Genomic DNA, 85,758 nt, shown 5'->3' with positions numbered 1-85,758 from the left:
GACAAAATCAACGCACTCTAAAACCGGAAGGGCCTGTTTACTCTTGGTCGCGCCAACCTGGTTTCTAGTCGGTTAGGTGAGCTAAACGGCAAGGAGCGCGCACCGCGCAATGCAATTCTCTTGGTGTGCGCAGTGTGCCTGGTGACCTTGTGGTTTGGGCGCGCGGCCTTGACATGGGTCGTCGATATGTCGAGTGCTGGTATCACAGTGGCGTATTTCTTTACCTGCCTCTGTGCATGGAAGATTCCGCGCACTGGGCAGGTTCCCGGGATGCCCAAGCCCATTGCGCCGAACAAGTTTTATGAGTACTTCGCGCTGGCCGGGTGCATTCTCTCCGTCGGTTTCTTGGCGCTGCTCTTTGTGCCAGGCTCGCCTGGCATGCTGGGAACGGCTCCGCTCATCGCACTGGTGGTCGGGATTGTGCTGGGGCTGGCGTCGTGGGCTATCAAGAGCCGGCAGCTGAAGGATGTGCCGCCGGAAGAGACGGCGGCGTTGGTTTTGGAATAGTTGGAGCAGCTGGACGGCAGTAGCTGCTGGATGGGGCGGATGACTACATCGCGCCTCGGTAAACCGAGCGGTCACTTAGTTGAGTGGTCTCAAATGGGGCGAGGACGTCGAATCTTGAGAGCTTCTCCCATACTTTGCGTGATTGTCCACGGTTGGTGAGGATACCGAGCTTCACACAGCGGAGGAGTACTGCTTCAGTGTTAAAGACTGTTGCTGCCTGTCGCTTGCGTATGAGCTCTTTCGCGTCTTCGTCATCAATGATGATAGCGGTACGCACCGAATGGTCCTCTTCAAGGAGTGCTAGGCAGTGAGCGATTGCGACGTATTCTCCCAGATTCTTCGCCATTCCACCCTGGATCGAGAATCTGGGGCCCGCGAATAGACGAATGTACTTGAAGAGGCGATCCATGTCGTCGTCAAGCACGTGCACGTGTCCATGAGTAATGAGTGATGCCCATGTTTGGGCTCCGCACTGAAACCGCGGAGCTTTCAGTTTTCTCTCTACTTCGTCTCTGACCGCCGCAGGCACGTGAAGCTGCTCATCGTCTACGAACTTGAGAAGCAGGTCCTGCTCACCGGCGCAGATGAAGTTTAGTAACACGCTGGTGTCCGCAACGATGAACTTTCTCGTCATGGCGAACCTACTCGTTGGCGAAGAAGTTATCCAGGTCTGCCTCTATATCGCGCTGATCTATGAGAGTCTGGCTGACAGAACGTGGAGCGGTTTGCATTGAATCTGCTACTTCCTCGGGGCTTACCTGCTCGGCGAACGCTACGGTAGACAGGGTGATGAGTCCTTGGGAGTAGGCTTTGTAGGCATCGGCAACGAGCCTTTCGGAAGCCCGCGGAAGAGCAGCAATCTTGCGTGCGTGGTCATACGAGGCTTTCCACCCGAAGCGGGAGGCGAGTCCCTTGGCGGTGTGTTCCCTTAGCTCTTCCTTTGTTTCTTTCGAAATAAGTCCAGCTTGGTGCAGCTGGATAGCTGCTACATGCGGAGAGACTTGGAATCGTTGGACAATTGCAGACAATAGCTCTTCCGCATCTGCGTATGGAGGCAGCGCTTGTAGCGCTTCTTCAGGGCAGAGTACGCAGCGCGCAAAGGTGTTTGCGCGTGTTTCGGAAGGCAGAGTCTTGTCACATTGCAAGGAAGCGCCATCCTCCGTGATGTCCCCGGCCACGATGTGCCCGATTTCGTGGGCGACGGTGAAACGTTGTCGGAAAGGATTGTTGCTCGTGCTAATCCCTACGGTTAGGGCACCTGAAACAGGATCGCGAAGAGTCAGTGCATCGAGTCCATCCGTTAAGTCGAGAACAATGAAGTCAGCATCAACGAGCTTCATGAGATTGTTGATGTCGCTGACAGGTTCTAATCCGAGGTCGTGCTTCGCGCGAAAATCAGCAGCCAGCTCAACGCCCTGTTGTGAGGGGCTCGTTGAATTAGGCATGTGCGCTATCCAGGTTCACTCGTAGCTGGAGATAAGGCAGAAGAGTTTGTGTTGCTTCCTCGGTTTTGGCCTGGTGGCCACGGGCCGCAACGCGTACACGCTGGGAGAGCGGGGTGGCGTCCACAAGCTCAGCGGCATCTATACCAAGAGCCCACGCGAGGGCCATGATGTGGTGGAGAGTTGGCGTGGCTGCGCCTTTCTCTAGGCGGGCCAGGGTGGGCTGGGACAGAATTTCATCGGTCATGGCGGCGAGCTCTCTTTGGCTGAGTCCGCGAAGCTGACGCTGAGCGCGGACACGCTCACCGAAGTCGGTAGGGATGTTCATTTTGTGCTCCTTAGTGACTTCGATTAAACACGTGAATCAGATTTGAGTCAATATGATTCAGGGTGCCGTATGATCAGAGGAAAGCTTTTCTGATCTCTGTGATCGCATGCGCAAACGGTATCCGCTCCTGCTCGATGCGCAGCCGACATTGGGCATTACTTTGGACGCTCCAGCAGGCGTTGACTAGTTCTGTGCTCATTGGGCATAATTCTAGGCAGGAGCAGCCCTACTACGTGTACAGCTGCTCGACCCTCACCGGGCCTACTGGCAGGTGAGGGTCATTTTTCTACTGTGCTTGGGGCCTAGTGCGGCTATGGTTCCCCGAGCTCCGTCTGAATAGCATCACTCACATACGCAAACGGAATCCGCTCCTGCTCAATGCGCAGCTGGCCTGCGGTGAAGAGCAGCCGGTAGGCGCGTTGCTCTTCGGTGGTGAGGTGGGTGAGGGTGGCGGAGCCGTCGCCGGGGTCGGGGACGGCCAGGTGCTGGAATGCGGTGACGGTGGCGGTGTCCATGAGTAGTGATGTGGTGTGGGGGAAGTGGGCGCGCACGGCGTTGAGGATGGCAAAGCCGGCGGCATCGAGGTCGCCCCAGTAGGTGATGTCGGCTTTGTGCAGCCAGCCCAGTGCGTGGAGTTGGTGGGCGGCGGTGCCGGAACCGAGGATGGCGATGGTGGTTGGGGAGGCGTCGGCAAGCGTGGGGAGAGCCAGGAAGGTTTGTTTGTTCTCCACGATGAGCACCCGGGGTGGGGTGTCCGCGAAGAGAGTAGCGGCGTCGGCGAGGGGGATTTCGATATCGGAGAGTGACGGGGCGTGGTTGAGGTAGCGCAACCGCAGGCGGGCATCACTGCGGCGCAGGCCCAAGTCCGTGATGCCGAAGGGAGCAAGGAGCGCCAGGAGCAGGCGGCGGTGGGTGCCTATCCATTTACCATCCACGCCTTCCACCGGCACGGCGCGCTCCCACTCGCCGGAGTGGGGATTGGCGCGCAGCCAGGTCAGACACGGCCCAAGGCAGCGCAGATCATAGGCGCTCAAATCCTTCCACTGGTTGTACGTGCGGCGGACGGTATGAGTGAAGTCCGGGGAGTCCGGAAAGATGGCGGCGATGTCCTGGGCGCGCTGGAGGGCCCGGTTGTAGTCGGACATCAGGCCCGCGGCGGCAGCGATGCGCGCGGCGCCGGTGAGTACTACGCGCGTGGGAACGTCGTTGGTGCCAAGGCCCGCGCGGGACCAATTCCGGGATTCATAGATGACCTCTTCCTGGTGCGGCCAGCGCTGCCAGGCGCGGATGAAGTCCCTCGTGACCTTAATATTGCGGGCGGCGGCCATAGCTGTTGGCGGGTGCAGCGGCCAGTCAAGGTTGAGCGCAGCGGGATCGGCGAGTGCTTCCGCGAAGTGGTTGCGCAGGTACTTGGCGGCGTGTGCACGCAGGTCTTTAGGAGTCCGCATCGTCGGAGTCCTTGGGGCCGGGTTGTTGGAGGTCGTGGGTGGTGGAGGCGTCGATAAGCTTATAGCCCGTGCGTGCCTGCGGGCGGCCGTCGATGGTGGGCTCGTCGTAGCTGACCACGATGGTGCCGTCCACATAGGGCGAGAGAGTCTGGATGAGCTTGAACGGCGTGGCCAGAATCATGTGGAAACCAAAGGACGCGAAGACGGACATAGCCGTGCGGGTAAAAGCGGGATCCGCGCGGTCAAAGGCCTCATCCAAGATGATGGACCCATAGGTGGGCACGTCCTGGTCCGGCTCCGCGAGGCGGAAGCGCAGGGCCGCGGCCAAACAGAAGAAGACGAGCTTCTGCGCCTGGCCGCCGGAGAGCGAGGCGGAGTCCTGATAGGTGTTGGCCGTCGTGCCATCGGGGTAGCACTCGCGGCCGACAAAGCTGACGTGCCGGCGAGTATCCAAAACCACGTTGCGCCAGCGGATATCCTCCGGCTGGCTGGAGCCGAGGCGGCTTAAGATCTTGTCCAAGGCGTGGTAGCGTGCGATGGCTGCCGCTGGATCATCCTCGGTAACTTCCGCCAGGCTGTGGGAGGTGGCGGCATCGAGATCCCGCTGGAATTCTTGGACCACCTGGCCGCGGGCGTCCTTGACGTCGATGCGCAGGGTCCGCTCACCGTTGAAGGGTGAGCGCTCCAGGGATTTGTTGATGTACTCCATGCGCATCTCAATATCGCTGCGGGCGCGGCGCAGATCCGTGGCCAGGTGGGAGAGGTTGCGCACCGTCTGGCCGTTGAGCAGCTCGAGGAAGCGGGCGCGGAAATCAGCCAGGCGGTCCGCTCGGAGGAACTTGAGCTTCTCAATGCCCTCACCGGCGAAGCTGGCCTGCGGCTCCAAGTCGGCGGCCTCCGCCGGCCACTCGGACAGGTAGGCGTGCAGGACGGAGACAATCTTGTCGTTGGCTTCCTCGATCCGGCGCGCGGCCGTGCGGGAGGTTTCTTGCAAACTGGCCTGGACTTCATCGCGGCGGGCATCGATGTCATCGATAGTGAGACTGCGCTTGCCTTTGTGCAGGGCTTCAACGACTGCCGTCTCAATGTCTTTATCCGCGATGTCCGGCACGGGGCCGATGCCGCGGCGGCGGGCGGTGGAGCGCTCGAGCTCGCCTTCGACGTTGCCCAGGTGTTTCTGTGCCTCGTTGAGTCTGGCGCGGGCGGCGTTGAGCTTCTGCTTGGCCTGTGCGTGCGCGGCGGCCAGCGCCTGGGCCTCTGGGGAGGAAGCCAGTGAGTCAAACTGCTCTTGCAGATCACGCTTGCGGCCCTCGGCGGAGGCGGTGTCGATGTCTTGGAATGAGGTATCTAGCACCTGCTGGGCCTTATCGCGTTGGGAGCGCAGGATGTCCATCTTCCGGTTGAAGTCCTGGACCCGCTTGGCCGTAGCGCGGGCGGTGGCCTTGGCTTCGGTGAGCTGGGAGCGCAGCAACTCAATCTTGGCGGTGTTGGTGGAGCCGACCCGGTACCAGGCGGTGCCGCTAAAGCGCATGCGGTCATCCTTGATGAAGCGCGTTGAGCCGTCCTTGTCCTTGGGGCGGCTCTCCAGGCCATCGCGGGTAATGGCCGGGGTCAAGGTGGCCTTTTCCAATTCCGCTACGGAGTCCACGCATTCGTAGTTGAAGCGGCGCGAAATGTGGTGGCGTACCCAGCTTGCCATGGCATGGTCTTGGAACTCGAGTTTGTGGATGAGCTGCCGCGGGCTGCGCGCCGCTGCCGGCGCTGGGGCAAACTCCGGGATGGTGCGGTACTCCAAGCGCGTGCCCACGTTGCGGGAATTGACCCACTGGTTGATGGCCTCCCGCGCGGCTTCGGGCACGAGCAGGGTGGCGGCGAAATTGTGCAGTAGCTTCTGGATCGCCGGCTCCCACTCGCTCTGGTGAGGGCTGATATCGATGAGCTCGCCGGCGAAGGGGAGCTCGGACTCGGCATAGCCGGTATCGCGGGCCAGTTGCGAGCGCAGCTCCACCAAGGTCTTATCGATGTTGGTTCTCCGCGAGCTGAAGGAGCGCAGCTCGCTGTCCAGCGTGGAGCAGGCGGTGGCGGCGTCGCGGGCGGCCACGCCGGCCTCCTGTTGGTGGTTGATGAGGTCTTTGAAGTCGGCCTCGAAGTCTGCGATGCGGATCTTCGCGTTGGCCTGTAGTTGGGCGAAGCCATGCGGGCTGAGCTCGTAGTGATCAGTCCACTGTCCGGCCGCTGCACTGAGGCGCTGGAACTCCTTCGTGCGGTGCTCAATCTCCTTTTCGGCGGTTTCTATCTTGGCCCTTAAGGCATCGAGCTCACCCGAACTGAGCTGGGAGACGGCCACTGCGGCGAGGCGCTCTGCGTCATCGAGGTGAGCAACATCGGCCTCAAGGGATGCGGCCTGAGACTGGGCTTCAGCCAACTGCGCTGACAGGGCCCGAATGCGAACGTCCAGTTCTTCTGCCACCAAGCGGGAGCGGACAGCTGGCAGTGCCTCAGCCATGGCTTCCGCTCGTGCTTTGTCCGTTTCCGCACCTGTGCGCTGGGAATGCAGCTGGGGCAGGGGAGCGAGCGTATCAATCTGGGCCTTGACGTCCTCGACCCTTAAATAGGCTTGGCGCAGATCCTCAAATTGCTCGACGGCTTCATCCGCTTTCTCAAAGGTAGCCGGACGGTCCAGCATGTAGTCCCTAAAGAGCTGGTCCAGGCTGGAGAGGGACTTCGCGGATTGCGTGCGGTGGAGAAGCAGCTGGCCCTCCACATTCTTGATGCCTAGGCGTTTGCGGAAGCGGTCTGCGAACGTGGTGTAGGTCGGCGTGAAGGACGCGCCGGGGCCTTTGTACATTGCCTTAATCTTGCGGGTGTCCAGGCTGCGGGTGAGCAAGGGGCTGAGCTTGTCGATGTCCTCGTCGCCCGGCACTAGCCCATACAACCTCTTGATCTGGCCTACTGAGTTCTCACCGCCGTTCAGGCGGAAGATTGCGATGAGGGTGTGCTGCTTGCCGGCGGCGTTATCGTAGGTCAGCGCCACGACCGAGTTGGTGGCGCCCTCCCGCAAGTACTCGGGGGCGATCTCACCGGTCTGGGTGTTCTCCCGCTGCCGCCACGCGCCGCGCACATAGGAGACGAGGTTGCGCCCGTTGTGCCGCCCGAGGTCCTGTTGCGACGCCGCGTTGAACTTCACGTGACTTTGCGGAACGAGCACCGCAGACATGGCATCGAGCAACGTGGACTTGCCGGAACCCGAGCCGCCTGTAATGAGGAAACCCTTGCGGGCTACCGGGATGGAGAAGTAGCCGTGGAAAGTACCCCAGTTAATCAGCTGGATGCGGCTGATACGGAATTGTCCGGGGTAGTAGGTGGTGTTCTTAGTCATCGGAGGCATCCTCCTGCTCTTGGAGCTGCTCTGGTTCCTGCTCATCCTGGTCTTCCGTCTGTGCCAGGCGGGCGTATTCATCCCGGATGGCGGAGACCGTGGAGGCGTCGAAAAGCTGGCGCAGTACCGGGGAAACCTCAAAGCGGCCCTCGGTTTCGGTGGCGCTGATGAGGGAATAGTCATTCTGTATGCGTTTCATTGCCGCGTTGAAGCGCTTGGTGAAGCCGGCCTCGTCGCGGTTATCCACCGCACGGACATAGCCGATGCTCTCCCGAAGATCCTCCACGTCGACGATGACGCGCTCGCCGGGCAGGGTGAGGCCCAGCTCTTGGCGCAGGTTCAACAAGATGGCGGTGTCGATGTGCTTGAGCTTGTCCGTGCGCAGCACCTGCGGGATGCTCAAGCTGTCTTCCTCCACCATGCGGGTGAATGCGAAGCCTTCCGTCTCATCTACGACGAGCTCTAGGAACACCTCGTGCAACCGGGCGCGTAGATTCTCCTCGTCGGAGATGATCGCCGCCCACAGTACCGGTTCCTTCTGCGCGCGAATGAGCGGGCCCTGCAGCAGCTGCACCAGCGCGCGCCGCGAATGGTAGGTCAGCGTTCCTTTATCGTGTTCCCACAGCGGCGGCTCGTGCGCGGCATCGACGCGGGGGCTGTTGGCGGCGGTCACTGTAGCTCCTTAACGGTGGTGTGATCGAAATACATGGTGGGGATCTGGGCGCAACGCACGGTACCGTCTTCCTCGGTCCATGTGACTGTCTCGTGTTCTTCTTTCAGCGAGGGCAACGGGTGGGAATCCGCGATATGTACCAAACCCACCACACTGGCCAGACCTTGCGTCGGGGGATAGGCCTGCAGCACCTGGCCAATAGTGCAGGGGCCGGACTTGGCGACGGCCTTGCGTACCGCCTCGTGTAATTCCTCAAAGTCGATTTCTGATTCGCGGACCAGCTCATAGAGCGCTTGCGGGTCTTCCGTGCCGGGGTGGTAGGCCACTGGTGCCTCCTCCACGACTTCCCGCCCGGGGTTGGCCAGGCGGATGCGGGAGACCGAATGAATCGACATGCCGATGCGCTGCAGCGGTGTGTCCATCCGATGAAAAGCTTTCAGCTCGGAGTTTTGTGCTGCATCAATGGCCATGCCGCGGGCCTCGCGCAGTAGTTCAATCATGCGCCGGTCCTCCGCGAACTGCTCGGAGGAGACGTAGTTGCGCAAACTGCGCGCCAGCCCGGTCATGGTCTGGTTGACCTCGAAGCTGGTTTCCTCCATATCGCGGAAGAGGCTGCGCAGCCGCTGCCTCCTGTCCGGGGCGAGCTGTTGCCCGGGCTCGCTTTCCAGAACCTCCTTGATCCATTGGTCCAACCAGGCGCTGCGCTCCCTATCCATCAGGAGGGAATAGAAGCCGCGGAAGCTGCGCCCGGCCTCCGATTCTGCAATGTGGTCCACGCCGTTGAAGATTTCCTCCAGCACCTCGCCGCGGTATCCCTCCGGATCTAAGAGCTGTCGGCGCAGCTGGTGGTTGAGGGCCTCGAGCTCATGGCGAACCCGGGCGAAATCGCTCGGCACGGCCATGGCCATGTTCAGTACGTCTTGGACGCGCTCTTCCGTCTCCGCGGCGGTGAGGCTTTCAAACTGTCCGAGGTGTGCCTTTTCAATCTCGCGGTCAATGCGGTCACGTTCTGCTTCCAAGCTGGCCACGCGGCTAGCGATGTCCTCGTTGGTATCCCGCGCCAGCCTTTGCAGCGCCGAGCTGATCGACTCCACCCGTGAGGCCGTCACCGCGGTTACCGGTGCTTCCCAGCGCTCGATGGCTTCGAGTGCTGAGAGAGCATCTTCACTGGGCTCGAGCGTTTCACCGTGGGAGCTCTTGCCGGACTTTCTAATTAACCAGCCGGCCTTAACCCAGTCATTGCAGTAGTTCTGTGGCGTGCGGGGCATGGAAAACTCGCTGGCCAAAACTTCGAAATCGGTGACCATGAGCTCGTATACCTCTGCTGCTGGGCGCGCCCGGGTGCCGCGGGGGAAGTACTCCGCAATCAACGCCAGAATCACGGGCGCGTTGTCTGCAGCCAGGAGCCGGATTGCGGCGGAATCGCGCATCAGGCGCCGGAGGGAGAGGGCGCGTGCTTCAACAGACATGTCTTGATTCTGACAGGTGTGCCGGACATGCGCAGTCACGACTGGTTCAAATATTCGAAGCCTCTGCCTGGTGCATGACCTACAGAGCACAGGTCGAACTAATTACGCCCATGGAGGCGGGGTCAGAAGTGAAGCTTTAGGCTGCGTCCACCTGGTCGTCTTGTACCTCAACGCGGCCCATGAAATACCGTGAATGCGACTTTTTCAAGGATTCCAGGGAAGGCGCTGAAATATGGGCGATCTCGATATCAGGATCGTCGATCGCTGCTTCGCGGCGGAGGCGTTCCTTAAGCGCTTGAGTCGAGTCCGAGAATTGTTTGATGAAAGACTCGCCTGAGCGACGTTTGTAAATGATTATAAATTCAGACACTGTGCTGCTCCGATTCATCTGGCTGTCCAGCAAGGATTTTAGTTGTGCGCGGCCCCTAATCTAGTAGGAATCTAGTAGGAATCTGTCTAGCACGGAGTTCTAGCTGTTGTCGCGAGTGAACCCCTGCTTGGCTATGGTCGAGCTTCTCTTTCTGAAGGCTGAGGTGAGAGCAGGGACGTTGGCATCGAGAAAGTCGTGCACGGTGGCAGAGATGGTCTCTTTATCATCGGTATCGCGAGTGACTCGGCCAACCTGCTGAATGACAACGCCGCGGAAGCTTACTGGTGCTGCCAGCACAAGGGTATCCAGCGCGGGAAGATCAATGCCTTCGCCAGCCACCTGGGACATGGCTAAAAGGACGAAATGCGGCGTTGTGGCAAGCTGCTCACGGACGGCTTGCCTCTCGCTTGCCTTTTGTCCGCCGTGTAGCTGAAGGATGGGGAAGGGGGCGTCGGTAAGCAGGGCGTTGAGGGCCGCGAGGTGTTCGCGTCGTTTCACTAGGACGAGGACCGTGTGCTTATCCTGCGCTGCTTGAGTGATGACATTGGCGATGAGGCGGTTGCGGTCCTCATCCGCAGCCAGAGCGGTGTCGAGGTCGGGCCAGAACAGGTAAGGAGAGTCGTAAGTGAACTCGGTGTTGTGGACTACGTAGTCGCGGCGTCCGGGGCGCTCGAGCTCGACAGTATGGCGGATAGGGCCGCAAATGAGAGGAAGTAGCTTATCGAGGCCGTCGGATCGGTACGGTGTCGCGGTCATACCGAGCATAAAACGAACATTGAGGTGGGCTAGAACGTTGGTTAATCCGGCAGCGCCGACTCGGTGGCATTCGTCAACGATGATGTGGCCATAGCTGGAGAGAAAGTCAGTCTTGGAATCGCTACGGCTAATGGATTGGGCAGTGACAATGTCTATCTCTCCACTGAGCTTCTTTTTGGAACCTGAGTATTGTCCAACCTGAGCTTCCGGGAGGAACTGCTTGAGGGCTTGGCGCCATTGGGTAGCTAGCTCCCTCGATGGAACTATCACTGCGGTCGGGACCGAACGCTGGGCGATGATTGCACACGCCATGACGGTCTTTCCAGTACCAGGAGGAGAAATGAGCATTCCGGACTTGTGCTTGAGCATCTGTTTGACGGCGGAATGCTGGTAGGGGCGTAGTTCGCCGGCGAATGATGTATCGATGCGTCGGGGTTTGGGTGTGCGGCCGCGACGTGTGACGGTATATCCGGCAGCCTTCAAGATGTCGACGACGTCATCGAGCGTGCCGCGGTCGAGCGTGAGGACTTGGTCCTTCTCATCAAAACGTACGATGATCCGTGGAGTGCCGAAAGTGGAGAAACGCTGGGCCTGTTTTATATAAAATTGCGGGTTGGCAATAGCGCCTAGGTGCCGCAGGGCCGTACGGGTGGTGGCGTCGACGCCTGATAAATCGACGTGGACGTGTGAATCGTGCGTGACGTGGACTTTTCCGGAGGCCTTGAGCTTCTTTAGTACTGCGCGGGTGGGTGCCTGAGGAAGGGATGTCTCGGGATCGGGCTGAAGCGCAGCGTAGATTTTCTTGAGCTCGGAAAGCGTTGACTTCTTCGTTCTTGCCAAAGCTTCGAATTGGTCTGGCAAAGGTTGAAAATCATTGTCGACGAAGACTGTTGTGCCTTCGGATCGATGGTGGCCTGCTAATGGGAGGGCAATCAGGTTGCCGAAGCCACGGCCTTTAGCCGGCAGCGTGTCTTGGGATGGAAAGAATCGGTCGAAACTGGAGAAGTAGGAATCCGGGCTAGCCTTGGCAAGAAGCCCGATGCCCACGGACCGAGCGAGGCCGGCGGGAATAGGTTCGTCGAAGAATACCCAGACATGAGCTCCGTTCCCAGAGCGCGATACTTCTATGAGCGGGTCGAGGCCCTGGTTCTTGCATTCTTCCGCGTAGGCGCGGGCGGCTTGCTTGAAGTCGTCATCATCAAAATCGCAGACCAACAGCCGGCAACTATCATCTGTGCACAGTGGATAAAGCCCAACGTGAAAGTGATTATCACGGCGCAGATGTCCTTCGATCACCTTCGGTGTCAGGGGCTTTAGGTCGGGATTTCTTCGGTCATAGTAGCCATTGCTAGCCGGGTACCAAGCCTTCTTTCCCGCAGTATTTTTGGCTACTGCGTAGACATCTGTCCTCCCAGTGAAGTAATCCATGAAGAGGGCAATTTTCTCTTCAGGTGAGCGGTTTTCAGAGTGAACGTTCGCCGGCGGCGGTGTGACTGCAGTACTAGGGCGCGAAGGAGCATGACCGAGGGCCTGCAGTAGTTGGGCCACCTGGGACTCCAATTCGCTAACGCGAGTTTCAAGTGCTTGGAGGCGTTCCTGTTCAGTCATGGTGCGTGTTCCTTGTGTGTCGGAACTAGTTTATCGGACGGTGTGCGGGTAAGAGCCTTGTCGGCTTGGTGTTGTATTGCTTAGAATAAGCGTACGACGAGCCGGCTACCGGAACGTTGTCGCCTGGAGCCGCGTAGGCTCCAGAGCTTTGTGGAGGGCCTTCTGGGAGCAGTGATGGAGTGCGTGCTTTAACAGTCAAGCCGTGATTCTGGCAGGTGTACCGGGCATACGCAGCAAGTGGAGCATTGGAGCGGCCTCTATGCACCTCTAGGCATTCGCACACAACTCGGTTGTCCTTGAGAAGAGTCTCACTGAAAGGTGAAAGACACTTCAGGTGTAAGTGTCATGCTGGGATAGGAGGGTTGATGACTTCCTCTACGCAGATTCTCCAACGAGTGCTAATCTCTGAGATAAGCAGGTGCTGACTACTAAAGGGCGAAGGAGGGACTAAATTGACAAAGTCGACCGTTTCAAAACCTGACCACATTAATACTTCTGTAACTCAGGTCCAAGATATGGATGAGGAAGACCGTCGCCGCTACGTTGAGTACTTAGGGCGGGAGATCGCCAATTGGTCCGCGGAACTTAACCGCCGTCTAGCTTGACCATTTATCCCGACGAAGAGGAAGTCCTAATCGTCGGAGAATTGGCTTGTGGGTCCCCTCTGCAAATCCGTGATTCAAATCAGTTTAAAGCAAATGTAAACCGACCGGTGACTACTGTTCTCGGGAGAGACGCGTTTCCAACCGCTTGGGATAAAGCTGCAGCACTTCTGCATTCTTTCTGCACCACGCAAAGTCTTTTCGATGGTAACAAGCGGACTGGCTGGGCGGCTTGCTGGTTGTTTCTCAGGCTGAACTTGGCAGTAGGGCCCCTGCTTGGAAAAGTTGATGCAGATGCCTCTGAGCATCTTGTGGAAAGAATAGTCAGTGAAAAAGTTGGCGTGCCTGAAATCGCAGATGCTTTGCGGTCTTTGGTGGCACCTTTCCTAGGGAACGCCGGTAATCTACCGTCAGGGTTTAGCGTAACGAAAATAACGGATGAAGGGGAAGACTATTTTGTAGGGGTTGGAAAGACTCCTGACGGAACTCGCTTTATTTACCTGTATCTCGCGGTGAACCAGAGTACCCCTATTGAAATGGTGCTTACTCCCGATCAAGCACGCGAAGCAGCTGAAGAATTACTCCAGTATGCCGATAACCCTCTAGAGAAAAAGAGAATAAAGTTTAAAGCTCGAGCAATTCAAGCGCACTTAGACATGCATGACTGGTCTAGGTACATCTAGGCAGTTTGAAATACCAGAGCAAGCGCAATCTAGCTCATGCGCTAGCCGTGACCAGCTCCTTGAGTGCATTGAGCGTCTCGCGTGAGGCGGTGCCGTAGCGCTCGCGCAGGAAGTGGTGGGTGGCGTCGGGATTGCCCAGGGACACGGGCGCGTCGCTGAGGTTGTGCAGTTCCGATTCGCCGGCGGAGGTCTTCTCCACGGACCAGAAGCTCTCGGGGTGCAGGCCCAGCTCGCCGGCGCGCTCGAGGACGCTGAAGGTGTGGGAGGCAAAGATGAGCTGCGCGCCGTTGACGTTGATACTGGGCTCGCGGAAGGCCTGGATGATGAAGTCAAGGAGCGCTGGGCGCAGGGCGGAATCCAGCTCATCGGCCACCAGGATCCCGCCGCGGCGCAGAGTATCGAGAACCAGGGGAGCGGTGGCCATCCAGTTCTGCGTGCCGCCGGATTCATCGGTCAGCTTCAGCTCGTAGAAGGAATCATCGGACTTGTGCTCCACGATGATGGCGTGCAGCAGGGATTCAATCTCCGCATCGGTGTAGCCGCGGAACTCGTCGGGGCGGCGGATGCTGCCGTCGCTGTGGCTAAGCGCATCGATGACCGGGCGCATCTGGCGGAAGACGTGCTCCGGGATGTGGTCCTGGTTGAGCCGCACGGAGTGGATACCGGCATCGGCCGCGCGCAGCAGCGCGGCGGCCTCATGCAGGTGCAGCTTGCCAGTGCGGATGAGGGTGGTGATGCGTGCGGACGTGCTGATGGAGGAGTGCCCGTGCGGCAGGTAGGCCACGTCGTGCACCAGGGCACGGGCCAGCGGCGCGAGGACAGGGTGGCCATCGCGCAGGCCGGCGGAGAGGATCAGCTCGGTGTCCGTAACGGGGCCGAGCTTGGCGACGTCCCCCTTGTCCATGAAGGATTTCGTCCACTGTACCTCCTCACCGCGGGTCCGCACGAAGCAGGGGCTCCACCTTGTCGATGGCACGCGGCTGAGCCATTCCGCGTGCACGCCGGTGAAGCTCCACTGGAATCCGTAGAGGTAGCGCACGCCATCGAGCTCAAAATCCAGCTCGAAAGTGCTGGGCAGGCGCTGCGTGCGGGGATCTAGGCGGTACGGGGCGTGGGGGAGTTGGTTGGGTGGGGCGTCGGCAAGCCAGGTGGTGGCGGAGGATTCGATGGCGAGCAGTGCGAAGGCGAGGGCATTGAGGACGCTGCTCTTTCCCGACGCCGTGGGGCCGATGAGCACGGTGGTGGGCTCGCTGATCTGTGCCCATCCTTCCTCCGGGGCGGTGGAGTGCTGCCAGTGGTGGTACAGCGCAAGCGTCTGCGTGGCGCGGATGCTGCGGAAGTTGGACACGCTAAAGGAAAGGAGCCTCATGGTCGCGACACTACAGGCTCACGCATGCCGGATCATAGATAGCTGTCCTAGGCCCGGGAGCGTGCCCGCATCCGGATTTCGAACTCACTCCAGCAGTCGCTGGTAGCGTCTGTTTACATACCGCAACCAGCAACCACAGGAGGCCGCATCCTATGGACGGAGATATCACTGGGCTGCTTGTGTGTGTCGGTTTAGTGCTGGTCATGCTGGCCTACTGGACCTTCTACATCCGGTACGTGCGGAGGAATCCCCAATCAGAAGAGTGGTACGACTCAGCCGATGCAACAGGTGCAGAAAGCGATGGCGTCCTCTTCATTTATCCTTATGGCACGCTTATTATGGGCGCGGCCGGTGCCACAGGGTTGGTAGCAAGTGCGAACCTTCCCGAGTCCGTCGAAACGGTGCTGATTGTTCCGCTCGTGGCAGCTTTCGTCATCGGGGTTATCGGATTTACGGGGGCGATTGGGATTCCGCTTCCGTGGCCTTTTGTTCCGCGGTGGGTCGTGGACATCCGCAAAGCAAAGCGCGCTCGAAGGCGTGAGCGCAGACAAGCCAGAAAAATGAAGAAGAAAGAATAGGCCTGGCCGTTATCCCAGCGCCCTGAAACTCAGCCCGGCCAAAATTGAGCAGAAGCGTGCCGTGGCTCCGTCCTGGTGGTGAAATGGCGGAGGAGCGCTGCCGAAGATCAGACAGCGATTTCAAAGGCCTAAATTGCCGTTTTCTGGGCCCGCCGATTAATGTTGCTGGGAGCGGATTCGCTGTGTGCATAAAAGCAGGCGGGGAATACGCGGGGCTATAGCTCAGTCGGTTAGAGCTACGGACTCATAATCCGTTGGTCCCGGGTTCGAGCCCCGGTGGCCCCACAACTTATTGCTCCCATTGCGCCCTCCTGATGTTGCTCTAATGGCGGGTGCTTTTACTCCTGTTCGCTCGTTGGCATGGTGACATGTCTTGGGCCTGTTGTACTCTTGGCAGGAACTGGAAGGAGGGCAGACATGGAACAATATACGGCGCGGCAAATAGCTGAATGGTTCGTAGCGTGGGCTGATGAAACTGACGATGCAGAAATTACGCAGCTCAAGCTTCAAAAGCTTCTTTATTACGCCAAAGGTCTGCATATGCGTTCTTCTGATGGCCTGCCGCTTTTCCCTGACCGAATGGAAGCATGGGCGCATGGCCCAGTAGTTGTAGACATCTACCATGACGTCAAGCACTACGGAAAGCTTCCCATAGACCCCGATGAGTTCATCTCAGATGACTTTGATTGGGATGATTACCGTGACGTCGAGCAGGACCTGATTGAAGTGTGGGACAAATATGGCCCATACTCCGCATGGGCATTGCGTAATAAAACCCACACCGAATCTCCTTGGAAAAAGAACTTCGTCGAGGGCAAACGAGGGCTAGAGATTACGGATGCCGATCTGAAAAACTATTTCTGTTAACCGTGGGCAAGAAAAGTAAACGACGGGGGAGTAGGCCAACCAGAGGGGCGAGGAGCACCCCAGAGTCGAGTGTCGTGGAGGCACTCCGTAGTACTAGAGCTGACTATCCGCTCCTTTCAACGCGGTTCCTGCAGAAGGGGTGGGGCTTCGGGGAGCTAGATGACTCGATGCGCGCGGAGTTTTTGGAAAAGTGGCACAAGCGGTCAGTGCTGTCATGGAAAGAATTGGCGCAGCATCCCAAGCATGGACTTGGCTCTGAATTCATTCCGGCTGGCTCAATTATTCCTTGCATTCCGAGGCAGTTTCAGGATGTCGAGAGATTCCGAGTTTACCGCCACAAGGGGAATTTACCTTTCGTCGGCTGGAAAGACGGTGAAGTGTTTTATGTCATCTGGATAGAGAAGTCCTATAACGAGCTCTACGTGCATTAGCTCCTGTTCTGAGCCCTCGTAGGCTAGCTTTTAGGCGGCGTACTTCAAGGAATAGCTCCTTAATGCGAGATATCGCACAGCACCCGATACGATGACCACCATGAGCGTTGTCGAGATGGACCCATTGATCGAGTCGCTGTACTACTGGTCCGACATCATTGGTGTCCTCCTCATGGGCATGATTGGCGGCACCATGGCCCGCCAGCGTGGTTATGACATCGTGGGCTTCTTCTTCATTGCGATGTTCTCCTCCCTCGGCGGCGGCATGATCCGTGACGTGCTGATCAACCGCGGCACCGTCGCTGCGATGAGTCAGCCGGAGTATCTCTACCTGGCGTTTGCCGGCGCAATCATCGCCCGCTTTGTCTACTTCAAAGGCAAGACGTGGGATTATGTCCAGTCCCATGGGGATGCGGTGGTCTCGGCGCTGTGGGCGTCGACAGGCGCGCTCAAGGCCATTGCCTACGGGCTGCCGCTGATCCCCTGCATCATGATGGGCGTGTTCACCGCAACCGGTGGTTCCATGATCCGTGACATCGCGATGGGGCGCGAACCCGCCGTCTTTGGGGATAACACACCCACCGTGATCCCCGCGGTGGCCTGCGCTTTGGTGGTCCTCGGCGCGGATTCGGCCGGCTACTTGGCCTGGGGAGTCATTCTTGGCCCGGTCGTTTCCTTCGTGATGACCATGCTGGGTATCTGGGCCGGGTGGCGCGTGCCCGCCCGCCAGGAGTGGGCGCCGGTTAATGACACCGCGGCCTACGTCATGGTGATGGCGCGTAAGGCGGAAAGCAAGGGCAGGGCCGTGGGGCGTCGCCTAGAGCCCTCCAAACTCCGTTCTTGGCGCCACAACCAGATGGAAAAGGCACTGCAGCGTCGTATTGAGCGCGAAGTGCGTGCTGGCAAGCGCCGTTCGGAAGCAGCCATCGATGCCACCGAGTTCCTCGATTCCTTCAATGAGGAAGTGGCGGAGATGTCGCAGATGATGAAGCCGCCCGCCGCGGAAGCGGAAACCTCCGATTTCGGCGTGGACTTGAGCGGAGATTCCTACGAGACCCCGAGCACCGAGGGGCCGACACCACGCGAGCTTTTGGATCGCATTTTGGCCGATGACCAGCTCACCGATGAACTGGTGGAGAGGCTCATGCGCCGTTATGAAAAGAGAGATGATTAGATCCTTTAAAGTATTAGTGAGAGTGAGGTGATGAACGCGTGACTTCGAGGCGTTCTTTTCTAGGCATGCTGGCGGCGCTAGCGGTGTCGGGCGTCGTGGCGCCCACGGTGGCGGGATGCACGGCGGAGCCTGGCAACGTCGACACCTCAGACATGAACCTCATCACCACGGATATCTCGGAGCCACAGCGCACCCTCATCCCGGCTGATTCCAACGATGCGCCGGGGCAGACCATCATCAACCTTGTGTACTCGGGGTTGATGTACCTGGATGAAACCGGTGGCGCTCACTATGACTTGGCGGAATCCATCACGCAGGTCGATGACACGACATATGACGTGGTGATTCGAGATGACGCCGTGTTTTCCGACGGTTCAACCGTGGAAGCAGAAGACTTCGTCGATACGTGGAATACCGCGGTGCGCCAGTCGCTGCTCTCCGCGCACCACTTTGAACCAATCCGTGGCTTCCACGAAGGCAGGAAGTCAATGCGCGGCCTTAAGGTGACGGGGCCGAAAACTTTCCGCATTGAGCTCTCACGCCCCACGGCGGGATTCCTCGAGCGCCTGGGATACTCGGTCTTTTTCCCCATGCGCTCCGAAGACCAGGATAGGCTGAGCGATCGCGGAACAGATCCCATCGGCAGCGGGCCTTATGTGCTGGCTTCCTGGGAGCGCGAGAAAGCTGTGACCCTCGTGCCGAACCCTCGCTACAAGGGGCCGCGAACGCCGCAGAATGAAGGCATCAAGTTCGTGGTGTATTCCTCGGAGGAGCAGGCCTACCAGGACCTCGTAGATGGCAAGCTGGACGTGCTCACGCGGATCCCGGCGGAGAAGCTAGGCAGCTTCGAAAAGGAACTAGGCTCCCGCGCCTTGACCAAGCCCGGCGGCTCCATCATGGAAATCACCATCCCCGCCAACGATGCGAACTTCCGCGGTGAGGCCGGACGCTTGCGCCGCCGCGCGTTGTCCATGGCAATCGATCGCGAAGGAATGGCCCGGGACATCTTCCACGGTATGGTGCTTCCCGCTACCGGCTTCGTCGCGCCGCTGGACGGTTCCATTCCGCCGACACCGGAGGGGGCCGACGTCTTGACCTACCAGCCGGAGAAGGCCCGCGAACTGTGGGAGCAGGCGGAAAAGCTGGAACCGTTTGATGGGATTTTCAGCATTTCCTATAACACCGACGGCGGCCATAAGACCTGGATCGACGCCGTGGCGAAGCAACTGTCGGATACCCTCGGCGTGCCGGCGGAGGGCCATGAGTTTGCCACTTTGAAGGACCTCAGACAAGAGGTGATTGCCCGTCACCTCACCGGTGCCTTCCGCACGATCTGGCAGGCGGAGTTCCCTGAGGAATCTACCTTCCTGGTGCCGCTATATGCGTCCTACTCTTCGGAGAATGAATCAGGCTTTAACAGCTCTGAATACGATGAGCTGCTGAAGAAGGCGGGTCAGGCGAAGAGCCGGGAGGAAGCCCAAAAGCATTACACGGAGGCTCAGGGCCTGTTGCTGGAAAAGATGCCGGCGATTCCACTGTGGACGACCAAGACTTTCTGCGCTTTCGGCGAGGACATCGTCCCCGCGGGCTACACGTGGAAGCCAACTCCGAATTACTATCTCACCCATCGCGCTTAAGGCTCCAAGGGTTCTGTCAGGCTGAAGGACTAGGCTTGGCGCAATGCTGAAGTATTACTTGTTCGCCGTGTGGCAGGCCATCGTGGATCACGGCCTGCCGCTGTTGGGAATGCTGTTGTTGGCGATTCTCATCCCGCGCATCGGCCGCTTGGCAGTGCGGGTCATTGAGTCCCGTCTGGATGAGAATCAAGAATCTACCAAGGCGCGTTTGGCGCTCGCCGGTGCACTAGTCTACGTGGCGCAGGCGGTGGCCTTTTTCCTTCTTGTGTTGGCTGCGCTGGCCAACGTCGGGGTGCCGCCCCTGGGCGCGGCTATCCCGGCGACAGTCGTTTCGGCCGCCGTCGGTTTCGGCGCGCAGGCCATCATCGGTGACTTCCTTGCGGGCTTCTTTATCCTCTCGGAAAAGCAGTTCGGCGTGGGTGATTACGTCAGCTTTGACGGCGTGACTGGTGTGGAGGGCACCGTCGTTTCACTGACCCTGCGAACGACGACTGTGCGCACACCCACCGGTGAAGTGGTCATGGTGCCGAATGGTTCCGCGGGCGTGGTCACAAACTTCTCGCAAGAATGGTCACGCGCGGTGGTGGATATCGCCATCCCGGTCCACGAGGGCGAGTCCTTGCCGGAGATCACCGAACAGGTGGAAAAAATTTCGAAGCGAGCCCTTGAAGCCCCAGACATCCACGCGGATGTGGCCGGTGAACTCGACGTTCTGCCCGCCACTGGGCTCACGGCCCCCACTGCGGCCGGCCAGCCATGGCAGGTGCAGTACCGCGTCCTCGTACAGGTCAACCCCGCCCGCCAGTGGGCGGTGGAGCGCGCGATCCGCTCGGCGCTGCTCTCCACCTTCTGGGATCTGTACAAGCTTCCCACCACTGAGGGCGTGCCGGGGGATGCCTCGCAGGAGCTTGGCGACGTCTCCGCTGCCGACGCCCCCACCACCATCATGCCGGCGGCAGATACTGCGGAGCCTTCGCGCAAAGACGTGGCATCGGATGCGGAGACGGAGGCCATTGCTGCCGACGCCGTCGCTGATGCCGGCGCTATGCCCCAAGACAGCAAGGATGACGGGCCGGGCCGGCCGGCTTATGCGGATGACTCCGAGGAGGAAGAAGAGGACGATTATCAGCGCGGCATCTGGCGCGACGATAAGCCGGACAACAAGTGGAACTATTTCTGGACGCTTGGCGGGCGCGTGCGGGCCTCAACCACGGGGCTCATCGCCGGCCTCGGTGTAGTTGGCCTGTTGCTGCTTTCCTCCGCTAACCCTGATGGGGTGGACGCCGGGTGGCTATCGCCCTCGCGGTGGATGGGGCAGTCCGAATCCACTTCTGAGTCGGCGCAACCTTCTGCGTCTTCATCCGCGCCACTGACCACACCTCAGGAGGCGCCGGTTACTGACTTCACGGGCTCCGCAGAACAGGAGCCGACGGCAGAAGTTGATCCGGACATGCCAACTGATAGCAACCCGGACAGCGAAGCTGTGTATGCCCCCGCGGATCCGCAGGACACCGAAACCCAGGCCCCAGTGGAGCAAAACTCCGAAACGCCCGCGCCCACGGCGAATGAGCAGCCTTCCGCGATCGTTTCTGAGGGAGCCGCAGAGCCGTCCACCGTGATGTAGCTCCGCGGCATCACCGAGAGGCGCCACAAAGAGATGAGAGAGGCGCGTGGAGAGGGCGCATCAGAGATATGAGTGATAGGGAAGTGCAGCGACGTAATGCGCTACATTTTTGATATCGGCGCGGCGGGCTCATCCGTTAACGCATGCGGTGTAGCCCGCTGCTGATTTCCAGCTCGCTGTGGCTTTCCGACGTGATGTAGCCCTCGGTTGAGCGCGATTTCCTGCGGGGTAGTGCTGCAGGATATAACTTGAGTTTATGAAGAAGTTCTCTCGTGCGGCCCTCGCCGCCTCTGTTTCTGTATCTGTCGCACTGTCCGTTGTTGTTCCTGCTCAGGCGGAGACCACGGCCCCTAACGCCGAGGCAACCGCAACGGTTTCCTCCGAGTCTGACTCCTCCTCCCAGGAAGCTGATTCCTCGAGCCAGGGTTCTGGCTCCTCCAACACGGACGAGGATGACGCCGAATTCCAGCAGTCCTCCGAAGGTGAAATGATTGCACTCGGCGTGGGTATTACCGCAGCGGTCCTCGCGGCTGCCGCCGGTGGCGTGTACTGGGCGGTGCAGCAGCGCATCATTCCGAACCCGCTGCCGGGCATCATCCCTTCTCCGCCGGCACCAGCTCCGGCACCGGCACCTGCTCCTGCACCGCAGCCTGCCCCTGCCCCTGCCCCCGCGCCGAAGCCAGCTCCGGCTCCTGCTCCAGCCCCGGCGCCCAAGCCGGCTCCCGCACCTAAGCCGGCTCCGGCCCCGAAGCCTGCCCCCGCGTCCTTTACTCGCTGCGCAGACGTGTGGAACGCACTAGGCCGCCCGATCTATGCGGGTGAGCCAGGTTTCCGCTCCAAGTTCGACCGCGATGGTGATGGCGTAGGCTGCGAGCGCGATCCTCGTTAAGCTGGAGCGCATGAGCGCATTTTCTTCCCTTGAGTCCTGGCCAGTCGATACCGTTGCCGCCGCCTTGTTGCACCGCGGCGAGGTAGTAGAGCAGCTGGGGGATGCCTCCCGCCGCTTCCCGGTGGCCTCCGTGACCAAGCTGGTGGCCGCCTATGGGGTGATGGTGGCCGTGGAAGAAGGGGCGGTGGAGCTGGATCAGCCGGCAGGCCCTGAAGGCTCCACGCTGCGCCACCTCTTGGCACATGCCTCGGGCGTGGGCTTTGATTCCCGCGAGCCACAAAAGCCCGTAGGGGAGCGCCGAATCTACTCCTCGGCCGGCTATGAATGGGCCGCCGAGGAAGTAGAAAAGGCCACCGAGATTCCTTTTGCTGAATACCTTGCTGAAGGCGTGTGTGCTCCTCTGGGCATGCGGGCCACTACCTTGGAAGGCTCGGCCGGGCACGGTTTGGTTTCTAGTGTGGAGGATCTCGCTGCCTTTGCCGGCGAGGTCTATTCGCCGCGCCTGCTCGATCCTTCGACGGTGGAGGAAATGCGCAGCGTTCAGTTTCCGGGACTGCGGGGCATCGTGCCCGGCTATGGCAGCTTCAAAGACTGCACGTGGGGGTTGGGCTTTGAAATCCACGGTGAGAAGCAGCAGTGGATGGGTGGCTTGCCCGCCGATGCCGTGGGGCACTTCGGCATGAGCGGTACCTACCTGTGGGTGGCTGGTGACTGGGCCATGGTTGCGCTGACGGACCGCGATTTTGGCGAGTGGTGCAAGCCTTTGTGGGCCGAGACCAACACGGCCATCTGGCAGGAGTGCCAGGCGGGCTAGCCGGGGTGGCATGACGGTGTTGAGCGTCGTCGCGGCGTACCGTAGGGCGCCGCAACGGGGGTAGTGGGGTAGCTGTGGCGACAACGCGCGCGTGTTGCACGCGTTGGCTTATGTGACTGAAGTGATTGATGGGGCGATTTTCGGGGTGGAAGTCTCAAGTTCTTGTTGAGGCTGTGGGGGCTTAAGCGCAGGTTGAGGGTTGTTGTGGCTCAAGTGGCGGGGGAAAATTGTGGGCACACAACGACGCACCGCGTGGCCGCATACTGCGGCGACACCAAGCGGTGTTCGCGCCTCGGCGCGAGTGACGTGATGAAGACAAGTTCGTAGGGGAAGACGAAGCTCGTCTTGCGTCGGCGCATGCCGGCGTGCCATCACTCGCACGTCAAAGGAGTTTAAGGAGTGAATCAACGCGTTCACCCGCAGCTGGCCGGTGACACCGCGCCGGCCGCTTCAGCCACCCCACTTGGCAGCCCGGCAGATAGCTGGCCCAACCGCGCCTGCGGTGAGGTCTGCACCGCCGTGCTGCAGATCTCGGGCATGCCGCGCAACCTGCGCCCTGCCATCGAGCGCGCCATGGCGCGCTGCATCAGCAGCGAAAGCGAGTTCATAGTGCCTGGTGATGACCCGCTGACCGCCCAATGGTGTACCCGTTGGCACCGCGACCCAGTATGGGATCCGCTTAGCGGCCGCGTTCCTGACAACGCAGGTGGCCTCGGGATAGGCTGCCAGCAAGTTATTACGGGAACGCCCAGCGAACTGGACGCGCTGGGCCGCGCCGTGGAGATGTTGGCGGGGGAGTACGGGTTCAGGGGCGTCGTCAAGCGTGCGGTCTAAGTCCTAGTCCGCGAAGGGATCGAGGATGCGCTCCGGAAGCTCCGCCACGGAGTCAATGACGTGAGTCGGGCGGAAAGGGTAGCGCTCGATGATGCTGTCATCACTGATGCCGGAGCGCACCAGGATGCTGCGCATGCCGGCCTCCAGACCGGACTTGACGTCAGTATCCATGCGGTCACCGATCATGACGGTATTTTCCGAGTGCGCGCCGATGTTATTCAACGCGCTGCGCATCATGACGGGGTTCGGCTTGCCCACGTAGTAAGGCTCGCGGTTGGTTGCCGCGGTAATCAGCGCCGCAACCGCACCCGTGGCCGGGAGCACGCCCTGCGGGGCCGGGCCCGTGACGTCCGGGTTGGTGGCAATGAAGCGCGCGCCGTTGCGGATAAGGTTGATCGCCGTGGTGATGGCTTCAAAAGAATAGGTGCGGGTCTCACCCAAGACCACGAAGTCCGCGTCGCGGTCGTTGAGAATCCAGCCGGCCTCGTGCAGGGCGGTGGTCAGGCCGGACTCGCCCACGACGTAGGCTGTGGACAATCCCGCCTGGTTGGACAGGAAGGCCGCCGTGGCCGTCGCCGAGGTCCAGATGCGCTCCGCCGGGATGTCCAGACCGGTGTTCTTCAGACGTGCAGAGAGATCCCGCGGGGTGGACATCGAGTTGTTCGTGAGCACCATGTACTCGATGTTGTTATCCTTCAGCGCCTGGATGAATTTATCCGCGCCGGGAATCATTTCCCCTTCCTTGATGAGGACGCCGTCCATGTCTGAGAGATAGGAAATCACGAGTGTTCCTCCACATAATCAGCAAGTTCGCCCACCGTGGTGACGGAGAGCATGGTTTCTTCGTTGAGGCGGACCCCGCAGGCCTCTTCGAGACGCACAGCTAATTCGATGCGCTCGAGCGACTCAACCCCCAGGTCCTCCAATTTCGCTTCGCGCTCCAGGCCTTCCTCCACGCCGGTCACCTTCGTGATGAGGCGGGTGAGCTCGCCGTATGCGTCCCCGGCTGGGGAAGCTTCTTTTTCTTCTGCCGGCGCGGAGCCGAAGCGGGCTTGGAGTTGCGCTGAAAGGTCATTAGCCATGGGGCCCAGTCTAGTATTGAAATGTCATGGTTATTCGAGCACGTTCCTCCGCCATCGCCCGCAGCTGGTCGCGCCGGGCCCGCCCTCGCATGCGCTCCATCGAGCACACCGTCCACGGTCAGTTGCATGATCTCACGACAGAGCCGGGACTGACCGGGGTGACGGACTCGGGCTTCGTGGACAACGACGGCGTGCGCGTGGCATGGTACGAGGTAGGCCCGCAGGACGCGGAGGTCACCGTGGTTTTCATCCACGGCTACTGCTTGTCTGCTGAGAGCTTCTACTCCCAGGTCAACAACGTGCGCCGCAACTACCCTTCGGTGCGCTGCCTGCTTGTCGACGTCCGCGGCCACGGCCAATCCACCCACGTCGCCCCCGCGCAGTGCACGGTTCGGGGCGCGGCCGATGACGTGCTGGCCGTTATCGCTGAGCGCGCCGCCGAGGGGCCGTTGGTGCTGCTTGGGCACTCGATGGGCGGAATGATTGCGCTTAACCTGCTGCGGCGCGCCCCGCGGGAGGTCTTTCACCGCGTTAAGGGCATGACGCTGGTGGCTACCTCGATGCAGCGCTTTGCGGCCGAGGGTGTGGCGCGAGTCTTGGAATCGAAGACTCTGGGCATGGTCTATCGCGCCTGTTTGCGGTTGCCGAGCCGGCTCAACCGCGTGCGCTTCGAGGCCGCCGCACTCATCGCCCCGGCCTTCGCGGCGCTGCTGCAGGGCTTCCCGCAGATGGACAAGCTGCAATTCCACGTGGCGATGCTGCTGGATACCCCGATGTCGAGCTACGCAGGCTTCTTCGACGACTTGGTGGAGCACTCCGAGTTCGGCGCGGCGGCCAGGCTTAGAAACGTGCCGGGCGAAATTGTGGTGGGCAGCCTCGACATCGTGACCCCGCACCGCCAATCGGAGGTCATTGCCCGCCACTGGCCGGATTCCACCCTGACTGTCATCGACGGCGCCGGGCACATGGTCATCTTGGAGGAGCCCAGCGAGGTCTCCAAGGCGTTGGGGCGCGTCCTCGATGGAGTGCTGGGTAGCTAGGGTCTGCTGCTGATTTTGGCAGAGGCTTGTGCCGGCGGCGGTCGGGCCATGCGCGGTGCCCGAACTGCCCGTTCTGCCAAAGTTATAGCCTCTGTTTCAAGATCTGGCCAGAACTTTGGCAACAACGGCAGTTGCCCCTCGGCTTGAACATGAGTTGAACATGAGTTGAACATGAGTTGAACATGAGAAAGCCCCTCCTGCTCAGGCAGAAGGGGCTTGAGGTTTTAGGCTCTAGCCTTAGTCCTCATCGGAGGACGTGGAGAGGGTGGACGTCGGGTCGTCGAGCTTGAGCTCGCGAGCCGCCTTCTCCACGGTGCTGCGCTCCACCTTGCCCTCGCGAGCCAAGCCCTCGAGGACTGCGACGACGATGGACTCGGCGTCGGTGTTGAAGTAGCGGCGGGCACCCTCGCGGGTATCAGAGAAGCCGAAGCCGTCTGCACCCAGGACGATGTAGTCACCCGGGACGTAGGGGCGAATCTGCTCCTGCAGGTCCGTGGCGAAGTCGGAGACACCAACGAACGGTCCCTCGAAGCCCTTGAGCTGGGAGGTGGCGAATGCCTCGGTCGGCTCAACGCCCTTGCGCAGAGCTTCCTTGTTGCGGGCAGCGCCGTCGCGAGCCAGCTTGACCCACGAGGTGACGGAGAACAGCGAAGCCTTGACGTCGTAGCTTTCAGCCAGGATTTCCTGGGCGCGCAGAGCCTCGTACATACCCACACCGGAGGCCAGGATGTTGGCCGGGATGGAGCCGGACTCCGCGGTGTTGTAGTGGTAGATGCCCTTGTGCAGGCCTTCGACGTCGAGGTTCTCCGGCTCGGCCGGCTGCTTGACTGGCTCGTTGTACACGGTGATGTAGTACATGATCGGCTCGTTGTCTTCGCCGTACATGCGCTCGATGCCGCGCGGAACCAGGTGCGCAATCTCGTAGCCGAAGGCTGGGTCGTAGACCTCCACGGCCGGGTTCGTCGACGCCAGGATCGGGGAGTGACCGTCCATGTGCTGCAGGCCCTCGCCGGTCAGGGTGGTGCGGCCGGCGGTAGCGCCGATGATGAAGCCGCGGCCCAGCTGGTCGCCGGCGGCCCAGAAGGCGTCACCGGTGCGCTGGAAGCCGAACATCGAGTAGAAGATGTACAGCGGAATCATCGCCTCGCCCTGGGTGGCGTACGAGGTAGCAGCTGCGGTGAAGGAGGCAGCTGCGCCTGCCTCAGAGATACCCTCGTGCAGAATCTGGCCGTCGGCAGCCTCGCGGTAGGAGAGCATGAGGTCATGATCCACCGGGACGTAGTTCTGGCCACGCGGGTTCCAGATCTTCAAGGTCGGGAACCAGGAGTCCATACCGAAGGTGCGGGCCTCATCCGGAATGATCGGCACGACGCGCTTGCCCAGCTCCTTATCGCGCATGAGCTCCTTGAAGGTACGCACCAGAGCCATGGTCGTGGCTACGTCCTGCTTGCCGGAGCCCTTGCGCACCGAGCGCAGCTTGGACAGATCCGGGGTGGTGAGAGTCTCGAAGTCCTCACGACGCTCCGGCAAGAAGCCGCCCAACTCGTTGCGGCGCTCCAGCATGTACTTGATTTCCGGGGCGTCCTTGCCCGGGTGGTAGTACGGCGGCAGGTACGGATCGGCTTCGAGCTGCTCGTCGCTGATCGGGATTCCCTGCTTATCGCGGAAGAGCTTCAGATCCTCCAGCGTCAGCTTCTTCATCTGGTGGGTCGCGTTGCGGCCCTCGAAGTTGTGGCCCAAGCCGTAGCCCTTAATGGTGTGGGCCAGGATGACCGTCGGGCGGCCGGTGCCCGCGTAGCTCAGCGCCTTGTCGTAAGCGGCGTAGATCTTGCGGTAGTCGTGGCCGCCGCGGCGCAGTGCCCAAATCTCATCATCGGACATGTCCTCAACCAGCTTGAGCGTGCGCTCATCACGGCCGAAGAAGTGCTCGCGGACGTAGGCGCCGTCGTTAGCCTTGAAGGTCTGGTAGTCACCATCTGAGGTGGTGTTCATGATGTTGACCAGGGCGCCGTCCTTATCGGCTTCAAGCAGCTTGTCCCAGCCGCGGCCCCAGACAATCTTGATGACGGACCAGCCGGCACCGCGGAAGAAGGACTCCAGCTCCTGAATGATCTGGGTATTGCCGCGCACAGGGCCGTCGAGACGCTGCAGGTTGCAGTTGACCACGAAGGTCAGGTTGTCCAGCTCGTAGAGGGAAGCCATCTGCAGCAGACCGCGGGACTCCGGCTCATCCATCTCGCCGTCGCCGAGGAAGGCCCAGACGTGCTGCTTGGAGGTGTCCTTAATGCCGCGCTTTTCCAGATACTTGTTGAAGCGTGCCTGGTAGATGGCGTTGATGGGGCCAAGGCCCATGGACACGGTGGGGAATTCCCAGAAGTCCGGCATCAGGCGCGGGTGCGGGTAGGACGGTAGGCCCTTGCCCTCGCCGCGCGAGTGCTCCTGGCGGAAACCGTCGAGTTCTTCCTCGGTGAGGCGGCCTTCCATGAAGGCGCGTGCGTAGACACCCGGTGAAGCGTGGCCCTGGAAGAAGACCTGGTCACCGCCGGAGGGATCATCCTTGCCCTTGAAGAAGTGGTTCAAGCCCACCTCATACAGCGGGGCAGCGCCTGCGTACGTGGAAATGTGTCCACCGACGCCAATGCCTGGGCGCTGTGCGCGGTGCACCATGATGGCCGCGTTCCAGCGGATCCAGCGGCGGTAGCGCTTCTCCAATTCCTCATCGCCCGGGAACTCCGGCTCGAGGGAGGTCGGGATGGTGTTGACAAAATCCGAGGACGTCAGGGACGGCAACGGCACGCGCTTGGCGGTAGCGCGCTCAAGAAGACGCAGCATGAGGTAGCGGGCGCGCTCCGGATCGGAAGAGTCCAGAAGACCGTCGAGGGAGTCCATCCACTCGCGGGTTTCCTCCGGGTCGGAGTCGTGCAGGTATGCTGCCACGCCATCGCGAACGATGGGGAAGTTGGAGTCGCCGTTGTGGGCGTCCAAGTCGGCCATTAAATCCTCCTGGTTCGTAGTACAAAGATCTGTTCCTAGGATACGCGCCGCTTTCACGGCGGGGCATTTGGAGGCCCCCAGGGGTGGTTTCATGAGGGAAAATTTCCACCACTGGGGAAGATGGGGGGAGGTTCGTCGCGAAAAAGTGCACCGTAGACGTTAAAATACTCTGCATGACATCAACTACTTCATCGGAAGGAACTCAGCGAGTGACGGGATTTGCAGCCAAGCTCGGCATCGAAGAGGGGCAGATTGCTCTGGAGCTTGGCTGGGACGAGGACTGTGACTCCACGATTTCTGAGTCCATCGAGGACGTGTTGGGGGAAGATTTCCTCGATGAGGAGACCGACGAGCTGTGTGACCTCGTGCTGCTGTGGTGGCGCGCGGAGGACGGCGATTTGGTCGATGGGCTGGTCGATGCCACCCGTCCCCTGGGTGATTCCGGTCGTATCTGGCTGCTGACCCCAGGCGCTGGAAAGCCGGGCAACCTCGAGCCCGGTGAGATCTCCGAATCCGCACAGCTGGCTGGTCTGGTGCAGACCAAGGCTGAGCGCCTCGGTGAGTGGCAGGGCTCCTGCCTTGTAGCTCGCGGCTACACCAAGAAGCCTTAAAGTAACCGCAGGATATGCCTGCTCACGCGGCATTCGCAGCGACTAGTTGCACCCTGATTTGTTGCTGCGGGTGCCCATAGGCTAATCTTGTGCGAGCACACAGTGCACTGCGGCTTTAGCTCAGCTGGAAGAGCAACTGGTTTACACCCAGTAGGTCGGGGGTTCGATCCCCTCAGGCCGCACAAAACAGCAGGTCAGGCCCCCTTTTCGGGGGGGGTTGGCCTCTTTGTGTTTCCACCGTTTCCCCTGCACAGGGCGATTTCAGTATAACCCAACCACCGAAACGTGTACCCCCGCCCGAGTACATGTATCGGGGGAGATATTGCACGTTTATGGCACGGAATTCATGGGGCGCTACGCGCGAATTACCAAGCGGACGCTGGCAGGCCACTTACCAAGGGCCGGACAAACAACGCTACAAAGCGCCGGACACATTCAGAGACCGGCTAGACGCAATGGCGTGGCTAGCTGCGGTGCGCAAGGAGATAGACCTAGGCGCGTGGGAACCACCGGTGGTGAAGAAAACACAGACCAAAATTCCTACGGTAGGGGAAATGGTGAGGCATTGGCTGGCGTTGACCAAGCCACAGGTGCGAGCTTCTACGTACAAGGCATACGAAGAATTCGTAACAGCACGGGTGCTAGGAAATGAAACGCTGTGCGCTATTCCAGTAGATAAACTCACGCCGGTAGCCGTCGCAGCGTGGTGGCAAGAAACTGTACAGGCATTTCCGGCATCGAACCACCGCAACGCTAGGGCGTATCACAAACTCCGGGCTGCGATAGCGCTGGCTGTGGAATACGGCTATCTGCCCACGAACCCAGTGGCGATTAACGCGGCCAGGACACGGGCTAAATCAAAGGCTAAAGAACTTCCAACCACAGCGGAGCTTAGGGCCATTCTGGACAACGGTCCAGAGCGCTACCGGCTTATAACCGTGTTGTGCCTCTTCCACGGGCTTCGGATAGGCGAAGCACTAGCCGTTAAGAACAAACACTTCGTATTCGACACCAACGGGGCCAGCGTGCGGGTTGAGGGGAACCTTGTCAGAGTCCCCAATGGCAAAGGTGGTGTGAAGATGGCGTTTCATCCTCCGAAGACAAACGCCGGATACCGCACGGTGCCGTTGCTTCGTGAATTCGTTCCGGTGGTGATTCGGCATCTCAAAACTTTTGCTACGCACCCAGAGGAATACGCAACGCTTACTAAAGCCGGTGCGGTGGTCTTTGATACTTCCTACCGCAGCGTGTTCAACAGAGCTAAACAACGCGCCGGGATTGATAAGCCCATCACGCCACACTACGGCCGGAACTTTATCATCACGCGCCTTGCAGAGGCAGGCGCTACGCCTAGGGAGATAGGAAGAATCCTAGGCCAGGAAGATGTATCAACCATTGTTAATGTGTACATGAAGTCAAGGGAGGCCCGGCCAGTAGAGCTTATGCGCCGGGTAGACCTTGACGATTAGACGTTGTTGGGGCAATGAGGCTTAGGCTCATTGCACAGGACGGTGTGTGTAGCCCTTCGTAGTCTGAATACTCAGGTCTACCAACTTCCTTCGTGGGAAAGCGTTGTTGCTTTCCCCTTCGGAACACTATTGTCCTTGGTGGCCTATGCCGAAGCTCACCGCTCCTGCCTAGTCCACACACAACACTTGGTTCTTCGTAGAGCGGACAATCGCCGCTCCACTCAGATTTACTTAACAGTCCTTCGTTGGAGCCGCCAGAATACGGCTCCCACTCAGTCCATAGTGGTACGTCCCCTGCGTGGAGCAGCCAAAGCCTGCTCCCCTTCGGGGTGTTTATCGTTCGTTATCAACGACCGCCTAAGCCGGTCGCTAATACTCACTCTCCGAAGAAAGCGTAGCGCCAAACAGGTTTGTCGCTTAGAGGATGAACGAACGATAGTGAGTGTATAAGGAGCCCGATTTCCCGAATCCCACGCCTGTGACCTGCGGAAACGTAAACCGGCGGGAAAACAGTTTCCCGCACTGTAACGCTTCTACCTGCACAAACGTAGAAAACGGGAAAACTTAGGACTGTACAAATCCCGCCTTCGCATCCCATGCCAGAGTGCTCATGCCGTTGAGCTTCTTCTTTACGGATTCAACGCTAAAGGGCTTACCACGATTGTTCTCGAAACCGCGCTTGGTCAACTCAGCTACCACAGCTTCACACACCGCTTTCTTCGTGGTAGGGCCAGGGATTGATTTAGCAATCTCAGCCATAACAGCCTCTGCCGCGTCTGTGTCCGTTGCCGCCTTCGGTTGCTGCGAATCGACCAAACTTAGCCGTCCATTGTCGCCTAGGGACACCTTCACAGGCTCATCAAAGCCACCGGCGATATTGCCGTTAAACCTCAGGGTGGTAAACGCTTTGTTACCCGCCATCTTGAAGCCGACAAGATGCCGCATAAGGCCAGCAATAGAACTATGCCCACTCGCAGCGCCTACGGGGTCTCCGTTGTAGCCCTTATTAGCGTGATGCACGAACAGGACAGGGACGTTAGCAGCGTTGAATCTGCTGGCCACGGACAGAATAACCCCAACCGCGTCTAGGGAATTTGTATCAACGCCTCTGCTCGCGCACAGGCCAGGAATATGGTCAACAACGACTAGTGCCAGGTTGCCAGCCTCTGCGGCTGCGTACGAACTCTCTGGCACTGTACCGCCAGCGGCGGCCTGGTCAATCCACACACGATTAATGTCAGCGTCTGCGGCTATGAGACGGCTTAGATTCTCCTTCGGGCCGTTGGATTCGGTGGTGACGAATAAAACGTTTCCCGGCGCGCTACCGCGTGTTGAATCTACACCAAGAACAGGCCTGCCGCGTGTGATAGCAGCCGCTACCTCTACAGCGGTTTGAGACTTACCAGACTTCGGCGCACCGACAAACATGGTGTAGGAATCACAGAGAATTCCCGGGTAAATCCATTCATCTAAATCGTTGTCAAATAAATTCAACCAATCCTGTGCGGAACGCTCCGGTAGTAGTGAAGAGAAATACTCATCCACCATTGCCTGCACCTCGTCATCTGTGTATCCGGTGTTATTCAATGAAATCTCCTTCATATCGAAAACTAGTTGTCCATGCCTAAGGCCCCGGTGCGGGGCATCCACACCGGGGTAATCAAAGCAAGACTTAGGCCATGGCAAACGTCCTAAGCCACTGGCAGTAGCCCATCTGCGGCGGCGGCGTAACCGCGTCATCCTCCGTGTCGGTGAACTCGGCTCGCGCCGGGACAAGGGGCGTACCAAAACCATCAACACCTGCCATGCCATCGCCTAGGCCAGCGTATGAAGCAATCGGGGCCAGGTGCTCCGGTGCGTTGAGATACCGCGTTACCGCGCGGTGGTCGTGCTTGTAACCGTTGTACGAAGCAGCGCACGGCACGATATTCCCGGCGGTGTGGCCAGCGCTGCCCTTAATCGCCAACGCTTCAATATGGTCAAGCTGGCGCGTGTTCGGTAGGCCAGGTTCGCGGGTTAAATCAACGCCGGTGTAGTAACAACGCCACGGGTCAATCCCGTTGCGTTCCCACGTTTTTAGCAGATGTTCGACGCTGAACCTCTTACGTCGTCTGCCTGCCTTAGCAGCACGCTTGAAACCGTTATCCAATGCGCCTTGCAATCCGTCGTTGCGGTTGTGGCGCTCACGGGCGCTGGCGTTGCGGCATTCCTTGCACCGGCCAGCTTTGCCGTTGGCTCCGGTACGGTCATTATCAAAGCCGGATTCGAGTGGCTTTATCTCACCGCAGCGTGTGCATTGGCGTAGCCCAATTTCTGCTAGCTCCGCTCGGCGTGTGCGGAACTCTGCCATAGTAGTCGTTCTCGAAATCGTTTATCTTCCTCTCTCAAAGCGGAGGGCGCTTGCGCAAATTCAGTGCATCGACTAAGGTTGCTACCAACGCCCTCAGGGTGAACAGACCAAACTCAGAATTAAAAAAGACCACCCGTCAAGTAGCAGCTTGCCGGGAGTTTAGGCATTTCTGAGCACTCCTCAGTATGCCCTATGGCACACGCCGTTGTCAAGTTTTTGACGAATTAAATTCATCGACTTCGCAACCCCGGCGCGGGTTTGCAGGCGCAATACGCTTCGGTGGTGATACCGGGGGCGGGGGCATGGCCCCTGCCCCTATCGGGTGTGTGTTTGACGTGCTAGAGGTGTCCACAGCTCTGTGAATCGTGCACGGGTGCCGCGTTGTTAGCGGGGGACGCTAGCGGTGTGGCGGCTCCGTGTTGCCGTTGTCCGTGCCAAAGTGCAAGCCTAGGTGTTGCAATCCCAACTCAGCCACAAACCTGCGGCAAAGCCTGCCTAATCCAAACCCAGTGTGTGCACGGTAGTCCCTGCGAGGGTGTCCGATAGACTATACCCCTGCGGACACCGGGGGCGGTGTACGTATCCCCTGTACGATAGGGTGCTAATCCCTATTTATTGACACTGTGTACGCCGGGTTATAGACTCCAACGTACACCCCGGTACATTCTCACAAAGGACGCTAAGCAAATGTCAGTAATCGGATACCAGCGCGTAAGTTCATACGGACAAAACGAAGAACGCCAATTATCAGATGTAGATGTAGACGAAATGTTTACGGACAAGGCCAGCGGCAAAGACACAAACCGCCCGCAGCTTAGTGCTGCTATCCGCTACGCCCGCAAGGGGGACGTGTTCGTGGTGCACTCTATGGACAGACTCGCACGCAACATCGTTGACCTACGCGGGATAGTGGAAGAACTAAACGCCAAAGGCGTTGCCGTGCGATTCGTGAAAGAAAATCTGGTCTTTACGGGCGAAGATTCTGCTATGAATAATCTTCTACTCAACATGCTTGGTGCAGTAGCGGAGTTCGAGCGCTCACTAATCAAAGAACGCCAGCGTGAGGGTATCGCCATCGCAAAGGCCAAAGGAAAATACAAAGGCCGTAAACCATCGCTAACCCCGGCACAGGTCAATGAAGTTGTAGAGCTTAAAGCCAGCGGCGTATCAATCGCAGAAATCGCCCGTCGCTACGGCGTATCACGTCCTAGCATCTATCGTGCTTTGGAAAACAACTAAAACACACCGTGCGCGGGGTGTATTGGGTAATATGAACAAGTCTCTATCGATTAAGTAAAGGAAGTGACATGCTTACTAACGCAGCTGAATTTTTCATCGCAAACCCGGATATGATTAATCCGGAGGCCGTTAAGTTGGTTGCCGGTGTATTCTTCGGTGGCCTTGCGGCACTCGCTCTAGGTGTTGGTTCCAGCATTGCAGGACCAACCGCGCTACTGGCATCCTCTATGGCAGGCGCATAAGTCTACAAAGCCAGAAACGCCCCGGTACCTTGAAAAAGGGCCGGGGCATTCGTATTCCTAGACTACGTAAACCTGTGTCGCTGTAGTTCCGGAAACGCTGGTACTAATCCGCGTCATATCCTGGCTAGCTATCCATTCGGTTACAGACGCTGGTACATGCTTTGGATACGGCAATTCGTAGGTAAGACGAACACCATTGGCTAGCGTTTCGAGTTCGTAGTTAAACACCGGGGATAAACCACCTCTCGCGCTCACGGCCAGAAACGAAGTAGTCGTTATCGCCTTCGTCATCGTGTAGCACGCACAGCCCGGCGCGCCGGGTGTATTCCAGCACCGGAGCCACCAACGGGTGCCAGTCTTGCAGCACAGCGTCATGCGATAGCTGTAGCCGTCCCTCCACGTTGTTCACGCTCACCAAGAACGGGATACTCAGCCCGTCCAACTTCGTCGCTGTATCCATTACAGGCGCTCCTTAATCTCCTTATTGCACGTTTATTGCACGCGCATGGTTTGGTAGAGTTTCTACCCAATGCAGGAGCGCTAAAAACACCGCTAAACAGTGCGTTTACCAACAGGGATAAACCACGGGTTCGATCCCCTCAGGCCGCACAAAATGGAAGGCCAAACCAACTTTATGGTTTGGCCTTTTACTTATTCCCGGGTTGCTCCCAGATGAGGGGGATGAATGAATCACTTACGCAGGTCCGCGAAGGCCACTTTTTCAGCGTAAGTGTTTCAAACTGCTTTTCCAGAAGTGCCCCCAATCTTAGGTGGCGCTAAACGGAGTCTGTGTGGGAAGCGTTAAGTACATTTAAGGCGAAGCTGTTAGGGACGCCTCGAGTAGTACGAAGCTCTTGTTGCTAACCGACCTTGTCGCAAGCGATACCGTCGCCGTCGCGGTCTAGGCGTCGACTATAGCCGGGGCTTCCCGCAGTCATATGAGAATAGCCTGCTTCTCGGGCTTCCTTGCAGCTTCTAAAATTCAAATCAGCTGGCGGCTGATCAAGCTGAGGCGCCGGCTGTTGCTCAATCTGCTGTTGTTCTTCGAGCTCCTGCTGTAAACGTTGCTGTTCAGCCTCAGCTGCTTCTTGCTCGGTCTGACGCCGTTGGGACTCCACAATTTCCTCTTGTTTGCGTCGCTCTTCTTCTGCAGCACGAATCTCGTTGTCGCATTCTTCTGTCCAGCCTTGTGAGCCATCAGTGAAAAATGTATTTTTAGCCCCATCAATGGGTTCACATCGATCAATTTGCTTCGGCGGGGTGCTAGTTGTAGGCGACTCTTCGGTGGTCTTGGGGGCCGGTGACTGGGTCGAGGTTTCTGGCTCAGTTAGATGTTCGCCGGAATCTTCTTGACTCATACTTGAAGAACTAGGAGTGATAAGTCCTCCGACGAGTGCCGAGAGAATTGCAATTGCTGTAATGATGCCCCAGTGGCGTTTAAGTGGGGCGGCACCATTAATCTCTCGCCGTTGGTGTAACAGATACCAAGCACTAGGAAGGACAAAGGCTAGGCCTATGAAGAGTCCTCCAGCAATGCTTCGAAAAGATCCTGAGGCAATACTTCCTACGATTATCAGTGCGCCGAAAATGATTCCGCCCCAAGCGAGGAAGTTCTTAAACTTTAATTTCTTGTTCATATGTACAAATGGTGAGAATCCAAGTAGGAACTCGGTATAAGCCCTAGTGATACTTGGTAGTTGGTAACTCTAGTTATTGCAGTCTACTGCGCTTGAGCAGGGGACGAAGGAAACTTGAGCTCACTAATATTCAGGTGCTAGTAGCGCTCCTGGCCGCGCTCGCGAATCTTCTCGTAGAAGTCCGGCTTGGCGGAGCCATAGCGTGAGCGGGAGCGGCGCGAAGGCTGCGTGGCAGCCGCAGGCGTCGAAGGCGGGGCAGAAGGCGTCGTAGCATCAGAGCGCTCGCCGGAAGGATCCTCGTGCGCGGAGCTTTCGACGTCCGCGGCCGCATCGGGGGTGCCGGTACCGGCACCGGTGGCGGCCGCAGTGGCCTCAGCAATCAGGGCATCCTCATCGCGGGCGCGGCGGCGCTCCCGAATCTCAGACCACACGAAGTAGGCAAACCCCAGCGGTGCCATCACACCGAAGGCAATCCACTGGTAGCCATAGGACAAGTGGTTGCCGCGGTCCAGCTTTGGAACCGGCAGCGCATGCAGCTCACCTGGCTGCTCGGGGGAGAGTTGGAGGTAGTCGTGGGCTAGGGGGACGTCGACAAGCTCTGCAATCTGCTCCGTATTGATGGAGTAGACCTGCGTATAACCCTGTTCCTCAATGGGTGCGGAGGTGTGCTTGCGTTCGTCGTAGCGCGCCATGCCCACGATGGTCACCTTGTCCGTGGGCGCCGGATCGATGTGGGGGACGGAGTTGCCCTCGTCCGTGGGCATCCAGCCGCGATTGACCAGGAAGGTCTCACCAGACTCGGTTTCAAAGGGGACCAGCGATTGGAATCCCGGGGCGGACTCCACCGGGCGCAGGCGCAGGAGGACCTCATCCTCCGGGAGGTAGTGGCCGGTTAGCTCCACGCGTTCCCACTCCTTGTGCAAGGATCCATCATCAGAAAAGACTTCGGTGACCGGCTGGGGGTCGGCGTCGTAGGCCTCCTCAATGAGGTGGTTGCGCTCCACAATCTGCGCGTCCTTATTCAGCTGCCACGGAGCGAGCACTGTGAAAGACAAATAGGAAAACGCGACGATGAAGATGAGAAAGAGCACCCACCCAGGCTTGAGGAATGTCTTGAGCATGATGATCAGTCTAGTAGCCGCGCAGAATTATCTAGCCGTGGTTCTCTTTAATCCACTCGAGCAGGCCCGGAACGGAAGCATCGATCTCACTGCGGGTGCGGGCGAAGTCCTCCTCCGTGCCGTAGAAAGGATCCTCCACGCTGGCATCCTCCGGGGAGTTCGGATCGAAGCTGCGCATGAGGCGCACCTTGTCTTCCGGGATGCCGCGCTCGATGAGGGCATCGCGGTGGCCGGTGTCCATGGCCACGAAGAGGTCCGCGTCCATGTGGTCCGGACCCAGCTGGGCGGCCTGGTGGCCGGCGCCATCGTGGCCGCCGCGGCGCAGCTCAGCCACGGCACGCTCGTCCGCGCCCTGGCCCACGTGCCAACCGCCGAGGCCGCAGGAAGAAACTCGCGCGAGGAGATCGAGCATGTCGGTCTCCATGGCGTCGCGGGTAATGATTTCCGCCATGGGTGAGCGGCAAATGTTGCCCGTGCACACGAAGACGATGTGGAGCTGGTTGTCGTTCTCCGGAGGCGTCATGCAAAGGCTCCTTAAGCTAGAGGGGTGCGCTGGCGAACGAAAGCTAGGATATAGCAGCGACGCGACTGACGTGAAACCTCAAGCCAACAAGGAGCATACGAGATGGCAGAACGAACAACCGTTGGCGAGATCCGCCGCGTAATCCACGAGGCCTACCCGCCGCAGCTGGCCGAGCCCTGGGATGCCGTTGGCCTGGTGTGCGGTGACCCCACGGACGAGGTGAGCACCGTGGCCTTCGCCTTGGACTGCACCCAGGAGGTGGCAGACAAAGCCGTCGAGCTCGGTGCGCAGATGCTCGTGGTGCACCACCCGCTACTTCTTCGCGGGGTGACCTCGGTGGCGGCAGATACCCCGAAGGGCAAGGTCATCCACACGCTGATCCGGGGTGGTGTGGCCCTGTTGGCCGCGCACACCAACGCGGATAAAGCCCGCCCGGGGGTCAACGACAAGCTGGCCGAGCTCGTCGGCATCACGCCTGGCCGCCCCATCGTCCCCGTGGAGCCCTATGAGAACCTCGACGAGGCCTTAGGGCTAGGGCGCGTGGGCGAGCTTGAGCAGCCGGTGACTCTGCGCGAATTCACCCAGCGCGTGGCCGATGCCCTTCCGGAAACCGAATGGGGAGTGCGCGCGGCCGGCGATCCGGAGCGCATGGTGAAGAAAGTTGCCGTCTCCAGCGGCTCGGGGGATTCCTTCCTGGACCAGGCGGCAGCGCTCGGCGTGGACGTCTACGTCACCTCCGATTTGCGCCACCACCCGGTGGACGAGCACCTGCGCGCCGCGCACCTGGCGGAGCCGGAGGGCCCGGCCGTGGTGGATACCGCTCACTGGGCCAGCGAGTTTCCCTGGACTGCCCAAGCGCGCGATATTGTGGAGGGCGCATTGCGCGTGAACACCGAGATCATCGATGTCCGCACCGACCCATGGACGATTTCTGCGCATAAGGAGAACTAAATGAAACTGCCACAGGACCTGCAGAACATCCTGCTGGAGCTGGCCACCCTCGAGCGCTCCCAGGCACACGGTGGAACCACCACCATCCCGGAGCAAGAGGAATACGAGAAGGCACAGGCTGCACACGCCCGGCTTGTCGACGCCTCCGGCTCCGCCCAGCTCGCCGTCGACGACATGGAACTGGAGATCTTGCGCATCCAGGCCGACGAGCGCAAGCTACGCCAGCGCGAGCGCGATGACAAGGCGCAGCTCGGCGCTGCGACCGACCCGGAGACCCGCAAGGACCTCGAGCACGATCTCTACGCGGCCAAGTCCCGTATCGCGGACCTCATGAGCGAGCTGCAGGAAGCCCACAACGAAATCCACGCACTGCGCGCCAACCTGGATGTCCACGGCGCCAAGGTTTCCGATTCCGAGCGCAAGCTCGAGGTGCTCAAGCGCGCGGCTGAGGCCGCCCAAGAGGCCGCGGCGAACCGCCCGGACCCGCAGGTGCGCATCGGCGAGCTGCGCGAGCAGCTACCCGCGGATGTCTTGGAGGAATACGAGACCGTGCGTGAAGAAAACGGCGTGGGTGCCGCTGCCTTCACCGGCCGCGGCTGCGGCGGTTGCTTCATCGTGCTGCCGCCGGCCGAGCAGAACGCGGTGCGCAACGCTGCTGCCGACGAGGTTCCGCAGTGCAGCGACTGCGGCTCCTACCTGGTGCGCCCGGCCTCATGAAGCTAGTCATCTTTGCTGACGGCGGCTCCCGCGGCAACCCCGGGATCGCCGGATCTGGCACCGCGGTCTATAACGAGGACCGCTCGCAGCTGCTCAGGGAAATCGCTTACGTCGTTGGCCAAAAGTCCACCAATAACGTGGCCGAATACCACGGGTTGCTGCGCGGCCTGGAGGCCGCGGTGGAGCTGGGCGCGGATGAGGTGGAGTTCTATATGGACTCCAAGCTCGTGGTGGAGCAGATGAACGGGCGCTGGAAGATCAAGCACCCGGATATGCAGAAGCTGGCCATCGAGGCGCGCCGCCTGCTGGATCAGATTCCTAGCTTTAGCCTCGAGTGGGTCCCGCGCGCGAAGAACTCTGTGGCTGATGCGCTCTCCAACGTGGCGATGGACGCCGCCGCGAAGGGCGATCCCGCGGGCATCCTCGACATGGGTTCCGGCGACGGCGCTGAGGCCGTCGCTGCGGATAGTCAGGATGCCAGCGGGGAGGTCGGGGGGACGTCGGCAAGCACGGCGTCCTCTACCGCAGCCGACTGGCGCCCCGAGACTGGACAGACCACCCGCTTCATCCTGCTGCGCCACGGGCAGACGGCGATGTCCGCCGCCAAGCAGTACTCCGGGCGTGCGAACCCCGAGCTCACCGAGCTGGGCAAGAAGCAAGCGCTCGCCGCAGCGCAAGCCCTGGCCGATACCCACATCGATGCCGTGGTGTGCTCGCCGCTGCGCCGCTGCCAGCAGACGGCCGCGGCCGTGGTTAAGGGCAGGGACCTGCGCGTGGAAACCGTCGAGGACCTCATCGAGGTGGACTTCGGACGCTGGGAAGGCAAGACCTTCGCGGAAGCCGATGCCGCCGACCCTGAGCTCCACGCGCGTTGGCTGAAAGACACGTCCGTGGCCTGCCCGGGCGGGGAGTCCCTGCGCGCCGTGCACCGCCGCGTCAGTGCCGCGCGCCGCGAGCTGCAGCAGCGCTACGCGGGGCAGACCGTTCTTGTGGTCTCCCACGTCAACCCCATCAAATCCTTCGTGCGCCAAGCACTCGATTCCGGACCGCAAACGCCCAACCACCTCTTCCTGGAGCTGGCTTCCGTGAGTGAGGTCGAGTTCTTCGACGGCGGTAGCACCCTGCACCGTTTCAACGATGTGGGGCATCTGGGCGTGCTGCGATAAACTAACAGGCGCGAATGAGCCGACCGGGCAAACGCGTTCCGTCGAACCGGCCCCTTCATGGGGCTAGGCGCGGGCCGAGGAAAGTCCGGACTCCACAGAGCACGGTGGTTGCTAACAGCAACCCGGGGTGACCCGCGGGAAAGTGCAACAGAAAGTAGACCGCCGCGTGCCTCCACTGCGTTTCGGCGCGGCGAAAGGGAAGCGGTAAGGGTGAAAGGGTGCGGTAAGAGCGCACCAGCACCGTCAGCGATGGCGGTGGCTGGGTAAACCCCACTGGGAGCAAGGCATCACGGCCCGCCACGTTAGCGGGCCCGATCAGGCGTTAGTAGGCTGCTCGCCGAAGCCTGAAGGTAGCTGCTTGAGCCAACTGGCAACGGTTGGCCTGGATGGATGTTTGCCACCGCGCCTTGGCGCGCGGCACAGAATCCGGCTTATAGGTTGGCTCATTCGCACCCACACTTTTATTTTTTGGAACAATGGGGCGGCATGAAACTGTATGCCGCGCCCTTGGACTTTCGGCCCATCGCCGAGGAGTTTTCCGTTCCGACCGACTTCCCGGAGGACGTCACCGCACAGGCCGCCTCCGCGCAGGACCGCTATGCTGAGCAGCGCCGCGACGCCCGCGACATCCCGCTGGTAACAATTGATCCGGCCGGCTCCATGGACCTGGACCAGGCCGTGTTCATCGAGGCGCGCGATGGCGGCTACCGCGTGCTCTATGCCATCGCGGATGTCGCCGCGTTCATCGAACCGGGTTCCGCACTCGAGCAGGAATCCCTCAAGCGCGGCCAGACCATCTACCTGCCCGATGAGCCCGCGCGGCTGCACCCGGCAGAGCTCTCCGAAGATAGGGCTTCGCTGCTTGCCGACGTCGACCGCCCCGCCGTCCTCTGGACCTTCGACCTTGACTCCGCAGGTGAGGTGGAGGACTTCTCGGTGGAGCGCGCGCTCGTGCGCAGCCACGCGCGGCTGGACTACGACCAAGTGCACGCCGACTTGGAGAAGGGCACGCTGCATTCCTCCATCGCCTTGCTGCCGGAGGTGGGAAAGCTGCGCCAGGCTTCTTCGCTGCGCCGCGAGGCGATCAACTTGCGCATTCCCTCGCAGCGCGTATCCGAAAGCAGCGATGGGGAGAAAGGCCACTACGAGCTGGTCATGGAGCCGCGCCATGAGGTGATGGACTATAACTCGGAGATTTCCTTGCTCACCGGGATGTGCGCGGGGAGGCTGATGGAATCACATGGTGTTGGTTTCCTGCGCACCCTATCGGCGGCCACCCCGGAGGCTGAGGCCACCTTCCGCTCTGAGGCGGAGGCCCTGGGCTTTGATCTGGGGGAGAGTAGCATCTCTGAATTCCTGCATTCCGTGGACGCGGATTCACCACGCGGGATGGCGGTGATGCGCGAGGCCCAGCGTTTGCTTCGTGGTGCTGACTACGTGTGGCTGGAGGATGGCCAGGCGGACGTGCACGCGGGAATCGGCGGCTACTATGCGCACGTGACGGCCCCGCTGCGGCGTCTAGTTGACCGCTTCGCCACGGAGGTCTGCCTGGCGCTCAGCGGCGGCTACGAGGTCCGCAGTGGGTGTGCGAGCGCGCCGGGGATGTCGTTTCCACGATGCGCTCGACATCGCAGCTGGCCTCCCAGGTGGATAAGGCCTGTTTGAACCTTACGGAGGCGACGGTCTTGGCGCCGTGGGTAGGCACCAACTTCGAAGCCGTGGTGGTCGATGGCGGGGAACAGCGCGAGAAGGCGCGCCTCTTTGTTCTGGACCCGCCGGTGATGGGGCAGGCCGTGGGGCACCCGGAGACCGGCAAGGAGACGATGGTGTCCTTGGTCAAGGCCGACGTTGAGGAGCGCGATGTGCTCTTCGCGTGGCCGGCGGACTAGTCCTCGGTGATTGCTGGGCTTCCGGCAGTAAGCGGGACGACAAGCAGGCCGTCCTCGGCCAAGTCGGCCGCGAAGTTTGTGGCCTTGGTGCTCGGGACGTAGGCGATGACCGCGGAGGACGTGCCCGCGTGGGCGGAGCGTGCCGCTACGGCGCCGCGCGCGGTAGCCAGCTGCGCGAGTTTCTCCGCGGAGCTGAATTCATACACGGTGGACAAGGCTGACTGCGATTGCGTGAGGAGCGGGAAAAGCTCGGTGCCGCGGCGCGAGCGCAAAGCGCGGGCAACTCCTTCGGCGCGCTCGGTTTCCTCTGAGTAGAAGGTCAGCCACGCGGTGGCTTGCGCGATGGTCGGCTGATTCTCGGTGCCGTGCACCTTGTGGACAGCAGCGAGCCACTCGAGGACGCGCTGGGGTGCATCCGGCAACAGGCGCAGCGAAGGCGTGCCGAAGGCGCGGCAGGCTGCGTCGATGAATTGCTCGCGGGTGCGAATCTCTGCCACGGCTTCTAAGGAATCGGCATCACTCGGCACGGCCAGCGCGAAAGCCGCGATGTCTTTGTTGACCATGTGCGGTGCCTGGGTGACGGAGCCGTCGGCGTAGTCGATGATGGTGATGGACTCACCAGCGCCGCGCAGCGCGGCGGAGTGGCGGGCGCGCAGCGCAGGGAATCGGGCGAAGGTGCCAACTGCTTGGGAACACACCTCCGCGATGCGGGCACGCAGCGGAGCATCATGCAGATCATCTGCGTTGCCGAGCAACGCTAGCGCTGTGGCAATGTCGATGGCTGCGGCGGCGCCGAGCCCGGTCGAATCGGGGATGTCGTTGACCACGGTGATATCGGCGCCGGCGGTCTCGCGGGTAAGGAGCTGGCGGTTGATCATGGTGTAGATGATGCCGCCGAGGCGCGCGGCGATGGCCCCTTCGGGTGCAGGGGGTTCGATGGGCTGGCCTTCGGAATCGACGCTGGGCTGTTGCTCCGCGGCGAGGGAAGAGACCTGCTCGAGGGAAATCTGGTCTTCAACGGTCTCGCCGTTGGTGTGCTCTAGGCGTACCTTGACCAGGCCGTCGCTGCGGGGGCTGACAGCTGCTGCCGCGCGGATGTTGGCCAGGCCCATGATGGCGATGCCGCCGTAGTGATCGATGTGCTCGCCGATGAGTGCCCAGGTGGCAGGGGCGCTAGCAACATGAGCTGCATCAGCGCCCACGTTCTCGCGGTGTGCGGCGCGAACGCGGTCGATGGCCGGGGTCGAAGGGGCAGTCCACAGGGGCATCGGGAAGGTTCTCCTTTGCTGGTGGCGATAGCCTGCCTAAAAGAAAGGGCAGGAGTAGGTGACCAATCTATTCTAACGGGCGAGGCCCGCGGGCGGTCTGTAGTGTGGGGTGCACTGATTACTTGCCCGACAGAACGGAGAAAACTATGGCTGAGGCTGACAACAAGTGGTTCTACGACCCGTCTACCGGCGAGGTATCCCAGGGAAAGGTGTCCGGCTGGGAGAACCGCATGGGCCCCTACAATTCCCGCGAGGAAGCCGAGCACGCTATTGAAATCGCGCAAGCCCGCACCGCCGCGGCTGATGCTGAGGATGCCGCCGAAGACGATAACTAGGCGATAGCTAAACGTCTCATGGCCGACCATGAGGGGGATGCGAAAAGCTCAGGCCCACACCACCGCAAGCAGGCGATGGTGTGGGCCGTTGTGGTGACTGCACAACTACACAGCCACGCAGGATGAGCCGGCGGCTTAGCGCAGCTTCTTGCGCAGCGGCTTAAACGCGGACTTGATGGCTTTAAAGCTGTCCGAGTAGGCGTTGAGTGCTTCCAACCCGATGACGCGCTCGCGCTGGTAGAGCAGGCCATAGCCGAAGGTATCCTCGCCCCGCCGGCGTGCGGTTTCTGCCAATTCGAGCAACTTATCGCGAGAGGTCACGGAATCCTGGAAGTCTCCCAAGACAGATTGCATCTGCTTGCAGGCCTTGTAGAGGTTCTTGGTCTTTAGCGTGGTGGCTGAACCAGCGGCCTCAGCTGCATAGCGCAGTTTCTTTGCGGCCTTGCGCATATCGTGGAAGTACTCTTCACGCTCGTGCAGCGTCAGCTCGGTGTTATCCCAGTTGGAGATAGCCTTCTTGTGGCGCTTGACCAGCTTGTCATAGGCCTGCTTGAGGTGCAGCGCCATCACCGTGTCAAGATCGTGGGACTCTTCTTCATCGCGTTTGGCGTGCTTCGGCGCATAGTCCTTCGCTGCGTCCTGCTGCTCAGATGATTCAGCGGAAACTGGAGCAGCGGAATCAGATTCCACCGCACCGTTGTCCCCGGCGCTGGTGTCTTCGTCAACCGAAGCATCCTCGGCGGCGACTGGTGGGTTGGAAAGGAATGCGTCGAGCGCATCGAGCAGAGCCAGGTACTGATCAGAATCGAGAGCAGCGATGACACGACGATGCGCGCGGCGGTAAGCGCGGCCCATATCGTGCGCGATGTGTTCGCGGGTGGCTTCATCAAGCACATCGGAGTCCTCGGAGGCGAGGAGGTTCTGCCAGCGCTCTTCCACGACCTCGGCGTCACGAGCAACGCCAAGCATGGCCGCAAGCTCCTTGAGATCGGACTCTAGGCGCTTGATCTCGGGGCCCACGACAATGCCGTGGAAGGTTTGAAGGTGGCTGCGCAATTCGCGGGTAGCAACGCGCATTTGGTGCACGGAATCCCACTCATCACGGCGTACCCGCGGATCAAACTCGACGAGCTTATCCCGATTAGCTCGCAGTGCTTCCACGACTGCCGCCGCGGGTGAGCCGGGTTCCACGTTAGACGTTGCGAGTGCTGGGGGAAGCTCGACATTGTTGATGGACTGTCCCAATGCCGATTTCAGCTTGGACGGTGAGGAGGAAACCCGCGCACCAGAACTGATCAACAGGGAAGTGGCATGCCGCAGTAGCGCGCTGCCCTCCTTCGTGCCGGGCAGTTCTCCTGCGAGCTCTACTTCCCACTCGCGCCACGTGCTCTGAGAGCCACCTGGTAGGAAAGAGAAGGCGGTGACATGGTCATCGCAGAACTCAGCGACAGGCTGCTCGTCCGCGTTGACGAGGAGCAACTCGGTGCGGTTGTTGTCCACTTGTGCAATGGGCTCGAGCGGGTGGTTACGGATCACCGAACGAACCTGGTGGAGGAGCTCGGCAGGGACTTCGTACTTGCCGTCGACGGGTTCACCGAGTTCGGCTCGGATTTCGGTACGACCTTCCGCGCCGGGAATTTTGATATGCCAGCCATCGTCATTTCCACCGGTGCGGCGCCGCAGCGTGATCTTCGCGTGAGTAAGGCGGAGATCCTCAGTGTCGTAGTAAATCGCCGACAACGAGTGGTGGCGAGTTTCTGCGACTCGGGCTACCTCATCGAGGCGGGCGAGATCTGGTACCGGGGTGGTTTCATCCACGGCGAACTTGGCTTCGATTTCAAGAAACGTCTTTGGAGACATGTACACACCTTCGTCGGGGAGCGAAATGATAAAAGAGGAGGTATAAAACCTCTGCACTGCCTTCTAGGTTACCTGGCTAATAGTGCAAATGTGCCAACCCTTGCTGGGTCTTAACCGGTGAGTTGGCGGCGCCCACCCAGGCCCGAGGAATCACCACCCAGGTGGGATTTCTCCGCGGCTGTTGCACCTGCGGACATCCCTGCGTGGTTCCTCATTGCTAAGGAGATGGTTCGCGAATTAGGGAAGAGGTGATCAGCTAGTGTTTCTGCCTTATGTCTGCGCACTTCTACCGCTGATAAAGATCGCTGAGCGAGGGCTACGTCGTCTTTCCTTTTGGCGTTGCTGCCCGCAGCCGAGTCTGCCTGTTTCTCGTCGTGAGGCGCCAATGAGGCGTTCGCTTCCTCCAAAAGCTCGCCAATGCGGGTGGCGTAGGCCAGAATGAAGCTTCGACGAAACGACGCCACATTGCCGAGTAATCGCGCGTTGTCGGCAGCCTCCCCATGGGTCATGTGCCATTCGCACTGCCGCAGGAGGGAAGCGAAAAGGTCGCTGACATGATAGATGTCCGCCTCGGCACCAAAGACGGTGATAATTCCCTTGGGGTGAAGCTTGAGGACGGTGCATCCATTTTGATCCGCGATGACGCTAAGAAGTGTGGTCTTGTGGTTGATATAGGGCGCGCTGATACGGATGCGTGTGGACACCACCGTGTCCGGGGATTCGGCGAGTGCCTCATCGAGACGGTGTCGTTGTTGAAGGCTTTGTGCTTTGGCAATGAGCGCGCTGGCTTCCTCTTCATAAGGAGTGGATTCTGCCTTTCGCAGAAGCTGGGTGATCTTGTTGCGGATCCGATTCTCTTTGCTGTCTTGGTTTGCTCGAGAACTAGTTTTCTCTGCAGTGAGCACGTCAACGTCACGCAGCGGGGGCAAGGCGGTAGTAGCGTCAATCAGCCGTATGAGGTCATCGGTCGACATAGTCATCGAGTTAGGTGGGGAGACGCTTAACCATTCCTTGCGCAGCGCAGTAGAATTAATCTGCGCGGGAATACGAGCGGCGGCACGATAAATAAGAGGGTGGCAAAAGCTGCCTAGGACGTGGAGTAGGTCCTTGGGTGACCACCCTTGACAGGCAGCTTGGCTAATGAGCTCAAGTCCTCGTGAGCTTAAGGTTCCGTGGTGTGCGTTCATGGCTGTTCCTAATTCAATCCTATGGGTACATCTGTTCGGTTGTGAGGTCATTCAAGCACGTGAAGTTGACATCTGTCCTAAGAGTCGAAAAAATTTGCCCCCGAGATACTCTTGTCAACTGGGGGAATAGTTGGCGGGGCGGGGGCAAAAGATGCAACTCCCGCCGTTACTTGGGCCCGCGGCGGTAGGGTTTAGAACATGAACAGCCAACACGAATTCGTCCTTCGTACAGTTGAAGAACGCGATATCCGCTTCATTCGCCTTTGGTTTACTGACATCTTGGGGGCGCTGAAATCGGTGGTAATGAGCCCCTCAGAGTTGGAATCTGCCTTCGAGGAAGGTGTTGGCTTCGATGGTTCCTCGGTGGAAGGGTTCTCCCGCATCTCAGAGGCCGACACTATCGCAATGCCGGACCCTTCAACCTTCCAAATCATGCCCTTTGACAAGGAGGAACCGGAGCTTCTTTCGGCGCGCATGTTCTGCGACATTACCCAGCCCGATGGGCAACCTTCTCTGGTGGACCCACGCCACATTCTGCGCCGTCAGGTTACTGAGGCTGCCAATGAAGGGTTTACGTGCAAGGCTTCTCCTGAGATTGAGTTTTATCTCTTGGAAGACGCCCGCGATATCAATACCCTGATTGCCACCGATAACGGAGGCTACTTCGACCAAGCCACGCACGATAATGCCCCGAGTTTCCGGCGCCGGTCGATGTACGCGCTGGAATCCATGGGCATTGCCACGGAATTTAGCCACCATGAAACCTCACCTGGGCAGCAGGAAATCGATCTACGCCATGCCGACGTGCTGTCCATGGCAGACAACATCATGACTTTCCGCTACCTCATTAAAGAGGTGGCCTCCCAGCAAGGAGTGCACGCCACATTCATGCCGAAGCCATTTGAGCATCGCTCGGGCTCGGGCATGCACACGCACTTGAGCCTTTTCGAGGGAGATTCCAATGCTTTCCACGACCCCGACGATGAGATTTCACTTTCCAGTACGGGGCGGCAGTTTATCGCCGGCATCCTTGAACACGCTGTGGAAATGACCGCAATCACCAACCAGTGGACCAACTCCTACAAGCGCCTGATGTTTGGCAGCGAAGCCCCGGGATCAGTGACGTGGGGAATCTCCAACCGTTCGGCGTTGGTTCGAGTTCCTACCTATCGTCTTTCCAAAGAAATGTCGCGTCGCGTTGAAATCCGTTCACTAGATTCAGCGATGAACCCCTACCTGGGCTACGCGGTGTTGCTTGCCGCTGGCCTGCGTGGAATCAGGGAAGGCTATGAGCTTGGTGATCCCGCCGAGGACGACGTCCATCAGCTGACCCGTCGTGAGCGCCGCGCGATGGGGTACAAGGATCTGCCAAGCAGCTTGGACCAGGCGCTCCGTGAATTCGAGCGCTCTGAGTTTATGGCGGAAGTCCTAGGAGAGCACGTCTTTGAGTACTTCCTGCGCGCCAAGTGGGATGAGTGGCACGAGTATCAGCAGCAGATCACCGCATTCGAGTTGCGCAACAACCTGAATTTCTAGGAGAAGCATGCGTCCAGCATCTGTACCGTCCCCGGCAATTCTTGGCCTTACCCGGCCAACTGCTGCGGAGGACTTGTCCCGCCTTGGGTGGGATAATCCTGAGTCCCTTGAGCTGCTGTGGACCCTGGCCGCAGCCGGTGATCCCGATATGGCCCTCAATACGTTAATGAGGATCATCGAGTCAGCGCCTGAGATTGGCCCGGCGATGCGTGAGGACGAAACCTTCCGGGTACGGTTGATGGCCCTGTTGGGCGGCTCCTCTGCGTTTGGTGATCACCTTGCCGCCCACCCAGAGACCTGGCGCGAGCTCCAGCGCCCGCTGCCGACTCCCACGGAAATGCTGCACACCTTGTTGGAAGAGGTAGGCGCGGAACCGGCAACGTACGCCGAGCCGCCCACTCGTCCTGATACCGCGAGCCCCGATCTGACCTCTCCCGGTACATACCGGGCGGCTCCTGGCGACCACAAGGCATCGCTCAAGGTGGCTTACCGGACGCTCATGATGCGCATCGCCGCTCATGACCTCGCAGGGACTTTCCATTCGCGCAAGGGACAGTCACGGCCGCAGCCGCGGGTGGGTTTCCGTGAAGTCACGCGGCTGACGACGGCCCTCGCTGACGCCTCCTTGACGGCAGCGCTCGCCGGTGCTGTCCGAGTGGTCTACGAGGATCAGCCACTCGATGCGCAGCTGGCAGTCATCGCGATGGGTAAGTGCGGTGCAGGCGAATTGAACTACATCTCCGACGTGGACGTGATCTTCGTGGGCTCGGAGGCAACGCCACGGATCACCCGTCTCGCGTCAGAATTCAATCGAATCGGCTCGGCGTGCTTCTTTGAGGTCGACGCCAACCTGCGCCCGGAAGGCAAATCTGGTGCGCTGGTCCGAACTTTGGATTCGCACGTGGCCTACTACAAGCGGTGGGCGGAAACGTGGGAATTCCAAGCCCAACTAAAGGCGCGGCCACAGACCGGCTACCTGCCCTTGGGCACGGACTATCTCGACCAGATTGGGCCCATGGTGTGGACTGCATCGCAGAGGGAATCCTTCGTGGAAGACGTCCAGGCTATGCGCCGTCGAGTGCTGGACAACGTCCCGGAGGATATGCGCCTTCGCGAACTCAAACTCGGTGAGGGCGGTTTGCGGGACGTGGAATTCGCCGTCCAACTGTTGCAATTGGTTCATGGCCGCTCAGATGAATCGCTGCGTACGCTGGCGACGGTCGATGCCCTCGCAGCGCTCGTGCGCGCCGGGTATGTCGGACGCGAGGACGGCACCCAGCTCATCGAGGCTTATGAGTTTCTCCGCTTGCTCGAGCACCGCCTCCAGTTGGAGCGCTTCCGCCGTACCCACACATTGCCGGAAAAAGATGACCTCACGGCGCTGACGTGGTTGGCCATCAATTCAGGATTTCACCCACAGGGGCATCAATCAGCAGCGGATCGGATGAACGCCCACCTGCGGAAGATTCGCCTGCTCATCTCTGAGCTGCACTCGCGCTTGTTCTACCGCCCGCTGTTGAATTCCGTGGCGTCAATGTCTGCGGATGAGCTTAAATTGTCGCGCGAAGCAGCGCTTTTGCAGCTGGCAGCACTTGGCTATCGCCATCCAGATCGCGCCTTCGAGCACCTCACCTCCCTGGCGGCCGGGCAGTCGCGCAAGGCCCGTATCCAGGCCATCCTGCTGCCGACGTTGATGGAGTGGCTCTCAAACACGGCCGATCCAGACATGGGCCTGCTGAATTATCGCAAGCTGTCGGAGGCGGCCTACGACCGAACGTGGTTCCTGCGCATGCTTCGTGACGAAGGCGTCGTCGGCCAGCGCCTCATGAAGATTTTGGGCACCTCGCCATTTACATCGGAGCTCATTATCCGCGCGCCGGACGTCGTTAAGCAGCTCTCCGATGGCGCGGCAGGGCCCAAGCTATTGGAAACCAAACCGGCGCAAGTTTCCTCCGCCTTGATTAATTCCACCAAGCGTCACGCGGACCCTGACAAAGCCGTGTCGGTAGCCCGAGCCCTTCGCCGCGCGGAGCTGGCGCGGATCGCTGCCGCGGATCTGCTGGGATTTTTGCCGGTCCAGCAGGTGTGCTTTGAGCTGTCCACCATCTGGAATGCAGTGCTGGAAGCCGCGCTGCGCGCGGAAGTCAGGGCCTGGAGGCTGGAGAACGATGACGCCGAACCACCAGCCCGCATCGCCGTGATTGGAATGGGTCGGCTCGGCGGCATGGAGCTGGGCTTTGGCTCGGACGCCGATGTCATCGTGGTCGCCGAGCCAACGGAAGACAATGCCGAAGAGGAAGCCCTGCCGTGGGCAATTGGCATTATCGAAAAACTGCGCCGCCGCTTGGCAAAGCCTTCCGGGGATCCGCCCTTGGACGTTGATTTGGGCTTGCGCCCAGAGGGGCGGTCGGGAGCGGTTGTGCGCTCGATCGAGTCCTATGAGCGTTATTATTCGCAGTGGGGCGAACCCTGGGAGATGCAGGCACTACTCCGCGCGGCTTTCGTGGCGGGGGACAAAGACGTCGGGCAACGTTTCCTCACCATGGTGGATGCCTTCCGCTATCCACCGCAGGGCGTAAGCGAGAAGACCATCCGCGATATCCGCAGAATGAAAGCGCGCGTTGATAACGAGCGTTTGCCGCGCGGCGCTGACCGCAATACCCATACCAAGCTGGGGCGCGGCGGGTTGACCGATATCGAATGGACCGTCCAGCTGCTGCAGATGATGCATGCTCACGACGTGCCGGCGCTCCATGATCCCTCCACGCTGCGCGTTCTCGACGCCCTCGAGGAGAGCGAGGTCATTCCAGTCCAGCAAGTGCGGGAGCTGCGGGAGGCCTGGCTGTTGGCCACCGATGCCCGCAACGCCCTAGTACTGGTGCGTGGCAAGCGCGTGGACCAGCTTCCGGCACCGGGCCCTCAACTGGCGCAGGTGGCTGGTGCGGCCGGCTGGGAGCCCGAGCACAACCAACAATTCCTAGAGCACTACCTCAAAGTCACCCGGCACGCCCGGAAGGTAGTCGACGAGGTGTTTTGGGGTGAGACTGAGTCATTCGAGCACGATTAGTAGAGCACAGCGAGGAGAGGCGTTTATCCTCCCTGACCCGCACCCTGAGTTAACCCGGATCTATCCCTGAACTTAACGCACGCCCCTGTTCAATCAGGTGATTAGCCGTTAGCCTTAGGCGGAAGTGAACAGATAGTGTCCCGCGCCCTTTAAGGAGCCCGAAAAGGAGAACACCATGAGCCTTAATCTTTCTCTCGACCTCAACGCTGCCACGCTTGCTGATCTCGATGCATTCTTATCCGCGGCCCGAGCCGCCGGGTGCGATCCCGCCGCCGCGCTGAGCGTGGAGGGGACGGTGATGCGGTTGGACGTCGACAAGCCCCGCGTTGTCCCTCCTGAGCCGAAGCCAGAGACCCCACGCCGCAGCAGCCTCGATCGCTCCGTAGCGGAATCAACTATCCGGTCCATCATTGATGCGCTGTCCGAGCGCCTGGATTCGCCGCATCCCCCGCGCGGTACCTCTTTTGGGACCTTTGGCCCTGGCGCGGATTAAGCCGGCGGTGTGAGAAAAGTCTAAGGTTGTGGCCGTGAAGTCCAAGCAGTTTATCGCCGTGTGGGTCCTCGTTGTGATCGCTGTCATCACCGCCGTCGGCGCAGGCTGGTGGGCCACAGAGCGGCACCAGGTGCCGGAGGGCGCGCTGACCGTGGAGCAGGTGGTCAACGGTGGCGTCCCACAGGATCAGTCGGTTGATGTCCAACTCGACCCTGCTGAAAATGACCGCATTGTTTCGCTGGCAGAGGCACTGGGGATCCCGTCGGAGTCGGTTCCTCGCGGCCTCTTGTCGGTGGCATCAGACAGGTACCGCTCCCGCCAGATCCTCGAGACTGATCTCAAGAAGGCCGTGGAGGCGGGTGCAATTACGAAAGATGATGCGAAGGGTGTGCTCGCCGCCTTTGACGCCGGGGTCGTCGCCCCGGTGGATGGCCCGATTCTCGTGGAATCGACCCCGGCCGAATAACCCGATGAACTAGCCCGGCTGGGGTGCCGGCGCGAACACACAGGGACTGGCAGGTGATACGCAGTCAACGGGGATCTGCCTGGCAGCCGCGGCTCTTAAGCTCACACGCACAGATAACGAATCGATAAAGGTTGGTGCGTTGAGGTGGAGAAACAACGAAAACTACGCGAGCTGCTCAGAACCGCCTTGGGGGTGAGCATTGCCGTCCTCGTACCAATTGGCGGTGGGCTCGGGGTCTTCGAAGTGGCCAATTCGGTACCCCTTGAGACGGCGTTGAGCGCCGCGGCCCTTCATTAGCCCAGCCCTGAACTAACCAACCTGCACGATGGTGACGTGCGGGCCGCCGTCCCCGCCGCGGCTGCGCAGGATGTGCGTGATGAGAACCCCCACGATGCCAATGCACCACACGCCAAAGACTGCCCAAGCAGCGAGCCGGAAGTCATGGAAGGGGTAGTCGGGCCCATTACCCAAGTGATCGAGAACCATGCCGACAAGCTGGGCGCCGATGACCGTGGCGATGAAGCCTCCCATATTGGCCAGGCCCGTCGCCGTGGCGACGACAGTGCGGTCGAGGTTTTCACGGACAATGTCGAAACCGTAATTTGCCACCGGTGTGCACAGGGCTACCAGGCTGATGAGGATGAACAGCGAGAGATAGCTGCCACCGAAGAGGAAGAACAGGGCCCACACCGCGCAGTGGGTAGCCACAAACCCTAAGGCGAGCCACGGGCGGAAACCGCTGGCCCTGGAGGAAAGCTTGCCGTGCAGTGGGCCGACGAGCACCATGCACACGCTAAACCACGTCAGGATCCAGCCGGCGCTAGTCTTAGAAAAATCCATGCCTGCAGTCATCAGCGGCACGCCCCATAGCATGACGAACACGTTGGTGGCCCCCAGGCCGATCCAGTGAATAAAGAATGCCTGCCAGGCTACGGGGGAGAGGAAAACTGTGGATAACAGCGCTGCTGTGCTTTCCGGCTTCGCGTTAGGTTTTTCTTTCGGCTTGGGCACGATGCCGAGGGATTCTGGGGAATCCGCAACCGCCACCGCGGCCGCAACGGCGATGAGGATGCCCACTGCACCCAAGCTAACGAAGGCCATGGTCCACCCACCCCAGCCCAGCAGCATGGCGAAAGGAAGGGCGGACAAGAACTGGCCCAGCTGCCCAAGCGACGAGGTGACCTGAGTGAACATGGGGGTGCGGTGCAGCGGGAACCAGTAGGGGAGAATACGCATCACGGAGAGGAAGGCGGTGGCATCGCCCGCGCCGATGAGCAGGCGGGCGGCGATGGCTACCCAATAATTGCTGGTGAAGCCAAGGAGTACCTGACCCACGCCCATGATGACGGAACCAATGACGAGCAGGCGCCGCGGCCCGAACTTATCGATGAGCATCCCGGTAGGGATCTGCGCCAGTGAATAGATACCCAATTGCACAGCGGTGAACACGGCAATGCGGGAGGCGTCGACCTCGAAGCGATCGATGGCTTCGAGGCCCGCCACGCCAAAGGACGTGCGGCCGGTCATCGCCACGATATAGACCAACACCGCAGCCACCCACACAGAGAGAGCCTTCGTGGTAATTACATTGCGTGGATGAGGAGCCGACATGGCTGATACTTTACGCGTCACCAACTAAGATGCAGAGGGTGAAGTACATTTCGACCCGCGATACCGCCCGCCAGCCCGCCGCCTTTACGGATATCCTCCTTGGAGGTTTGGCCCCTGATGGTGGGCTCTACCTGCCGGAAACCTATCCCCGCATTGATGACGCCACCCTTACCCAGTGGCGCCAGACCTTGGCTGAGGGCGGCTACGCGGCCTTGGCCGCGGAGGTGCTCAAGCTCTTCGTGGACGATATTCCTGCAGAGGACCTCGAGGGGATTGCTCAGCGTGCCTACACCTACCCGAAGTTCGACGATGAGGAAATCGTCCCCGTCAGCGAACTGGGGGAGGGCCTGTACATTGGTCACCTCTCTGAAGGGCCGACGGCCGCTTTCAAGGACATGGCCATGCAAATGTTGGGCGAGCTCTTCGAATACGAGCTGGCCCGCCGTGGCGAGACCCTCAACATTTTGGGCGCTACCTCGGGTGACACCGGTTCCTCGGCGGAGTACGCCATGCGCGGTCGCAAGGGCATTCGCGTCTTCATGCTGACCCCGGCCGGGCGCATGACGCCCTTCCAGCAAGCCCAGATGTTCGGCCTGGATGACCCGAATATCTGCAATATCGCCCTCGACGGCGTGTTTGATGATTGCCAGGATGTGGTCAAGGCGGTATCTGCCGACGCTAACTTCAAGGCAGAAAACCGCATTGGTGCGGTGAACTCCATTAACTGGGCCCGCCTCATGGCGCAGGTGGTCTACTACATCAATTGCTACCTCAAGGTCACCGCAGAGAACACCGAGAAGGTCTCCTTCAGCGTACCCACCGGCAACTTCGGTGATATCTGTGCCGGACACATCGCCCGTCAGATGGGCCTGCCCATCGACAAACTCATCGTCGCAACCAATGAGAATGACGTGCTCGATGAGTTCTTCCGCACGGGCAGCTACCGCCCGCGCTCCTCGGAGCAGACGTACAAGACGTCCTCGCCGTCGATGGATATTTCCCGCGCCTCGAACTTCGAGCGCTTCGCCTTTGACCTGCTGGGCCGCGATGCCGCACAAGTTAAGGATCTGTTTGGCACGAAGGTGAAGGAAGGCGGGTTCAACGTCGACAAGCAGGCGCTCGACGCTGCCCGCGCCGAGTACGGCTTCCTGTCTGGTTCCTCCACCCACGCGGACCGCCTGGCCACCATTAAGGATGTCCACGAGCGCTACAGCGTGCTGGTGGATCCGCACACTGCCGACGGCATCAAGGTTGCCCGCGCAGTTAAGGATGAGTTCGGCGTTGACACTCCCATCGTGTGCCTAGAAACCGCGCTTCCGGTGAAGTTCGCGGAGACCATCTCGGAAGCCATCGGCAGCGAGCCGGAGGTGCCGGAGCGTTTCGCCGGAATCCTGGAAGCCGAGCGTCACGTCACCGATCTGCCAAATGATGCAGCGGCGGTGAAGGATTACATCACGCAGTACATCAAGAGCACGGAGGTTTAAGCCAATGGCACAGGAACAGTTCTCGGGTCCGGAGTATTTCACGGAGTTTGACCCGGAGAAGTTCATCCGTGACATGAAGCAGGTCGCTGAGATGGAGAAGGAAAATAAGGATCACAAGGCGGACTCGGGTGAGGCTGCATCCGCTCAGGAGGGCTAGCCCTTACCTTCTGGTGGTGCTCAGCGCGACTGCGCTGGCGGTGGGTGGATGCTCAATGCCTATGGGGGTTGACTCCGTTCCCGAAGCTGCCTCGAGCACGTCCGAGTACACCACTATGACGCCGGCCCCGCCGCAGACGCATACGCCCGATGCCTCCCCGGTGCCGCCGGGCGCGGCGCTCGACATCTCTAGAACAGAGCCTGTTCCTGGCGAGTCCTTTGACTTCAACCTTTGCACGGTGGCGTGGAGCTTCGTGCTTGACGACGCCCGTACCATCGCCGTCACCGCCTCCCATTGCGGTGAGCCGGGGGATACGGTGTGGGCGGGCGCTGAGGATAGGGAATTCGTGTACCCAGCGGAGCCCGTCGGCACCATCATCTATTCCGATCTCAGCTCACCTGACACACACCGGCTCGACTTCGCTTTGGTGGAGATCACGCGGCAGGCGGAGTTTTATGTCCCGCAGGACATGCCTACCAGCGTGGTCGCTGCGGGGCAGGAGGAGCTTCCGGATGAGGTGTGCAAGCTGGGGCGCATCACGGGAGAGACGTGCGGACCACTGACGCATGGAGAAAGCCACGGGAAACTTCAGTTTGGCGACCGAACGTTGGACACCGTCTCGGCGAGTGCCCGAGTCTGTTCCACGCATGGTGATTCCGGGGCGCCGGTCTTTGGCGCGCCGGGCAGCCCCTTTGAAGGCGTGATCGTCGGGGTTCTGTCAGGGACGACGGAAGCCGCGGCAAGCAGTCAAGGCTGCACCGACGGGTCTGAGGCGGAGATGTCCTTTACCGCTGCCTCCGACATCGAGGCACTCCTGCCGGAGATTCTGGAGCGGGTCTAGGCGCTAAGATTAAACTCATGCCGACTCCTGATTTTATTGTGTCCCTGCGTGAGAAAATCGGTCACGAGCAGCTCTTCCTTCCCAGCGTGACCGCGGTTATCGTGCGGGCGGTTCCTACCGGTTCTGCGATATGGGAGCTGCCTTCAGTGCTGCTGGCCCAGCGAGCCGATAATGGCACGTGGGCTCCCATCTCCGGTATTTGTGAGCCTGGCGAGGAAGTCACGACGACCGCGTTGCGTGAGCTCAAGGAAGAGGTGGGGCTCGACGGCCGTATCGAAGCGCTCCTTGGTGTCGGTCAGGTGGGCCCAGTGGTCTGTCCCAATGGGGATAAATGCATCTACATGGATACTGCCATCCGTGTCTCCGTGCCGGATGATGCGGAGCCGGTCATCTCCGACGAAGAGAACCTTGCCGCGCAGTGGTTCTCGGTGGCGCAGATGCCGACGTCCGTCAGCGCGCGCCACCGCATGATCATCGGGGATGCCGTGGCTCAGATGAAACACCCGCAGGGCTTCCGTCCGCGGATGGGCTACGTTAAGCGCAACTAAAAGCCCAGTTCAGAGGTCTTTTCTTTGAGGTTTGTCCGTGGGCTGGGAATCGTTGGAGTTACCGCAAAGTATCATCAGAAACGCATGAAGTGGGTTGATGTTGCCGGCGGTGCTCGATAGCTTCGGGGTCATGATTTCAAGCACACTGAAGAAAGTAACCACTGCAACTGCGTTCGTCGCCCTCGCGGGCGGCGTCCTGGGTGCCGGTACTGCCGGTGCGCAGGAACCATCCTCCGCTGACTCCGTGAAGTCCAGCCAGATTCAGGAGCTGAGCTCGCGTCTGTTCGGTGACTCCTTCTCCTCCTCCACGAAGCCGGAAGCTCCGCAAGGTTCTGGCTTGATTGAGAAGTATGAAGACATCGACGGCCTGCAGGAGAAACTGCCGGCTGATGAGGCCCAGAAGGTTCTCAACGGCACCTTCACCGCCAAGAAGAACCCGGCGATTTCCGTGACCTTCAATGACGATGGAACGCTGACCTACAACGATGGCTGCAACTCTGGCGGCGGCAACTACAAGCTTGATCAGACCGATGCCGTCGTGGCGGAGAACCTGACTTCCACGATGCGTGCTTGCTCCCCTGAAGAGATGGCCGATGCCGATGCGCTCAACACCATCCTTTCCGCCAAGCCGGTAGTTATCCCCGTGGAGGGTAACACCTTCGCGCTCGGCAGCCAGGGCCAGGCCATCCAGTTTGAGAAATCTGAAAACTAAAGCCTGTTAAACACCTGACAGCGTGCACTGCGGAGCTAGTTCGAGATTGGGCTAGCTCCGCTTCGCTGTGCGCGCCGTCCTTCGATGAGCCAGCTAATGAAGCGGCAGGAGCAAGCAGACCAGTGCGCGATGAGGAGCAACGGAATGCTGAGCGCGATGACGTCGAGAAGCTCCGAGCCATTCACCAGGGCTACCTGGTGACCACCCATGCTGACCGTTCCCGGTGGGAAGGTGCACGCCCACCACGCCGGCGAGTAGTCCACCCAACGAGCCACGTTGGGGTAGAAGGTGATCATGGCATAGAGCGCGAGGGGGACGGCGATCACCATGGCGGTCAGCCCGTAATAGACGGAAACATGACCGGGGTAGAGAATCTGCATCGCGGTGGTGGATTGGCCCACCACGCCCAGCGGAACCCAGGCGGTAGCTGAGTTGGCTCCGGAGAGATTTACCTTGCCGTGCCAAGCGGCCCAATACACACGGATAAAGATGGGGACCGCGGTAGAGATCGACATGATGAAAAGAATGGTGCCCATGACGTGGTAGGCATGCCCATAGTCGAGGGCAAGGAAGCCAGCCACGGAGGATGAAATCATGGGACCGACCAGCGGCAGGCCCCAGGTAAAGCGCGGCTGGCCGTCGAAGCGGGTGAGCTGAATAGCCCACGTGATGACGGTGACCGGGCCACCGATCCAGAAGCCCACTAAGCGGAAGGTTCCGATATCCGTCAACCCGGACAGCGCTGCGCCGAGCGCCAGGATGCCGATGAAATACATGGACCATTCAGCCATCGAGGTTCGCGCGAAGCTGGGCTGGCGGTATAGCGCAAAGCCAACCGTCAACACGAGGAGAATAATGCAGGATAGCGCTGCGAAAACGGCGGAGCCTGTCAGCATGCCCTCCTCAACGAGCAGCCGGGAGACGATGGAGGTTCCCATGAGGCTGCCGCCCCATGCGGGCCCGGGCGGTGGCAGTTGGCGGAATCTGTCAGTCACAGTTGGGAATAGTAACTATTCGCTGTACAAATGTCTGCGTGCTGAGCTTGTTTAAGGCGTGAGATTGCGCCATCGTGGGCGCTTCAGTAGGGGAGAACACAGTGTGGGGGTTGCATTAGGCGCTGATACGATGACAGACTCCGACGAATCAAGCGAAACGTCGAAGCTTGCCATAACAGTGTAGCTAAGGCAGTTTACCGGACATTTAGGTGTCTAGTAGGCCTGCACGTGAGGGGGCTCCTCTAAGGGGGGCTCCCAAAAACTCCCTGTGGCTTTCCCATCGCAACTGATTAGATAGTTGGCGTGGAAACTTTATCGAACGAAACTCTCTCATTGATTGTTGCAGCATTAGCGCTATTCGTATCGTTCGCCGCGCTGTTTCTGTCTTGGAAGCAGCTCTATGAGGCGCAAACCTCTAATGGCGGGCGTGGAATGAACCTACATGTTAAGCGAACTTCCCGCGATAACATGTCTGAAGACGTTGCACGGGAAGTGGACGAAGCGCTGAAAGCATTTCACCACGAGTATGTTCCTTTCGTAATGACACTCCAGGTCACTGGGCCGGCGGAATTTTACCAAGTCATCCCCTACACATGGGGAAGGGATGGTATGAGTGATCGGACAGGTTTTGAGGATCCGATCCCGAGGTTCACCAGTGAAGACGGCCGGGTCAGCGCAATAACCATGATCCAAAAGGAACTTCTTGATGGGATCCGATTTGGCGTTGCATGGCTAGAACCCGACGGACTTGGACTGAAGCCTGGGGCAATTCGCCTCGATCTGAATGGGGAATTGGAGGAGTGGGTGTGGCGCTACCGTTTAGTCGCCAAACTTCCTTTCGTTAGCTCTGGACGATGGAAGCGGCGTAAGACCCCGAAGCCAACAATTGGGCCGCTGACCCAGCCATGGGAGGTCCAAGAACTGCGTATGCGTAGGCGTATCTTCGGGAAGTTGTCAGCGCGACGCAAAATCGAATAGACGATTGCTCTGGCCACGATCTTTTGCTCCGGCAGCAAATGTTACGGCATCCGCAACGCCCTCCCTAGACAACATCTTTTCCACATCACCCAGCGCGACGAGGTCGGCGAAAGAAGTGGCTTGGCGGACGTCGTTCCCAAATGCGATAAGATACGCCCAAGCCTGATCCTCATGCTGCGGGTGCGCGATCAGCACGATCTACATCGGTGGGTGAATTGTGGGATCTTCAGTCAGCCAAAACACTTTCGTGCAGAATTCTTCGCGGTCTGAAACTAGAGCCGCGGCGATATTCCGCAGAACGCAAGATGGACACGCAAGTGAGACAAGCAATGCAGGCCGCTGATAGCCGGGGCTAGACGCTCTGTGCCCTCGATGGGCGCCGTTGCCAACAGGACTTGCTGTCCCAACCGTGTGCACTACGTGATTAGTGTCCTTTCGGAGCGAAGATCGAGATTACGTTACGTGATTCAATTTCTTTGAGTATTTGCGGATAGAGGATCTCTCTTTCCATTTGCACTTCAACGGGTTCTTCCTTTCGCCACCCGCGACTCGAAATTTGGATCGAAAGACTCTTGTGCCTTTCAGGAGTGATCAAGGACAGGTCCCGTGCTCGTCTAATAATTGCTTGGATGGAAACACCGGTCCGAGACTTGATCTCTGCAAACTGGGTCAAGGTGGTGGTCTCACATATGACGTCTGCGATAAGTTCCCGAGGGAGTAGAAAAGCTCCCGCAAACATGTGGGCTTCCAATTCTCGAACTGACTCAGACTCGGGACGGGTTAGAGCATGAAGAACGAGGTGGCCAAGTTCGTGGGCGAGGGTGAATCGGTGCCTGTCCCCAGACCTGGAGGGTGCGTATGCAGTTACCCGAATCCGGGGGTTTGGCTGTGGTGAAGAAACTCCCTCAAATTCATCGAGGACGAGTCCCTCGATTTTCAGGGGCGCAACAACAATGCCAGCGCTCTCCATTGATCGTGTGACATTACCGATAGGCCCACTTCCGAGTCTTAGGGTGGCCCGGACGCTGTCGGCAATTTCCGAAATTGCTTCCAGTGAAAGTACGCCATTTGTATCGGGGCGTTCTATCGCAATGTTCGCCTGGGGGATTGTAAGTTGAGTTTCTTGGACTGTTTCCTCAAGTTCGGCAAAGTGAGCATTAATCCTGTCTTGTAGTTTCTTTGGCATTTTCGTCCGTCGGAAATTCAGGGACGCCCGCCCGTAGGTGTGTGGAGGGCGGCTGAAGTAGTCTGCTGGCAACCTGAATTTTCGCGTGGCCTGCGCAAAAACTGCTACTGGAATGGGCTCCTCGCCTTGCTCCATCCGCGAGACGTGGTATTGAGAAGAGTCGATTGCTTCAGCAAATGCGACTTGGGTCAGCCCCTCTCGGAGGCGCAATTGTTTCAATCGTCCAGGACCATTTGTGCTTGTGTCCATTATGACGTTGTGCCCTCCTCTGCATTCTCGTTCGCAATGAACTGGAGTTCGTCGTCGGTCGGAATGAAGGACTCAATCTGCGCGAGCGATTTTCCGGCAACGGAGGACGTCTTGAAGCCATACTTGAAGCGTGCAGTAGCTACCGAATCTCCATATTCGGAGAAGTACATCTTTAGATCCCACCGGATTTCGTGGCCGGCCTCGTTGTCTGCCGGAACCTTTCTCCAGGCCCAAGTGATTACCGCAAATTTGCTTGGAGTTTTTGTGGCCATCGGAATGACATCCACATCTGCGAAAAGTGCAAATTGGCGCTTTTCCTTGCCTAGAGACTGGGTTGATGGGAGGGGGTGATTCAGGCTCTTGTCGAACGTCTTGTCTGAGCGAAGCAAAATGGTCGTTCCGTGAGCCTTCAATGAGATTGACATACTTAGCGACGAACGGGCCTTTTCGAGCTCAAGGATGGCCGGGCCAATCTCAGTTACCTCGTTTTCAAGAAGACAGTCTTTGAGCATTATCGTGCGGGCCAGTCCGCTTCCGTCTTTGCGATTCTTGCTTGGGAAAACGCAGGCGGAGGAGATGTAGGTGTCGTAACCTGCTTGGAGCCAATCGGTTAGATGTGGCAAGAGGTCTCGGAAAAGCCGCTCATCGGCACTATACTGAATGTTTACCATGTCTCAATATTATAGAGCCCGGGTCCGTTTGTCTATAATATTGGCGAGAAATAAACATTTCTGAGGCTAGGCGTCTGACCGGAGTGTTTGACGGAGTTGTCGCAGCTCCTCCGATAGTCCCCGCTTCGCCGGCGTCTCGAATCTCGCTACGGTGACCGAGTCGGGACATAAGTCTCTCTGGAGCACCTTCGTCAATGCCGACTTTGCGACTCCTGATCGTCAACACAGTTCCTCTTGCGCTCTGCCCGACGTGGACTTTGAATCGACAAACGCAGTGAGGTTCGCAACGAAGGTTTGAACGAGGGCGCGTGCCTTTTCGGCCTTGTCGTGGGGCCATGCTGGGGCAGAACTCACAGGGGCTCTCGCGGCGAGGGAGCCCCCGCTCTGTCGGCTGGGCTGTCATGCTAGAAACCGCTTGGTGGCATGGCGAACAAGGAGGCCGCGCGGGGGTACATGGGGAGTACGAAGGTGTTGTATTTGTGGGCGGGCAAGCATATTGTCTGGCCATCAAGGCAATGGCGCAGCTTCTGGACCCGCGTGCAGCGCCGGACGTGGGCGACATCATTGTAGGCAATTCGAGGGGCTCGTTGACCAGCGTGGGACTCTGCGTATGCGGACGAAGAAAATCAATGAAGATGGCTCCAACCGCTTTGTTTGTCCGGCGCTGGAGGGCAAGTTGTCCTGTCCGGCTCGCAAGATTGACTCACAGGCGAAGAAGACAGCGGCAAGACGAACGCTTGGTGGTCAGACACAGCAGCCATTGGCTGTGAAACAAGACTCAGTAGAGCGCCAGCAGGGCAAAGCCTGTACCGGCAAGTCGGTAATCGTTCCGCTCTACCTCGATAACGATGACATAGACAGCATTAATAAACACCTTCACTAGGGGCCGGCCGTTTACACTCAAGAATGGTACGACACCTATAAGTGTGGCCGAACCGCCATCGAGGCCCGAAACGCTAGTGCTAAGCACGACGTCGCGCTTGGGCTTGGAGACCGGGCGAAGCGCGGCATGTGGGGCTTTGACGGACCCGCCATGCTTCTCGCCATTCTTGTCGCCGCGTTGGACGCGCCTCGAGTCATTGGTTACCTTAAACGCAGACGCGACGCTGACCTTACTCCGACTCTTCCTCGGGGAGGACATCCCCGCAAGAAGCGTTTTGATGATCATATTATCGGGCTGGCGTGGGGGGGCAACCGTGAACGGATCGTGAGGTAGAGGTCATTCCGGCGGCGAATACGGCCGAAAATTGGCGGTAGATAAAAAACTCCGGCCCGTGGACACTTTTTCAGTGCAGGTCCACGGGCCGGACTATTGGTTGGAGGTTCGCAAATCTCAGCAGGTTAGACTTGTAAAAGCTCCTTTTACGGAACGTTTGGGAAACCGCGTGGTCAGCCGCTGTGACGTTGGTTCACAACCCGTTCCCACCGGACCCCGCCCGGTTTTCCCGCGCGTTACTTGTACGCACGGCCTTCCCGCTCATAGACCTCGGCGGCGGTCTCGGCCTTGTCAATCACCGCGCGAACGTCGGGGTTCTTGAGGTCCACCGACCGCAGCGAGTCAACGTCCTTGCCGGAGACCGCAAGAATCTGGACGAACTGGTCACCGAACTCGGCTGCGTAGTTGGACAGTGCGCGCAGTTTGTCGAGCGCGTCGCCTAAGTGGTGCCCGTGCGGGTCGATAATTGAGGGACGAACCGTATCACCCACTTCGCGGAAGAAGATGAAGTCCGGCTGCATGTTGCGCCACCGGTTAGCAGTGTCGTCGAGGTACACCGCAGTCAGTGCCTCCGCGCTGGCGCGCGACGGGTTGCGGTACCAACCAACAGCACCGCTGCGGCCGGACTCGGTGGCAACGACGTGGGCCTCCCACTCGTTGAGGTTGAACGGGGCCGTACCGTCGCTTGCGGTAAGCAGGTGGCCGACGTAACGGGTGAACGGGACCAGGTTGTTGTCCTTGTCCGCAGTGCCTTGTGGCACCGTCCGGTTCGCGGGCTTGGTCAACGGCTCGTGGCTTGGGTGAATCGCCATTTCACGCAGCGGCTGGTACGCGGCCTTGCGCGAATCTGGCAGCACGGCCAACTCGGCGTTGTAGGTGTCAAGCCAGTCACCCGCCACGTCGTCCGCGTTGTCCGACACCGACTGCGCAATACCCGCGACACCGGCCAGTGCCGCCAGTTGCAGCCGGGCCTCGTCGATTAATTCCTCCTCGTCCGCGTCCGGGTCCTTGTCCACGAGTTCGTCAGTGCGTGCGTCCACCCACATATCGGCCAGCGCGCGGGTGAACACCGGAATTGCCGCGCGGTAGGCCTCCTCAATCACGCGCCGGTCGGCGTACAGTTCGGTACCGGACTCGGCCAGTGTCAGGTCACGGTCCGCGTAGCCGAACACAAGTCGCTGGGTTTCGACCTTCAAAATGTCCTCACGTTTGTCGGCAACCTGCTTTTCGTAGCGGGTGAGGTAGCCGTTGACAATGGAGATAAGTTCGTCCTCGGCCTGTTTCATGCCGTTTTCCATCAGCCCGTCGCGCTGCAACTCAATACCGAGATTGAGCAGCATGGAAATGGGCTTGTCCGAGCGCGTTGGTGCCACCATGCGCTGAATCGCGCGAAAGGCGTCCCAGACCTTCTCGTTGGTCACGGGTGTCAGTGACTCGGTGTCAATCACAATCTCGCCCACTGGCACGTCGCCACCGCCACCACCAGTGCCTACTTCCTTGTCCTGGTTGATTTTCTCCACTGCGTGCGTGGCAGCAGCGCGGTTGAACTGCGGCAGGATACACAGCACCGAGTTCAACAGGTCGTTACCCTCAATCCGTCGTGCGAGTGGGGAGCGCACCATACGCCCAATGACCTGCGTGATGTGGGCTTCATCGACCGCTGGCCTATACGACACCATGACTTCGGCGCGTGGGCAGTCCCAGCCGGTCGAGATAGCGGTCTTGGCGAACAGTACGCGAATGTCGGTGCGTTCCTGCACGCGCTGCGGTTCGATGTAGGGCACCAGCGTGTCGCCGGCCATGATGTTGTCGTGCTCGCCGTAGACGTTGGCAAAACAGTCGTGCGGAATCTGCGGCCAGCCTTTTCGGATAGCGGAAATGGCCTGGTACATGTCCTCGTCCGTGGCCTTGTCCTTCATCTGCACGACCATGAGCGGTACGACGCGCTCGCCGTCGCCGCCCTGGTCCTTGTGGTAAGCGTCCCACCGGGCCGTGGTTTCAGCCAGGATACACGCTGCGTCCTGGACGAACACACCGTCAAACGACTTGCCTTCTTCGCCTGGGATACGTAACTCGACAATGTCTTTAATCAGGCCGGACTCCTGCACGTCGGCCACCGGCACAACCACGTCACCCATGACGAACCGCTCGCCCGTCATGGATTGAATCATCGTCTTAAACGCGCCGGGGGTTGCAGAAATACCCAGCACCGTCGGAATCGGTGGCACTGGCTCTGCGTGGCCCTCTGGGGTGTGGCCCTCAATCAGGCGGCGCAGAATCGTGGCCTTATCCTTGCGCTGCTTGCCTGCGCCGCGGTGGGCTTCATCGACAACCAGAATCAGGTTGTGCGTCTCCGACTGAATCGTGTTGCGTAGCGTGTCCCAGAACGTCACCTGCGTGGTGTCACCGCGTGCAAACAGCGGGTCCTGACTATCCCGGCGGCCGCCGGTAAGTTTGGTGCCCTTGCCCAACTTCTGCGTGTTCAGGAAGTAAATGCAGCCGCGCTCGAATAAGGGCTGGTTGAAACTGCTATCCAGCGTCACCGTGCGCGTGGCAAGGTCGCTGGACGCGGTTTCAATACGGTAGCGCGACTGTTCGTTCAAGTCCGGGTTGTCCGACAGCCACAAAATGACGGCGTTTTCGTCCTCCACTCGGTCGTCGCTGGGAATCAAAATGCGCTCGAACACGCTGGTCGCAATCACGGTCTTGCCGGCCCCAGTTGGGGCAGACAGGGCGAACACGGCCTGCTGGCCGATGGTGTGTGACTTCGCCGCTTTGTCGAGTCGTTCCATGATGGTGTCGGCGGCCGTTTCCTGGTACGGCATGAGCGTGTACTTCATTAGTGGTTCTCCCGTGTCTGCTGGAAAGCGAAGTTGTTGAGGTAGGTCGAGTAAAGACGAACCAGTTCGGCCCCGGTGTCAGCCAGTTCGCGCGCCATAGACTCAAACACTAGGTCGTCATTGGTCACGATATAGACCACGCGCACCGTTTCGCGCTGCTGCACCGCCGCGACGAAGTCCGCCGACGCGGCCACATTCTCAATCACCCCGTAGGCGTTGGTGAGGTCCCAGCCCCGCGCCGGTATCCGGTCAATAATCCGGCCAGTTTGGCCCGCACGCAGCCACAACATCGGCGCAATCTCTTTGAACGCGCGGTTGTGTCGCACCCGCGTCGGCGGCTCGTAGGTCAGCGTGAAGAACCGCGCGTTGGCGTCGAAGCCGTCGGCCATTGGAAACTCGTCGGTGAACTTGTAGTCACCCTTAATCGGGTCTCCGGCAGGGGTTCGTCCCGTAATCGCAGCCTCGACGCGTGGCTTGGTCACGTAGTCGCAGATACCCCACTGCTCCCACTCGGGGTCGCCGGGTCGAAGCCCCTGTTTACGCAGTTTCACCTGCTCGTCGGCGGAAACCTCGTTGTTAGTCACGGAGATAGACCGGCGCCTGCCACCGTCCTGCTTGTTCAACCGCATTACGGCATGAGCCGTGGTGCCAGAGCCGGAGAAGAAGTCCAAGATAGTGGCGTCCGGTTTGTCCTTGACGAAGAACCGCAGCGCGTCCTCGACGGCGTACAGCGACTTGGGGAAGGGGAATCGGCGACCGGGAAGGAACAATCCAACCAGGTTAGTGCCGTGGGCGCCCGCTTCGTGGGCCGTAAGATTCCATTGGGTCTTAGGGGCCGTCGTTTTAGCCCCCTTTGAATACTGAACCTCAAGGGCACCATCAGAATCCCTGCCCGTTACAACTATCTTTCCTTCATCAATCATCTGCAACTGATTATTTGTCAGGTAGGAAACGGACCGGCCTTTTCCTTTCTTAGGGCGGCCAAACTTGATTGCTCCGATGGAGTGAAGTCGTCGGAATGTTTCGGGGACCATTGCCCAACTGTATTCATCTCCGTTGCGTACAGGTGGCCAAACCTCATACGTTCCCTCTGGGGCGGGTTTAGGTTCGTCCCCGACCAAAACAGTATCCCCGACGGAGTGGAAAGAATCATCGGATTCGTTGAAGTAAAGGGGGTACCAGGAACCCGGATTAACCGGCCGCAGTCCCTTCCTGCCGGTCCGTGGGAACCCGCGCCACCGAACATTGCCGGCGTCGGATACGTCCTCGTTCCCGAGCATGTCGCTGCCCGTCCTCACGAGTTTGTAGTCCCCCAACATTACGAAGTAAATGAACTCGTCTACTCGGCTGAACTCATTTGCACGTGCTGTGCCTTTAGGGTTAATCACGTTGCTCACCATCTGAATCTTTGCCTCCGGGAAGGTCTGTTCGAGCAACATACCTAGTCGCAGGTATTCCTTCTCGTCGATGGTGACAATGAGGACCGAGTCTTCGGGGTTGAGCAGTTGCTTGGCAACCAGCAAACGTCGCTCCATGAACGACAACCACTTGGAGTGGCGGTAGGCGTCGTCACCGTCCACGTAGTCGTTGTTGTACTTCCAATCCTTCGCGCCCGTGTTGTACGGCGGGTCGATGTAAATGCAGTCGATGGAGTGGTAGTGCGTGTACGTCAGCATTTTCAGCGCGTGGTAGTTCTCCGCGTTAATCACGCTGTGAAACGGCGCGTTCTCGCCGTCCGTACCGATCACTTCGCCGGTCTGTACCAGGCCGGGGTAAATCACGTCGTCGTGCTCGGCGGTGACAACGAGGTCGGCAACGGGCACCGCGTCCATTGTCTCCGGCTGCTCGTCTGCCTCCGGGTGGGCTTCGACTAAGTGGGCAACGCGTCCGTCGTCGGTGCGGGTGATACCGGCGACGCGCCAAGTACGCGGGTCCGGTTTGTCCTTGGACCCGCGCGGTGGCAGCACGTGAACGTTATCGCCGCGTCGCACTGGTCGGCCCGGTAACTCGACCTCTTCGGGTAGGTGTCGCTCAAACACCAGCCCAAAGGTGCGTGAGGTCCGCGCGTGGAACTCTTGCTCTAGGGCAGCGCCAAGGCGCGGGTTTTCCTTCTTGGCCTGCGTAATCAGGTCGTTGAGTCGTGACATTGTGGTTGTTCTCGCTTAGTCGGTATCGGTGTCGCCGGAGCGGGCGGGGGAGGACAGTTCGGGGGACGTGACGGAAATCGGCCCGTTCCACAGCCGCCGGCCGGCCAGGTGCTCGAAGCGGGCGACAGTGACAGAATCGGGCCACACTTCGCCGCGAAGTACCTTGCTCAAGGTGGCTTTGCCCACCCCGGCGCGGCGCGCCAGTTCGGCCTGGGATACGCCGTGGCCTGCTTGTTCGTTCACGTATGCGGCCAGGTTGCGCACGAACACCTGCACCAGCGCGTGCGCACCAATGGCGGCGGGGTCCTCGGGCCATGCGGGGTACAGCGCGCGTGGTTTTTGCCGTGCCGCGCGCCCGTGAGTTGGCTTGGTTTCCGTCATGTCCCCAACACTACCGCTCGTGTCCCGAAAGAAACGGGGTGGCGGTTGTGGCGTGGCTGTGGGCAAGAGAAAACCCCGCTGCGTTGGGCGGGGCTGCGTTGCTCTAGTCGATTGGTGCTACTCGGAGGAGATTGCCGTCCGGGTCGGTCGCTACGAATGTAGTACCGAAAACTTCCTCGTACGGTTCGCGGACAATGGTGACTCCCTGCTCTTTCCATCGCTCGAACACGGAGGATACCTGGGCGGCCGGAACGTTCATGCACACTTCCGATGTGCGTCCTACCGCTCCCTCCAGGGCGTCTGCGTTGCCGGTCCACAACGCGAGCGACACACCATCGCTCAATGAGAACGTCACATAACGCGGAGAGACGAAGTCGGTCTTTAGTTCGAGTAGGTCGCTATAGAAACCGACGGAGGTGTCTATGTCTGATACGTAGATGATAAAGACGGTTTCGCGGTTCATGTTTTCCTTATTTGAGTGTCGGGGCCGTGGGTGAAACCCAGGATAGGTCAGTTATGTAGCACAATGCTTTCCGGCTCGCCGGAAGGTGGTCGTGTGTGCTAGTTATCTCGCGGCTCGGCGGTCACTGTGGGGATATGCGATGTTTCTTCTCCCGAACCCGCCACAGGTGGTGGCCGGTGCCGTGCTCCAACTTGGCGAGCGTGAGCGCGCTCGGCCACGCTGCACCGCGTACCACACTCGACACGGTGGCTACCGGCACGTTGCACTTGCGTGCCACATCACTTGTCGAGGTCTGTAGTGTCAGCCGTTCCACAGCGCGGGCAAAGCGCTGTACGACCTCGTGGGTGGGGTTGGTCACGTGCTCGTCATGCGGCCACGCCGGGTACAGCGCGCGGGGTGAACGGGGTGACTCTGGCACGGCCACAGTATGCCGTAGGGGGACACGAAACATGCTGCTAACACGCCGAAACAGGTGGGCGTAATGACCGGACTAGGAACACTGGAAGACCAGGCCCGCCGCTACCGGCCACGGCGCAACAAGGTCACCGATGATGTGGCCGGGGTGATACAGCACGTGCTGCTGTGTGGTGTGGCCTTCGGGCATGACGGACCCGTACGGGGGATTGATACCCGCAAGCGGTTGCAAACCGTCGGTGGTTTGCTTGCGCGCTATTTGACCAGCGTGAAGCAGGTCTGGGGCAGTGTCAATGAGGACGACGTACACGACCTGTTCAACCACGACCTCGTGGACTGGTGGGTGGCCGAACAAGTGCGAGAAAACCCGCCGGCACGCCACGAGCGTTCACTGCTGCGGTTGTGTTGGGCGTGGACCTCACCGGACCCGCGCATGGCGGCACGCGAGTTGTCGGAACTGCCGCGAACACGCCCGTTTCAGGTCCACAAGACTGTGCCAGAGTCGCGGCCGCTTTCGCCGGACGAGTTGCGCAAGGTCTGTGACTGGTTGGAAGTCGCACCGACGACACAGAGCCGCGAGCGGGCCACGTTTGCGGTGGCACTGACCATCGGCGCGGGCTTGCGGACCTCGCAGCGTAGAGCACTTAGGACCAGCGACCTCGACTCGCACGGCGAGTTCGTGCGCGTGGACGGCGAGCAGGTCCCGGTTCGTCCCGAAGCACGTGCGGCCGTGGCGAGTCTGTACGAGCGTGGGGTCAATGGTGCCAGCCAGGCGTTTCCATTTACAAACATGCAGCCACTCGGGTTCGACCTGAAACCGACAAGGCTCATTGACACGTGGGTGGTCATGCAGTTGCGCGATGGGGTGGAGGTTGCCGAGTTGGAACCGCGCTCGAACTACGCGCAGATTTGCCGGGCCGCGATTGTGGCCTTGCGATTCGACGCCGACTACTCCGGCATTGTCGTCCCGCCGTTGGAGGGCCACACGCGGCCCGGTTATGGGCACCTTCGCGTGGTCTCCGACACAGGGGAGGTTGGCAAGTGACCCCGTTGAGCAGGCATGTTCTAATCGGTGTTCGAGTAGGTCGTCCGGCGTCGGGGTTGCCGCGTAGTGTTTCTTTTAAGAAACGTTGCAGGGCAAGGGGAGTGACCAACATGGGAACTAGGGACGAACTACGCGACGCGGCGCTGCACTACACACCGCGCTCGATGAACAAGGACGACTGGGTACAGGTCCGCGACTTCACGCAGTCCGTGACCCTCGAACACGTGATACCAACCGAACCGGACCGGGCCACGCTGCGATTAACCATGCTGGCGGTGGCACAGGCAGCACACGTGACACTCAACCAGGTCGGTGGGGAACTGACCTACGCGGACGTGTTCGACCCGCTGGTGGTGGAATACGTCGTCTCGCAGACCGGATTGACCGACAGGGCCAAGGGCGTGCGCCGGTCCCTGCTGTACCGACTGGGCCGCGAACTCAACCCGAACTGGCCGTTTGACGACCGCACCACCAAGTACGGCTACAAAGCACCAGACGCGCCCTATACCGAGCAGGAACAGCACTTCCTGGCTCAATGGGCACAGGGGTTGTCCACTGACTACCAGCGCGCCGGTGCCACGCTCACGCTCGCACTCGGCCTGGGTGCCGGGCTTCGCGCCGGTGAAATGGCACGGCTGTGCGGGCGCGACGTCACCGTCCACAGCGACGGCGGTGTCACCATCACCGCCCACGGCTACCGCGACACCGCGCCGCGTGAGGTACCGGTGTTAGCCGAGTGGGAACAGGTCGTGCGCGACGCGGCGGGCAACGTCGGCGTGCACGGTCTGGTGCTCTGGCCGAACCGCGCGCACGCCACCACGGAGTCCGTGGCCGCGATTCTTGGCCGTATTGGCAAACCGCACGCGGTGGCACTGGATACGCGGCGGCTGCGCACAACGTGGATTGTCGGCCACCTCCACCACAACGTGCCCGAGGCCGTGGTCTGCCAGGCAGCGGGACTGACGGACCTACAGCACTACGCGCGGTGGTACCACACCGCCGAGGTGCCAGCCGAGCAGGCGCGTGCGCTGCTGCGGCGAACGCCGTACCCAAGCCTCCACATCGCCGAATAACCGAACACAGACCAGGGACGAACCACACAACCGAGGGAGGTGAACACCATGACAACGCACAACCCGGCAACCTACGAGGGCACCATTTCGCTCGATATGCTGAAAATTGCAACCGACGTGGTGGACACCTCCGGTGTGGTTGAGCAACTAGCCGAATGGGATAGCGCGGACCGCGCCGGGCGTGGCCTGGGTGGCCGACCCGCGCACATTCCGGTGCGCGCCGCGTTGATTCTGTTCATTCTCCCGGCACTGCTGGGTAAACCGATGTTCGTCCGCGAGTCCTCCGAGATTCTGCGCTACCGTCTCGACGGCAAGGCGTGGAATGCCCTCGACATTGACCTGCGCAAGTGGGACTCTCGCACTGCGACCACGTGGTACGACCGGCTCTGGCGGACCCTGCGATACCGCGTGCGCGACGTGATTGACCCGTTCCCGGAAACACCACACTGGCGCCGGTTGAGCAAGGAAGAATACGCCGAACTTGAGGCCAGCCGGGACCCCGAGTTTGTGGCGTCGCGCCACGCACGTACCTCGATTTTCATGTCCATGCTGGCACTGGCGAGTGCGAAGGTGCTCAACGAGAACATGTTTGACGGCTGGGACGGGGATATTGCCATTGACGGCACACCAATTGAAGTCACCGGCTACGGGCGCACCGCTCGTTCTCGCCGTGAACCGTCTACGCCGGAAGCAGGGTGGTATATCCGCAATGGCGACCACAAGGGCGATGGTGTTAGCGGTGTTGAGAACATCAAGAAGTCTGCCTGGGCGTTTGAGGCCACCGCCGTTGTTGCTGTCGGTGGGGAGTTCGGCAAATCCCTGCCAGCGCCTGTGGTCGGTCTGTCGTTGGATAGGCCGGGCTACAAGCCGGGCTACAACGCTCGTGTGGCGCTGGCCCATTTGGAAAGGACGAACCTGCCCCGGCGCTATGCAGTCACCGACATGGCGTATTACCCGCTGTCGAAGGCCGAGCATTACCAGATTCCTATGCGGGAGAAGGGCTGGAAATTGGTCGGTGAAGTACCAAACAGGGCGGAGACCAAGGGTGTGTCCGCTGCATATCGTGGCGTGACACTGGTGGACGGCACTGGGTATTGCCCGGCGATTGCCAAGCGCAAGGACCTACTCGACCCAAAAGGCGAGTTCGATAAAGGACACATTACAGAGGAACAGTTTGCGCAAGCACTAGAGCAGCGCAAGCGGTTGCAACTCGACATTAAGGAAGCCGAAAAAGACGGCACCGTGCGGTTTTCGTGTCCCGCATTATCTGGCAAGGTGGCGTGCCCGCTGCGTAAAAACGACGAGCAGGCGAAAAAGAACGCGGCACGAAAAGGTGCTGCCGGAAACCCGGCGCTACCACTGTCGGTACGCCAGGTACCAAGCCAAAAGTCATGCGGTGATGTGTGCCGTCAAAAGTCTGTCTCCGTAGGTGTCAACGACCCCGACGCCACGCGCTTTAACAAGTACCACCAGCAAGGACCTGCCGCGTATACCGAGGATTGGAGGGCACTGTACAAGGTCTACCGTGCAAGGAATGAGGCGGCGAACGCGTTTATCAAGGGCGAGTCGCACCTTGGCACAGGGGATAGAACCAAGAAGGCCATGCGTGGTTTTACAGGCGTGGCGCTGCGTACTGTGCTGGCGGTGGTGGCGTCGAACGTTCGTCTTTACATCAACTACCTCAAGCGGCTTCGTGACGGGCTTGTCACACCGCCACCGACAAATCCGGGCGGTGGCAAACCGTGGAAGAAACAGGCGGTGGACTTTATCGACATTGCCGGACCCAACGCTCCGCCACGCCCAAGCAAGGAAGTTGCCTAAGGCCGTCGCCCATCAGGGCCACGGTCTCGAAGTGCTGGCTAGGTACTGAAAATAGCCCGGTTCGTCCCAAAACCCGCCCCCGATTTCACGGCCAGCAACGGCGAAACCCCCGGTTTCCATGTTGGATACCGGGGGATTGCTGTTTCTGACCAGTTTCGCAAATAACACCAGGTCAGTTACGCGAATGGCCCTTTTACCTCTAACAATCGTAGTACATCTCAAATTCCTGCGGAGTCGGACGCAGGCGGACCGGCGCAATCTCGTTCTCGCGCTTGTAGTTGATGTAGGTCTCGATGAGGTCCTCGGAGAAGACATCGCCCTCGGTGAGGAAGTCGTTGTCTTCCTCGAGTGCTGCGATGGAGGCCTCCAGGGAGGTCGGTGCCTGCGGGATGGAGGCGGCCTCTGCCGGCGGCAGCTCGTAGAGGTCCTTGTCCACCGGAGCGTGCGGCTCGATGCGGTTCTTGATGCCGTCGAGGCCCGCCATCATCATGGCAGCGAAACCGAAGTAGGGGTTGCCCGACGGATCCGGAGCGCGGAACTCGATGCGCTTGGCCTTCGGGTTGGAGCCGGTGATCGGGATGCGGATGGCAGCCGAGCGGTTGCGCTGCGAGTACACCAGGTTAATCGGCGCCTCGAAGCCCGGAACCAGGCGGTGGTAGGAGTTTAGGGTGGGGTTCGTGAACGCCAGCACAGCCGGTGCGTGGGCCAGGATGCCGCCGATGTAGTAGCGAGCCATGTCGGACAGACCAGCGTAGCCAGCCTCATCGTGGAAGAGCGGTTTGCCGTCCTGCCACAGGGACATGTGGGCGTGCATACCGGAACCATTATCGCCAGCCAGCGGCTTGGGCATAAAGGTTACGGTCTTGCCGAACTGTTCCGCGGTGTTCTTGATGATGTACTTGAAGGTCTGAATATCATCAGCCGCGTGCAGCAGGGAGTTGAAGCGGTAGTTAATCTCGTTCTGACCGCTGCCCACCTCGTGGTGGAAGCGCTCGATGGTGAAACCAGCCTTCTGCAGCTGCTCCACCATGGCATCGCGGACCTCGCCGTGCTTGTCGACGGGTGCCGTCGGGAAGTAGCCGCCCTTCACGCGAGTCTTGAAACCGGTGTTCGGGGTGCCGTCGAAGTTGGTCTCAGAGCCGCGGTTCCACCAGCCCTCGTCGGTATCAACCTCGTAGAAGCCGTTGTGGACATCGGTGCCGTAGCGAACGGAGTCAAAGATGTAGAACTCAGCTTCAGCGCCGAAGTTACAGGTATCCGCGATGCCGGTGGAGGAGAGGTATTCCTCGGCCTTGCGCGCGATGTTGCGCGGGTCGCGGCTAAAGGGCTCCAGGGTGAACGGGTCGTGGACGAAGAACTTGATGTTCAGGGTCTTCGCGGTGCGGAAGGGGTCCACGAAGGCAGTCTTCGGATCCGGCAACAGCGTCATATCGGACTCATCGATGGTGGTGAATCCGCGGATGGAAGAGCCATCGAAGGCGAGGCCGTCGGCGGCTGCGTCTTCAGTAAATTCCTCGGCCGGAATAGAGAAGTGGTGCTCGGTGCCGGGGACGTCCGTAAACCGGATGTCAACGAACTTGACGTCCTCTTCCTTGATGAATGTGATGACGTCCTGGATTGTCTCAAAGGACACGGTGGTCTCCTGTTGGTTGACGTGTAGTACTCCCGACTAGTTTACAGGTATTGGCTGCATCACTGGGACGCGTGGGCACCTGAAGGCAAAATTTCTGCTCGGGATGGACGGCGGCTAGATTGGTGGGCATGGCAGATAACAACGATGGCATCGGGTCGGGGCAGTGGCCTGGGCAGGCATTGGGCTTGCCCAAGGAAGGGCCAGGTGCCCTGGCATCGGTAATGCGGCGTACGTTCGGCGTGTTAATTGACTGGATTTTGGCCATGATCATTGCCAACGTTCTCGAGCTCTTCACCGACAATCTGGGCGGTCCCGCCTTCCTGGGTTATGCAGTGTGGGTAGTCATGGGCATCGTGTGCGGGTGGCTGTTCGCCCGCACCCCGGGCATGGCGTTGCTCGGTATGGGCGTGGCGCGCCTCGACGTGCCAGGCACTTCCGTCGGCCTGTGGCGTGCGGTGGTCCGTACTTTGCTGACCGCCGTGCTGTTTCCCGCAGCGATGGTCGACGCCGACGGCCGCGGCCTCCACGACCGCGCCACCGGCACCGCCGTCATCATGGCCTAAGGCTGTTGGGACCAGCAATAAAGCTGCTGGGGTGCGTGAGGCAACAAGGCCGGGGGCTTCGAAGGCAACGTAAAAGGTCCCTTCCGAACTCTCGGAAGGGACCCTTGATGTGCTTGGAGCTAGTGGCTTATTTGCCGCCCTTGCGCTCCTGCATACGGCGCATACGGCGGTTCATGCCCGCCATGTTCTGAGCCTGGCGGGGCATCGGGCCCTTGGGCAGACCCGGGGTGGTGCCTGGCAGATCATCCATAGCCTCGATGCGGCGAATGTTGTCGTAGGTTTCGTTCTTGTTGTAGTTGCGCGGCAGCTTCATAATGTGGCTGCGCAGCTTAGACACGGGAACCTCGTCCTCGCCATTGCCCACGAAGACCTCGTACACCGGCACGCCGCCGGCCATACGGTCCACGCGCTTCTTCAAGCGGTTAAGAGTAGGGCCGACGCGCTTGCGGTCGCCCTCGACGACGAAGATGACGCCCGAGTTGCCGATAACGCGGTGGATAAGGTCCTGCTGGCGGGTAGCGGCCACACCAGTCTTGACCTTCCACACCACACCGACGGTGTTGCGCAGCTGCTGCTCCAAGGCCCAGCCGGCGGCGCCAGGCTGATCCTCCACCTTCTTGTACATATCGCGCTCGAGTCGGCGGGTAAACAGGAACATGGCCAGGATGGCGCCGATGCCCAAGCCCAGGATGAGCATGAACCACTGGCCGTTGAAGAGCGTGCCGATAAGGAAGAAGAGCAAGCCCATGCCCAAGAATGCAGCCAGCATGATGGGGATGAGCGCCTTGTCCTGCTTGCGCTGCATGTTGAACGCTTGCCACATCTGTGACCAGTTCTGCTTGCGCTGGGCGCGCTTTGCTGCGCGCTCCTGCTTCTTCGCTTCCTTCAGCGATGCCTTGTCGTCGTTAGCCATGGCTCCTACTTTAGAGGTCAGAGGGTCAAAAAGAGAATCGAACTAGCGAATAGTGGACGCCGCAGAGTTCGGGTTCGCTGCACCAGCCGGGGTCTTAACCATGCGTGTGGTCACCGGAGTCTCCTCGGAGGGGCCGTACTTCTCCAGAAGCGTGGAGGCCTCCTGGGCGGTAGCACCCTGGGAAGTCTCAGCCAAGTGCTTGAGGTTCTCCGGAAGCTCGAGGCCGCGGGCCTCCATGGCCTGCACGTAGAGGCGGCCAGCGCGGTAGGAGGAGCGGACCAGCGGGCCGGACATGACGCCACCGAAGCCCAGTTCCTTGGCCAGCTTGGAGTGCTCCACGAACTCCTCTGGGCGTACCCAGCGCTCGATGGGGTGGAAGCGCGGACCGGGGCGCAGGTACTGGGTAATCGTGATGATGTCGCAGCCGACTTCGCGGAGATCGCGAAGGGCTTCCTCGATCTCCTCGGCGGTTTCGCCCATGCCCAGGATGAGGTTGGACTTGGTGATCAAACCAAAATCGTGAGCCTGGCGGATGACGTCGAGAGAACGCTCATAGCGGAAGGCCGGGCGGATGCGCTTGAAGATGCGCGGCACCGTCTCCAGGTTGTGGGCGAAGACCTCAGGGCGGGCTTCAAAAACCTCTTGGAGCAAATCCGGCTTACCGGAGAAGTCCGGGGTGAGGTTCTCCACGCCGGTGTGCGGGTTGAGCTCATGAATTTTGCGCACAACCTCGGCGTAGAGCCAGGCGCCCTCGTCGGGAAGATCATCGCGGGTCACGCCGGTGATGGTGGTGTAGTTGAGATCCATCTCCTGGATGTTCTCGGCCACGCGGCGCGGTTCGTCGCGGTCCAATTCCTCCGGCTTGCCGGTGGCGATATCGCAGAAATCGCAGCGGCGGGTGCACTTGTCACCGCCGATGAGGAAGGTAGCCTCACGCGATTCCCAGCACTCGTGAATATTGGGGCAGCCGGCCTCCTGACACACGGTGTGTAGGGAAGCTCCGGATACGCGGGATTTCATGTCCTCATAACCCGGTCCGGTGCGAACCTGGTTGCGGATCCAGCGTGGCTTCTGTTCGATGGGCGACTCCGCATTTTTCTTCTCAATGCGGAGCATCTTGCGTCCTTCAGGCTTAACAGTCACGGAACCTCACTTTACGCGTTGGGGTTAGCTCTTCCTAATACAAGTCCTGCGAGAGCCGGGTTTATTCCACCGAGGGTATCTTCTACTTTCCCTCTGCTGCTTTGCGGGCTTGGCGTGCCTTCTCGTTGGCCACCTTGATGGGATCAGGCGCCGAGGCGAAGGTGTGGTCGGCCACGGTGAGTTCACCTGAGAGGGCTTTGAGGAGGGCGTCGAGAAGCGGCGCTTCCGCTTCCTGAATGGTGACCTCGCGGCCAAGCTCCAGCGAGAGCGTGGACACGTCGGCATCGTCGATGCCGCAGGCCACGATGTGCTCGTAGTACTCCAGGGTATTGGTGCAATTGAGGGCGAGGCCGTGCATGGTCACGCCGCGGGTAACGCGGATGCCCAAGGCACCCAGTTTGCGGTCGCGCTTCGGGGCGGCCGGATCGGCGGCGCGCGTGGTGGACGGAACCCATACGCCCGAGCGGCCATCGATGCGCCCGGCGGTGCTCACTCCGAGTTCGCGGACGGCTTGGATGATGGCTTCCTCGAGGCGGCGAACATAGTCCACGACGTCCACCGGCTCCGCCAGCTTGATAATGGGGTAGACCACCAGCTGGCCCTCGCCGTGCCAAGTAATGCGCCCGCCGCGGTCAACGTCAATGACCGGCAGGCCGTTATCTGGCATATCCTCCGGCTGCGTGCGCTTGCCGGCGGTGTAAACATTGGGGTGCTCCACCACGAGGATGACATCACCCTGCGTGCCCGCCGCGCGTGCCGCGGCGAGCTCGGCCTGCAGATCCCATGCTTCTTGGTAACCCATGCGGCCCAAGCGGCGGATCTCCAGTGGCTCGTCAGAAGCGCGGATGGAGCGGTTGGCGGGAAAGAAAGGTTCGCGGGGAGCAGTCATGGATACCCATGCTAGTCCCCGCGAAGATTCAGCCAGAAAGGGGCTGAATGCGCGCTGTTCAAGCGCAGATTTAGGCCACGCCGTTGGCGGAGGCGTACTCCTCAGCGGTCATCAGCTCGCCAGCCTCGGTGACCTCGACCTCGAAGAGCCAGCCCTCACCGAAGGGGTCGTTGTTGATGACGGCGTAGTCATCGTGCACACCCTCGTTGACGGCGGTCACGGTACCGGTGACCGGGGAGTAGAGGTCAGACACGGACTTGGTGGACTCGACCTCACCACAGGTCTCGCCGTGCTCGACGGTATCGCCCACGGCCGGCAGCTCGGCGAAGACGACCTCACCCAGGCGGTCGGTGGCCACGGAGGTGATGCCGACGCGGACGGTGGAACCGACAACGGAATCAGCAGCTGCGTTAATCCACTCGTGGTCCTTGGAGTAGGAAAAATCGGAAGGAAGATTAGCCATGAGAAGGGATGTCCTTTCGGTAGATGGATTCAGTAGTGGAGTTTACTTCTCGCGCTTGTAGAAGGGCAGCGCGGACACTTCGAAGGGGTAGCGCTTGCCGCGGATGTCGATCTCCACGGCGTCGCCAGCCTCCAAGCCTGCGGCGGTATCGATGAGCGCGAGCGCGACAGGGTGGCCCAGGGTGGGGGAGGGCTGGCCGGAGGTCACCGTGCCCACCTTGTTCTCACCGACGAAGACCTCCGCTCCGGCGCGGGCGGCGCGGCGCTGCGAGGAAACCAGGCCGGTAATAACGGCCTGCGGACCCTCCTCGGCGCGCTGGCGCAGCACCTTTGCACCCACGAAGTCCTGCTCCTTCTTGGCAAAGGCGCGGGACATGCCGGCCTCCACCGGGGTGATGTCACGGGTGAGCTCGTTGCCGTAAAGCGGCATGCCAGCCTCCAAGCGCAGGGAGTCGCGCGCGGCCAGGCCGCAGGGCTTGATGCCGTACTCCTCGCCGGCCTTGAGCAGCTCCTCCCACAGTTCTGGGGCATCGGAGTTGTAGACGATGAGCTCGAAGCCGTCCTCGCCGGTGTAGCCGGTACGGCAGATGAAAGCGTACTTGCGCGCTACCTTGCCGGTCATGGCGGCGTAGTAGGGAAGGTCCATCACTGCCTGTTGCTTGGTGTCCTCCACCAGCGGAACGAGGATCTCCAGTGCCTTCGGGCCCTGGACAGCAATCATGGCCACATCGCGGGACTCGTTCTTCAGGTCTACGTCGAAGCCCTCGGCGCGCTCGTTGAGAGCCTCCCACACGGTATCGGCGTTGCCGGCATTCGGCACGACGAGGAACTTGGTCTCCTCCAAGCGGTAGGTGATGAGATCATCCATGATGCCGCCATCCTCGGCGCAGATCATGGAGTACTTGGCCTTGCCCACCTTGAGGGGAACCAGGTTGGAGATGAAGCAGTAGGACAGGAACTCGGCGGCGTCCGGGCCGTTGACCCAGATTTCACCCATGTGGGACAGGTCGAAGAGGCCCGCAGCATTGCGCACCGCGCGGTGCTCCTCAAGCTCATTGTCATACTTCAGCGGCATCTCCCACGGCCCGAAGGGTGTGAAAGTGGCGCCGAGCTTCTCGTGTTCAGCGTGCAGCGGGGAGTGCAGGTAGTCAGTCATTGATTAAACCTCCTGGTTCTCGTCGGAGTAGTCAAAAGCCTCTGGCGGCGGGCAGGTGCACACCAGGTTGCGGTCACCATAAGCCTCGTCGATGCGGCGCACCGGCGGGAAGTACTTGTTGGCGCGCAGCGAAGTTACCGGGTAGGCGGCCTGCTGGCGGGTGAAGGCGAAGTCCCACTCGTCGGCCGCGACGGATTCGGCGTTGAACGGGGCATGGTGGATGACGGAGTCCTCGTAGGCCACCTGGCCGTCGATGATCTCCTGGATTTCGGCGCGGATGGAGCGCATGGCCTCGATGAAGCGGTCCAGCTCACCCAGGTCCTCGGACTCGGTGGGCTCCACCATGAGGGTGCCGGCCACCGGGAAGGAGAGGGTCGGCGCGTGGAAGCCGTAGTCCACGAGGCGCTTGGCCACGTCGGCAGCGGTGACGCCGGAGGCGTCGGTCAGCTCGCGCAGGTCAAAGATGCACTCGTGAGCCACGAGGCCGGCATTGCCCGTGTAGAGCACAGGGAAGGAATCCTTCAGGCTCTGCGCCAGGTAGTTCGCGCCGAGGATGGCGTGGCTCGTGGCCTCTGTGAGTCCTTGGGCGCCAATCATGGCCAGGTAGGACCAGGAAATTGGCAGCACGCCGGCGGAACCGTAGCGCGATGCGGTGGACGGCACGCCGGTGGTCTCCGCAGTCGGTTGCGAGGGATCCAGCTTGGGATCATTGGCATCGGCCGGCAGGAAGGGCACCAAGTGCTTGGCGACGCCCACCGGGCCCACACCCGGGCCACCGCCGCCGTGCGGGATGGTGAAGGTCTTGTGCAGGTTCAGGTGGGACACATCGCCGCCGAAGGCACCCGGACGGGCCCAACCGGCTAGCGCGTTCATGTTGGCGCCGTCGATGTAGACCTGGCCGCCGGCCGCGTGGACCTTGTCGCAAACCTCGCGTACCTCGGGGTCGAAGACGCCGTGGGTGGAGGGGTAGGTAATCATGATGCCGGCGATGTGCTCGCCATGCTGCTCAATCTTGGCGTCGAGGTCGGCGAGGTCAATCGAGCCATCGTCGGCGGTCTTGACCACGACGACGCGCAGGTTGGCCAAGGTGGCCGAGGCCGCATTGGTGCCGTGCGCGGAGGCCGGGATGAGGATGACATCGCGGCCGTGATCGCCGTTGGCCACGTGGTAGCGGCGAATGGCCAGAAGGCCGGCCAGCTCGCCCTGGGAGCCGGCGTTGGGCTGGATGGAGACCTGGGCGTAGCCGGTAATCTCGGCGAGCCAGGACTCGAGCTCCTCGATGAGCGCGCGCCAGCCCGCGGTGGTCTCCTCCGGGGCATACGGGTGGATGCCGGCGAATTCCGGCCAGGAGATGGGCTCCATCGCGGCGGTGGGGTTGAGCTTCATCGTGCACGAGCCCAGAGGGATCATCGTGCGGTCCAGGGCCAGGTCCTTATCCGCCAAGGTGCGCAGATAGCGCAGCATCTGGGTCTCGGAGTGGATGGAGTTGAAGATCTCGTGCTGCAGCGGGGCCTCGGCGCGCTGGACGGAGGACGGAATCTCGAAGGAGCCAGACGCGGCTGGCTCGGAGTTAGCGGAGGACTCGGCGCCGAAGGCAGCGGCGAGGATGTTGACATCCTCGCCGGTGGAGGACTCGCCGAAGGAGACCGAGACCTTGTCCGAGCCGATGGTGCGCACCAGGTAGCCCTGCTCCTGCAGCTGGGTCTTGATGGCAGCGGCATCCACGCCGGTGACGGTCACGGTGTCGAAGAAGTCGCGCGAGACAATGTCCTTGCCTGCGTCGGTGACTGCCGCAGCGAAAGCAGACGCGCGGTCGTGGACGCGTTGTGCGATGGCCTTGAGGCCCTCTGGACCGTGGTACACCGCGTACATGGAGGCCACGTTGGCCAGAAGTGCTTGGGCGGTGCAGATGTTGGAGGTCGCGCGCTCGCGGCGGATGTGCTGCTCACGAGTCTGCAGCGCGAGGCGGTAGGCGGGGCGGCCGGCGGCGTCCTTCGACACGCCCACGATGCGGCCGGGCAGCTGGCGCTTGAGCTTGTCCGTAACAGACATGAAGGCCGCGTGCGGGCCGCCGAAGAAGAGCGGCACGCCGAAGCGCTGTGAGGAGCCGAGGACCACGTCCGCGCCCATCTCGCCGGGGGCTTCCAAGAGAAGCAGCGACAGGGGGTCAGCCACGACGGCGGCAAGAGCGCCGCGGGTGTGCAGCTCCTCGATGGCAGCGCGGGGGTCGACGATATCGCCCTCGGTTCCGGTGTAGGCCAGAACGGCGCCGACGAGGTCTTCGCCGACGATGCCATCGCGGACATCAGCAATCTCGACCTCGAGCTCGATGGCGCGTGCACGCTCGGCGGCGACGGCGAGAACCTGCGGGTGCAGGCGGGAATCGAGCAGCACGCGGCGGCCCTTCTTCACCGCGCGGGCCATGAGGCCGACGGCTTCGGCGGTGGCGGAGGCTTCGTCGAGAAGCGAGGCGTTCGCGATGGGAAGACCGGTCAGGGACTCAATCATGGTCTGGAAATTGAGCAGGGCTTCGAGGCGGCCCTGGGAAATCTCCGGCTGGTAGGGCGTGTATGCGGTGTACCAGCCGGCATCCTCCAGCAGCCCGCGGCGGATGACCGCCGGGGTGAGGGTATCGGAATAACCCTGGCCGTAGAAGGACTTCAGCACGACGTTCTGGGAGGCGTACTCGCGCAGCTTCGCCTGCGCGTCATCTTCGCTCAAAGCCTCCGGGAGGTTCAGCGCCTCGGTGGCGCGGATGGAGGTGGGCAGGGCGGCATCGACGAGCGCCTCCACGCTGTCATAGCCCACTGCCTTGAGCATCGTCTCACGCTCGGCCGCATCAGGCCCGAGGTGGCGAGAGATGAAATCCATGTGTTTTATCTCCTTTGTGGCGTTAGTTTGTGTGACCTAAACTGCCCCCAAGTATAAGGCGTAGGCCATGACATTAGCCCCGGTTACCCCTGACATGGAGGCGCAGCGCTACGGCGGTCGCTACCGCGACGGTGAGGCCGATGACGAAGGCCGTGGAATAGCCAACAGCAGGGCCCAAAAGTGACAGGATGAAGGGGGCAAAGAAACCCAGATAGGTCAGTGAATAAAACACCCCCGTCGCTGCACCGAGCTCCTCTGCGTCGGCGATGGCTTGGGTCTCCGCGAGTCCGCTGAGCATGCCGATTCCATAGGAGCTGCCCATGATGATGGCCGCGATAGGCAGGAGAAAAACTGCCCAACCATGATGAGCCGCAGCGAGGACAGCGAGGCACAGTGCCATTCCTACTGCGGCCAGCGCCATGCCGTGGAACGAGGTCACGCGGATGCGGCCAGCCAGTTGCTGGATAACCACGCCGCTGCCCATGGTGAGAAGCGCGCACAGGCCGGCGACAAGAACGGGGTGGCGTAGGTGCTCGCTGAGCTGCGCGGGCAGGAACACAAAGGCGGTGGTGGCGGAGCCGAAGACCCATGGTGCGTAGGCCACTACCGGTAAGTAGTGGGGAGTAATCAGGCTGGTCGGGACAAATGAACGGCGCCTCGAAGCTGACTGTGCAGATTGCTGTTCCGGCACCGTCCACACGAGTGGGACCACGATGAGTGCTAGTCCGATGTGCAAAAGATAAGGCACAACGGTGGGCCAGGGGAGGAACTCGGCGGCGATACCAGCCACGCCGGGTGCTGATGCGAAACCGGCCGACAGGGCTATGGAGGAACGCTTGGCTCCAACGCTCAGATGTGTGCTGAGCTCCTTGATCCAGGCCGCGCCGGAAGACATGGCGAGGCCCACGGCGGCACCGGCGCACAGGCGGCCGATCAACAAGGGGAGGAAGGCGCCGCCTGCGCCGGTGAGGAAAACGAGGGAACCGGCGGTGGTGGTGAGGACAGCTGGGCGCATGATGGCGCGGCGCCCTAGCGAATCCGAAAGCGGACCACCGATGAATAGAGCGACCATGATGCCGAGGGCATAGATGCCAAAAAGGAAGGTCGTTTGCAGAACCCCGAGGGAGGTGGTGGTTTGGTAGACCACGACCATGGGGGCGAAGAGATTAGCGCCGCAGGCGACGAGGAACATACCGAGTGCGACGCGAAACCACTTCTGAGAAACCATGCGGCTCAGTCTAGTGTGCTGAGTCACAGTTGTCGGGTCTTGGTGGCAAGACGGATAAAGAAAACGCGCCTAACTGACAAAGTTGGCGCCGATCTCTGAAAACCGGGCAATAGTTTTGTCAGATAGGGCAGTTGTGGCGCCACTGAGCGATGTCACCGAGCTGTGTTTGCGGGGTGGAAGAAAACAGGGCGAAAACGACGAAGCTCCCCCGCCGCAGTGGCGGGGGAGCAAGCCTAGGGCTTAGAGGGCTTCGAAGCCTTAGAGGTCAAGGTCGGCTTCGAAATCTGCAGTTTCGAGGCGGTCCTTGATGGTCGTGATGAAGCGACCAGCGTCGGCACCGTCGACCACCTGGTGGTCGTAGGTGAACGGCAGGTAGCACATCTGGCGGATAGCGATGGCGTCCTGGCCGTCCTCGGTGACGACAACCGCGCGCTTGGTAATAGCGGCGGTGCCCAGGATGCCGGCCTGCGGCGGAACCAGAATCGGGGTATCCAGCAGGGCGCCCTCGGAGCCAATGTTGGTCACGGTGAAGGTTGCACCGGTCAAATCGTTCGGCTTGAGCTTGTTGTTGCGTGCCTTGTCAGCCAGCTCGGCGATCTTCTGAGCGATCTCCGGCAGCGTCAGCTCCTGAGCCTTGTGGATGACCGGGGTCAGCAGGCCCTTCGGGGTGTCCACGGCGATGGCCACGTTGACGTCAGTGTGGTAGGTCATCTCCTTGGTCTCCGGGTTGTAGGAAGCGTTGACGTTCGGGTGGGACACCAGTGCCTCAACGGTTGCCTTCACGATGAACGGCAGGAAGGAGAGGTTGGCCTCGTACTTGTCAATGAACGCCTGCTTGGACTGCTTGCGCATATCCCAGATGGCAGTCATATCGACTTCCTGGACGTGGGTCAGCTGAGCGGAGATCTGGAGGGCCTCAACCATCTTGGACGCCGTGATCTCGCGGATACGGTTGACCTTCTTGGTGGTGCCGATGAGCTCCTGCTTCTCCGGATCCACGGACTTGGTGGACCAGCGAGCACGCGGGCTGCTGGAAGCTGCCTTAGCGGAGGAAGCCGGTGCCTCACCCTCGCCAGCAGCGGCCAGCACGTCCTGCTTGCGGATGCGGCCGCCAACACCGGTGCCAGAGACGGTTGAGAGATCCACGCCGTGCTTCTCAGCCAGCTTGCGTACCAGCGGAGTGACGTACGGGACGTTGTCACCGTTATTGACCTTCGTGGAGGTCTCGGAAGCCTTCGGCTCAGCGGACGCGGCCGGCTTCTCGTCCTTCTTCTCAGCCTTGGCCTCGGACTTCTCCTCGGCCTTTTCCTCTGCCTTCGGCTCTTCCTTCTTCTCGGCCTTTT

At 60.4% G+C, this 85,758-nt stretch carries 76 protein-coding genes, 2 tRNA genes, 1 other RNA gene and 1 pseudogene; 39 read left to right on the top strand and 41 right to left on the bottom strand.

Going from position 1 to position 85,758, the window contains the following annotated elements; all coding sequences use genetic code 11:
• Positions 1–33: 33 nt before the first annotated feature.
• Entirely contained in the window at positions 34–507 is a 474-nt protein-coding gene (locus tag HMPREF2760_RS12715) for an amino acid permease (protein WP_371440611.1), read from the top strand.
• Between the two features lie 43 nt (positions 508–550).
• Here the strand turns inward: HMPREF2760_RS12715 and HMPREF2760_RS02075 are convergent, their stop codons facing one another.
• From HMPREF2760_RS02075 to HMPREF2760_RS02035, 9 genes are all read right to left on the bottom strand, one after another.
• Positions 551–1,141, bottom strand: coding sequence for a PIN domain-containing protein (locus HMPREF2760_RS02075; RefSeq protein WP_070596536.1), 591 nt, complete (start codon positions 1,139–1,141; stop codon positions 551–553).
• A gap of 7 nt (positions 1,142–1,148) precedes the next feature.
• Positions 1,149–1,952, bottom strand: coding sequence for an ImmA/IrrE family metallo-endopeptidase (locus HMPREF2760_RS02070; protein ID WP_070596535.1), 804 nt, complete (start codon positions 1,950–1,952; stop codon positions 1,149–1,151).
• Positions 1,945–2,277, bottom strand: coding sequence for a helix-turn-helix domain-containing protein (locus HMPREF2760_RS02065; RefSeq protein ID WP_070596534.1), 333 nt, complete (start codon positions 2,275–2,277; stop codon positions 1,945–1,947). The genes HMPREF2760_RS02070 and HMPREF2760_RS02065 overlap by 8 nt, the downstream gene beginning before the upstream one ends.
• Positions 2,278–2,588: 311 nt before the next feature.
• Positions 2,589–3,725, bottom strand: a complete 1,137-nt coding sequence (locus HMPREF2760_RS02060; RefSeq protein WP_070596533.1) for a DUF3322 domain-containing protein — start codon at positions 3,723–3,725, stop codon at positions 2,589–2,591.
• A complete protein-coding gene (locus tag HMPREF2760_RS02055) occupies positions 3,712–7,104 on the bottom strand; it encodes an ATP-binding protein (RefSeq protein WP_070596532.1) in 3,393 nt (1,130 codons plus the stop codon). Before HMPREF2760_RS02055 ends, HMPREF2760_RS02060 begins: the two co-directional genes overlap by 14 nt.
• The gene (locus HMPREF2760_RS02050; RefSeq protein ID WP_070519688.1) at positions 7,097–7,777 is read right to left on the bottom strand and encodes a DUF4194 domain-containing protein; all 681 of its coding nucleotides are present in this window, start codon (positions 7,775–7,777) and stop codon (positions 7,097–7,099) included. Before HMPREF2760_RS02050 ends, HMPREF2760_RS02055 begins: the two co-directional genes overlap by 8 nt.
• Positions 7,774–9,246, bottom strand: a complete 1,473-nt coding sequence (locus tag HMPREF2760_RS02045) for a DUF3375 domain-containing protein (protein ID WP_070596531.1) — start codon at positions 9,244–9,246, stop codon at positions 7,774–7,776. The genes HMPREF2760_RS02050 and HMPREF2760_RS02045 overlap by 4 nt, the downstream gene beginning before the upstream one ends.
• 136 nt (positions 9,247–9,382) lie before the next feature.
• Complete coding sequence (locus tag HMPREF2760_RS02040) at positions 9,383–9,616, bottom strand: hypothetical protein (protein WP_070519692.1); 234 nt, start codon at positions 9,614–9,616, stop codon at positions 9,383–9,385.
• Between the two features lie 99 nt (positions 9,617–9,715).
• Positions 9,716–11,980 (bottom strand): DEAD/DEAH box helicase, encoded by a 2,265-nt coding sequence (locus tag HMPREF2760_RS02035; RefSeq protein ID WP_070596529.1) that lies wholly within the window; start codon positions 11,978–11,980, stop codon positions 9,716–9,718.
• Positions 11,981–12,581: 601 nt separating this feature from the next.
• Between HMPREF2760_RS02035 and HMPREF2760_RS12710 the strand changes: the two genes are divergently transcribed.
• A complete protein-coding gene (locus tag HMPREF2760_RS12710; RefSeq protein ID WP_141752571.1) occupies positions 12,582–13,265 on the top strand; it encodes a type II toxin-antitoxin system death-on-curing family toxin in 684 nt (227 codons plus the stop codon).
• Between the two features lie 34 nt (positions 13,266–13,299).
• Here HMPREF2760_RS12710 and HMPREF2760_RS02025 read toward each other — a convergent pair whose 3' ends face one another.
• Positions 13,300–14,634 carry an AAA family ATPase gene (locus HMPREF2760_RS02025; RefSeq protein WP_070596527.1) on the bottom strand — a complete coding sequence of 445 codons (1,335 nt, stop codon included), beginning with the start codon at positions 14,632–14,634 and terminating at the stop codon, positions 13,300–13,302.
• 152 nt (positions 14,635–14,786) lie between these two features.
• Between HMPREF2760_RS02025 and HMPREF2760_RS02020 the strand changes: the two genes are divergently transcribed.
• The 10 genes from HMPREF2760_RS02020 (at position 14,787) to HMPREF2760_RS01975 (ending at position 23,482) form a co-directional block, all read left to right on the top strand.
• On the top strand, positions 14,787–15,212 hold the full coding sequence (locus HMPREF2760_RS02020) for a hypothetical protein (protein WP_070562666.1): 426 nt from the start codon (positions 14,787–14,789) through the stop codon (positions 15,210–15,212).
• 211 nt (positions 15,213–15,423) lie between these two features.
• Positions 15,424–15,497, top strand: a tRNA-Ile gene (locus tag HMPREF2760_RS02015).
• A 132-nt stretch (positions 15,498–15,629) separates the two neighbouring features.
• Positions 15,630–16,079 (top strand): Panacea domain-containing protein, encoded by a 450-nt coding sequence (locus tag HMPREF2760_RS02010; RefSeq protein ID WP_070532722.1) that lies wholly within the window; start codon positions 15,630–15,632, stop codon positions 16,077–16,079.
• 74 nt (positions 16,080–16,153) lie between these two features.
• Positions 16,154–16,510: a hypothetical protein gene (locus HMPREF2760_RS02005; protein WP_070562670.1), complete on the top strand. Its 357-nt coding sequence runs from the start codon at positions 16,154–16,156 to the stop codon at positions 16,508–16,510.
• 100 nt (positions 16,511–16,610) lie between these two features.
• On the top strand, positions 16,611–17,684 hold the full coding sequence (locus HMPREF2760_RS02000; protein ID WP_070532747.1) for a trimeric intracellular cation channel family protein: 1,074 nt from the start codon (positions 16,611–16,613) through the stop codon (positions 17,682–17,684).
• A 38-nt stretch (positions 17,685–17,722) separates the two neighbouring features.
• On the top strand, positions 17,723–19,321 hold the full coding sequence (locus HMPREF2760_RS01995) for a peptide ABC transporter substrate-binding protein (RefSeq protein WP_246816454.1): 1,599 nt from the start codon (positions 17,723–17,725) through the stop codon (positions 19,319–19,321).
• Positions 19,322–19,364: 43 nt separating this feature from the next.
• Positions 19,365–20,945, top strand: coding sequence for a mechanosensitive ion channel family protein (locus tag HMPREF2760_RS01990; RefSeq protein WP_070596525.1), 1,581 nt, complete (start codon positions 19,365–19,367; stop codon positions 20,943–20,945).
• 256 nt (positions 20,946–21,201) lie between these two features.
• On the top strand, positions 21,202–21,834 hold the full coding sequence (locus HMPREF2760_RS01985; RefSeq protein ID WP_070596524.1) for an excalibur calcium-binding domain-containing protein: 633 nt from the start codon (positions 21,202–21,204) through the stop codon (positions 21,832–21,834).
• A 10-nt stretch (positions 21,835–21,844) separates the two neighbouring features.
• The gene (locus HMPREF2760_RS01980) at positions 21,845–22,648 is read left to right on the top strand and encodes a serine hydrolase domain-containing protein (protein WP_070596523.1); all 804 of its coding nucleotides are present in this window, start codon (positions 21,845–21,847) and stop codon (positions 22,646–22,648) included.
• Positions 22,649–23,047: 399 nt separating this feature from the next.
• Positions 23,048–23,482 carry a hypothetical protein gene (locus HMPREF2760_RS01975; RefSeq protein ID WP_070596522.1) on the top strand — a complete coding sequence of 145 codons (435 nt, stop codon included), beginning with the start codon at positions 23,048–23,050 and terminating at the stop codon, positions 23,480–23,482.
• Between the two features lie 3 nt (positions 23,483–23,485).
• Here HMPREF2760_RS01975 and HMPREF2760_RS01970 read toward each other — a convergent pair whose 3' ends face one another.
• Positions 23,486–24,265: an HAD-IIA family hydrolase gene (locus HMPREF2760_RS01970; protein ID WP_070532705.1), complete on the bottom strand. Its 780-nt coding sequence runs from the start codon at positions 24,263–24,265 to the stop codon at positions 23,486–23,488.
• The gene (locus HMPREF2760_RS01965) at positions 24,262–24,564 is read right to left on the bottom strand and encodes an acyl carrier protein (RefSeq protein WP_070519714.1); all 303 of its coding nucleotides are present in this window, start codon (positions 24,562–24,564) and stop codon (positions 24,262–24,264) included. Before HMPREF2760_RS01965 ends, HMPREF2760_RS01970 begins: the two co-directional genes overlap by 4 nt.
• 26 nt (positions 24,565–24,590) lie before the next feature.
• On the opposite strand from HMPREF2760_RS01965, the gene HMPREF2760_RS01960 reads away from it, so the two are divergent.
• Positions 24,591–25,604 (top strand): alpha/beta fold hydrolase, encoded by a 1,014-nt coding sequence (locus tag HMPREF2760_RS01960; protein ID WP_070596521.1) that lies wholly within the window; start codon positions 24,591–24,593, stop codon positions 25,602–25,604.
• Between the two features lie 237 nt (positions 25,605–25,841).
• Here the strand turns inward: HMPREF2760_RS01960 and aceE are convergent, their stop codons facing one another.
• On the bottom strand, positions 25,842–28,598 hold the full coding sequence (gene aceE / locus HMPREF2760_RS01955; protein WP_070596520.1) for a pyruvate dehydrogenase (acetyl-transferring), homodimeric type: 2,757 nt from the start codon (positions 28,596–28,598) through the stop codon (positions 25,842–25,844).
• A 173-nt stretch (positions 28,599–28,771) separates the two neighbouring features.
• Here aceE and HMPREF2760_RS01950 point away from each other — a divergent pair, with 173 nt between their 5' ends.
• The 3 genes from HMPREF2760_RS01950 (at position 28,772) to HMPREF2760_RS01940 (ending at position 30,678) form a co-directional block, all read left to right on the top strand.
• Entirely contained in the window at positions 28,772–29,209 is a 438-nt protein-coding gene (locus tag HMPREF2760_RS01950; protein ID WP_070517365.1) for a DUF3052 domain-containing protein, read from the top strand.
• Between the two features lie 109 nt (positions 29,210–29,318).
• Positions 29,319–29,391: transfer RNA gene (locus HMPREF2760_RS01945), tRNA-Val, on the top strand.
• 333 nt (positions 29,392–29,724) lie between these two features.
• Positions 29,725–30,678 carry a tyrosine-type recombinase/integrase gene (locus HMPREF2760_RS01940; protein ID WP_168164087.1) on the top strand — a complete coding sequence of 318 codons (954 nt, stop codon included), beginning with the start codon at positions 29,725–29,727 and terminating at the stop codon, positions 30,676–30,678.
• A gap of 564 nt (positions 30,679–31,242) precedes the next feature.
• Here the strand turns inward: HMPREF2760_RS01940 and HMPREF2760_RS01935 are convergent.
• Entirely contained in the window at positions 31,243–32,280 is a 1,038-nt protein-coding gene (locus HMPREF2760_RS01935; RefSeq protein ID WP_070596518.1) for an AAA family ATPase, read from the bottom strand.
• A gap of 70 nt (positions 32,281–32,350) precedes the next feature.
• Positions 32,351–33,028, bottom strand: coding sequence for a hypothetical protein (locus HMPREF2760_RS01930; RefSeq protein ID WP_070596517.1), 678 nt, complete (start codon positions 33,026–33,028; stop codon positions 32,351–32,353).
• A 687-nt stretch (positions 33,029–33,715) separates the two neighbouring features.
• Between HMPREF2760_RS01930 and HMPREF2760_RS01925 the strand changes: the two genes are divergently transcribed.
• Both HMPREF2760_RS01925 and HMPREF2760_RS12830 read left to right on the top strand, forming a co-directional pair.
• Positions 33,716–34,267: a recombinase family protein gene (locus HMPREF2760_RS01925; protein ID WP_070596516.1), complete on the top strand. Its 552-nt coding sequence runs from the start codon at positions 33,716–33,718 to the stop codon at positions 34,265–34,267.
• A gap of 68 nt (positions 34,268–34,335) precedes the next feature.
• Positions 34,336–34,509 carry a hypothetical protein gene (locus HMPREF2760_RS12830; RefSeq protein ID WP_168164086.1) on the top strand — a complete coding sequence of 58 codons (174 nt, stop codon included), beginning with the start codon at positions 34,336–34,338 and terminating at the stop codon, positions 34,507–34,509.
• A 220-nt stretch (positions 34,510–34,729) separates the two neighbouring features.
• Here the strand turns inward: HMPREF2760_RS12830 and HMPREF2760_RS01920 are convergent, their stop codons facing one another.
• The 4 genes from HMPREF2760_RS01920 to HMPREF2760_RS01905 form a co-directional block, all read right to left on the bottom strand.
• Positions 34,730–34,969: a hypothetical protein gene (locus HMPREF2760_RS01920; protein WP_070596515.1), complete on the bottom strand. Its 240-nt coding sequence runs from the start codon at positions 34,967–34,969 to the stop codon at positions 34,730–34,732.
• Positions 34,970–35,369: 400 nt separating this feature from the next.
• A complete protein-coding gene (locus HMPREF2760_RS13025) occupies positions 35,370–36,146 on the bottom strand; it encodes an excalibur calcium-binding domain-containing protein (RefSeq protein WP_083304469.1) in 777 nt (258 codons plus the stop codon).
• A gap of 137 nt (positions 36,147–36,283) precedes the next feature.
• Positions 36,284–37,267 (bottom strand): SURF1 family cytochrome oxidase biogenesis protein, encoded by a 984-nt coding sequence (locus tag HMPREF2760_RS01910; RefSeq protein WP_070596513.1) that lies wholly within the window; start codon positions 37,265–37,267, stop codon positions 36,284–36,286.
• Between the two features lie 31 nt (positions 37,268–37,298).
• Positions 37,299–37,790: a low molecular weight protein-tyrosine-phosphatase gene (locus HMPREF2760_RS01905; RefSeq protein WP_070596512.1), complete on the bottom strand. Its 492-nt coding sequence runs from the start codon at positions 37,788–37,790 to the stop codon at positions 37,299–37,301.
• A 102-nt stretch (positions 37,791–37,892) separates the two neighbouring features.
• Here HMPREF2760_RS01905 and HMPREF2760_RS01900 point away from each other — a divergent pair, with 102 nt between their 5' ends.
• From HMPREF2760_RS01900 to HMPREF2760_RS01880, 5 genes and pseudogenes are all read left to right on the top strand, one after another.
• Positions 37,893–38,741, top strand: a complete 849-nt coding sequence (locus tag HMPREF2760_RS01900) for a Nif3-like dinuclear metal center hexameric protein (RefSeq protein WP_070596511.1) — start codon at positions 37,893–37,895, stop codon at positions 38,739–38,741.
• The gene (locus HMPREF2760_RS01895) at positions 38,742–39,458 is read left to right on the top strand and encodes a zinc ribbon domain-containing protein (protein ID WP_070596510.1); all 717 of its coding nucleotides are present in this window, start codon (positions 38,742–38,744) and stop codon (positions 39,456–39,458) included.
• Positions 39,455–40,624, top strand: a complete 1,170-nt coding sequence (locus tag HMPREF2760_RS01890) for a bifunctional RNase H/acid phosphatase (protein ID WP_070596509.1) — start codon at positions 39,455–39,457, stop codon at positions 40,622–40,624. Before HMPREF2760_RS01895 ends, HMPREF2760_RS01890 begins: the two co-directional genes overlap by 4 nt.
• A 15-nt stretch (positions 40,625–40,639) precedes the next feature.
• Positions 40,640–41,074: RNase P RNA component class A (rnpB, locus tag HMPREF2760_RS01885), an RNA gene on the top strand.
• Positions 41,075–41,110: 36 nt separating this feature from the next.
• Positions 41,111–42,513: pseudogene (locus tag HMPREF2760_RS01880) on the top strand (RNB domain-containing ribonuclease).
• Here the strand turns inward: HMPREF2760_RS01880 and HMPREF2760_RS01875 are convergent.
• On the bottom strand, positions 42,510–43,781 hold the full coding sequence (locus HMPREF2760_RS01875; RefSeq protein ID WP_070596508.1) for a galactokinase family protein: 1,272 nt from the start codon (positions 43,779–43,781) through the stop codon (positions 42,510–42,512). The pseudogene HMPREF2760_RS01880 and the gene HMPREF2760_RS01875 sit on opposite strands and share 4 nt — an antisense overlap.
• Positions 43,782–43,927: 146 nt before the next feature.
• On the opposite strand from HMPREF2760_RS01875, the gene HMPREF2760_RS01870 reads away from it, so the two are divergent.
• Complete coding sequence (locus HMPREF2760_RS01870) at positions 43,928–44,116, top strand: hypothetical protein (protein ID WP_070596507.1); 189 nt, start codon at positions 43,928–43,930, stop codon at positions 44,114–44,116.
• A 135-nt stretch (positions 44,117–44,251) separates the two neighbouring features.
• Here the strand turns inward: HMPREF2760_RS01870 and HMPREF2760_RS01865 are convergent, their stop codons facing one another.
• Both HMPREF2760_RS01865 and HMPREF2760_RS01860 read right to left on the bottom strand, forming a co-directional pair.
• Positions 44,252–45,976: a CYTH and CHAD domain-containing protein gene (locus HMPREF2760_RS01865; protein WP_070596506.1), complete on the bottom strand. Its 1,725-nt coding sequence runs from the start codon at positions 45,974–45,976 to the stop codon at positions 44,252–44,254.
• 110 nt (positions 45,977–46,086) lie between these two features.
• Positions 46,087–46,950 (bottom strand): DUF2786 domain-containing protein, encoded by an 864-nt coding sequence (locus HMPREF2760_RS01860; RefSeq protein ID WP_246816455.1) that lies wholly within the window; start codon positions 46,948–46,950, stop codon positions 46,087–46,089.
• A gap of 411 nt (positions 46,951–47,361) precedes the next feature.
• Between HMPREF2760_RS01860 and HMPREF2760_RS01855 the strand changes: the two genes are divergently transcribed.
• From HMPREF2760_RS01855 to HMPREF2760_RS01840, 4 genes are all read left to right on the top strand, one after another.
• Complete coding sequence (locus tag HMPREF2760_RS01855) at positions 47,362–48,699, top strand: glutamine synthetase family protein (protein ID WP_070519741.1); 1,338 nt, start codon at positions 47,362–47,364, stop codon at positions 48,697–48,699.
• Between the two features lie 7 nt (positions 48,700–48,706).
• A complete protein-coding gene (locus HMPREF2760_RS01850; protein ID WP_070596504.1) occupies positions 48,707–51,766 on the top strand; it encodes a bifunctional [glutamine synthetase] adenylyltransferase/[glutamine synthetase]-adenylyl-L-tyrosine phosphorylase in 3,060 nt (1,019 codons plus the stop codon).
• Positions 51,767–51,941: 175 nt separating this feature from the next.
• Positions 51,942–52,259, top strand: coding sequence for a hypothetical protein (locus tag HMPREF2760_RS01845; RefSeq protein WP_070519746.1), 318 nt, complete (start codon positions 51,942–51,944; stop codon positions 52,257–52,259).
• Positions 52,260–52,293: 34 nt separating this feature from the next.
• Positions 52,294–52,725: a hypothetical protein gene (locus HMPREF2760_RS01840; RefSeq protein WP_227485674.1), complete on the top strand. Its 432-nt coding sequence runs from the start codon at positions 52,294–52,296 to the stop codon at positions 52,723–52,725.
• 162 nt (positions 52,726–52,887) lie between these two features.
• On the opposite strand, the gene HMPREF2760_RS13150 is transcribed toward HMPREF2760_RS01840, so the two are convergent.
• Both HMPREF2760_RS13150 and HMPREF2760_RS01835 read right to left on the bottom strand, forming a co-directional pair.
• On the bottom strand, positions 52,888–53,019 hold the full coding sequence (locus tag HMPREF2760_RS13150) for a hypothetical protein (protein WP_256375366.1): 132 nt from the start codon (positions 53,017–53,019) through the stop codon (positions 52,888–52,890).
• Between the two features lie 15 nt (positions 53,020–53,034).
• Positions 53,035–54,336 carry an MFS transporter gene (locus tag HMPREF2760_RS01835; RefSeq protein ID WP_070596503.1) on the bottom strand — a complete coding sequence of 434 codons (1,302 nt, stop codon included), beginning with the start codon at positions 54,334–54,336 and terminating at the stop codon, positions 53,035–53,037.
• A gap of 38 nt (positions 54,337–54,374) precedes the next feature.
• On the opposite strand from HMPREF2760_RS01835, the gene thrC reads away from it, so the two are divergent.
• The 5 genes from thrC (at position 54,375) to HMPREF2760_RS01815 (ending at position 58,078) form a co-directional block, all read left to right on the top strand.
• The gene (thrC, locus tag HMPREF2760_RS01830) at positions 54,375–55,820 is read left to right on the top strand and encodes a threonine synthase (protein ID WP_070596502.1); all 1,446 of its coding nucleotides are present in this window, start codon (positions 54,375–54,377) and stop codon (positions 55,818–55,820) included.
• Between the two features lie 4 nt (positions 55,821–55,824).
• On the top strand, positions 55,825–55,977 hold the full coding sequence (locus tag HMPREF2760_RS12825) for a hypothetical protein (protein WP_168164085.1): 153 nt from the start codon (positions 55,825–55,827) through the stop codon (positions 55,975–55,977).
• Positions 55,978–56,038: 61 nt separating this feature from the next.
• On the top strand, positions 56,039–56,818 hold the full coding sequence (locus HMPREF2760_RS01825) for a trypsin-like serine protease (protein WP_227485672.1): 780 nt from the start codon (positions 56,039–56,041) through the stop codon (positions 56,816–56,818).
• A 17-nt stretch (positions 56,819–56,835) separates the two neighbouring features.
• Positions 56,836–57,366, top strand: coding sequence for an NUDIX hydrolase (locus HMPREF2760_RS01820; RefSeq protein ID WP_070596500.1), 531 nt, complete (start codon positions 56,836–56,838; stop codon positions 57,364–57,366).
• A 130-nt stretch (positions 57,367–57,496) separates the two neighbouring features.
• Complete coding sequence (locus HMPREF2760_RS01815) at positions 57,497–58,078, top strand: META domain-containing protein (protein WP_246823605.1); 582 nt, start codon at positions 57,497–57,499, stop codon at positions 58,076–58,078.
• A gap of 35 nt (positions 58,079–58,113) precedes the next feature.
• Here HMPREF2760_RS01815 and HMPREF2760_RS01810 read toward each other — a convergent pair whose 3' ends face one another.
• Positions 58,114–59,073 (bottom strand): TDT family transporter, encoded by a 960-nt coding sequence (locus HMPREF2760_RS01810; RefSeq protein ID WP_083304467.1) that lies wholly within the window; start codon positions 59,071–59,073, stop codon positions 58,114–58,116.
• A gap of 303 nt (positions 59,074–59,376) precedes the next feature.
• Here HMPREF2760_RS01810 and HMPREF2760_RS01805 point away from each other — a divergent pair, with 303 nt between their 5' ends.
• On the top strand, positions 59,377–60,051 hold the full coding sequence (locus HMPREF2760_RS01805) for a hypothetical protein (RefSeq protein ID WP_070596497.1): 675 nt from the start codon (positions 59,377–59,379) through the stop codon (positions 60,049–60,051).
• 424 nt (positions 60,052–60,475) lie between these two features.
• Here the strand turns inward: HMPREF2760_RS01805 and HMPREF2760_RS01800 are convergent, their stop codons facing one another.
• Both HMPREF2760_RS01800 and HMPREF2760_RS01795 read right to left on the bottom strand, forming a co-directional pair.
• The gene (locus tag HMPREF2760_RS01800; RefSeq protein WP_070596496.1) at positions 60,476–61,486 is read right to left on the bottom strand and encodes a helix-turn-helix domain-containing protein; all 1,011 of its coding nucleotides are present in this window, start codon (positions 61,484–61,486) and stop codon (positions 60,476–60,478) included.
• Positions 61,486–62,157, bottom strand: coding sequence for a hypothetical protein (locus tag HMPREF2760_RS01795; protein ID WP_070596495.1), 672 nt, complete (start codon positions 62,155–62,157; stop codon positions 61,486–61,488). Before HMPREF2760_RS01795 ends, HMPREF2760_RS01800 begins: the two co-directional genes overlap by 1 nt.
• Positions 62,158–62,767: 610 nt before the next feature.
• Here HMPREF2760_RS01795 and HMPREF2760_RS12705 point away from each other — a divergent pair.
• A complete protein-coding gene (locus HMPREF2760_RS12705) occupies positions 62,768–63,040 on the top strand; it encodes a hypothetical protein (RefSeq protein ID WP_148138835.1) in 273 nt (90 codons plus the stop codon).
• A 569-nt stretch (positions 63,041–63,609) separates the two neighbouring features.
• Here HMPREF2760_RS12705 and HMPREF2760_RS01785 read toward each other — a convergent pair.
• The 5 genes from HMPREF2760_RS01785 to HMPREF2760_RS12700 form a co-directional block, all read right to left on the bottom strand.
• Positions 63,610–66,213, bottom strand: coding sequence for a DEAD/DEAH box helicase (locus HMPREF2760_RS01785; protein ID WP_070596493.1), 2,604 nt, complete (start codon positions 66,211–66,213; stop codon positions 63,610–63,612).
• Positions 66,213–68,360, bottom strand: a complete 2,148-nt coding sequence (locus HMPREF2760_RS01780) for a site-specific DNA-methyltransferase (RefSeq protein ID WP_070596492.1) — start codon at positions 68,358–68,360, stop codon at positions 66,213–66,215. Before HMPREF2760_RS01780 ends, HMPREF2760_RS01785 begins: the two co-directional genes overlap by 1 nt.
• A 15-nt stretch (positions 68,361–68,375) precedes the next feature.
• Positions 68,376–68,741, bottom strand: a complete 366-nt coding sequence (locus HMPREF2760_RS01775) for a helix-turn-helix domain-containing protein (RefSeq protein WP_070596491.1) — start codon at positions 68,739–68,741, stop codon at positions 68,376–68,378.
• Between the two features lie 103 nt (positions 68,742–68,844).
• Positions 68,845–69,204, bottom strand: a complete 360-nt coding sequence (locus HMPREF2760_RS01770) for a VOC family protein (protein WP_070596490.1) — start codon at positions 69,202–69,204, stop codon at positions 68,845–68,847.
• A 121-nt stretch (positions 69,205–69,325) separates the two neighbouring features.
• Positions 69,326–69,622 (bottom strand): helix-turn-helix domain-containing protein, encoded by a 297-nt coding sequence (locus tag HMPREF2760_RS12700; RefSeq protein WP_148138834.1) that lies wholly within the window; start codon positions 69,620–69,622, stop codon positions 69,326–69,328.
• Positions 69,623–69,685: 63 nt separating this feature from the next.
• On the opposite strand from HMPREF2760_RS12700, the gene HMPREF2760_RS01765 reads away from it, so the two are divergent.
• From HMPREF2760_RS01765 to HMPREF2760_RS01755, 3 genes are all read left to right on the top strand, one after another.
• A complete protein-coding gene (locus HMPREF2760_RS01765; RefSeq protein ID WP_070596489.1) occupies positions 69,686–70,663 on the top strand; it encodes a hypothetical protein in 978 nt (325 codons plus the stop codon).
• A gap of 224 nt (positions 70,664–70,887) precedes the next feature.
• The gene (locus tag HMPREF2760_RS01760) at positions 70,888–71,736 is read left to right on the top strand and encodes a site-specific integrase (protein ID WP_148138831.1); all 849 of its coding nucleotides are present in this window, start codon (positions 70,888–70,890) and stop codon (positions 71,734–71,736) included.
• 48 nt (positions 71,737–71,784) lie between these two features.
• The gene (locus HMPREF2760_RS01755) at positions 71,785–73,557 is read left to right on the top strand and encodes a hypothetical protein (protein ID WP_070596487.1); all 1,773 of its coding nucleotides are present in this window, start codon (positions 71,785–71,787) and stop codon (positions 73,555–73,557) included.
• A 199-nt stretch (positions 73,558–73,756) separates the two neighbouring features.
• On the opposite strand, the gene glnA is transcribed toward HMPREF2760_RS01755, so the two are convergent.
• Positions 73,757–75,190 (bottom strand): type I glutamate--ammonia ligase, encoded by a 1,434-nt coding sequence (gene glnA / locus HMPREF2760_RS01750; protein WP_070530146.1) that lies wholly within the window; start codon positions 75,188–75,190, stop codon positions 73,757–73,759.
• A gap of 128 nt (positions 75,191–75,318) precedes the next feature.
• Between glnA and HMPREF2760_RS01745 the strand changes: the two genes are divergently transcribed.
• Positions 75,319–75,753 (top strand): RDD family protein, encoded by a 435-nt coding sequence (locus tag HMPREF2760_RS01745; RefSeq protein ID WP_070520142.1) that lies wholly within the window; start codon positions 75,319–75,321, stop codon positions 75,751–75,753.
• Positions 75,754–75,880: 127 nt separating this feature from the next.
• Here HMPREF2760_RS01745 and HMPREF2760_RS01740 read toward each other — a convergent pair whose 3' ends face one another.
• The 8 genes from HMPREF2760_RS01740 to sucB all read right to left on the bottom strand — a co-directional run.
• Positions 75,881–76,666 (bottom strand): DUF4191 domain-containing protein, encoded by a 786-nt coding sequence (locus tag HMPREF2760_RS01740; protein WP_070596486.1) that lies wholly within the window; start codon positions 76,664–76,666, stop codon positions 75,881–75,883.
• 42 nt (positions 76,667–76,708) lie between these two features.
• Positions 76,709–77,782, bottom strand: coding sequence for a lipoyl synthase (gene lipA, locus HMPREF2760_RS01735; protein WP_070596485.1), 1,074 nt, complete (start codon positions 77,780–77,782; stop codon positions 76,709–76,711).
• A gap of 109 nt (positions 77,783–77,891) precedes the next feature.
• Positions 77,892–78,698: a lipoyl(octanoyl) transferase LipB gene (gene lipB / locus HMPREF2760_RS01730; protein WP_070596484.1), complete on the bottom strand. Its 807-nt coding sequence runs from the start codon at positions 78,696–78,698 to the stop codon at positions 77,892–77,894.
• Positions 78,699–78,768: 70 nt separating this feature from the next.
• Entirely contained in the window at positions 78,769–79,161 is a 393-nt protein-coding gene (gcvH, locus tag HMPREF2760_RS01725; protein WP_070596483.1) for a glycine cleavage system protein GcvH, read from the bottom strand.
• A 42-nt stretch (positions 79,162–79,203) separates the two neighbouring features.
• Positions 79,204–80,316 (bottom strand): glycine cleavage system aminomethyltransferase GcvT, encoded by a 1,113-nt coding sequence (gene gcvT / locus HMPREF2760_RS01720; RefSeq protein WP_070596482.1) that lies wholly within the window; start codon positions 80,314–80,316, stop codon positions 79,204–79,206.
• 3 nt (positions 80,317–80,319) lie between these two features.
• Complete coding sequence (gcvP, locus tag HMPREF2760_RS01715) at positions 80,320–83,187, bottom strand: aminomethyl-transferring glycine dehydrogenase (RefSeq protein ID WP_070596481.1); 2,868 nt, start codon at positions 83,185–83,187, stop codon at positions 80,320–80,322.
• A 73-nt stretch (positions 83,188–83,260) separates the two neighbouring features.
• Positions 83,261–84,415 carry an MFS transporter gene (locus HMPREF2760_RS01710; protein ID WP_070596480.1) on the bottom strand — a complete coding sequence of 385 codons (1,155 nt, stop codon included), beginning with the start codon at positions 84,413–84,415 and terminating at the stop codon, positions 83,261–83,263.
• A 258-nt stretch (positions 84,416–84,673) separates the two neighbouring features.
• Positions 84,674–85,758, bottom strand: a 1,085-nt coding sequence (sucB, locus tag HMPREF2760_RS01705; protein WP_070596479.1) for a 2-oxoglutarate dehydrogenase, E2 component, dihydrolipoamide succinyltransferase, incomplete at its 5' end; no start/stop codon positions are given.

Origin of the sequence: Corynebacterium sp. HMSC065D07, assembly GCF_001810695.1 — a bacterium.
In the GTDB taxonomy this organism is placed as follows: Bacteria; Actinomycetota; Actinomycetes; order Mycobacteriales; family Mycobacteriaceae; genus Corynebacterium; species Corynebacterium hesseae.
Note: the sequence above shows the minus strand (reverse complement) of the source record. Positions and strands in the feature narration are given on the sequence as shown.

Excerpts from the sequence above, each read along its gene's own strand:
- HMPREF2760_RS02075 (WP_070596536.1), bottom strand. The coding sequence starts at position 1,141 with ATGACGAGAAAGTTCATCGTTGCGGACACCAGCGTGTTACTAAACTTC.
- HMPREF2760_RS02070 (WP_070596535.1), bottom strand. The coding sequence starts at position 1,952 with ATGCCTAATTCAACGAGCCCCTCACAACAGGGCGTTGAGCTGGCTGCT.
- HMPREF2760_RS02065 (WP_070596534.1), bottom strand. The coding sequence starts at position 2,277 with ATGAACATCCCTACCGACTTCGGTGAGCGTGTCCGCGCTCAGCGTCAG.
- HMPREF2760_RS02060 (WP_070596533.1), bottom strand. The coding sequence starts at position 3,725 with ATGCGGACTCCTAAAGACCTGCGTGCACACGCCGCCAAGTACCTGCGC.
- HMPREF2760_RS02055 (WP_070596532.1), bottom strand. The coding sequence starts at position 7,104 with ATGACTAAGAACACCACCTACTACCCCGGACAATTCCGTATCAGCCGC.
- HMPREF2760_RS02045 (WP_070596531.1), bottom strand. The coding sequence starts at position 9,246 with ATGTCTGTTGAAGCACGCGCCCTCTCCCTCCGGCGCCTGATGCGCGAT.
- HMPREF2760_RS02035 (WP_070596529.1), bottom strand. The coding sequence starts at position 11,980 with ATGACTGAACAGGAACGCCTCCAAGCACTTGAAACTCGCGTTAGCGAA.
- HMPREF2760_RS02025 (WP_070596527.1), bottom strand. The coding sequence starts at position 14,634 with ATGAGGCTCCTTTCCTTTAGCGTGTCCAACTTCCGCAGCATCCGCGCC.
- HMPREF2760_RS02020 (WP_070562666.1), top strand. The coding sequence starts at position 14,787 with ATGGACGGAGATATCACTGGGCTGCTTGTGTGTGTCGGTTTAGTGCTG.
- HMPREF2760_RS02010 (WP_070532722.1), top strand. The coding sequence starts at position 15,630 with ATGGAACAATATACGGCGCGGCAAATAGCTGAATGGTTCGTAGCGTGG.
- HMPREF2760_RS02000 (WP_070532747.1), top strand. The coding sequence starts at position 16,611 with ATGAGCGTTGTCGAGATGGACCCATTGATCGAGTCGCTGTACTACTGG.
- HMPREF2760_RS01990 (WP_070596525.1), top strand. The coding sequence starts at position 19,365 with ATGCTGAAGTATTACTTGTTCGCCGTGTGGCAGGCCATCGTGGATCAC.
- HMPREF2760_RS01985 (WP_070596524.1), top strand. The coding sequence starts at position 21,202 with ATGAAGAAGTTCTCTCGTGCGGCCCTCGCCGCCTCTGTTTCTGTATCT.
- HMPREF2760_RS01980 (WP_070596523.1), top strand. The coding sequence starts at position 21,845 with ATGAGCGCATTTTCTTCCCTTGAGTCCTGGCCAGTCGATACCGTTGCC.
- HMPREF2760_RS01965 (WP_070519714.1), bottom strand. The coding sequence starts at position 24,564 with ATGGCTAATGACCTTTCAGCGCAACTCCAAGCCCGCTTCGGCTCCGCG.
- HMPREF2760_RS01960 (WP_070596521.1), top strand. The coding sequence starts at position 24,591 with ATGGTTATTCGAGCACGTTCCTCCGCCATCGCCCGCAGCTGGTCGCGC.
- aceE (WP_070596520.1), bottom strand. The coding sequence starts at position 28,598 with ATGGCCGACTTGGACGCCCACAACGGCGACTCCAACTTCCCCATCGTT.
- HMPREF2760_RS01950 (WP_070517365.1), top strand. The coding sequence starts at position 28,772 with ATGACATCAACTACTTCATCGGAAGGAACTCAGCGAGTGACGGGATTT.
- HMPREF2760_RS01935 (WP_070596518.1), bottom strand. The coding sequence starts at position 32,280 with ATGAAGGAGATTTCATTGAATAACACCGGATACACAGATGACGAGGTG.
- HMPREF2760_RS01930 (WP_070596517.1), bottom strand. The coding sequence starts at position 33,028 with ATGGCAGAGTTCCGCACACGCCGAGCGGAGCTAGCAGAAATTGGGCTA.
- HMPREF2760_RS01925 (WP_070596516.1), top strand. The coding sequence starts at position 33,716 with ATGTCAGTAATCGGATACCAGCGCGTAAGTTCATACGGACAAAACGAA.
- HMPREF2760_RS12830 (WP_168164086.1), top strand. The coding sequence starts at position 34,336 with ATGCTTACTAACGCAGCTGAATTTTTCATCGCAAACCCGGATATGATT.
- HMPREF2760_RS01920 (WP_070596515.1), bottom strand. The coding sequence starts at position 34,969 with ATGGATACAGCGACGAAGTTGGACGGGCTGAGTATCCCGTTCTTGGTG.
- HMPREF2760_RS13025 (WP_083304469.1), bottom strand. The coding sequence starts at position 36,146 with ATGAACAAGAAATTAAAGTTTAAGAACTTCCTCGCTTGGGGCGGAATC.
- HMPREF2760_RS01910 (WP_070596513.1), bottom strand. The coding sequence starts at position 37,267 with ATGCTCAAGACATTCCTCAAGCCTGGGTGGGTGCTCTTTCTCATCTTC.
- HMPREF2760_RS01905 (WP_070596512.1), bottom strand. The coding sequence starts at position 37,790 with ATGACGCCTCCGGAGAACGACAACCAGCTCCACATCGTCTTCGTGTGC.
- HMPREF2760_RS01900 (WP_070596511.1), top strand. The coding sequence starts at position 37,893 with ATGGCAGAACGAACAACCGTTGGCGAGATCCGCCGCGTAATCCACGAG.
- HMPREF2760_RS01895 (WP_070596510.1), top strand. The coding sequence starts at position 38,742 with ATGAAACTGCCACAGGACCTGCAGAACATCCTGCTGGAGCTGGCCACC.
- HMPREF2760_RS01890 (WP_070596509.1), top strand. The coding sequence starts at position 39,455 with ATGAAGCTAGTCATCTTTGCTGACGGCGGCTCCCGCGGCAACCCCGGG.
- HMPREF2760_RS01875 (WP_070596508.1), bottom strand. The coding sequence starts at position 43,781 with ATGCCCCTGTGGACTGCCCCTTCGACCCCGGCCATCGACCGCGTTCGC.
- HMPREF2760_RS01870 (WP_070596507.1), top strand. The coding sequence starts at position 43,928 with ATGGCTGAGGCTGACAACAAGTGGTTCTACGACCCGTCTACCGGCGAG.
- HMPREF2760_RS01865 (WP_070596506.1), bottom strand. The coding sequence starts at position 45,976 with ATGTCTCCAAAGACGTTTCTTGAAATCGAAGCCAAGTTCGCCGTGGAT.
- HMPREF2760_RS01860 (WP_246816455.1), bottom strand. The coding sequence starts at position 46,950 with ATGTCGACCGATGACCTCATACGGCTGATTGACGCTACTACCGCCTTG.
- HMPREF2760_RS01855 (WP_070519741.1), top strand. The coding sequence starts at position 47,362 with ATGAACAGCCAACACGAATTCGTCCTTCGTACAGTTGAAGAACGCGAT.
- HMPREF2760_RS01850 (WP_070596504.1), top strand. The coding sequence starts at position 48,707 with ATGCGTCCAGCATCTGTACCGTCCCCGGCAATTCTTGGCCTTACCCGG.
- HMPREF2760_RS01845 (WP_070519746.1), top strand. The coding sequence starts at position 51,942 with ATGAGCCTTAATCTTTCTCTCGACCTCAACGCTGCCACGCTTGCTGAT.
- HMPREF2760_RS13150 (WP_256375366.1), bottom strand. The coding sequence starts at position 53,019 with ATGAAGGGCCGCGGCGCTCAACGCCGTCTCAAGGGGTACCGAATTGGC.
- HMPREF2760_RS01835 (WP_070596503.1), bottom strand. The coding sequence starts at position 54,336 with ATGTCGGCTCCTCATCCACGCAATGTAATTACCACGAAGGCTCTCTCT.
- HMPREF2760_RS12825 (WP_168164085.1), top strand. The coding sequence starts at position 55,825 with ATGGCACAGGAACAGTTCTCGGGTCCGGAGTATTTCACGGAGTTTGAC.
- HMPREF2760_RS01825 (WP_227485672.1), top strand. The coding sequence starts at position 56,039 with ATGGGGGTTGACTCCGTTCCCGAAGCTGCCTCGAGCACGTCCGAGTAC.
- HMPREF2760_RS01820 (WP_070596500.1), top strand. The coding sequence starts at position 56,836 with ATGCCGACTCCTGATTTTATTGTGTCCCTGCGTGAGAAAATCGGTCAC.
- HMPREF2760_RS01815 (WP_246823605.1), top strand. The coding sequence starts at position 57,497 with ATGATTTCAAGCACACTGAAGAAAGTAACCACTGCAACTGCGTTCGTC.
- HMPREF2760_RS01800 (WP_070596496.1), bottom strand. The coding sequence starts at position 61,486 with ATGGACACAAGCACAAATGGTCCTGGACGATTGAAACAATTGCGCCTC.
- HMPREF2760_RS01795 (WP_070596495.1), bottom strand. The coding sequence starts at position 62,157 with ATGGTAAACATTCAGTATAGTGCCGATGAGCGGCTTTTCCGAGACCTC.
- HMPREF2760_RS12705 (WP_148138835.1), top strand. The coding sequence starts at position 62,768 with ATGCGGACGAAGAAAATCAATGAAGATGGCTCCAACCGCTTTGTTTGT.
- HMPREF2760_RS01785 (WP_070596493.1), bottom strand. The coding sequence starts at position 66,213 with ATGAAGTACACGCTCATGCCGTACCAGGAAACGGCCGCCGACACCATC.
- HMPREF2760_RS01780 (WP_070596492.1), bottom strand. The coding sequence starts at position 68,360 with ATGTCACGACTCAACGACCTGATTACGCAGGCCAAGAAGGAAAACCCG.
- HMPREF2760_RS01775 (WP_070596491.1), bottom strand. The coding sequence starts at position 68,741 with ATGACGGAAACCAAGCCAACTCACGGGCGCGCGGCACGGCAAAAACCA.
- HMPREF2760_RS01770 (WP_070596490.1), bottom strand. The coding sequence starts at position 69,204 with ATGAACCGCGAAACCGTCTTTATCATCTACGTATCAGACATAGACACC.
- HMPREF2760_RS01765 (WP_070596489.1), top strand. The coding sequence starts at position 69,686 with ATGACCGGACTAGGAACACTGGAAGACCAGGCCCGCCGCTACCGGCCA.
- HMPREF2760_RS01755 (WP_070596487.1), top strand. The coding sequence starts at position 71,785 with ATGACAACGCACAACCCGGCAACCTACGAGGGCACCATTTCGCTCGAT.
- HMPREF2760_RS01745 (WP_070520142.1), top strand. The coding sequence starts at position 75,319 with ATGGCAGATAACAACGATGGCATCGGGTCGGGGCAGTGGCCTGGGCAG.
- HMPREF2760_RS01740 (WP_070596486.1), bottom strand. The coding sequence starts at position 76,666 with ATGGCTAACGACGACAAGGCATCGCTGAAGGAAGCGAAGAAGCAGGAG.
- lipA (WP_070596485.1), bottom strand. The coding sequence starts at position 77,782 with ATGCTCCGCATTGAGAAGAAAAATGCGGAGTCGCCCATCGAACAGAAG.
- lipB (WP_070596484.1), bottom strand. The coding sequence starts at position 78,698 with ATGACTGCTCCCCGCGAACCTTTCTTTCCCGCCAACCGCTCCATCCGC.
- gcvH (WP_070596483.1), bottom strand. The coding sequence starts at position 79,161 with ATGGCTAATCTTCCTTCCGATTTTTCCTACTCCAAGGACCACGAGTGG.
- gcvT (WP_070596482.1), bottom strand. The coding sequence starts at position 80,316 with ATGACTGACTACCTGCACTCCCCGCTGCACGCTGAACACGAGAAGCTC.
- gcvP (WP_070596481.1), bottom strand. The coding sequence starts at position 83,187 with ATGGATTTCATCTCTCGCCACCTCGGGCCTGATGCGGCCGAGCGTGAG.
- HMPREF2760_RS01710 (WP_070596480.1), bottom strand. The coding sequence starts at position 84,415 with ATGGTTTCTCAGAAGTGGTTTCGCGTCGCACTCGGTATGTTCCTCGTC.